Source organism: Methylobacterium sp. BTF04, from assembly GCF_010692745.1.
Taxonomy (GTDB): domain Bacteria; phylum Pseudomonadota; class Alphaproteobacteria; order Rhizobiales; family Beijerinckiaceae; genus Methylobacterium.
Genome location: NZ_JAAHTB010000006.1, coordinates 57672 through 170786, shown reverse-complemented (window position 1 = coordinate 170786; position 113115 = coordinate 57672). Strand labels below are relative to the sequence as shown.

Genomic DNA, 113115 nt, shown 5'->3' with positions numbered 1-113115 from the left:
CACCGGATAGGTCCCCGGATCGACCGTGCGAAACACGATCGACGAGGTGGCCCCGGAGGCAAGCGCCTTCTCGCGCTTCAACTCGGCACTCTCGAACTCCACCGGGCTCTTTCCGGTATTGGTGATTTCGAGCTTGAACCGGGTGTTGGCCGGCACCTCGATCACCTCCGGCACGAACACGCCGTCGCGCATCTCCAGCTTGATCACCGGCAGGTCTTCCGCCCGCGCCGAGGGGACGCAGGCGACGAGGAGGGCCGCACCGAGCCCGGCGCCGATCAGGGCGCGGGGCAGGCGGCGGGATCCGAAGCTGATGATGCGGTCGGGCATGGCGCTCAATACGCCCCCTTCTTGCCGATGCCGGCGAAGGTGAAATCCTGGATCACGTCGAACGGCTTGAACCACTCGGCGACACCGGTCTCCTTGTCGACATGGCGACCGAAATGCCCATGCGCGCCGGGGGGCGCCACAGTCATCTTCAGGCGATAGCGGCCGGGGCCGGACAGCTTGACGTTGTCGCCGTAATGCGGGCCGTCATTGGCCACCATCTGCATCAGCGTTCCGGCGACCTTGGGGCCGGTGGGCGCATCGCCTTCGAGCTTCACCACCTCGAAGGTCACGTCGAGGGCCGGCACCCAATCGCCCTCGGCGAACCCGTTCCTGTTGTCCTTGGCCGCATGGATGTCGGCTTCGAGGTGGATGTCGGATTGCGCGGCGGCGCGCATCATATCCGGCGGGTCCATCTCGATCGGCTGCAGGTAGACGGCCCCGACTTCGAGTCCGTTCTGGGTCACATGCGGCCCGATCGGCGTCTCCTTCGCCACGGCGTGGAGGGGCGCAGCGACCAGGAGCAGGCCGGCAACGAGCAGGGCGGGGGAGAAATTCTTGCGCATCGTGGCAAGCGGGTAAACCAGCCGCAAAGACAAGCAAAGAGGCTTATTCGTCACATTTTCAAATCAGAACAATTCTAAACTAAGAATTGATCCGGTCTGGTGAGAACAGCGCCGCTTCCGATGACCGAATAAGCTTCGGTCTCGATCGTATTCCTCAGCGGCGATACGACGGGAGTCAGTTGCGAGGAGACCAAATCGCGTGACCTCGCGGCTCCACAACGCTCAATGTGGACTCGGTCCCGCGAGGCTGGCTGTGGAAAAAGTCCGGCGAACGAGCCTGGGATAAGCCCAGGCCTGACTCAGGCCCCTGCCACCGAGCAGGATCAGGAAGGCGAGCCAGAGCCCGGCATTGCCGAGCCCGAGCAGGTGGGCGGCCGCCAAGGCGAGACCGTAGCCGGCGGTGGCCGCGATCATCAGGTTGCGCATCGCCCGCGTCCAGGTGGCGCCGATATAGATGCCGTCATAGGCGAAGGGCACCGACGCCACCAACGGGGCCAGTGCTGCCGGGATGAGATAGGCGCCGGCCATCGCGCGCACCTCCGGATTCGTGGTCACGGCAGCGATGAAGCCATGCCCGATCAGCAGGAAGCCTGCGGCGATGACCACACCGAAGCCGAGGCACCACAGCAGACTCAGGCGGGCGGCGCGCCGGAAACCGGCTTCGTCGCGGGCGCCCACCGCCTGCCCGCACAGGGTCTCCGCAGCGGTGGCGAAGCCATCGAGGAAGAACCCGCCGATCATGAAGAGATTCCACAGGACCGCATTGGCCGCGAGCACCACGTCGCCGGAGCGGGCTCCGAGCGCCGAGAACGCAGCGATGCAGCCGACCAGCAGCAGGGTGCGCACCATCACGTCGGCATTGACGCTGAGCATGCGGGCCAAAGCCCGGGGATCGCGCACGACCCGCAACGGCACCGCGAACGGCCGCGACCCGAGACGCCCGAGCAGGAAAAGCCCGAGACCGGCGCCGGCAGCCTCCGCCAGCAGCGTAGCGAGGCCGGCGCCCGCGACGCTCATGTCGGCGCCGAGCACCAGGATCAGCGTGAGGGCGATGTTCGTCAGGTTGATCGCGACCTGCAGCAGCAACCCGATATCGGTACGGCCACGCCCGAGCACCGAGCCGAGGATGGCGTAGTTTGCCAGCGTGAACGGGGCCGCGAAGATCCGGATGTGGAAATAGGCCGAGAGGCCGGCGATCACCGCCGGACTCGCCCCACTCACCGCGAAGGCGGCCCGGCCCAGCGGCACTTGAAGCGCGACGATCACGAGCCCGACCAGCACGCCGGCGGCCAGCGAGCGCGCCAGCGTCCGGTCGACCTCTCCGGCGTTGCGCGCGCCCACCGCCTGCGCGGTCAGGCCGGCGGTGGCCATGCGCAGTGAGCCGAACGACCAGAAGATCGCATCGAAGATCACGGCGCCGAGTGCCATCGCTCCGAGCAGCGCGGCGTCGCCGAGCCGGCCGATCACCGCCGCACCGACAAAGCCGAGGAGCGGCGTCGTCACGTTGGCGAGCGTCATCGGCAGTGCGAGCGCGAGGACGCGCCGGCTCGTTGCCGAAGCCGGCGTGGTGCCCTGTCCGTGGATCATCCGTGGTTCGGCTCAGTGACAACCGCATCCGCTGCCACAGCTACCGCCGCCGGTGGCGGGTTTGGCGGGCTTGGCCGTGGTGTCGCGCGTCAGGCCGCGCTCCGCCAGTTCCGAGAGATAGGTCGCCCAGCGGTTCCGGTACTGGCGGCCGAGATCGTACAGGTAGCCCCAGCCGAACAGGCCGGTATCGTGCATGTCGTCGAAGGTGAGCTTCACTGCGTAGTTGCCCACCGGCTCGACGGCGAGGATCGCCACGTCGCGTTTGCCGCCGATCACCTTGCGCTCGGCCGGCGAATGCCCCTGGACCTCCGCCGACGGGCTCGACACCCGCAGATACTCGGCGGGAAGCTCGAAGCGACCACCATCCTCGAAGGCCACCACCAGCGTCCGCTTGTTGCCGGTGAGGCGGATCTCGGTGGGCCAGCGTTCGGGCGCCGCAGCCACGTTTTCGTTCACGGCCGACGCGCTCCCGGCCAAGTGTTGGCTCATGGCAAACTCCTCACAGGCATGATCCCACCGCATCGTCAACGAACTTGCCCGCGGGGGTGCAAGACCTCATATGCCTATCCATGCTAGGTTCGTCACGCGACCACGCCGCAGTTTCTTCCTCACAGACGAGTTCAGAGTCCCGCATGTGGGGTCCCCGCGACATCAACGCTGTCTCTGCACCGGCGCCGCTGATCGACCCGTTCCAGCGGGCGATCACCTATTTGCGGATTTCGGTGACCGATCGCTGCGATCTGCGCTGCGTCTATTGCATGTCGGACGACATGAACTTCCTGCCCAAGCGTGACCTGCTCACGCTGGAGGAACTCGACCGGCTCAGCGCGGTGTTCATCGGCCGCGGCGTGCGAAAGCTCCGCATCACCGGCGGCGAGCCGCTGGTGCGCCGCGACATCATGCACCTGTTCCGCCGTCTCTCGCGCCACCTCGGCACCGGCGCGCTCGAAGAGCTGACGATGACCACGAACGGGACGCAGCTCGGACGCTTCGCCCCGGAATTGGCCGATCTCGGCGTGAAGCGGGTCAACGTCTCCCTCGATACCCTCGACCCGGACAAGTTCCGGGCGGTGACCCGACGCGGTGATCTCAAGGTGGTGCTCGACGGCATCGCGGCGGCTCGGAAAGCCGGCATCAAGGTCAAGATCAACGCGGTGGCGCTGAAAGGTGTCAACGAGGACGAGATCGCCGACATGATCGCCTGGGCCCATGGCGATGGCATGGACATGACCCTGATCGAGGTGATGCCGCTCGGCGAGATCGAGGGTGACCGGACCGACCAGTTCCTGCCGCTTTCGGTGGCGCGCGCCCGGCTCGAGCAGCGCTTCACGATGACGCCGCTCCCCGACCGCACCGGCGGTCCAGCACGCTATGTCCACATTGCCGAGACCGGCGGACGCCTCGGCTTCATCACGCCGCTCACCCATAATTTCTGCGAGAGCTGCAACCGGGTGCGCCTGACCTGTACGGGCAAGCTCTACATGTGTCTCGGGCAGGAAGACGCCGCCGATTTGCGCTCCGTACTGCGCGCTTCGCCGGACGATGCCCTCGTCACGCAAGCGGTGATCGACGCCATCGCCCGCAAGCCGAAGGGGCATGATTTCGTCATCGAGCGGGCGCGCCCTGCCGCCGTGCCGCGTCACATGAGCGTGACCGGGGGCTGATGCTCCGGATGGTTTGACCCCCGGGGCCATCGAACCTAGACCGCCCTGATCCTCGATACGATTGGGAGACGGATGATGGCGAAGGTCGCGTTTCTGGGCCTCGGTGTGATGGGTGGCCCGATGGCCGGACATCTCGCCAAAAAAGGCCACGACGTCACCGTCTACAACCGGACCGCCGCCAAGGCCGAGGCCTGGGTGACGGCGCATGGCGGTCGATCGGCCAAGACCCCGCGCGAGGCGGCCCAGGGCCAGGAGATCGTGTTCGCCTGCGTCGGCAACGACGACGATCTGCGCGGCGTGACGCTCGGCGAGGACGGCGCCTTCGCGGGCATGGACACGGGCGCGATCTTCGTCGACCACACCACCGCGTCGGCCGAAGTGGCGCGCGAACTGGCCGAGGCCGCGAAGGCCGCCGGCTTCGCCTTCATCGACGCACCGGTCTCGGGCGGACAGGCCGGCGCCGAGAATGCCGCCCTCACCGTGATGTGCGGCGGTGACGCCGCCGACTACGCCAAGGTCGAGGCCGCCATCCTGTGCTTTGCCAAGGCAAGCCGCCTGATGGGGCCGTCCGGCTCCGGCCAGCTCACCAAGATGGTCAACCAGATCGCCATCGCGGGAATCGTACAGGGCCTGTCGGAAGCGATCCACTTCGCCAAGCGCGCCGAGCTCGACGTCGATGCGGTGCTCGACGTGATTGCGAAGGGCGCCGCCGGCTCGTGGCAGATGGAGAACCGCGGCCGGACGATGAATGCCGAAAAGTTCGATTTCGGCTTTGCCGTCGACTGGATGCGCAAGGATCTCGGCATCCTGCTGGCGGAAGCGCGCCGCAACGGCGCCCGCCTACCGGTGACCGCACTCGTCGACCAGTTCTACGCAGACGTCCAGGCCATGGGCGGGAGCCGCTGGGATACCTCCTCGCTCATCGCCCGCCTGGAGACGTGAGTCGCGCCTCGGCGAGGGCGAGAGACGCCTCGGGCGCAGTCCACAGCCAGTCCGCGCCCATCTGGTGGCGAAACCAGGTGAACTGACGTTTGGCGTAGCGGCGTGTATCGGCCTGCCCGCGAAGGATCGCCTCGTCACGGGAGATCGCCCCGTCGAGATGGGCGATCAGGCCCGGCACCCCATGCGCCCGCATGATCGGCAGCATCGGATCGAGGCGTCGCTCGCGCAGGGCGGCAACCTCGTCGAGGGCGCCGTCCCGGATCATACTGATAAAACGCGCATCGATGCGCTGCCGGAGCGTGTCGCGCTCCGGCGCGAGGAAGAGCTTCAACAGCGGCAGCCCCATCAGCGGGCCGGGCAAGCGCTGGCCGTGGAAAGCCGAGATCGGCTTGCCGGTGGCGGCGAAGATTTCGAGGGCGCGCATCACCCTGGCGCGGTCGCTCGGACGCAGGATTTCGGCGCCGGCCGGATCGACGATCGCGAGATCGGCATGGAGCGCCTCGGTCGGACGGCCTTCGGCTTGCAGCCTGATTTCAGCCCGCACGGCATCCGGGACCGCCGGCAGATTCGAAAGCCCCTCCTCCAGAGCACGGAAATACAGGCCCGTGCCACCGACGAAGATCGGCAGGCGCTCCTGCGCCTGAAGTGCCGCAAGAAGCGGAACCGCTTCGCGGACGAAATGGCCGGCGGAAAAATTCACTGCGCCGTCGACATGGCCGTAGAGACGATGGGGCGCCTGCGCCTCCTCGGCGTCGCACGGCCGGGCGGAGAGACGGCGCAGGTCGGCATAGACCTGCATCGAATCCGTATTGATCACGACGCCGTCGAAGGCGCGCGCCAGCGCGAGGGCGAGGCCCGACTTGCCCGAGGCTGTCGGCCCTGCGATGAGGATGGCCGCCGGCCGGCTTCGCGTCTGCGTCGTAGTGGTGAGCGGCGGCAAGGCGTGGAAGCTCCCGGATGTCCCTCGTCGCGATCCTGATAGCAAACGAGAGCCGCCCCGCCATCACCGATGCGGTGCTGGCCGAGACGCGCGCGGTGCTGCGCACCGACCATCAGCCGCGTATCCTGCATGGCGAGGTCGCTGCCGAAATCCTGGTCTCGGGCGCGCCTCAGGACGCGCCGGCGCTGGCACGGCGACTGAGAGCGGCCCTGGCCTCGGAACCCCTCGACATTGCCGTGCTGCCCGCCGGCCCGCACCGGCGCAAGCGCCTGTTCCTCGCCGACATGGATTCCACCATGATCGAGCAGGAATGCATCGATGAACTCGCCCATACGATCGGCCTGAAGGCGGAGGTTTCGGCGATCACCGAGCGGGCCATGCGCGGCGAGATCGCGTTCGAGCCGGCTCTGCGCGAGCGCGTGGCTTTGCTGCGCGACCTGCCCGTCGCGGTCGTCGACGACCTGATCGCCAACCGCATCACCCTCACTCCCGGCGGCCGGACGCTGGTGCGGACCATGAAGGCGCACGGCACCCATACCTGCCTGGTCTCGGGCGGATTCACGCTCTTCACCGGGCCGGTCGCCGCGCTGATCGGTTTCGACGAGGCTCACGCGACGACCCTCGGCGTGCGGGCCGGACGTCTCACCGGCGCCGTCGAGGAGCCGATCGTCGGCCAGGAGACCAAGCGCGCCGCCCTCGTGGCGCTCCGCAGCCGGTTCGGCCTCGACCCGGCCGACACGCTGGCGGTCGGCGACGGAGCCAACGACCTCGCCATGCTGGAGGAGGCCGGACTCGGGGTCGCCTTCCGCGCCAAGCCCAAGGTCGCGGCGGCGGCGGATGTCCGGATCGACCACGGCGATCTCACCGCCCTGCTCTATCTCCAGGGGTTTTCCGCGAGCGAGTTCGTGAACTGAAAAAGGCCGCCGGCCCGATCCGGGCGGCGGCCTTCGATGTGGTGGACGTAGCGCGATCGCGCGTTATTCGAGGCCGATCGCCACGAAGCGCACGTCGCCGGACGCACTCGCCACCAGCAGCAGCACGGACTTCCGACCGTCCTTCTTCAGTTGATCGATCCTCTTGGTCACGTCGGCCGGTGCGTTGACGGCTTCCTGCCCGACTTCGACGATGATCTCGCCCGGCTTGATCTGCTTGTCGGCCGCCGTCGAGTTGGGGTCCACGCGGGTCACCACGACGCCCTTGAGGGTGTCCTTGATGCTGTAGCGCTTCCGCAACTCGTCGGTAAGGCTCGACAGGTTGAGGCCGAGCGCCTGACGGATCGCGCTCTCGGCTTCCGGCTGCTTGGCGTTGGCGAGCTGAGGCTTTTCGTTGTCTTCCAGGCGTCCGAGGGTGACGGACTTCGTCGACTCGGCGCCCTTGCGCACCACGATCACCTCCACGGTCTTGCCCACCGGGGTCGACGCGACGATGCGCGGCAGGTCGCTCGACGACTTCACGGTGTTGCCGTTGAACTTGGTGATGACGTCGCCGACCTCGAGACCCGAGACCTTGGCGGGACCCTTCTCGTCGACACCGGCGATGAGCGCGCCCTTGGCGCCACCCTTGAGGCCGAGCGCGTCGGCGGTGGCGTCGTCGACGTTCTGGATGCGCACGCCGAGCCAGCCGCGGCGGACCTCGCCGAACTCGCGCAATTGCTCGATGACCGGGCTCGCGGTGTCGGATGGGACGGCAAAGCCGATGCCGACCGAGCCGCCGGTGGGCGACAGGATCGCCGTGTTGATGCCGATGACCTCACCGTTCATGTTGAACAGCGGACCGCCGGAATTGCCCTTGTTGATGGCCGCATCCGTCTGGATGTAGTTGTCGTAAGGGCCGGATTCGATGTTGCGGCCCCGCGCCGAAACGATGCCGGCCGAGACCGAACCGCCGAGACCGAACGGGTTGCCGATGGCGATGACCCAGTCGCCGGGTCGCATCTTGTCGGAGTTGCCGAACGGCACAGCCTTCAGCGGCTTATCGGCATCGGGTTTCACCCGCAGCACCGCGAGATCGATCTTGGCATCCTTGCCGATGATCTCGGCCTTCAGCTTCGTGCCGTTGTGCAGGATGACCTGGATGTCGTTGGCATCGCCGATGACGTGATTGTTGGTGACCACGATCCCGGAGGCGTCGATGATGAAGCCCGAGCCGAGCGAGTTCGACTTGCGCGGCTGCTGGCGCGGGGAATCCCCTTCGCTGCGGTCGCCACCGCCGCGCTGGCCACGCTTGTTGAAGAATTCCTCGAACAGGTCCTCGAACGGCGTGCCGGGCGGCAATTGCGGGCCGGTGCGGGCGCTCGGGCGAGCCTCGACGGTGGTGGACGCCGAAATGTTCACCACGGCGTCGGTGACCTGATCGGCGAGATCGGCGAGCGATTCCGGTCCTTTGGCATAGGCTGCCTGCGGCAGGCCGACGAAAGCCACCGAGGTCGCGAAGGTCGCGGCCGCGAGGAGCGAACGCATGGACTGGTGGAGCGCTCGGGAAGGTCGCGCCCGGACGGCGCTCGCAACGGGAACCATGGTCGACCTCTTGGCTGGAACGATGACCTTAGATCGTCCGCAGGGACGCACGATCAAGGGCACGGCCGGCACGCGGGAAGCGGGCCGGCCGTTACGGTGTCGGTCGTCGTCGCGCGATCAGGGCGTCAAGGACGCTGACCCGTCGATCCGGTCGTGCCGGTATCGGACGTGCCGCGAGCCGGCGCAGTCGCGCCGCGCGCTGCAGTCGCCGGTGACCGCCCCTGCGGATCGCTGAAGTAGCGGAAGAAGTCCGAAGACGGGCTGATCACGAGGCGCGTCTCGGAACCCTTCAACCCGGTCTCGTAGGCCTGCATCGACCGGTAGAAGCTGAAGAAGTCCGCGTCCTTGCCATAGGCTTCCGCCAGGATGCGGTTCTTGTCGGCGTCGCCCTGGCCGCGCAGGGTCTCCGAGGTCTGGTTGGCTTCCGACAGAAGCACCGTGACGTCGCGATCTGCCTTGGCCTTGATGGTGGCGGCGATCTGGTCGCCGTTGGCACGGATGTCCGCCGCCTCGCGATTCCGCTCCGTCGTCATGCGCTTGTAGACTGCCGAGCTGTTCTGAGCCGGCAGATCGACGCGCGTCATGCGCAGGTCGACGATCTCGACGCCGAGATCCTTGGCCTGGCGATTCACCTCCGCCTGGATCTGGTTCATCAGATCCGAACGCTGGGTCCGCACGATGGCGTCGCGGGTCGAGCGGGCGAGCACGTTGCGCAGGGACGAGTTGGTGAAGCTCGCCAGCAGCGTGTTGGCGCGCGGCACGTTGTTGACCGACTGATAGAACTTCAGCGGATCAGTGATCCGGTAGCGCGCGAAGGCATCGACTTCGAGGTTCTGCCGATCGGCCGTCAGCAGCGTCTGAACCGGCAGATCGAGGTCGAGCACCCGCTTGTCGAACATGACCAGGTTCTCGATGAACGGAATCTTGAAGTATAGGCCGGGCTTGTCGGTGCCGGTCTGGTTCAGGACGGCGCGGATGCCACCGAACCGCAGGACGAGGGCCTGCTGCATCTGACCGACGGTGAAGACGGCGGCATAGAGCGCGACGACGATGGCCGCGGCGACGATGAGGGCGCCGGTACGGATGGTGGGATTGTTCATCGGGCCGCTCCACCGGTGGCGCTGCGGGGACCGAATTCGGCCAGAGGAAGCACCGGCACGACACCAGAAGTATTGCCGGCGCCATTCACGCCGGTGCCGTTCTGATCGATGATCACCTTGTTGACCGAGCCCAGGACCCGCTCCATCGTTTCGAGGAAGATGCGCTCGCGGCTGATGGCCGGCGCGATCTTGTAGGATTCGTAGACCTGCTTGAAGCGTGCGGACTGGCCGGTCGCCTCGGCGGTCGCCTGCGTCTTGTAGGCTTCCGCCGCCTGGACGATCTGCGCGACCTTACCCTTGGCCTGCGGAACCTCGCGGCTCGCGTAGGTCCGGGCTTCGTTCTGCGCACGCTCGGCATCCTGCTGCGCGGCGTTCACGTCGATGAAGGCGGGGCGCACCTCCGGCGGTGGGTTGACGCTGACGAGCTGGACGACCTCGATGCGGACACCGGCGCCGTATTCGTCGAGCGCCTTCTGGGTGATCTCCTTGACCTCCTGGGCGACGCTCGACTGCTCGTTGGTTAGGATCGCCTGGATGTTGCGGCGGCCGATGACCTCGCGCATCGCGCTCTCGGCGATGGCCTTGATCGTGCCCTCGGGGTTCTCGAGGTTGAAGACGTAATCCGACGCCTTCAGCGGATTGACGCGCCACTGCACCTCGAAATCGAGGTCGACGATGTTCTCGTCGCCGGTGAGCATCAAGCTCTCCTCGGGCATGTCGCGGCCACGGCCCTGTGCGCCGATGCCGGCGCGATAGCCGACCTGGATGCTGTTCACCTGCCCGACATTCGGCTTGGTCACCGCGCCGATGGGATAGGGGAAGATGTAGTTCAGGCCCTGGCCGGTGGTGTTGGTATAGCGCCCGAAGATCGTCTCGATACCGACCTGCTGCGGCTCGACCTTGTAGAACCCGGTGGCCAGCCAGCCGAGGATCACGAGGCCGCCTGCAATGAGGATACCCTTGCCGCCACCCATCGTGCCGCCCGGCATGACGCCGCGCAGACGGTCCTGACCGCGCCGGAGCAGGTCTTCGAGGTCGGGGGGCGTCTTGCCGCCACCGCCACCGCCACCCCAGGGGCCACCGCCGCCGCCATTGCCGCCGCTGCCCCGGCCCCAGGGCCCTCCCCCGTTGCCGCCACTGCCGCCGCTCTGATTGCTCCAAGGCATGCTTGCCGATATCTCCTGTTCGAGCAGCGTCTTCGTCGCGTCCGAAGACCGCTCCTTCAATCCGGTTTTGCCGCTCTCGCGGCGTACACCGTATCCCGACCGGGCGGACGTCGGCGTCCTCTCCGGTCTCAAGCGGTCCATCGCACCTGCGTGGCCCCACGCAGTCCTGTCAAGGCTGGCACTTGGGCATCGCGACCTCGAAACACAACCGCGCGAGCGTATGCTGAACAATGCGTCGCGGGCGGCGTCAGGCGATGCGTTCGAGATCGACGAAGCTGAAGGCGCACGCATCGTGCTCGCCGGCTGGGTGGGCTTCCCGATGGGTTTCGCGAAACGCCTGCCGGTCGAAGGCCGGGAAGATCGTGTCTCCGTCGGGAGCCAGGTCGACTTCGGTGAAATGGATCCGGTCGGCGTGCGGCAGGGCCAGGGCGTAGATCTCACCGCCGCCCGCCACCATCAATTCCTCGGCCTCTCCGGCGGCGGCTAAGGCTCCCGCCCAGTCGTGAACAGGGGTGACCTCGGGTGCGGAAAACGTGGTGTCGCGGGTGAGGACGATGGTCCGTCGCCCCGGCAATGGGCGACCGATGGAATCGTAGGTCTTGCGCCCCATCAACAGCGGCTTGCCGAGGGTCAGCGCCTTGAAGCGACGCAGGTCGCTGCGCAGCCGCCAGATCAGGCCGTTGTCGCGGCCGATGACGCCATTGCGCGCCACTGCGGCCAGGAGCGTGATGCGGATCGGATGCCCTGTCACGGCGCTGTTCATCAGACGGCCACCTTTGCGCGGATGGCGGGATGGGGATCGTACCCTTCGAGCGCGATATCGTCGAAGCGGAAATCGAACAGCGACGCCACCTCCGGGTTCAGGACGAGGCGCGGCAGGGGGCGGATCTCTCGGGTGAGCTGCAGGCGGGCCTGCTCCAGGTGATTCACGTAGAGATGGGCGTCGCCCAGCGTGTGCACGAAGTCGCCCGGCGTCAGCCCGGTCACCTGTGCGATCATCGCGGTGAGGAGTGCGTAGCTCGCGATATTGAACGGGACGCCGAGAAAGACGTCGGCGGAGCGCTGGTACAGCTGGCACGAGAGTCGACCCTCGGCCACGTAGAACTGGAACAGGCAGTGACAGGGGGCGAGCGCCATCCGGTCGAGGTCGGCCGGGTTCCAGGCCGAGACCATGAGTCGGCGGGAATCGGGATTTCGGCGGATTTCGTCGACCACCCAAGCGATCTGGTCGACGCTGCCGCCATCGGGCTTGGCCCAGGACCGCCATTGCCGGCCATAGACCGGACCGAGATCGCCATCGGAATCGGCCCACTCGTCCCAGATGCTCACGCCATTGGCCTGGAGCGCCCGCACGTTGGTGTCGCCGGTGAGGAACCACAGCAACTCGTGGATGATCGAGCGCAGGTGCAGCTGCTTCGTGGTGACCACGGGAAATCCGGCGCCGAGGTCGAACCGCATCTGGTGGCCGAAGACCGAGAGCGTGCCTGTGCCGGTGCGGTCGTCCTTGCGGATACCCTCACGAAGAATGCGTTCGAGAAGCTGATGGTAGGTCTGCATCGCGGCTCCGCTCCGACGCCCTGCGATAGCCCGAACCCCGGTCGGAGGCGAGGTGGCGACGCGGAGACGTCAACATGTTCGTGGCCTCAGATATCGGTGGGCCAGAGCACGTAGGCCACCATCGCAAGATTGCTCCAGCCGTGAAGCAGGATGCACGGCCAAAGCCGGCCGCTGCGCCACCGCAGCCAGCCGAGCACCAGCGCCAGCGGCACCAGCGAGACCGGCCGCGCGAAGCCGGCGGGCGTGACATGCGCCCCCGAAAACAGGATCGCGCTGGTGACGATGATGCCGGCCGGACCGAGGGGCGCAAGCCCTTTCGCAAAGATGGCTCCACGCATCAGCAACTCCTCGGCGATGGGCGCGAGGATCGCCACGTAGGCGAGCCAGACCACGGTGGCCGTCGTGCTCAGGAAGGGCGACAGCCCGACATGGCGGCCGAAGGGCGCGTGGAAGAACTCCGCCGTTCCGGTGACCCAGACGATGTGGAGGACCGGCCAGACCAGCAGGATCGCCCCGAAAGTCACGGGGGCGAGCCGCCAGGATTCCCCCGGCCGCCAACCGAGCGCGAGCGTGCCGCGCCATCCGGGTCCGATGCGCCAGCGCCCGATGCCCATGACGAGGCCGGCGAGACAGATCTGGCGGAGGACGTCGAGGGCGAGTTCGCGCATGGCGATCTGCTGCGGATAGAGCCGCGGCCGCTCGGCAGCGCCGGCCAACGGATTCGTGCCATCGATCCAGTCGGACCCGACGCGGACGATCAGGAGTGCCACGAGGCTCGCCGCGACCAGATACAGCATCGCCGAGAGCGCGAGCTCAGCGATGGCGAGGACCACCTTGGCGGCCCTGCGGATACGGCTCCGCGAACCCACGACATCCACGGGGTCCGGCCGCGGCGCGGGCGCCCGATCTACAGGCATGGGGAGACCAAGATCAGGCTTCAAAAGCGTCGGGACTCCCACTATGTCTGAAGTGCTGATTGAAGAGGGTAAACGCCACGGCCGCGCTGGACCACGGGCTTTTGGACGCAATGTCCGCGGGCTCGACAGGGCGTGGGTTTTGGCGGAAGCTCGAATGGGCTGCGCGTGATGGGTGGGTCGGCCGTTTCTCTCCGGTCGAGTGCGCCCCGGCGAGGCGAATGACGAAAGTCCTGACGGGCGATACCGTTCAGGCAAGGTTCTGGGAGCACCGGATACGGGCGTTTCCAGTCGATTTTCATCCGAACCGGTGCGCCGCGATGGCGCGCGACGGCGGGCAGACACCGGGCATAAGCGACCGCCGATGGCAGACGATCTGATCCGCTACGATCTTCTGGTGCAGGATGCCCTGCGCGGCGTCGTGCGCAAGGTGCTGACCGATGCGGCCCGTGATGGGCTTTCCGGCGAGCATCACTTCTACGTGTCGTTCCGGACCGAGGCGCCCGGCGTGCGGATGTCGCAACGGCTGCGCGAAAAGTATCCGCAGGACATGACCATCGTCCTGCAGCATCAGTTCTGGGATCTCGGCGTCAACGAGCACACCTTCGAGGTCGGGCTGTCGTTCTCCGGTGTGCCGGAGCGTCTGCTGGTGCCGTTCGATGCGCTCACCGGCTTCTTCGATCCGTCCGTTCAGTTCGGCCTCAAGTTCGATCTCAGCGAGGGCTCGGAAGAGGTCGCCGAGGAGCAGGATGCGGACGTACCCTCCATCGTCGGCAAGACCGCACCTCGCGGTGCCGGGTCTGAGCCGAGCGAGATGAAGCCCAAGGGGACGGGCGTGGCCGCGATCGGCAGCGCTGTTCCCAAGTTCGTCATGGGCGCCCCGGCCGCGCAGAACGCGGCCAAGGCGGAGGACGGTAAGGATTCGGATCAGCTGAAGCCGAAGAAGGCCGAGGGTGGCGAGGCGTCAGAGACCAGCGCCGAAGTCGTCAGTCTCGACGCATTCCGCAAGAAAAGTTGATCAAGCCCCTGTCGGCGCCCGGCTCTGCGCATTCATGCGCAGGCCGTGCTCCGGCCGCAGGGTCACCCGGTGCAGCGGCGTCACCGGCGGATGGTCCGCCGCCAACGTGAACCGAGTCGCGCGCACGATGTGGGCGAGAACCGTCACGGCCTCCTGCAACGAAAAGCTCTGACCGATGCAGACGCGCGGTCCCGCGCCGAATGGCAGGTAGGAAAAGCGTGGGATCGCGGCGCGATTCTCGCCGAGGAACCGGTCCGGCACGAAAGCCGCCGGATCGTCCCACAGTGTGCTGTGGCGGTGAAGCACGTAGGGCGCCACCATCACCAAGGAGCCGCGCGGGATCTTGATGCGGCCGATGCGATCGTCGGCGATCGCGGTGCGGCTCATGAACGGCACCGGCGGGAACAACCGCATGGTCTCCTCCATCACCGCCTTGGTGAAGGGCAGAGCGTCAGCGTCGAAATCGTCACCCGCCACCGCATCGACCTCGGCCTCCAGCCGGGAGCGGGCTGCAGGGTCCTGCGACAAGCAATAGAGCGCCCAGGTCAGCGCGTTCGCCGTGGTCTCGTGGCCGGCGGCGATGAACGTGACGATGTTGGCCTTCACCTCGAGGTCGGTGAGCCCCTTGCCGGTCTCCGGGTCCTGGGCCTGCAGCAGCAGCGTGAGCAGATCCGCCGGGGCGGTGCCCTTGTCGATGAGGACGCGGCGGCGCGCGATCAGTTCGTCGACGATTTCGGCGAAGAAGCGGATCGCCGGGCGGGCCCGGAAGCGGCCGATGCGCGGCACGAAGCCCGGCACGCCGAACACGTCGAGCGGATCGATCGGCCCGACCGATTCGAGGAAGCGGGTGATCGCCCGTCCCAAGGCGTCGGGATCGCTGGCGAGACCGTTGGTGAAGATCGTGCGTTCGAGAACGTCGAGGGTGACGCGGGTCATCTCGAGGCCGATATCGACCTCCTTGCCGTCGCGACGGGCGAGGCGCCGGGCGATGCGGGCGCCGGCGAGGTTCATGGGGGCGGCGAAACTCAGGACGTGCCGGGCCGAAAAAATCGGCGCCAGCGTGCGACGCTGCAGCTTCCATTCCTCGCCCTCGGCGGTGAGAAGGCCGTTACCGAGGCCCGGCGCCAGCACCCGGCGCTGCAGGTCGTCCTTGCGGTAGTTGGCGGCGTTCTCGACGTAGAGATAGCGGATCAGGGTCGGATCGCTCACCACCGTCACCCGGCCCATGGCGCCCTCGGCCGCCACCACCGGCTTCTCGAAATGCACGGACAGCCACGTCGTCACCGGATTGGCGCGGGCGGCCTTCAGGAACGAGAGAAGGCCGAGCTGGTCGCGCATGGGGCGGGGCACAGGCGGGCGAAAGCGCTCGCCGATCGACGGTGCGTCCAGGGTGGTGGCACTCGGCATGGGCAGGCTGTTCCTCGGATGAGGGCTGCGAGAGCGGGAGGGGGCGATTTGCGTGACACTCGCGTGCAGCTCTCGCAAAGCACCATCGCGGTTTTGGGTCACCCGGTCTAAGTAGGGTGCGCCGCAGCCAGACGAAGAGGCCACGATGTCGCCGCACGACGAGACGCCCCCCACCCGCACCGAGTCCGACACCTTCGGGCCGATCGAGGTTCCGGCGCATCGCTATTGGGGCGCGCAGACGCAGCGCTCGATCCAGAATTTCAAGATCGGCACCGAACGGATGCCGGCCCCCCTCGTCCACGCCCTCGGGATCGTGAAGCAGGCCGCCGCCCTGGTGAACCAGGATCTGGGCGGGCTCGACGCGAAGGTCGCCCAAGCGATCGCGGCGTCGGCCGCCGAGGTCGTCTCGGGCGAGCACGACCAGGAATTCCCGCTCGTGGTCTGGCAGACCGGCTCGGGCACCCAGTCCAACATGAACGCCAACGAGGTCATCGCAAGCCTCGCCAACGAACTCCTGGGCGGCAAGCGCGGCGGCAAGTCGCCGGTCCATCCCAACGATCACGTCAACAAGGGCCAATCCTCCAACGACGTGTTCCCGACGGCGATGCACATCGCGGTCTCGCGTGAGATCAACGATCGGCTGATGCCGGCCCTGACCCATCTGCACGACGCGCTGCAGGCCAAGTCCGATGCGTTCTCCGGCATCGTCAAGATCGGCCGCACCCACCTTCAGGATGCGACCCCGGTCTCGCTGGGACAGGAATTTTCGGGCTACGTCGCGCAAGTGGCCCTGGGTGGGGCACGCGTCGCCGCCACCCTCCCCGGCGTTCTGGCGCTGGCGCAGGGCGGCACGGCGGTGGGCACCGGCCTCAACGCCCATCCCGAATTCGCGGAGAAATTCGCCGCCAAGGTCGCCGAACTGACCGGCCTGCCCTTCACCTCGGCGCAGAACAAGTTCGAGGCGCTGGCGACCCACGACGCGCTGGTGTTCACGCAAGGCGCGCTTTCGGCGCTCGCGGCCGGCTTGTTCAAGATCGCTCAGGACATCCGCCTGCTGGCGTCGGGCCCGCGCTCCGGCCTCGGCGAGCTGTCGCTGCCCGAGAACGAGCCCGGCTCGTCGATCATGCCCGGCAAGGTCAACCCGACCCAGTGCGAGGCGCTGACGATGGTCTGCGCCCAGGTGATCGGCAACGGCACCACCGTGAGCTTTGCCGGCTCGCAGGGGCATTTCGAGCTGAACGTGTTCAAGCCGGTCATCGCCAACGCGGTGCTGCAATCGATCCGGCTGCTCGCGGATGCGGCGGTGAGCTTCACCGACAATTGCGTCGTCGGCATCAAGGCCAACGAGGATCGGATCGCCGACCTGATGAGCCGCTCGCTGATGCTGGTGACGGCGCTCGCCCCCTCCATCGGCTACGACAAGGCCGCCGAGATCGCCAAGACCGCGCACAAGCGTGGCACCACCCTCAAGGAAGAGGCGTTGCGCCTCGGCTACGTGACCGAAGAGGAATTCGAGCGCGTGGTGCGCCCGGAGACGATGCTGGCGCCCAGCGCCGACTGACGAGGGGTGATGCCATGGCGGAGATCATCAACCTGCGCCAAGTCCGCAAGGCCAAGGAGCGCGACGCGAAGGCGGTGAAAGCCGACGACAACCGCATCGCGTTCGGACGCCCGAAGAAGGCCAAGACCCTGGCCGAGGCCAAGAAGGCCATCGAGTTTTCGCGCCACGAGGGCCACAAGCTCGTGGGGCCGGATTCCGACCAGTGACACCGGCCGCGATTGACCCTCTCCCGCAGCCAGGGGAGGGCTCGAGCACGATGAACGCCGGCATCACCAAGCGGTCGGTGATGATCGCCGGCCACCGCACGAGCGTGTCGCTGGAGGACCCGTTCTGGGCAGCGCTCCGTCAGATCGCCGAGGACCGGGGCCAGTCTGTGCAGGCGTTGATCGGCGCGATCGATGCCGGGCGGGACGGGCAGAATCTGTCATCCGCGATCCGGGTCTTCGTCCTGGCGGCGTTCCGGTCCGCCAACCCCTGATCCCCGCCGTCCGGTCTCTACTCGGCCGCCGCCAATACCAGCCTATCGGGAAGCCCTTCCAGCACCGCCGGCATCGGCCCTCCCGTCGCCCAATCCAATAACTCCACCGTATGGACGATGGGGATCGCGGTGCCCTTCCCGATCTGCGTCGCGCAGCCGATATTGCCGGTGGCGATGACGTCGGGACGCATGCGCTCGATATTGGCGACCTTGCGCTCGCGCAGGCGCCCGGCGATCTCGGGCTGGAGGATGTTGTAGGTGCCGGCCGAGCCGCAGCAGATGTGGCCCTCGGGCACGTCCTTCACGGTGAAGCCCGCGGTCTTCAGCAAGGATTTCGGTTCGGTACGGATGCCCTGACCGTGTTGCATCGAGCAGGCGGAGTGGTAGGCCACCACGAGGTCGCTCGCGATGATGGACGGCATCAGTCCGAGGCCGGCAACGTATTCGGTCACGTCCTTGGCGAGAGCGGAGACCCGCGCCGCCTTGTCGGCATAGGCCGGGTCGTCGCGGAACATGAAGCCGTAATCCTTGATCGTCGTACCGCAGCCCGACGCCGTGACCACGATGGCGTCGAGACCGGGGCCGTCCATCTCGGCGATCCAGGCGTCGATGGTGCGCTTGGCCTGGGCGTGAGAGGACTTGGCCTTGCCCATGTGATGGGTGAGCGCTCCACAGCATCCCTCCCCCTTGGCCTGCACCACCTCGACCCCGTGACGGGTGAGAAGGCGGATCGCCGCCTCGTTGAAATCCGGACGCAGGACGCTTTGGGCGCAGCCGCGCAGGAGGGCGATACGGCCGGTGCGGGCCGGCGCCGTGGTGCCGTGTAGGGCGGCGCTGGCCTCCAGCGCGCGGGTCTCCGGCGGAAAGGTGCCGGGCCGGTCGGTGGGATTGCGATTGGGCAGCTGCGCGGGGGCCAGATCGAGCATCGCCGCCAGCCGATTGCCGACCCGCGGCATGCGCGCCACCAGCGGCCGCAACGGTGCACCGAGCTTGGCGCCGAGCAGCGCCAGCCGGAACCGGTTCGGATAGGGCAGCACGAAGGCAAGCACCGCCCGCAGGAGCCGGTCATCCCAGGGGCGCCGGTAGGTCTCCTCGATATGGCTGCGCGCGTGATCGACGAGGTGCATGTAATGCACGCCCGAGGGGCAGGTAGTCATGCAGGACAAACAGGACAGGCAGCGGTCGACGTGCTTGACCACCTCCGGCACCGCCGCCTTGCCGCCCTCGAGCATGTCCTTGATCAGGTAGATGCGCCCGCGCGGTGAATCGAGCTCGTCGCCGAGCAACAGGTAGGTCGGGCAGGTGGCGGTGCAGAAGCCGCAATGGACGCAGGTCCGCAGGATCTTTTCCGACGCCGCCATGGCCGGGTCGGCGAGCTGCGTCAGGCTGAAATTGGTCTGCACGGCGTGATCCTGGTTTCACCCTCGCGGTGCCGTTGCACGGAATATCCGTGTCGGCCCGATCTGTTGCCTTGGAGCTTTAACGGCAAACAGTTCGCCTGCCGAGCCTTTGGAACAGCTCTAACCACCGGCCGGCCAGGTTTTGATAGCCGGGAACGTATCCGACGGCATGAGGACGTCGAGCGTGGGAGTGTCGCGGCTCGCGTCGCCGCACACGACTTCCATCGCAAATCCGGCGGCGCCGATCACGGTGTCCGCCTCAAAGGCCGGCATACATCCGGCCCGGATTGAATACGCCGTTGGGATCATGCGCGGTCTTGAGACCGGCCGTGATCCGCATCAGCGGCGCGGAGAGCGGCTGAAACACCGCCACCGCCGCGCGCACCGCATCGGGTGCCCGTACCAGCGTCGCGTGGCCGCCGGGGCCGAGCAGGGCTTTCCGGATCACCTCGGCGCCGGCATCCCCGTCGGCGGACGTGGCGAGCCAGATCAGGCCGCCGCCCCAATCATAGAACCAGCGCGCCTCCCGCTCGGCGCCGATCGCTGCGGTGAGCGCGGGGCCCTGGCTCGGGGCGGTGGAGATGCGCCAGATCGCCGCCGCGGCGGGGTCGGCGAGGGGAACGACATCGCGGATGTCGGTCCAGAGGCCGGTGCCGGCCTCCCCTTCGACGATCTCCGCCTGCCCGAAGCGCTTCAGCAGCGTCCGCAACTCGCCCAGGCGATAGTCGATCGAGGTGGAGAATCCCTCGACCCGCATCAGGGTGCGCGCTGCAGAAGCGCCGATCCCCGCGGGCAAATGTGCGGCGCCGGTGAGTTCGAACGGCGAGCCGAGGGCTGCGGCCAGCGCCTCCACCGCACGGGTCTCGTCGAGGCCGGAAAAGACGAGCGTCGCCACGCGTTCCTGCACAGGCAGGACCTTGAACGTGACTTCGGTGAGGAGGCCCAGCGTCCCCCACGATCCGGCCATCAGCTTGACGAGGTCGAGGCCGGTGACGTTCTTCATCACCCGGCCGCCGGACTTGATCGCCTGCCCGCGCCCATTGACGAAGCGTACGCCGATGAGGCTGTCGCGCGCCGCCCCCGCATTGATCCGGCGCGGACCGGAATTGTTGGTGGCGGCCACCGCGCCGAAGGTCGGCTCGCCGTGCGTGCCCATGAGGCGGCGATGGTCCATCGGCTCGAACGGCAGCATCTGGCCACGCCCCGCCAGCAATGCCTGGACCTCGGCGAGCGGCGTGCCGGCGCGGGCGGAGACCACCATCTCGGCCGGTTCGTACAGGGTGATGCCGGAGAGCCTGGCCGCCGAGAGCGTCGCCTCGTCCTGGGCGGGACGGCCGATCCCGGCCTTGGTGCCGCCGCCGACGAGCCGCAGCCGCTCGGATGTGGCCGCAGCCTCGCGGACGAGGCCGGCCGCCTCGTCCTCGTCGTGAGGCTCGTAAAAACGCATCGTGTCCTGCCCGGTGGCGGGTGCTCGTTCGGCACCCTTCATGTTTGAACGTGCCGCCGACTTTATGGGTGATCGGACGGGATTGCACCCGTGTTCGCGACTACTCGGCTGCGACCGGGGCCCGCCGCCCAAATCGGCCGAGCACGAGGCCGCGCAGGCCCGCGATGTCGAACACGCAGACGAGCCCCGCATACACGACCATGCCGAGCGGCAGGCAGAGGGCGAGCGCCCGGCCCGGGTCGAGATGGCGCAGGGGCACGAGGCAGAGCGTCATCGCCAGGGTCGCGATACCGGCCGCCAGCAGATCCCACCATGGCAGGCGCAGGCGCTGGGCACCGGTGAGCGCCCGCAGCGCCAGCATCGCGGTGGCCGCGCTGAGCCCGGCGGTCTGAGCCAGGGCGATTCCTTCCGGGCCGAAATACGGCGGCAGCAGCCACAGGCCGACGCCGTTGACCGCGAGCCCGAGGACAGCGGCGGCGATGACCGGCATGGTCCGGCGCCGGATCTGGAAGACCGGGTTGAGGGCGAAGTTCATCATCGCGAGGCAGAAGAAGCCGGGGATCATCAGCCCGGCATAAGCTGCGAACGGCCCGCGATAGGCCTCCGGCACCACGAGGGCCTGGAGCGCCGGCAGGATGACCCAAAACCCGGCTGCGCAAGGCAGCAGCACGGCAACGACGATGCCGACATTCTGCGCCACCTGCGCCTCGGCGGCGACGCGGCCATGCTCCTCCTCCACCCGCACGGCGAGCTGGAACAGCAGCAGATCGAGGGCGGTGCCGAGTGTGCCGATGCTGCGCGTGGTGACGTCGGCGGCCAGCGCGAAGTAGCCCGCTTCGGCCAGACCCGAGCCGGCCGCGATGGTGCCGCGATTGAGGAACGGCATCAATTGGTAGACGGCGTTGGCGGCGATCAGCGGCAGGCCGTAGAGCATGAACAGCCGCCACGTTTCGCGCAGGCGTACGCGGACCACCGGGATGGGGATGTCGGCGAGCGGGCGATAGAGCAGCGCGACCGCGAGCAACTGGCTGACACCCGCCGCGGCCAGCACCCAGACCGGCTGCGGAAAGTACCACGCGGCTCCCCCCATCAGGACGAGGGCCAGGAGGTTCTTGGCCGCAACCAGGCCGAGATAGAGACCGCCGTCGAACCGGGCCCGCGCGAGCGCGGCGTGATAATCGAACACGCCGATCCCCAGAGCGGCCACCGCCGCGCCGGCGGCGATCGCCAGCCGGCCCTCGGCACTGCCCTCGATGGTCAGGCCGAGGCAGGCGCACAGGCCGGCGGCGGCGAAGAGCGCGAGGGCGAGAATCACGTAGGCGCGGTCGAGACCCTGGCGGATCCAGGGCTCCTCCGCGCGGACCCGTACCGAATAGAAGCGCGTGGCCGACAGGCGCAGCCACTCGAACAGGAGGGTGTTGGCGACGATGGCCCCGGCCGTCGCCAACGCGAATAGGCCGAAATCGGCGGGCCCGAGCAACTTGGCGACGAGCAGGCCGAGAACGAAGTTGAGCCCGGCATTGAGGATGAAGGCGGCGATCACGGCCATGGCGCGGACGGGGCATCCTCGGTCGCCGGCACAGTGGCGACGCTCCGGGCCTGATTAGTGCGAAGCTCCCAAGATTCCGTCAACCAGTCAGAACCAGCCGCGCAGCCGGAAGAACAGGATTGGCACCAGGGCGCTGATCGCAATCAGCGACAGGCCGTAGGGATAGCCATAGAGCCAGTCGAGTTCCGGCATGTGCTTGAAGTTCATGCCGTACATCGATGCGATCAGGGTCGGCGGCACGCCGACCACCGACACCACGGTCAACACCCGGAAGGTGTTGTTCTGCTCGATGCTGATGAGCCCCAGCGTGGCATCGAGGAGGAACTGGACGTTCTCCGACAGGCGAATCTCGAACTCGTCGAGGGAGGCGATGTCGCGTCGCACCGCCTCGAAGCGCGGCACCTGCTCGGCGCCGAGCAGGTGCTCGCACTCGCCGGCGACGAACGGCACGATGCGCTCCAGCCCGAGCAGGCTCGACCGGATCTTGCCGAGCGCCTTGCCGCGCCGGCCGATGCCGCGCAGGATTCGGCGCAGCGCCAGATCGCGGCGGCGGGGTGTGGGCGACTTGGTCCGGGCCTCGTCGCCACCACTTTTCGCCCGCACGTCGAAATCGAAGATCCGGGTCGACAGCGCGTCGAGATCGGCACCCATCTCCTCGAGCGCGTCGGCGAGGCTGTCGACGAGCTCCTCCACCAGCAGCAGGAAGATCTCGGTGCTCGTCGTACCGCGGTCGTCCCCGGAATCGATGCGCTTCCGCACCTCGGCGAAGGCGCGCATCTCGTGGAAGCGTACGGTGACGAGACGGTCCTTGGTCAGGACGAAGCCGAGCGGCATCAGCAGCGAGTCGACCTTGTCGAAGGTGATCATCGGCGTCGACAGCGAGAAGCCGTTCTTCAGCCGCCGCAGCCGGCTCGAATTCTCCACCTCGCTCAGGGCTTTTCGCGAGGGCACGCGGATGCCGGTGCCGTCCTCGATCCTTTGCGCCTCTTCGGCGCTCGGATCGTTCAGGTCGATCCAGACGGCGTGCGGCGGCAGAGGTTCGGCGGCGTCGCGGCTCCCGGCGTCGACCGCGCCCTGTGGCCCATGGAGATTGATCATCGGGAAAGCGGTTCCGTTCTGAGCCGAAAACTGAGGATGATCCTGTCGCCGAACCGTCGCCGGAACGTGCGAAACCCTTGACTCCCGAAGGTCACGCGCCTAACTCGGCGCCAGCGTTAGCACTCACCCTATGAGAGTGCTAACGGCCAGGGTTGAGCGCGCTTCCGCGCCGCATCAACGCCATCAACGAATTTGAAGCAAGAGGGCAGCTCATGAAGTTCCGTCCGCTGCACGACCGTGTCGTCGTCCGCCGCATCGAAGGCGAAGAGAAGACCAAGGGTGGCATCATCATCCCGGATTCCGCCAAGGAGAAGCCGCAAGAGGGCGAGATCATCGCCGTCGGTCCCGGCGCCCGTGACGAAGCCGGTCGGATCAATCCGCTCGACGTAAAGGCCGGTGATCGCGTGCTGTTCGGCAAGTGGTCCGGCACCGAGGTCAAGATCGATGGTCAGGACCTCCTGATCATGAAGGAATCCGACATTATGGGCGTCGTCGCTTAAAGCGAACCGCCCTCTTCCTTCTTCCCATTCGAGCCCTTCGAGCGCCCCGATCGCGGCGACTCGGGGCTTTCAAACCTCATGAGGATCCAACATGGCAGCGAAAGAAGTACGCTTCGGCTCTGAGGCCCGCGAGAAGATGTTGCGCGGCGTCGACATTCTCGCGGACGCCGTCAAGGTGACCTTGGGCCCCAAGGGCCGCAACGTCGTCATCGAGAAGAGCTTCGGCGCTCCCCGGATCACCAAGGACGGCGTCACCGTCGCCAAGGAGATCGAGCTCGCCGACAAGTTCGAGAACATGGGCGCCCAGATGGTGCGCGAAGTGGCCTCGAAGACCAACGACATCGCCGGTGACGGCACCACCACCGCCACCGTTCTGGCCCAGGCCATCGTCCGCGAAGGCGCCAAGTACGTCGCCGCCGGCATGAACCCGATGGACCTGAAGCGCGGCATCGACCTCGCCACGCAGGCTGCGGTCAAGGACATCATCGCCCGCGCCAAGAAGGTCGCCTCGTCCGAGGAAGTCGCCCAGGTCGGCACGATTTCGTCGAACGGCGACAAGGAAATCGGCGAGATGATCGCCCATGCCATGCAGAAGGTCGGCAACGAGGGTGTCATCACCGTCGAAGAGGCCAAGACCGCCGAGACCGAGCTCGACGTGGTCGAGGGCATGCAGTTCGACCGCGGCTACCTCTCCCCGTACTTCATCACCAACGCGGAGAAGATGGTCGCCGAGCTCGAGGACCCCTACATCCTCATCCACGAGAAGAAGCTGTCGTCGCTGCAGGCGATGCTGCCGGTGCTCGAGGCCGTGGTGCAGACCGGCAAGCCGCTCGTCATCATCGCCGAGGACATCGAGGGTGAGGCTCTGGCCACGCTCGTCGTGAACAAGCTGCGCGGCGGCCTCAAGGTCGCTGCCGTCAAGGCTCCCGGCTTCGGCGATCGCCGCAAGGCGATGCTCGAGGACATCGCGATCCTGACCCAGGGTCAGATGATCGCCGAGGACCTCGGCATCAAGCTCGAGAACGTCACCCTCCCGATGCTCGGCCGCGCCAAGCGCATCCGCATCGAGAAGGAGACCACCACGATCATCGACGGTGCCGGCGAGAAGACCGAGATCGAAGCCCGCGTCGGCCAGATCAAGGCTCAGATCGAAGAGACCACCTCTGACTACGACCGTGAGAAGCTCCAGGAGCGTCTGGCCAAGCTTGCCGGCGGCGTCGCGGTCATCCGCGTCGGCGGCGCGACCGAGGTCGAGGTCAAGGAGAAGAAGGACCGCGTCGACGACGCGCTCAACGCCACCCGCGCTGCGGTGGAAGAGGGCATCGTCCCCGGCGGCGGCACCGCCCTTCTCCGCGCCCGTGAGGCCGTTCGCGTCCTCAAGAGCGACAACCCGGACGTCCAGGCCGGCATCAAGATCGTGCTGAAGGCTCTGGAAGCCCCGATCCGCCAGATCGCCGCCAATTCCGGCGTCGAGGGCTCGATCGTGGTCGGCCGGATCACCGACAACACCGACTCGATCACCTTCGGCTTCAATGCGCAGACCGAAGAGTATGTTGACATGATCCAGGCCGGCATCGTCGACCCGGCCAAGGTCGTCCGCACTGCGCTTCAGGACGCGGCTTCGGTTGCTGGTCTCCTCGTCACCACCGAGGCCATGATCGCCGACGCTCCCAAGAAGGACAGCGGCGCCCCGATGGGCGGTGGCGGCATGGGCGGCGGCATGGGCGGCATGGACTTCTAAGAAGTCCGGCTCATCCAAAGACACGCAGAGGGGTCGCCGCGAGGCGGCCCCTTTTTCGTTGCGATCGCCCGGATCACTGCACCAGAACCGCCTGATCGCAGCGGGTGCCGTCGACGCTCAGATCGGCGGTGCCGACACGGATGCCGATGGTGCGCAGCGTGTTGTCGAGCACCGCATCGATGCTCGGTGCGGCGACGCCGAGGGCCGTACCGAGCGTCGCCGTGACGAGACCCGGTGCGAGGAGGCCGAGGCCGTTCACGCTCAGGGTCAGCGATTGGACCAGACTCGCCACCGACGATTGCGCCAGTCCCGAGGACGAGACCGTCCGGACGGTATGCCTGGTGATGTCGTCGTCGCTGAAGGTTACGGATTGCATGTAGGGGCTCGCCAGCGTGGCGCGCGAGCGGCCAGTCACGATGAGGGCCGGCGCCACCCGTAGAAGTGTCGCTGGCTGCGACAGGTCGGGGGGCTGGGTCGCCGGATCGATCAGTGCCTTCGGAATGTCGGCGATGGCGAGGTCTGCGACGCCGGGTTGGGCGTCGAGGACGACCTGACGCCGCCCCTGGGACGACCACGGGCAACTCATCGAACGCAGGCTCGCCCGCGACATCGCGATCTGGAGATAGACCGGCAGGGTGACCGAGCCGAGCCCCAGGGGCAGCGCGATCGTCGACTCGATCAACAGACGCGTCTGCGCCGTCATCACCGTGGAATTGGCGCTCCCCGGCTGGACGTAGCCCGAACTCTGCTTCTGTTCGCCGATCCCCAGCGTGATCTGCGTGCGCAGTAATCCGGGGATCGCGGGACCCAGATCCACTGAAACTTGACGCTGACCGTTACCCAGCGAAATGGCGTCGGAGAGCGCATCCATGGCGCTGATCATCGGCCCCTTCGTGCCCGCGCCCGGCGTCAGGGCTGCGGCATCGCCGAGGTCGATGACCTGTCCGACGTGAACCGGCGTTCCGCCACCGCGCAGAGCGGAGGTGATCTGCGCCAACGCGGACGCGGCCCCGCTGCCGTCGACGACGCCATTGGAGGCGACCTGAAGCGCGGCGGCGATCTGCCCGACCGTGGCGTTGGCGGCCACGATATCGGTGTAGTTGCCGGCTTGCAGATTCAGCGTCGGCGCCAACGCGTCGAGCACGCGGAAGGCGTCGATCCGGGTCGATGCGAGCGCGTTGTAATCCATCACCGACAGGGAGATCGGCTTGCCGAGCATCGCCCCGAGGATCGCATTGGCGATTCCGGCATCCAGACTGGCGAGGCCGGAGCCGATGGTGAACGATGCGAACTGGGCCGAGGCGGCGATGCCCTTCACCCCAATCGCGGCCTCACGGCCGAGGCCGATCGCGGGTGCGAAGAACGTCGGGGTCGCGGTCTGCATGGCGACACGCACGGCGCTCGCCGGCGAAGCCCCCACGACGAAGCGTTGATCGACCGGAACCTTGGAATCCCCGGCATAAGTTCCGGCCTGCACCGTGATCGTCGCATTGGCGCCGTAGCCGTTATCCGAGAGCGAGCGACGCGCGAGGACATCGGCCAAGGCGGGATTCGCAGCCGCGAGCGTTGCCGCGATATCGACGGCCCCCTGCGCCTTGCGCCGTGCGACCACCATCGCGCCGATATCGATCCCGAGTGCCGCCGCCCCCAGGAGTACTGTGAAGCCGAGGGCCGTGAAGACGGCGACGGATCCGCGCCGATCCGAGAGCCAGCCGCCCGTCACAGCCCACCTCGGCGGACGCTGACGCTGCTGCGGATGAGATCCGGCGGAATCGGCACCAGACCCGAGAGTCCGGAGAACCCCAGGTTCCGTGCGTCGAAGCTGAGGGTGACGGTGTAGAGCGTGGAATCGGCCGGATCGGACCCGATCTGCACGTCCACGGTTCCAGGTTTGAACATCGCCCCGTCGGCAAGAGCGCTGGCGACGCGCTGACGCGCCAAGACACCACGCTCCTGATCGCTGACGCCTGCAATGGACGCACGTGCGGCATCCGATGCGAGCTGTCTCAGATTGTGCGATGCGCCAAGATAGATGCCGAAGACCATAATCGCGGCAAAAATAATGAGTAGGATAGGAACTAGGAGCGCGAACTCGACGGCAGAACTACCTTGTGCGCAATTTAATAATCCCGTCCGTTGTTCAGTAGGTCTCCATGCCATGCGCATACGATTACCTTGGATTTAAAAAATTTACCTGCCCGCACAATCCACGATGGCAAAGATTCTCTAACGGAATCTTTCGGTTAATATTCGAAATCAATTCCATTGGGTCGATGACTTGTTTCGCGCCGAATCTGTCGGCGCGGCCGCAAAGTCATGCAACCTTGAATATGCACGGCTTTCAGGCGCCGGGACCGGTCCCGAGATGGCGTAACGACACCCGCGATCAGGCGATCCGCCCGGGAAGATCTCCGGGTCGTAGCGAGATCCAGATCCTCGGAATGAGACGGCTGCTTATCGGCTCTCGCGCTTCGGCCATCGGCGCCTGGCCGACATGCTGCCGATGAAGTCGCTCGCCGATGTCCAGAGGCACGGCTTTCGGAGAGAAGCCCGTCGTGAACATCCGCGGGCCCTGGGGGACCGGCGCGATCCCGCACCTGATCTCCTGGTTCTCGGGATAATGCGGTAGAGCCGCTTCGTCGGGTCGCATGGTCGCCACGCGAGCCGGCACACAACGCCCGGAAAACTGCTCTAAGGTTTTGTTCGTGAACCGCTTTTTACCGACAAGCGGCACCCACTTTTTGATGCGATGCTCTAGCGGCCGAAGATCCCCTTCAGGAACTGCGCGGTGCGGTTGCGCTTCTTCTTGCGCTCCAACTCGGCGGCGTCCTTCACCCAGGCGACCTGGACCACCCGGCGTTCACCCTCGAACGGCTCGTGCCCATGCCAGGAATTGTCGGAGCGCAGGAAGGCGAACATGGTGCCCATGGTCGGCGGCACCTCCACCGCGAAGGGCGCATAGTTCTTGCCGTCGTAGAGCACCCGAAGGCGCCCGGCGGCCGGCGCGTCCCAGGCGTCGTTCATGTAGATCAACAGCGTCATCACCTTCGACGGGCCGTCGGTGTGAATCGAGCCGTATTTCGGCTGGCTCCGCTTCATGATCGTGGTGAGGCGCGGGCACGAGACGAGATCGATACCGAACTTCTCGCCGAGAATGCGGGAGAATTCGTCGCTCTCGAGTTCGTCGATCAGCGCCTTGAAGCGGCCCTTGAGGCCGACTTCGTCGACGGTGAGGTAGCCGGGCTTGGCGATGGCGGGGAAATCCTGGCGGATCTCATCGATGGCTTCGCGCTTGAGCACGTCGTTGCCGAGAAAATAGCTGTAGGGCTCGCGTGCCAGCGGCGCGGCGCGTACGGCATCGAGGTTGAGGATCGACAGTCCCGACATGGCTGGCCCTACGTCCCGGCAAGCGAACCGAGGACCGGCCTCGATCGCGCGTGGTTTTGGCGCACCCCCAATCGGGTGCAATGCCGGTGGATAGACCTCCCGATTGCGGCAACGGGACGGCAAGACCTTTCCGGCACACGCGGAAACTGCCATGCTTGGCCGTATCAGCAACAATGAACGGCCCAGAGCCATCGTGACGAGACGCCTCGCCCTTACCCTCTGCGTCGTCCTTGCGACGTCGGCGAGTGCACAGAATCCGGCATCGTCGACGCAGCGGATGACTTGCTCCGAGGCCATGGCGCTGGTGAAGGCGAAAGGCGCGATCCTCTTGATGGCCGGCGGTCCGACCCTGGAGCGGTTCGTGCGCGATCGCTCTCAGTGCGACATGACCGAGATCGCCGAGCTGCGCTTCGTACCCACCCGCGACAACATGGAATGCCCGATCGGCTATCGATGCCGCGATCCGGAGTTCAGCGACTGGGACTGGTAGGTGCCTGCCCGCTCATGATCTGCTGAGCCGCGCGCCACGATCTCGCCACGACCCGCCTGCAATGCCGCGTGGGGTCCCGAACCCGGCGGAGTACCGCAGAGCGAAAGATCGGGCAAAGGAGACGCGCGTGGCCGTATTGAAGACGGGTCTCGGCCTACAGGCCGCCGTCACGGCGATCTTCGCCCTGGTGCTTCTGGTCTTCCCCGGAGAACCCGCACCGCCGCTCTATGTCGGCTTGAGCGGCCTCGCCATGGTGGGCATCCTGCTCGCATCGAGCCGGCTCTCGGCCTATCTCAAGATCTTCGTTTCGGTCTACGGCATCGGATATCTGCTGTTCGCCGGCGCAAAACAGCTTGCCGCGTTCGGTCTGCTCCCGCCGACGCTTGCGGCCTTGCTGCCCCCGGCCTTCGCCGCCACCGGCGCCGTGGTGTTCGCCGCCATCGTGCTCGGCGTTTCCCACCTCAAGCCGATCCAGGCGATCACGCTCATCGCCGATCCGTACTTCGCCACTCGGGACGCACCGACGCGCGAGATCGGCCTGTTCCGCTGGTTCGGCCGCACCGAGGGTAAGGTCGGCCAGCGCCTCGTGGCCCTGTCGATCTTCGTCAGCTTCGCCGATGTGGCGCTGACCTTGCGCTTCAACTTCTGGTATCGCGATCTCTTCAACGCGATCCAAGAATACAATCTGGATGTCTTCTGGTACCAGATCGCCTGGGTGTTCGTACCGCTCGCGATCCTGAACGTCTGCATCGGGATGTTCGATGTGTTCGTCGATCAGTCCCTCCACATCCGCTGGCGGACCTGGCTCACGCGCAGCTTCTACCAGCGCTGGCTCGGCAACGGGACGCACTACCGCATTCCGTTCACCGACGAGAGCGCGGACAACCCGGATCAGCGGATCCAGGCGGACGTGAACGCCTTCATCTCACAGACTGCGAGCCTCTCGACCCGTCTGCTGTCGCAGGCGGCGCAGCTCGTGTCATTCATCGTCATCCTGTGGACGCTGTCGCGCGACTTCGTACTGCCGTTCACCGATACGGTGGTGCCGGGCTTCCTCGTCTGGGCGGTCATCGCCTATGCGGTGGTCGGAACGTGGCTCGCCCACGTCATCGGACGTCCGCTCATCGGGCTCGATTTCCGGCAGGAGCGGGTCGAGGCGGATTTCCGCTTCTCCCTCGCCCGCAGCCGAATCTACGGTGAGCAGATCGCGCTTCTGCGGGGCGAGCGCGCCGAGACCGTCCGGCTGCATTCGCTCTTCCAGGACATCATCGGCAACTACGTCGACATCATCTACCGGCGCATCAAGCTGATCGCGTTCAGCTTCGGCTACGCGCAAGCGAGCACCATCGTACCGCTCGTCATCGCCGCCCCGTCCTACTTTACCAAGAAGATCACCTTCGGAGCGCTTCAACAGACGATCAACGCCTTCAGCAACGTGCAATCGTCGCTGTCGTTCTTCATCAACGCCTACACGACGATCGCGGCCTACAAAGCCAATACCAATCGTCTGTCCTCGTTCCAGCGGGCGATGACCAAGGCGGAGGCCCTCTCCGGTGCCGGTTACGGTCTCGCCCAGGGTAATGCGACGACGGCCGACGTCACGGCGCAGGGTTTGACCATCGGGTTGCCCGATGGCCGCGAGATCGTCGCCGCCGACACGCTGACCTTGTCCAAGGGCGGCGCCACCCTCCTCACCGGTCCTTCGGGATCCGGCAAATCGACCCTGTTCCGGGCGATCGCCGGCATCTGGCCGTTCGGTAAGGGCCGCATCGACGTGCCCGCGGGCCAGTCGGCGCTGGTGCTGCCGCAGCGGCCCTATATCCCGCTCGGCACCCTGCGCGGTGCCGTGGTGTATCCGGCGACCACCGACCAGTTTTCCGACGCGCAGATCCGCGACGCACTGGTGGCGGCCCAATTGCCGCAACTCGCCGATCGCCTCGACGAGATCGATGCCTGGGATCAGCGCCTGTCGGGGGGCGAACAGCAACGTCTGGCCCTCGCCCGAGCGGTCCTGGCCAAGCCCGAATGGCTGTTCCTCGACGAATCCACCGCGGCCCTCGACGAGCCGAGCGAAGCGGCGATCTACCGGATGCTGCGCGAGCGCCTGCCCGGCACTACCATCGTGTCGATCGGCCATCGTTCGACCCTGCATGCCCTGCACGACCGGCGCGTCGACATGCGGGTAGCCAATGACGGCCGCTTCGTGCCGACGCCGGTGCCGGCAGCCGCCGAGTAGCCCCAAAGCCTACCGCAAGAACGTCACCGCGACCGGCGCCAGGATCGCGGTGACGAAGGCGTTGAGCCCGAGCGCGATGCCGGCGAAGGCACCGGCGACCTCGTTCACCTGAAAGGCGCGCGCCGTGCCGACCCCATGTGCGGCGAGTCCGGCGGCAAAGCCCCGCGCGCGCATGTCCCTGATGCGAAGGACGTTCATCAGCGGCGTCACCAGGATGCCTCCGGTCATGCCGGTGAGCATGACGATGACGGCCGCCAAGGTCGGGTCTCCCCCCAAGGTCTGGGCGATGCCCATGGCCACGCCCGTCGTCACCGATTTCGGTGCGATCGAAACGATGACGTCACGCGGGATCCCCAGCGCGCTCGCCAGGATCAACGCCGAGGCCAGCGCCACCACCGAACCGACGAGGAGCGCCGCCAGCATCGGCACCAGCGAGCGCACGACGGTGGCGCGATACTCGTAGAGCGGAATCGCGAGGACGACGGTGGCCGGGCCGAGCAGGAAGTGGACGAACTGCGCGCCTTCGAAATAGGTGGCGTAGGGCGTCTCGGTCAGCTTCAGGATGCAGGCCGTGATCGCGATGGCGATGAGCACCGGATTGGCGAGGGGATGCCGGTTTGTGGCCGTGGCGATCCGGTCGGCCACCACGTAGGCCATCAGCGTGACGGTCAGCCAGAGCAGAGGCGTGCGCGACAGGTAGACCCAGACGGCGAATTCGCCGGTCACCGGCCCTCCCCCGGCTTTAGCCAGCGCGATACGGCGACGAAGGTGAACGCGGTCGCCGCCAGCGTCATCAGCGTCGAGAGCAGAACCACGATGGCGAGGGCGGTCCCTTGCACCGCAAGGACGTCGAGGCGCCCGACGATGCCGGCGCCCGCCGGCACGAACATCAGCGAAAGGTTGGCGAGCAGGGTCTTCCCGGTTTCCTCCAGGCGCCCATCGACCAGCGGCGGCGGCAGGATTTTTCGCGATACCGCCAGCGATCGGTCGCGGACGATGAAGAACACCAGCAAGAGCGCCATGCCCAGTACCGGCCCTGGCACCGGCAGGTTGAGGGCGCGCGTCAGCGCCTCCCCGAGAAGCTGGGCGGCCAGGATCAGGGTCAGGCTGACGATCATTGGGCGGATGGCGCCGTGAGGCCGCGACCGTCGCCGACGCCCTCGCGAGCCTGCCCGATGGCGGCATCGTCGAAGCCGAGCAGGCGCCCGAGGCGCCAGACCAACGCCTCCTCGAATTCGTGGATGACGCCATCGGCATTGGCGACCGACCAGGCCATCGCCAAGAGGCGCCGGCGCGCCTCGGCATCGGGCTCATGCCCCATCATCTCGACCAGCACCGCCATGTCGCGAGTCTGTGCGTCGAAGGCGGCCGCGCGCGCGATCAGCGCCTCGGCCTCGACCCGCGTCTGCGCGAAACGGCCCTCGACGAGCCGCGCCAGGCGCTCGGTCTCCACGGGCGCAAGAACGCCGTCGGCGCGCGCGACATGAACCAGCAGTGCGATCGCCGCGAGGCGTTCGTCGGCCTCCTCCGCGACGTCCGGTTGCCCGGCGATGCCGAAGGCGTCGGCGGCGTAGGCGCGAAGGCGGGTGATCAGCGACATGACGATCCTTCTGGAACGTCACAACCCTTTGAGTCCGGGCCGGGGCCCGTCAAGCAACAGGACTGCTCCTACGCAGGGCGAGACTGAGATACGCTGTCACCGTGTCCGCGCTGCATCGTCTTCCGCCCTGATCCGGCGCCAACTCGCATCTTGCCAGACTCGGATCGGAGCGATATGACGCTCACCGAACGGTCCGCCCCGGAAGCTTCTTCCGTTTGGATCTCGCCGCAATAGCTCAGCTGGTAGAGCACCTCATTCGTAATGAGGGGGTCGGGGGTTCGAATCCCTCTTGCGGCACCAGTCATTTTCTCCCGACAATGCACGCCGGCAGGTTCGTTCGACGCGAGTTCGCGGCCACGAAGCTTGAGGCCGCGTCGGGGGTATAATCCCGACCCGATCCGCTCAGCCGCGCGCTTTCGAGCGATAGACCAATCTCAGCCCTTAACCTGTAAAGGCCGCGGTTCTCGCTGTAGCGGTCCTGGGACCGGCAACGATTCTTTTCTCAGCACCCGCTCGAATGAGGTCGCTGATACAAAAATGGGGTGTCGCGATACGACACCCCATCAACATCAGTTCGATAGGATCAGCGCTTACCGGCGTGGTCGCCGTCACGCATGGTGCCGGTCGGCTCCTGGACGTGGGCCTCGAGGAACCAAAGCTGCTTGTCGACGCCGCGTGACACCTCGGTGAGGAGGTCTGCGGTTCCGGCGTCGCCGGCTTCATCGGTCTCGTCAATGTTCTCGCGTACGGAGTTCGCATAGGCGCCGTACCGATCGATCAGCGCGGCGAGGTGATCGGCGACCGCGTAGGCGTCGAGGGGATAAGGCGCTAGCTTCGAATCGGCAGCCACCGAGACGGCGGTGCCGCGCGCGGTGCCGCCGAGCTGCGTGATGCGCTCCGCGACCTTGTCGTTGTAATCGTCAAGTTCGGTGCGGAACCCGTCGAGCATTTCGTGGATGCCGATGAATTGCGGACCCTTCAGGTTCCAGTGCGCCTGCTTGACGTCGAGCGCGAGGTCGATTCCGTCCGAAAGTCGCGCCGACAGCACGTCGATGGACACGCGCTTTGCATTGGACTTGGTGCCGTTCTGCGTCTCGTGGAGGCGCTGACGACCGTTATTCGCCTTGTCTGCCATGGTGAGTCCTCTGTCTCTCAGGAAGGCCGCCGCGGGATTCTGAGAATTTTCTCGCGTCCGTTGGGCGACCGTCTCGTCCTGGGTCGGGCGTAGACGCCTGCCGCAGGGCCGTTCACACCCAACAACGACAGGCGCCGCGCGGTGTTCCTCGAATGCAACGTTCTGTGTGGGTAGGTTCTCACCGGATCGGAGAACGCCACGCCTCGGCTGGGTCTTGTCTTCGTACGCGGCCAATCCGAGCCGATCATTGCGAAAGGCCTGCGTCGTGCCGCCTCGGCGTGCGGCCCCAGGGTTCCCCGATTTTTCGGGTCACCGCCTGACGTTCGAAACGCGGCCTTCCATCGGCGTGCGGTGCGGATTGACCCTCATTGTATAAAATCATACAAAACGTCGCGCTGTGATATAACCAACCGTTCATCTTGCTATGAACTAAGTCAGACCCTTCGGCGCTGTTTGTTTTGAGTTCAAAGCGATTTTTTTATCAGGACAGTTCACTTAGCTGAAGTCAGGATTTTCGGTCGTCTCACTCAAGCCGGCCTTCGCGTTTCATCGTTCACGCTGCTCGGGCGGCGCACAGACAGGCACGGCATGTTGTCGACGGGTGTTTCTCGTTCAGTGGATTCCGATAGGGCAGTTCGGTGCCGCTGCATCGATGTCCGCCCGGCCGTGTAATCGAGCACGCCACGATGAATCCGATTGCACCCGATGACGTCCGCCTGATTCGGTTCGACGCCCCGCTGCCGCCGCTGCGTATCCTCGTGGTGCACAACCGCTATCAGATCCGCGGCGGCGAGGACGCGGTGGTCGAGCAGGAGGTCGAGAGCCTGCGTCGCGCCGGTCAGACAGTGGAAACCCTCTTCTTCGACAACGCATCGATCGAGACCACCCTCGACCGGTTGCGCACCGCCTGGGAAGCGCCGCAGGCACCACGCGGCATTGCGGCCGTGGTGGCAGCGACCCGTGCCTTTCGGCCGGACGTCGTCCATATCCACAACGTGTTTCCGCTGATTTCGCCCGGAGTGCATGCCGCGATCCGGGCGACCGGTACCGCGACGGTGCAGACGCTGCACAATTTCCGCATCACCTGCGCCAACGGCATCATGATGCGGGATTCCGCCCCGTGCGAACGGTGCATCGACGGATCGCCCTACAATGCCGTGCGCTACCGGTGCTATCGCGGCTCGCGGCTCGGCTCGCTGGCGGTGGCCCGGATGATCGACGTCCATCGTCGCAGGGGCACGTGGGCGCGGGACGTCGACCGCTTCATCGCCTTGAGTGCGTTTGCACGCGACCGTTTTCTTGCCGCAGGGGTCCCGGCCAGCCGGATCAGGGTCAAGCCCAACGGGCTCGCCGATCCGGGTGTGCCGAAAAACGGTCCCCGTTCGGGGATTCTCTTCGTCGGCCGCTTCAGCACCGAGAAGGGGATCGCGCCGCTGATCGCCGCGGCCGCGCTGACGCGGGCACCCATCCGCGTCATCGGCGAAGGGCCCCTCGAAGCGATGCTGCGCGATGTCCCCAATCTCACGCTCATCGGCTACCGCGATCGTGATGCGGTCCGCAAAGCCATGGAGGCGGCGGCCGCCCTCGTGGTGCCCTCGCTCTGCTACGAGGGGTTGCCGATGGTGATCGCCGAGGCGTTCGCCGTCGCGACCCCGGTGGTGGCCTCGCGTATCGGTGCCCTCGCCGACCTGGTGGTAGACGGCGTCACCGGTCTCCACGCCGAGGCCGGTGATCCCGCCGATCTCGCGCGCGCGCTGGATCGGATCATCGACGAACCGCACACCACGGCCCGGATGGGGGCCGCGGCGCGGGAGACCTACGAGCGGACCTGGACGGAGGCATCCGTCACCGCCCAGGCGCTCACGATCTACCGGGATGCGATTGCGGCCCGCGCCGCAGAGCAACCGATTTCGACGCGATGACGGGAGAAGACCGAGCCATGGCCGATATCTCCTCCGTGTCAGAGGGCGAAGACATCGTTTTGCAGAAACCCGAACGGCACGGACCGGCCCGTGGGCACGATCCCGGCATTGCCTATTACAGGCTCGGCGGCGTGCCGGTCTCGATCACCGATATGAAGGGCCTCTCCGCCGCGCTCGCCCGGCGGCTGGCCCGCGGCCGGGCGGTGCCGGGCGCGTTCGTGGTCTTCCGTGATGCCCACGGCATCGTGCGGGCACAGGACGATGCCGTGTTGCGCGACGCGCACGAGGCCGCCCTCCTGGTGTGTGCCGACGGCCGGCCGCTCGCCTGGATCGGCCGCCTGCGCGGGCACGACGCCATCGCTCAGGTGCCCGGAATCGAATCGGTGGAAGCCATGTGCCGGGCGGGCCTCGCGCACGGCTGGCGCCACTACTTCCTCGGCGGAGGCCCCGGCGTCGCGGAAACGCTCGCCCGCGAGATGCAGGTGCGGGTGCCGGGCCTGGCGGTGGCCGGATACGAGACCCTGCCGTTTCGTCCGCTGACCGACGCCGAAACCAAGGCGATGCGGGCGAAGATCGGTGCCTGCGGCGCACAGGTCCTGTGGATCGGTCTCGGGACGCCCAAGCAGGAACTCTTCATGCATGCCCACGCGCCGCACCTGCCCGGAACGGTGGCGATGGGTGTCGGCGCGGCCTTCGACGTGAACATCGGCGCGATCCCACGGGCGCCGAAGGTCCTGCAGCGTGCCGGGCTCGAATGGCTGTACCGGCTGATCCGCGAACCGCGTCGCCTGTCGCGACGCTACGCCACCGTGGTCCCCCGCTTCATCGCCATCGTACTGCGAGAGGCGATCCGGCGGACGTAGCGGCGGCGGGGCCTTTGGCTGCTCGCGGCAGCAACGGCGACCCCTACGGCATTTCGTAAAATTCGCGCCCAGGCAGGTCCTATCGTCGCTCGGTGCGCAGGACCTGCCGATAGGCGTCGGCGGCCGTGGCGAGGGAAAACCGATCGAGCGCTACCTGCGCCCGTTTGCCCATGGCGGCTCTGACTTCGGAATCATCGAGGAGCTGGAACACGGCCTCGACCCAGGTCTCGACCACGAGGGGATGAACCATGCCGCAGGCATAGGGCTCCAGAAGTTCACGTGCCGCCCCGGAATGGGGAGACGCCAGAACCGCCGTGCCGCTCTGCAGCGCTTCCTGCACCACGATGCCCCACACGTCGCCGCGGCTCGGAAACAGGAACAGGCGCGCCGAGGCGTAGACGGACCGCAAATCCTGCTGCTGCACGAAGCCGTCGAAATGCGCGGTGATGCCGGCCGCTACGAAGCGTCCCTCCATCTCGGCACGGAGCGGTCCATCGCCGGCCACGCGGACCGAAAGCGCGCGTCCGCGCTCGCGGCAGCCGAGTACCACGTCCGTGAAGAATCGGGCGCCCTTCACATCGTCGTTCAGCATGCCGCAGAACAGCAGATCGTAGGGCCTCGGTTCGTCACGGATCGGCGCCTCGGGCTCCCAGGCCGGGAACAGCGGCGCCACCACCGTCCGCGACCGGTCCAGCCCGTAGGCGGCGAACAGCGCGCGGCTGCCTTCGCTCGCGCCGATGCCGAAATCGGCGGCCGGCAGCAAAGCCCGGCGTACCAGGCGATGCGGCAACGAGTGCAATCCGGGATCGGTTTCCGGCACACCGTCGGTTCGCACGCCGTAGGGAACACCCGAGATTTTGGCGAACGCCGCCGCCAGCAGCATCGTCGGCGCGAAATCGTTGACGATCAGCACCGAAGGCCGGATCGCGCGCAGGCGGGGAAGCACCGCAGGGTTCAGATAGACGTTGCTGAGCGCGCTGCGATACCAGCGCAGTCCCGGCAGCACCTCGAACCGGTAGGCGTGCTGTCCGGGCAGTTCCCATTGCCGCGCCGCTTCACGCGCCGTGCAGGCGAGGACGTGGAGCGGCCGGTTGAGTTCCGCCGCTACCCGCTCGTAGAGGCGATGCGTGTAAGGCGCGAGCGCTCCGACGAGAATGACGACGGGGCCGGGCCTGCGCGCGTCAATGGCCGGCATGGTTCGCGCGGCCACCGAGCAGGGCATCGAGTTGGTAGAGATCCCACTGGGGCTCGAGGACGTGTCGCGGCAGCAGCAGCAGATCGGCGGCCGAGCGCGCCTGCCCGCGCCGGGTAGTGTGGAAGGTGCGGTAGCCCGCCGCCGCCGCAAGTGCAGGATCGCTGGCGGGATCGAAGTCCCGGCCGGCGACGCCCCAGGGACAGGCGAAGTGCCGGATCGGCCTCCCGGTCAGCGCTTCGAGGGCATGGCGGGAGCGCGTCATTTCCTCGGTGATCGCGTCAGGCGTAAGATGCTTCAGGTTGCGGTGTGTCGCCGAGTGAGAGCCGATCTGTAAGCCCGCTTCGCACCACGTCTCGACATCGGCACGCGTCATGTAGCCATCGCGGCGCCCGGCCGAGACCGGCGGGGCATCGAGCCAGTCGCTGACCAGGAAGACGATCGCCGGGATACCGAGCGCGGTCAGGACCGGGAGAGCGACGTCGCAGCTGTCGGTATAGCCGTCGTCGAAGCTCACGAGGAAGAAGCGACCGGTCGCCGCTCCCCCCGTCGCGACGAGGTCGGCGGCGCGATCGGCATCGACGAACGTGCCGTGGCGGCCGAGGAAGCGCAGTTGCGCTTCGAACCGGGCCTGCCACGCGGCGGGAATGTGATGGTAGCACAGGACGTAGAGGCCGGACGGCGCCGTCGCGACCGAATGGGTGATGGCACGCAATCGCAACGCTGTCTCGCGCAGCAGCGGCGTATCTCGGATCATCGACTTGATCGTTGGCAGCATGGCTATCGCGGGTTGCATGCGGCGCTTCTATCACGGAAATTTCCAGACTAATATCCGGTTGATAGATCACCCCGAAATATTGACGGAACTTCGTTAACTTAGAGGTGTCTTAAGCCTCGTATTGACGATCGCCGCTGGATAACTGCGACTTCGTTCCTTCGCGCGTTCCCGGTCTGAGTTATGAGGCGCTGCGCCTGAAGCGGCGCGGACGTCCATTGAGGCTATGGATCGATGAGCGCGGCGTTGACGATCAGCCATTGCACGGTCGCGTCCGAATGGGACGCGGCCATTTGGGCCAATGCCCGCGGCAACATCTTCGCGGCGTGGATGTGGGGGGCGTACAAGTCTCGCATCGGCTGGACGGTGACGCGGCTGATCATCCGCGACGCCAACGGCGATCCGGTGGCGCTGATCCAGTATCAGGTGCGCGTGCGCGGCTTCCTGCGGTCCGTACTGGTTCAGGGCGGCCCGCTCTTGACGCCGAAAGGTGAAAAGCACGCGGAGGCCGCGATGGGCGCCTTCGTCGAGCATTTGGCGCTGGGCCGATTCGATCTCCTGGTGATCAGCTTCGAGCATGCCCAGAGCGATCCGGTTCTGATCGCGCTGCTCGGGCATCATTTCGTACCGGTGCAATCCCACAAGTACTACACCCTGGAACTCGACCTGGCGCGTGGCACCGAACCGATCCTCCAGGGGATGGATCAGCGCTGGCGCAAAGCCTTGCGCAAGGCAGAGCGCAACGCCGAACTGACCACGCGCTTCCTGACGGACCCGAGCGAGCGTCTGGCCGCGTTCGACGCTTTCTGGACAATGTACGGCGCCTTGCAGGCCCGCAAGGGGTTCCGCGACACCCTCGACGGGACTGCGTTTCGTGATTTGGTGGCGAACGATCCGCATCACCGCATTCTGGAGGTCCGTGAGAACGGCACCTGTATCCTTGTCCGGATCGCCCACGTTTCGGCCGAGCGTTTCACCGACTTCTATACGGCATCGAACGACAGGGCCCGCGCCTGCGGCGCCCCGACCTTGGCGGTCTGGCGTTTCATCGAACAGGCCCATGCCGAGGGTGTGCGGTTCTTCGATCTCGGCGGGATCGATCCCGGCAAGAATCGCGGCACTTTCGAGTTCAAGCACGGACTCAGCAAGACGTTGGTATCGAGCGGTCCGCGCTGGATCTATTGCCGCACACCACGATTGCGCGACGCGGTGGGAGCCTTCCTGGCGTTTCGCTGACGCGGAGGATATCCGATGCGAACGATTGGGTAAGTCGACGTCCGCAGCCCGCCATGACCGGTTCCGATGGAGACGACGTGAGGCGATCCGTGGTCACCATCGAGGATTGCGGCGGCCCGTTGCGACGATTGTGGCGCCGCCCGGCGCTGGCCTCGGTGCTCGATCAATCCGTCGTGAGCGGCTTCGGCTTCCTGACCGGGATTCTCGCGGCGCGGGCCGTCGGAATCGAGGAGTTCGGTCTCTTCGTGCTCATTCTCATCGTCACAGCGTTCGCGCAGGGGCTTCACAACGCCCTTGTCACGGCGCCGATGATGACGCTCGCCGGTTCCGGGACGCGGGCGGCGCCCACCTACGATGCCTCGGTGCTGGCCGGTGCGGCGGTCCTCTCGTTGGTCGCCGCGAGCGGCGTCGCGCTGGCGCTGGTGGCGATCTTCGCGTTGCGCCACGAGGACGCCCAGACCAGCGTCGTGCTGGGGGGCGCGGCCCTCGCCTTCGCCCAGAACCTGCAATTTACAATACGCCGGATGCTGTTTGCCCGAGGCCGGGGGCTGACGGCCCTGGCGATGGACACTGCGCGCGCCACGAGTTTCCCCTTGGTGCTCGCCGCCGCATGGCTGTTTGGCCTACCTCTGTCCGCAGCGTCTGTGGCCTGGCTGCTGGCGGGTACCGCGTTGGCCGCGACCGCGCCGCTGGCTTGGCCGGTATGGCGGGCGCGGCGCCGGAGTCTGCGTCTACGCCCGGTCGCCCGTCGTCACTGGACCATCGCCCGCTGGCTGTTTCCCGTCGTCTTCGTCACCTTCGGACAGGAGCAGGTGGCCTGGATCCTGGCAGGCATCGTCCTCGGCGACGAGGCCATCGGTGGACTGCGCGCCGCGCAATATCTGGTGGGCCTGGTTCTCCTGCTCCTCACCGCCACCGAGAACGTCATTCCGACGGCGGCCGCCCGCGCCCGCGAAACCGGAGGCGAAGTGGCGTTGCGCGCCTACCTTCGCAGGGCGACCCTGGCGACGGCGCCGATCCTCGGCCTTCTCCTGCTCGCGATCGCACTTCCGGCGGATATCTGGCTGCGGCTGGTCTTCGGCGAGCCGTTCGCCGCCTATGCACCCGGCGTCCAGATCCTTGCTGTCGGGGTAGTGTTCATCTTCCTGCGGGATATGGCGACCCAGTATTTCCGCGCGATGCAGGACACCAACATCGTCTTCCGAGCCTTCGTAGTGAGCCTCCTGGTCTCGCTGGCGATCATGTACCCGCTGGTCGCGAGGTATGGGGTGACCGGTACCGCCCTGGTCATCGCCATCGGGCACGGGACGTCTGCGGCCTTTCTGCTGTTTGCTGCAATGCGCCGCGTCACCATCGGCGAGAAACCGATTCCGCGACCGTAAAACCTTGAAATCGGTCCGATCCCGATCCGGATTCGCAATTCGATGCAAGGCCATCCAGGCGCCAGCGTGTGCGACCGCGAGACAGCGACGTTTACGATAACGATCGTGTTTTGGTGATGAAGCACCCACATCCGGTCATGATTCATCGCAATGAAACACCTTGCGTGATCAGCGTATCGCCATCGATGCAATGTACGGTCGGGGCAGATCTCGTGTTCGCTGAAGTGATCTGCGTGTTGTGAAAGATCGTTGTGATGACCCTCTCATGACGGGGTGGCCATGCTGAATCTGCTGCTCTTCATTGCGATCCTCACCTGGTTCGCGATGCTGTATCCTCTGGCCCGTCGGCATCTGGCCACTTTGGTTCAGCCGGTCGACGCCCGGACCGTATTGCCGATCATCCTGGTGGCGACCTTCGCCTTCATGCCCCTCGTCTTCACGGTCTCGCGCGACGACGGCAATGCGGTGCTCGAAGAGGGGCTCACCGCCTCGAACGTCATCACCCTTCTGCTCACGGGGCTGACGGCGCTGTATCTCTTGGCCCAGGTGGCCATGGAACGGCGCGTTCTGCTGCTGCCTTTCGCCATGCCCTATCTGCCCTTCACCCTGATGATCGGAATGAATGCCCTCAGTACCCTGTGGTCGATCGTTCCCGCCTACACGATCTACCGCTCGATCGAGCTGTTCGTGTTCTTCTTCGCCTCGATCCTGATCTTCGACCGGACCGATATCGAGCGACGCCTCGCCGATCTGCTCGCGATCTTCATCCTCGCATGGCTGGCCGCGACGGCACCGATCATCGCCGATAGCTTGGCCCATGGGATCGTGTTCTCGGCGGCCAAGAACAACATGATGCCGTTCGTCTGCGCGATGCTCGGCTTCCTGGTGATCTTCCGCCCGCCGCCGCGGCGGCGCTGGGCCTATTTCGCCCTGGCCTTCGTGGGCTTCACCATCGCCGGATCGGCGGCGAGCACGGGAGCATTGGTGGCGGCCGGCCCGGCGATGCTCATCGCGTCACGTAACGCCAGCCTGCAACGTATCGGCGTCGCGGCCGCGATCGTCGCGGTGGTGATCTTCGTCGGGCTGATGCTCGACCTCGCCGCCTTTCCCGCCCTCCTCGACCTGCTGGCCACCATCCTGCAGAAGCCAGCCATCGAACTCGCGAACGGCACCGGGCGGGCCACTTTCTGGCCGACCTTCATCGAGGCGACGCGCGATCATCTCGCCGGCTCGGGCTTCTCGGCGGGCGACCGCTTCATCCAGCTCCTGATCCCGATTACGGCCCTCGCCGAGACCAGCGGCCAGGAGGGGATCTTCTATACGAGCTCGCACAACATGTTCCTGAGTGCCTGGGCCGGGACCGGGATGATCGGGGTCGGCTTTGCCATCACGGTGATCCTCACGACGATCACCTGGGGACTGAAGCTCGATTCGAGCGGCCGCCGCTTCGTGGTCACCTGCATGCTGATGCTGGTGCTCAACGGCATGACCACACCGGGCCTGTTCCAGGACTGGAACGCCAACGTGCTCGCCTTTGCCGGCCTCCTCGCCTTCATCCGCGCGCAGGTCCCCCTCGACGGGAAGGTGGTGCGGGCGGCCGTTCAAGCGCCGCTCACCCGGGCGACGCCGACAGGCTGGCGCACTTCGTGAAACGGATCAGCGAATAGACCCCTCCGTGTCGCGGAACGGGTCAGAACGGATCGAATTGAACGCCGCCGCGTGGGTGTTCGGAGGTGCAGTGTCCCGGAACGGGATGGTGCGTCATCCGGGTCCGCAGGGCGCCGAACGCGTAACGGGAAGCCTCCATGGCCAGCATCGAACGAGCGCCTGCGGTCGTCTACCAATCCCTGGCTCGCGAGCCGGAGAGCACGAGCGATCTGCCGTGGGTCCTCGACATGGGTGAGGTCGGCCGGGTTCTGCGGCGGCGGTGGCTGCTCGTGGTGCTGCCGGTGCTGCTCCTCGGGCTCGCCGCTGTCGCCTATCTCGGCACGCCCTCGCAATATGCCGCGACCACGCAGATGCTCATCGATCCGCGCGGGCTCGCCCTGTTGAAGGACGAGGCTAATCCGCAAGGCCAGGCAAACGAGGCGACACTCATGCTGGTCGACAGCCAGTTGCGCGTGCTGTCCTCGGACGAAGTCCTGCGCACGGTGGTGGCGACCTATCACCTCGACACCGACCCGGATTTCGTCGGCGTCGGAGTGCTCGACCGGGTGCGCGATGCGGTGCAGCGGCTTCTCGGCCGTTCGCCGGAAGCCGCCGCCGATCCGAGCCTGACGGCCCTGCGCGTGTTGCGCGACCGCCTGACCGTGCGTCGCCTCGAGCGCAGTTTCGCCGTCGACGTCACCATGAGCACGGACGATCGCGAGAAATCCGCGCGTCTGGCGCAAGGGATCGCCGAAACCTACCTGCGGGCGGAGGCAACCAATCGGTCCCAGGTGATCGGCCGGGCCCGCACCGCCCTCACGAGCCGGCTCGGCGAGTTGCGGGATGGGGTGGAGCAGGCCGAGGCGGCCGCTCAAGCGTTTCGCAACAAGAACAACCTCGTCGGCACCCGCACCCAGTTGGTGAGCGAGCAGCAGCTCGGCCAGCTCAGCGAGCAGCTCGGCGCCGCCCGCGCCCGCGCGGCCGAGCAGCAATCCAAGCTCAAGCAGCTCGAAGCCGCCGCCGGCGGCGACGGGGCGAAGCTCGACTCGATCCAGGAGGTGCTGCAGTCCCAGACCATCGGTCAGTTGCGCGGCCAGCTCGCCCAAGCCGAGCGCCAGCGCGCCGACGCCGCCGTCAGCCTCGGCGAGCGCCACCCGGCGATGTACGCCTCGGACGTCCAGGTGCGTAGCGCCCGCGCCCAGCTCGACGGCGAGGTGAAGCGCATCGCCGCGGCCATTCGCAACGAGTACCGGGCCAGCCTCGCCAACGTCACCGAGCTGAGCCAGGCGCTCGAGAAGCGCAAGGCGGATGCGGTGAAGGTCGGCGACAGCTTCGTGAAGCTGCGCGAACTCGAGCGGCAGGTCGAGGCGCGCCGCGCCGTCTACGAATCGTTCCTCGTCCGGACCCGCGAACTCCAGGAGCAGCAACAGCTCGACACCTCCACCGCGCGCATCATCTCCCCGGCCCTGCCGGCGGCGCGCCGACAGGGGCCGGCGGCTCCGCTGGTGCTGGCCGCTGCGCTGATCGCGGGTCTCGGACTCGGCGTGGGCAGTGGTCTCACCGCCGAGCAGTTGAGCGGACGCGTGCGCTCCCGCGCCCGTCTGGAACGCCGGACGCGCCGGTCGATCGTCGGCCTGCTGCCCGTCATCGGGACCGCTCGGGGCGGCGGCAAGGAACGCCTCACCGGCGATGCCTACGAGGTGGCGATCACCCGTCTGCGCAACCGCCTGCGCCGGGACCTGCCCAGCCAGCGGCCGCACGTGATCGTGGTGACATCGGCCGATGATCCGGCCGGCCGCTCGATGCTGGCCCTCGACTACGCGACCTCGGCGGCCCTCGACAACGAGCGCGTCCTCCTCGTCGACGCATCCGCCGACGGGACGGTGACGCGCGAGGTCGGCCTTCCGCCGCGTCAGGACACGCCGGCCATCCTCGCCGGCCGGGCCCCGCTCTCCGAAGTGCTAGTCCGCCACCGCTCCGGAATGGCGCTGATGCCCCAGGACGGCAAGACCGTGCGCTCGGACCTGCGCGGCTACGTCGATCGTATCCTCGGCGCGCAGGAGACGTTCGATCTCATCGTGATCCATGTTGGCCTGATCGGCGCCGACGCCATTGCCGAGCGTCTCGCGGCGGATCCCCGCGTCACCGCGATCCTGGTGACGGCGCGCTACGGGCAGAGCCAGTACGGGCGGATCGACAAGGCCCTGGCAGCCATCGGCGACCGCTCCTGGGTCGGCCTCGTTCTCACCGACGCGACAGACCAGGGCTGAGCGCCGGCCGATCCGGCGTTTGTCGTGCCCTCACCTTGGCGAGCGCGGCGCGCGACAGGCTATCGGGCGCGATAGTCTGCGCGCGCCTGAAGGGTCGTGAGAACCCTTGCAGAACACTTACGGAACGTTTAACGTGTTCGTGGTTTGTTTCTGCGGTTCCTCGCCGCGTTGAAGATGAGTGTTCGGCATGTTGACGCGTAAACAGCTGGATCTGCTCCAGTTCATCCAGCAGAGGATGCGCGAGAGCGGCGTGCCACCCTCGTTTGACGAGATGAAGGACGCGCTCGACCTCAGGTCGAAATCCGGGATTCACCGGCTGATCACGGCCCTGGAGGAGCGTGGATTCCTGCGTCGCCTGCCCAACCGGGCAAGAGCGATCGAGGTGATCCGGATGCCCGAGACCCTCGGAGGCCATGTCCCGCAGGTGGCGCCCGCTGAGGTACGGCGGTTTACACCGAGCGTCGTCGAGGGTGGCAAGGGTAAGGCGCCGCCGGTGCGGACCACATCCGCACGGATGACCCAGGCGACGGACGAATCAAGTCGGGCCGTGAGCATCCCGGTGATGGGGCGGATCGCTGCCGGTACGCCGATCTCGGCGATCCAGGAGCAGAGCCATTCTGTGATGATGTCGCCGGACTTCCTGGCCGGCGGCGAGCATTACGCCCTCGAAGTGCGCGGCGATTCGATGATCGATGCCGGCATCCTCGACGGTGACCTCGTGGTGATTCGCAAGCAGGACACGGCCAATACCGGCGATATCATCGTGGCGCTGATCGACGACGAGGAAGCGACCTTGAAGCGGCTGCGCCGTCGTGGATCGTCCATCGCCCTCGAAGCCGCCAATCCGGCCTACGAGACCCGCGTGCTCGGGCCCGATCGCGTCCAGATCCAGGGACGCCTCGTCAGTCTCGTTCGGCGTTACTGAGGACGCTCGAGGGGCTCATCCGAGGGCGGATCGGGCTCCGCGGAAACGCCCTCAGTGGGTTTCGCCGGATCGCCGACGGTCTCCGCGATCGGCTTTGCGGAGACGACGGGCTGCGTACGCCACGGCACCGTTTCGCCGGGACGGCGTGCCGTCGCCAGAACCGGCCCGTCGGGCGCGAAGCGAATCGCAGTCGCGCCGTGCGCGGCCAGGAAAGTTCGGTCGATCACCAGTGACGCGGCGCAGCCTGGCGGCACGTCGCGGCGGGTGACGAGAATGTTCGCTCGGGCGCAATCTTCGGCCAGAGCGCGTTTGTCGGTCACGAGCGCGACCTTGCGCCCGTCGCCGAGCGTCATCGCGCAGCCGAGGCGATCGCAACGCGCGCCCTCCGCCACCGTGACGTCGCCGGCCTTGCGCCCATCGCCATCGGCCTTCAGCCATTGCTCCAGGACGAAGTTCGGCGGTCGGCCGAGGGTTGCCAGGCGCCCGCTGCGGTCGCGGATCGCTGCGCCTGCGCCCTCGCGGTCCACATAGATGTCGTAGCGCATCGGGGCCGCCGCCAGCGCGAACCCGGCCAATCCGGGCAGCAGGCCGATCCAGCGCAGCCGCGACACCGGCAGCGTCAGGATGATCAGCGCCATCGCCAAGAGGGAGAGGGCACCGGGGCCGAAGGCGGGGATCACCACGGTGGCGCGCCCGAATCCGGCGATCCAGGTGGAAATCGTCAGCATGCCGCGCACCGCCAGCCCCATGAGCCACCACACTGGCTGATCGAGGGCGAACGGATAGGCGAGGATGCCCAGAACCGCCGCCGGCATCACGGCGAGGGAGACCAGCGGTAGGGTGAGGGCATTGCCGACGATCCCGAAGGGCTGGACCGTCTGGAAATGGTAGGTGGCGAACGGTGCCGTGGCGATCTGCGCCACCAGGGTCGTCGCCAGGGTGCCGACCACCGCCGCGACCATGACGGAAACCGCCCTGCCGATCCGCCCGGGATTCTCGTCGCGGGTGAAGCGCCCGCCGAGATAGGACGCGCAGGCGATGAGGCCGGCCACGGCACCGAACGACATCTGGAAGCTCGGGCCGAGCAGGCCCTCCGGCTCACGCGCCAACGCGATCAGGGCGGCGAGCGCCAGATTGCGCATGCTCAGAGCTGGCCGGTCCACGAGAATCGCGCCGAGCATGATCAGGGTCATGATCAGCGATCGCTCGGCCGCGATGTCCCACCCGGAGAACACGCAATAGGCGGTGACGCCCACCATGGCGCAGAGCGCGGCGATCTTCTTGATCGGCCAATGCAGGGCCGCGAAGGGAAACAGCGCGAAGCCCGCCCGCACGAGCCAGAACACCACGCCGGCCGCCAGCACCATGTGGAGCCCGGAAATGGACACGACGTGATAAATTCCGGCGGCGCGCAGGACATCGTTGGTCTCGGCGTTGATCAGCCCGCGCTTGCCGGTGACGAGGGCGGCGGCCACGGCACCGGCCTGGCCGCCATTGGCATCGGTGATGCGCCGGGTCAGGGCGTTGCGAGCGTCGTCGATCGCCGCGGCGAGGCGAACCGAGACGGGGAGCGGGTTTGGGGCGGGACGCACCTCGATGCGGCCGACGAGGGAACCGACAGCGCCGATTCCCCGAAAGAACGCGTCCCGGGCGAAATCATAGCCCCCCGGCCGTGCTGCCTCGGGAGGCGGGAGCAATCGCGCCGTCGCGGCGATGAAATCTCCGGGCTTCAGCGCCTGGGCCTTCTTGTAGGACACCCGCACCCGCGTCGGCCGCAGGTCGGGACCCAGAGTCCCAAAGCTTTCGACGCGCACGATGAGCCGTGCGCCCTCCTCGCGCTCGTCGAGAGCCTCGATCAGCCCTGTGAGCGGCGCGATGGTGGTGCGGGCGAGGATCGGACTCGCCACCTGCGCGACGCGGATCGCCGCTGCCGCGAAGCCGAGCAGGCCGGCGATCCCGACAAGCACGCAGGCGAGTGCCACCGGCCGGGCTCCGAGAAACGGTGAGGCGCCCGCCAATACGGCCGCCAGCGCGATCGGAGCGGCAAGGATCGGAGCGCCGGTCGTGCCAGTGAAGAACACCAGGATTCCGAGGCCGAACGCCACTGCGAGCCAGGGAAACAGCCGGCGCTTCGTGGCCTCCTGTTCGAGGCCGGCGACGAGGCCGTTCCAGAGCCACACGAGCCACAGGGACGGCGCCGGCAGACGGCCGGAGACCAGGCGCGACATCCGCCCACCCGCAACCCGTGAGCCGCTTTGCGCCATCCGGTCTCTGCTTCGATCCAGGTCCTGGCCGCGGCAAAAGCCGCGCGCGCGCCTACGCCGGGCGCGTCAAGACGATTTCTTAACGCCTGCCTCCGCGCATGCTACACGCGCGCTCTCGGACCGGTCGATCCTCCACTCGCCTGCTCCACTGCCAAGTTCGCACTCGTCCACTTCACCAGCGCAAGTTCAAGCCAGGATCGATGTCGTCAGCCGTCGTCACGCGTTTCGCGCCCTCCCCCACGGGCTACCTTCACATCGGCGGGGCCCGCACGGCCCTGTTCAACTGGCTCTATGCCCGCCATTTCGGTGGCCGCATGCTGCTGCGTATCGAGGACACCGACCGCGAACGCTCGACGCAAGGCGCCATCGACGCGATCCTCGACGGGATGCGCTGGCTCGGCCTCGATTGGGATGGCGATGTCATCTACCAATACGCGCGCGCCGATCGGCACCGTGAGGCGGCGGAGAGCCTGCTCGCGTCGGGACACGCCTATCGCTGCTACGCCACGCCGGAGGAGCTGACGGCGATGCGCGAGGCCGCGCGCGCCGAGGGCCGGCCTCTGCGTTACGACGGGCGCTGGCGCGACCGCGATCCCTCCGAGGCACCGGCCGGGGTCAAGCCGGTGATCCGCCTGCGTGCGCCTGTCGAAGGTGAGACCGCGGTCGAGGATGGCGTGCAGGGGCGCGTTGTCTGGCAGAACCGCGATCTCGACGACCTCGTCCTGCTGCGGTCGGACGGCAACCCGACCTACATGCTCGCCGTGGTGGTGGACGACCACGACATGGGCGTGACCCAGGTCATCCGCGGCGACGACCATCTCACCAACGCCGCGCGCCAGCGCCAGATCTCCGATGCCCTCGGCTGGACCGCCCCCGCCATGGCCCACATCCCGCTCATCCATGGAGCCGACGGCGCCAAGCTGTCGAAGCGCCACGGGGCGCTCGGGGTCGATGCCTATCGCGACCTCGGCTACCTGCCGAGCGCCTTGCGCAACTATCTCGTGCGTCTCGGCTGGAGCCATGGCGACCAGGAGGTGTTCTCCACCGAGGAAATGGTGGCGGCCTTCGATCTCAAGGCGATCGGCCGCTCGCCAGCGCGCTTCGATTTCGCCAAGCTGGAGAACCTGAACGGGCTCTACATCCGCGCCGCCGCCGATGCGGACCTGGTCGATGCCATCGAGAGCGTTCTGCCGGCACTCGGTCCGTCGCGACAGATCACGGCGCCGCTCTTTCCCGAATTGCGGGCCAAGTTGACGGCGGCGATGCCGGGCTTGAAGGAGCGCGCCAAGACGCTCGTCGAACTGCTCGACAGCGCCTACTACCTCACCGCGGCCCGGCCTCTCGCCCTCGACGACAAGGCGACCGGCCTGCTCGGAGACGAGGCGCGGGCGCGGCTCGCCGCCATCCTTCCGGCCCTCGAAGCCCTGCCGGACTGGAGCGCCGCGTCGACGGAGGGTGCGGTGCGGTCGTTCGCCGAAACCGCAGCGTGCAAGCTCGGGCAGATCGCGCAGCCGTTGCGCGCCGCACTGACGGGACGCGCGACCTCCCCGCCGGTGTTCGACGTGATGGCGGTGCTCGGACGCGAGGAATGCCTCGGCCGCTTGCGTGATCAGGCCATCCCGGCCTGAGCGCGGCAGGCGAAACCGATGACATTCCGGCCTGGATTTCGCTAGGCGTGCGTCGAGAGGCAGGGCGTCAGTTGATGGCGGTCGGCCGATCCGCTAACCCGATACCCGTGTGAGCAACTGCAGCATTCGCCGCAATTGCGACCCGGAACCGGGTGGCTGAACCAGCGCCACGCGGGCCGCCGCCGTCCGCTGCCAAGATACGTCCGTTTCAAGCAAGACCGGTCCGCCTCCAAGCAGGATCTGCACGCCTCCAAGCAGGGTCTGCCCGCTTCAAGAAAGGGTCCACGTCTCCATGAGCGCATCCAGCACCATTACCGTGGGCGACGATTCGGTCGAACTGCCGATCAAGACCGGCACGATTGGCCCAGACGTCATCGACATCGGCAAGCTCTACGCCAAGACCGGCAAGTTCACCTTCGACCCTGGCTTCACCTCTACCGCCTCGTGCGAATCGAAGATCACCTACATCGACGGCGATGCCGGAATCCTGCTCTATCGCGGATACCCGATCGAGCAGATCGCCGAGCAGGGCGACTTTCTCGAGACCTGTTACCTGATGCTGTTCGGCGAGTTGCCGACCCCGGCCCAAAAGGCCGATTTCGACTACCGGGTCACGCGCCACACCATGGTGCACGACCAGATGAACCGCTTCTTCCAGGGCTTCCGCCGCGACGCCCACCCGATGGCGATCATGGTCGCCTGCGTCGGTGCGCTGTCGGCGTTCTATCACGACTCCACCGACATCTCGGACGACCAGCAGCGGATGATCGCGTCTCTGCGCATGATCGCCAAGATGCCGACGCTGGCGGCGATGGCCTATAAATACTCCATCGGTCAGCCGTTCGTGTATCCGAAGAACGACCTCGACTACACGTCGAACTTCCTGCGGATGTGCTTCGCGGTGCCGTGCGAGGACTTCAAGGTAAACCCGATCTTCGCGCGGGCGCTCGACCGGATCTTCATCCTGCACGCCGATCACGAGCAGAACGCCTCGACCTCGACGGTCCGTCTGGCCGGCTCGTCGGGCGCCAACCCGTTCGCCTGTATCGCTGCCGGAATCGCCTGCCTGTGGGGCCCCGCGCATGGCGGTGCCAACGAGGCGGCCCTCAAGATGCTCGAGGAGATCGGCCACCCCGAGAACGTGGCGAAGTATGTCGCCAAGGCCAAGGACAAGAACGACCCGTTCCGCCTGATGGGCTTCGGCCACCGCGTCTACAAGAACTACGATCCGCGCGCGCGCATCATGCAGAAGACCACCCACGAGGTGCTCGGCCAGCTCGGAATCAAGGACGATCCGCTGCTCGAAGTCGCGGTTCAGCTCGAGCAGATCGCGCTGAAGGACGACTACTTCATCGAGAAGAAGCTCTATCCGAACATCGATTTCTATTCGGGCATCACCCTGAAGGCGATGGGCTTCCCGACCTCGATGTTCACGGTGCTGTTCGCGCTCGCGCGCACCACCGGCTGGATCGCGCAATGGGCCGAGATGATCGAGGATCCGTCGCAGAAGATCGGCCGCCCGCGCCAGCTCTATATCGGCCCGGACAAGCGCGAATACATCCCCATCGACCAGCGCGGTTGAGCGAGAAGGCCCTGTCCGATGATCCGGACAGGGCCTTTTTTCTCGGCGGACGACCGGGATCGCATCAGGCGGCGCGTTTCGCGTCCAGCACGATGCGCGCCGCGCTCAGGCTCGGCTCTTCGTTGCCAGGCAGGCGCATCAGGCCGTCGATCCGCGATAGAGCATCCACCTGCGTATCGCGCGCGGCCCCGCCGTCGAGCAGCGGCTCGATCGCTGCGGCGAGCCGCGCCGCCGTGCACTCGGCCTGGATGAATTCCGGCATGGCGTTCTGGCCGAGGATGAGGTTCGGCAGCACGATGGTCGGTACCTGGATCAGGCGACGAGCCACCGCCTCCTCGATCCGCGACACCTTATAGGCCACCACCATCGGCACGCCCGCGAGCGCCAGTTCCAAAGTGACGGTGCCGGAGGCCGCGAGCGCCGCGCGCGCGCGTCGGAAGGCGGTGTGTTTGGCCGCTTCCCCGTGGACGAGGCGAACCGGCGCATCCCACGCGAGCGCCAGGCGCTCGATGAGCGCGCGGTGGCGGGTCACGGCCGGCAGAACCGCCTCGATCGGTCCGAGTCTCTCGGTCAACCGCGCGAGGGTGGCACCAAAGACCGGCATCAGCCGCTCGACTTCCGAGCGACGCGACCCCGGCAGGATCACCAAGGTCGGCGGTGACGCCTCCCGTGCCAGAGCCTCGCGCGCATCGGGCCGCAATTCCGACAGACGCTCGATCAGCGGGTGGCCGACATAAGTGCAGGCCGGGCCGCCGAGACGGCGATGGGCGTCGGGCTCGAAGGGCAGCAACGCCAGGACGTGGTCGATGAACGGCCGCATCTTGGCCGCCCGCCACGGGCGCCACGCCCAGACGCTGGGCGAGACGTAGTCGACGATGGGCAGCTGCGGCATCTGCTTGCGGACGCGCGAGGCGACCGCGTGGGTGAAGCCTGGGCTGTCGATGATGACGAGTACGTCGGGCCGCGCCGCGACCACGTCGCGCACGGTCTGGCGGATGCGGCGCAGCAGGGTGCGCAGACGCGCGGCCACCGGCAGGTAGCCCATCACCGCCACGTCATCGATGGAAAACAGCGAGGCGAAGCCCTGCGCCGCCATCGCCTCGCCGCCGACACCGCCGAACCGGATCGGCCGGTCCGAGAGGGTGACGAGTCCGCGCATCAGTTTGGCACCGAGCTGGTCTCCGGAATCCTCGCCGGCCACCAGCCAGATCTTCCTGTCCGCACCGCCATCGCTCATGCGTCGATCCTCAAGCCCACGAGGAACAGGCCGGCCCGGTCGGCGGCGGCGACGGTGGCGGGCCGGTCGATGATCAGGGTGAAACCGGCTTGCAGCGCGAGCCCGACACAACCGGCCGCTGCCGCCGCCGCGATGGTGCGCGGCCCCACCGCCGGCAGATCGACGCGCAGATCCTGACCCGCCTTCGCCAGCTTGACTAAGACGGTACCGGCGTGTGGTGCTCCGTACCCGAAGGGCTTGCGTCCCAGGGCACGGGCACGGGCGAGCATCTGGTCGGTGCCCTCCGGCCCTTCGACGGCGAGGGCGCGCTGCGCTACGACGACGGCGGCCTGTCCGACATCGTAGGGCGAGAGCGCCCCGAGAAGGGCGCGGCCGGTGGCGATGGAGGCGAGCGCCGCGGCATCGGGCACATGGCGACCCATGATCCCCTCGGGGCTGAGGAGGTCCGGCGCGACCTCGTGGACTCCGACGACGGCGTGGCCATGCTCTTCCAGCAACGTCAGGGCCCCCCGCAGGAGGCGGTCGTCCCCCCCACCCGCGATGGCCTTGAGGGCATCGCGATTGCGCAAGGCGGCCGCGGCGTTGAGGATGGCAGCGGGGTTGGGGCGCGAGACGCCACCGGCCGGCACGACGCTCACCGGCCCCCATGCCTTCAGGATGCCGAGGACGCCGGCAATGTCGAGGAGATCGACGGTGGCCTCGGCGCGCGACCGCATGGCGCGCTCGGCGAATCCCCGGATCGCCATAACCCGGAACGGGCGGCCGGCACGGTCGAGGGATGCCGCCACGAGTTCCGGCAGGCGCCCTGCCCCGGCGACGAGGACGAGCGGCGCCGGCACGGCGGTCAAGGCGCGCCCGAATTCTCGCGCGGCGTGCAGATCGAGCGTTTCCCGCCCGCACGGATGAACGCGACGATCTCGGCCACGCCGCGATGCGCGTCGAATTCCGCGGCGACGTCCTCGACGCGCTCCATCAACGTGCCTTCGGGAGCGAACAGGAGGCGGTAGGCCCGGCGCAGGGCGTGGATGTCCTCACGCGCGAAGCCGCGGCGCTGCAGGCCGATGATGTTGAGGCCGGAGAGGTAGGCCCGGTTGCCCAGCGCCATGCCGTAGGGAATGCAGTCGTTCTCCAGTCCCGAGAGACCGCCGACGAAGGCATGGGCCCCGACGCGGGCGAACTGGATCACGGCAGCACCACCGCCCAGGATCGCGTAATCGCCGACACTGCAATGGCCGGCGAGCATGACGTTGTTGGAAAACACCACGCCGTCGCCGACCCGGCAATCATGCCCGACATGGGAATTGGCGAGGAAGGTGCAGTTGTCGCCGACCACCGTCTCCAGACCGCCGCCGGCGGTGCCCGGGTTCATGGTGACGCCCTCGCGGATCAGACAATCGGCGCCGATGGACAGCGTCGAGACCTCGCCGCGGAACTTGAGATCCTGCGGTGGGTGACCGATGGAGGCGAACGGGTAGATCCGCGTGCGCGCGCCGATTCGGGTGCGGCCGGCCACCACCGCGTGGCTGACGAGTTCGCAGCCCTCACCCAGGGTCACGTCCGGCCCCACATGGCAGAACGGGCCGATGGTCACGCCATCCGCGATCGTCGCGCCATCCTCGACGATGGCACTCCGATGGATCGTTCCCGCAGGATTTCGGCCCGACATGGTCATTCCGTCACCAGCATGGCGCCGATCTCGGCCTCTGCGACGAGGGTCTCGCCGACACGGGCCTCGCCGCGAAACCACCACATGGTGCGGCGCTGATTCATCTTGGTCATATGATAGCGCACCGTGTCACCCGGTACGACGGGCTTGCGGAATTTGCACTTGTCGATGGTCATGAAGAACACCTGCTTGGCGCGCAGATCGTCGGTCATGATGTGTCGGCAGCAGATGGCACCAGCCGTCTGAGCCATGCCCTCGATCAGCAGGACACCCGGAAAGACCGGGAGCCCGGGAAAGTGCCCGGTGAATTGCGGCTCGTTGATCGTCACGTTCTTGATGCCGATACAGGATTTGTCACCGTCGATATCCACGATCCGGTCGATCATCAGGAAGGGATAGCGGTGCGGCAGGAGTTCCAGAACCTTCTGGATATCGGCCGAGCCGAGCTCGCGCGGCATCTCGTTCATCGATCGAATCACTCCACTGCGCGTCGTCGCCTCCGACGCCCCCGCCCGTTTTCCAAACCCGTCATCATGGTGGAAGGGCTCTCTTTCCGCAGAAAACCCAAGGGATGCAAGCCCCCTCCAGACTGCGAGGCGGCGGCGCGCTCATCCGTGCCCTCGTTGCTACGGAACTCCACACCGAGCGGAACGGATCGATCGTGTACGGACTGAAAGGATGGGGGACTTAGGCTTGACGCATCACGGCGATAAGCCAGATCTCTATCGCTCATCATCGCGCTGGGCCAAGAAACCGTGTCCTCCTCAGAGACCATCACGAAATGACCTCGAACGAATCCGGGCTTTCCGACCGGAATGGTGCGGCAGCACGAGACCAGACCGCCGAGTTCGAGAGCAACGCCCCTGCAATGCGGCCGACGGATGTCATCGTCACGCGTTACCTTGCGTCGCGGGAGTCGAAGGCGCCCAGGGCCGACGCGCAAGCCGCAGCATTGAGTGAGATCATCGCCCTGATCGACATCGATCCGCGTCACGCCGTCAAACGGGCCTTGGATTGGGCCATCGATCTCTGTGACGCCGGTTCTGCGGGCTTGAGCCTGCTGGAGCCGGGGTCCGACGGCGTGTTGTGGTTCCGCTGGGACGAATTGTCGGGCCCACTCGAGATCCATATCGGCGGCGGCGCGCCGCGCCATTTCAGTCCGTGCGGCCTCTGTCTCGATGCCGGCGCGACGATCCTGGTGCAACGGCCTTTCGCGGCCTTCGAGTACATGAACGCTGCGACGCAGCCCGTTCAGGAAGGACTGATCGCGCCGATCTATACCCTGGGAGGAGTCGCACTCGGCACCGTCTGGCTCGTCCATCATGAGGTCGGCAAGCACTTCGATGCGCAAGATGCCAGGGTGCTGGAAGAACTGACGGCGGTGATCGCCCGCGCCCTCGCGGCGGGTCAGGAGAACGCGGAACGGCCGTTGCCGGTCGCGTCGACCAGCGCCATCGAACCGCCCACGCGGCCAGACGGAAGCCGATCGCGGATGGCGGCGGTGAATCCCTTCGTTCGGAAGCTTGCGGGCTTCGTGACCCTGTCCGACCTCGACGAAGCCATTCTGCAGCGGGTGAGCGCCGAGCCCGTTCCCGTCGCCCCGCGGACCGACCTGATCCGGGAGGGCGATCCGACTGGTGGCGTCTTCCTCGTGATGGAGGGCATGGCGTGCCGCTACCGCCAATTGAGCAACGGCCGGCGCCAGATCACCGCCTTCATGCTACCGGGTGATTTCTGCGACCTCGATGTGGCCCTCCTGAGCCGGATGGACCACGCCATCATGACGCTGACGCCGGCGCGGGTGACGCAGATTCCGCGACACACCGTCCTCGATCTGACGCGAAACTACACTTCCATTGCCGAGGCGCTTCGCAAGACCACCCTCGTGGACGAAGCGACCCTGCGCGAATGGCTGGTGAACATCGGGTCGCGCCCAGCTTTGGAGCGCATCGCTCATCTGTTCTGCGAGTTGCAAGTGCGGTTGCAGGTGGTCGGCCTCGCCACCGAAGACCGCTACGAACTGCCGATCACGCAGATCGACCTCGCCGATACCACCGGTCTGTCGAGCGTCCACGTGAACCGCACGCTCCAGGAACTGCGCCGTCGCGGCCTCATCACCCTCGCGGGTCGAGCCCTGACGATCCTCGACCCGGCCGAGTTGCGCAGGCTCGCCGATTTTCGCGCGGACTATCTCCACCTCAAAGAAACTTCAGCCGCGTAGGAGCGTGTCGGCTTGCGGTATCGATTCCGGATTGCCGCGTCCGCCGATGATCTGAGAGCGTCGCGTCAGGCCGGATCGCTGTCCTTGCCGGATCGTTCGGCCAGCCGGGCGAGCGTCGTCAGCTCCCGGAACCAGGCGCGGACGGGTTTGGCCGGAGTTCCACCCCAGCGGCTGCCGGCGGGGACGTCGCTGTTGACGTTCGAGGACCCTGCGATCTGCGAACCCATGCCGATCCGCACGTGGCCGACCACGCCGACCTGGCCGCCGAGGACTACGTAATCCTCTAGCGTCGTCGAGCCGGAGATCCCGACACCCGAGACGATGACGCAATGGCGCCCGATGACGACGTTGTGAGCGATCTGCACCAGATTATCGATCTTGGTGCCTTCTCCGATCACCGTATCGCGACTGGCTCCGCGATCGATGGTGGTGTTGGCGCCGATCTCGACATCGTCCTGAATGATCACCCGGCCGATCTGCGGGACCTTGAGATGGCCGCCCGGCCCCATGGCGAAGCCGAAGCCGTCCTGCCCGATGCGAGCGCCGGGATGAACGATGACGCGATTGCCCAGAAACGCGTGGGTCAGGGTCGATCCGGCACCGATGGAGCAATCCCGCCCGACGCGGACATTGGGGCCGATCACCGCATTGGGACCGATCACGGTTCCCGAACCGATCTCGGCGCCCGGACCGACGACGGCGCCCGGATCGATGCGGACGGCCTCTTCGAGCCGCGCTTCCGGGTGCACGTGGGCCCCGGACGACACGCCGGCGGCGGCAAACAGCGAGACCGGACGCATCGCTTCGGGATGCAGACGCGCAAGGAGACCGGCGTAGGCGCGATAGGGATCGCGCAGGACGAGACCGACCGTACCGGCCGGGATGCGGGCGGCGAAGCGCGGCGATACCAGGCAGACGCTCGCGCGGGTCTGCGCCAGCGCGTCGGCGTAGCGGGCATTGTCCATATAGGCGACGTCACCGGGCCCGGCGCTCTCGATCGGCGCGGCGCCGGTGACGATCGTCAGCGGATCGACGCCCTCTGGCAATGAAACGCCGACAGCCTCGGCGATGACGCCGAGGCTGAGGGTGACGGTCGAAGAGAAGAAAATCGGATCAGTCATGGACCGATAACGCGCCGCCCCGATTAAAGGGGCGGCGCCTCTTTCGTTAGAACCGCGAGCCGCCCGAGAAGCGGAAGGCCTGGAGCTGATCCTTGCCGATATGGCCGAACTTGCCGTTGCCGAGATCGACCTTGACGCCCTCATCCTTGGTCAGGGCGTAGGCATAGTCGAACCGGATCGGACCGAGCGGAGAATTCCACAGGATCGATGCACCGATCGATGACCTGATGGTCGCCTTGTCGCGGACGTTCACGCACTCGGGTTCGACGGCGATCGTCGCGGAGTTGAAGTTACAACCACCGCCCGGGGCGATGCCGTTGATGAAGGCATCGCCGTTCACGTTGAACTGCGTGCGGCCCTGATAGCCGAACAGCGTACCGGCATCGGCGAACACCGCGCCCTTCAGGCCGAGATCACGCGGAACGCCGTAGAGCGGGAACTGAACTTCGACCGTACCGCCGACATAGGTGGTGCCGCCGATGGCGTTCGAGCGGCTGTCGGCGATGCCGACGTCACGCGGGCCGATACCATTCGGGGCGAAGCCGCGAACGAGCGACGGTCCGAGGAAGAACTGGTCGGTGATCCGCAGTGGCTCGTTGTTGAGCGCCGAGATGTGACCGCCCTGGAGGCGGACGAAGCCGACCACGTCCTCGTAAAGCTCCTTGTAGTAACGGGCATCGCCGGTCACGCGGAAGAACTTCGAGTCGCCGCCGAGACCGGCGATGTCGGGCTTGAGTTCGGCGTAGAGGCCGTTCCGCGGCAGGGCGAGGTTGTCGAGGGTCGAATAGGCGAGCGTCAGGCCGGCGAGCGACGTGAGCGTGTTGCCCTGGGAACCCTTGAGCGCGATCGAGGCTTCGCCGTCGAGGGCACAGTTCGGGTAGGCTGCCAGCCCGCTGACGTTCTGTCCGCTGGCCGTGAAGGTGCCGGTCGGATAGACGGCCGTGTAGCCCGGGATCGGGTTCGAGCAGTCGTTGTACGGCCGCTTGATGGTGTTCGGGACCTTGAGCTCGGTGTTGTAGAGCGAGTAGCGCAGGGTGATGCCGAACTCTTCCGTGATCGGCAGGCCGACGCGGAGCTGGCCGCCGTAGACCGTGGTCTCGTAGCGCGAGTAGCGGGTCTGGTCGCTGTACTTGTAGAAGGCGTCGAAGCCGGCAGCCAAGCGGTAGCCGAGGAAGTACGGCTCGGTGAACGAGAAGTCGACGCCGCGGGCGTACTGGCCGGCGGTGCCGGCGACACGGACGTACTGACCGCGGCCGAGGAAGTTGGACTCGGAGACCGAGACTTCGCCGATGATGCCGTCCTGGGTCGAGTAACCACCCGCGACCGAGAACGAACCCGTGGGCTGATCCTCGACATCGATGTTGATCACCACGCGATCGGCGGCAGAGCCCGGCTCGTTCGAGAAGCGGACCTTCTTGAAGAAGCCGAGGCCGTTCAGGCGACGCTCGGCCCGATCGGTGAGAACGCGGTTATAGGCATCGCCCTCGGTGATATCGAGCTCGCGACGGATGACATAGTCGCGGGTGCGGGTGTTGCCGCGGATGTTGATGCGCTCGACGTAGACGCGGGGGCCGTCCTCGACCACGAAGCCGAGGGCCACTGTGTGGGTGGCGCGGTCGCGCTGGCCGGTGGGACGCACCTGGGCGAAGGGATAGCCCTGGCGAGCGACCTGATTGGTCACGCCGTTGAGGGTCTTCTCCACGTCCTCGGCATTGTAGACGTCGCCGATCGCAGTGCGGACCTCGCCGTCGAGGTTCTGGGTCTCGAGGCCGGGCAGACGCGAGTCGATCGCCACGGCGCCGACGGTGTACTGCTCGCCTTCCTCGACGGTGACGGTGATCACCCAGCCGGCATCACCCTCGCCCTCGACGTAGCGGGAATCGGCGTTGACGACGCGGAAATCGGCGTAGCCGTTCTTGAGATAGTAGCGACGCACCACGTCGAGGTCGTTGGTGATGCGGTCCGGATCGTAGACGTCCGAGGTCTTGATGAAGGAGAGGAAGTTCATCTCCGACGAGGACATCAGCTCCTTGAGCTTGCTCTCGGAATAGGCCCGGTTGCCGACGAAGTTGATCGCCTTGATGCCGGTCTTGTCGCCCTCGTCGATGACGTAGATCACGTCGATCCGACCGTTGGGCAGATCCACCGTGCGGAAGGTGACCTTGGCGCTGCCGCGACCTGCCCGACGATAGACGTCGCGGATGCGCTGCATGTCGGCCTTGACGATGCCTTCGCTGAAGGGGCCGCGCGACTTGGCCTCGACCTCGCCTTCCAGCGTGCCTTTCTCGACCTTCTTGTTCCCCTCGAACACCACCCGATTGATGATGTTGTTCTCACGCACGCTGACGACGGTGCCGCCGCCGCTGCGCGAGACCTTCACGTCGGAGAACATGCCGCTCGCCAGCAGGTTGCGGCGGGCTTCCTCCGGAGAACCGGAGGCTGTGCCGGTCACGTAGGACCGGATCGTATCGGAATCAACGCGCTTGTTACCCTGGACAACGATCTGCTGAGCCTGCGCAGCGCCGCCCAGAACAAGGCCCGCCGCCGCAGCGGCGACTAGGACGATGGTCTGTTCGGCCGACTTACGCCGGCGCTTCCCCGTCATCGACATCATGTAATCGCCCGTCTCTTTTATCATCAGTACGGGTTCGCACCCGCAGACAAGCGACCGTTTACCGGTCGTCCCGTCGTCTGGTCCCAGCCCAGCTTCTATCGAGTTTCCCCCTCGAAGCAAACGCTGCGGAGGGCCGCTCAAAGGGGATTTTGCGGAGACGTGGCCTTCCGGTCACTTAATGGTTCCGGACAATCGCCGAACGTGGTCAAGAAAACATGAAGCGCGGAACCGTGGGTCCCGCGCTCACTCGATATTTCATGTTCAAAAACAACGACTTGGCGATTGCCCCGGCCTTTCGTCGGTCTCTCTGGCCGGTGATGACGGCGGCCTCGCGGCCACCCCCCACAATCCACAGGCGAGGCCGACGACCCCAGTGATCAGGTGCCGCGCGCACCCCACGATGCCCCGAGGTTGAGGATGTCGTTCCAGGCCGCGAACAGCATCAGGAACAGAACCAGGGCGAGCCCGATACGGAAGCCAATCTCCTGCGCCCGCTCGCTCAGGGGGCGGCCGCGCACGGCCTCGAACGCATAGAACAGCAGGTGGCCGCCATCGAGGAGCGGGACCGGGAACAGGTTGAGCAGGCCGATCGAGACCGAGAGCAGCGCGACCAGGCCGATGAGACCGCCGATGCCGCCTACCTTGGCGACTTCTCCGGACACCCGGGCGATGCCGATCGGCCCGGAAAGCTGATCGGCGGATTCGCGTCCGGTGACGAGCTTGCCGATGTAGTCGATGGTGCGGTCGACGACGAAGTAGGTCTCATAGACTCCCAGGCCGAGGGACTGGATCGGTCCGTAATGGACGAGCTTGGCCTCGCTGGCCTTCGGCCCCTGGATGCCGAGACGGCCGAACCGATGGCGGCCGAAGGGTGTGCGTTCCTCGACGCCGTCGGGGACGGCCACCAGATCCTTAGTCTCGCCGGCGCGCTCGACGGTAACGGCGAGGCTGGAGCCGGCCGCACCCGAGACGGTGCGTTGCATGTCGCTGAAGCTGTTGATCGACGAGCCGCCGATGGAGCGGATCACGTCGCCGGGCAGGAAGCCGGCGCGATCGGCGGCGGAGCCGGGCACCACGGCCTCGATCCGGGCCGGCATCTCGTAGCGGCCACCGAAATAGATCGCGCCACCGAACAGGGCGATGGCCAGGATGAAGTTCGCGATCGGGCCTGCGGCCACGATCGCGGCGCGCTTGGGCAGGCTCTGCGCCGGGAAGCTGATCGCCCGCTCGTGCGGGCTCATCCGGGCGACGGCCTCCGGATCGGGAACGCTGGCGCCGTTGGCATCGCCGTGGAACTTGACGTAGCCGCCGAGCGGGATCGCCGACAGTTTCCAGCGGGTGCCGTGACGGTCGTTGAAGCCGAACAGCTCGGGCCCGAACCCGAGCGAGAACGCATGGACCCCGACGCCGCACCAGCGCCCGACCAGGAAATGTCCCATCTCATGGACGAACACCACGATGCTCAGCACGATGAGGAACGGGATGACGGCACCGAAAAACCCGGCCGCCGTTCCACCCATGGCGTTCAGAAAGTCCATCGTCGATCCTTCAGCGCCACGCGCGGGGGCCTCTCAACTGCCCTTTAGCAGATCGGAGCGGATGCGCGCCAACGCAAACCCAAGGTACGGGATGAGACGTCGCAGCCCTGTCGATCTACCGGGCTTGTCCCCGCTGTCCACGCCAAGCGGTGAACGCCCTCTCGCGGTTTCCGCTCGAAGACCCCGGTTCTAGTGCCCTCCCCCGCCGGCGCCTGCCGCCCGCGGGCGACGAATGAAGGGCACGGCACAGGCCATCGCCAAAAACAGGCCGGTGAGGACGAGGAACACGTCGGCGAAGCCCATCACCAGCCCCTGCATGCGCACGGTGTTCATCATCGCCTTCAGCGCCATGGTATCGGCATTGCCGCCCATCACCTCGAACTGACGTCGCGTCATCTCCAGGCGTTCGAGCACCGCGGTGTTGGTCCAGGTGAAGCGCTCGTGCAGGCGAGCCAGATGCAGGTCCCAGCGGTCGTTGAGCACCGTATTGATCAGGGCGAGCCCGACTGCGCCCCCGAGGTTGCGGGTGAGGTTGTAGAGGCCCGACGCATTCTTCATCCGGGTCGGCGGCAGCGTGCCGAGGGCGATGTTGTTGATCGGAATCATGCACAGCATCAGCGAGCAGCCGCGCAGCACCTGCGGCAGCAGCAATTCCCAGAAATCCCAATCCTTGGTCAGCCCGGTGACGATCCAGGTGCCGGCGGCAAATCCGGTAAAACCGATCGCCATCAGGATGCGCGGATCGACCTTGCCGGAGAACCGGCCGGCGATCGGGGCGGTGGCGAACATACAAAGGCCAGAGACGAACATCGTCTCGCCGATCTGAAGGGCCGAGTAGCCGCGCACCCTGCCGAGATAGACCGGGTAGAGGTAGGTCAGCCCGTAGAGGCCGATGCCGAGAACGAAGCTGAAGATGCAGCCGGCGGCGAAGTTGCGATCCGCGAAGGCGCGCAGGTCGACGATCGGTTCGGGGGCCGTGAAGGCGCGCCAGAAGAAGGCCGGTCCGGCGACGATACAGACCGCCGCACAGGCGAAGACCGCCTCGTCCTGGAGCCAGTCGTGGTTCGGCCCCTCCTCCAGCACGTATTCGAGGCAGCCGAGCAGGAGTGCCATGAACACGAGGCCGAACCAGTCGAAGCGCTTGAACAGGGCGAAGTTCGGTTCGTCGAAATCGACCAGCAGGTAGGTCGAGACGGTGACGAAGATGCCCGGCACCACGTTGACGAGGAACAGCCAGTGCCAATCGAACAGGTCGGTGAGGTAGCCGCCCACGGTGGGTCCGATGGTCGGGGCGAGGGTCGCCACCAGGCCGATCATCGGCGAAACGATGGAGCGCTTCGAGGGTGGGAAGATCGTAAACGCCGAGGCGAACACGGTGGGGATCATGCCGCCGCCGATGAAACCCTGGAGGGCGCGCCAGACGATCATCTGGTTGATGGAGGTCGAGGTGGCGCACATCAGGCTCATCAGCGTGAAGCCGCCGGCCGAGATCACGAACATCCACCGCGTCGAGATCACCCGCGAGAGGAAGCCCGACAGCGGAATCGAGATCACCTCGGCGATGAGATAGCTCGTCTGGACCCAGGGGATCTCGTCGCCAGAGGCCGAGAGGCCGGCCTGGATCTCGGCGAGCGAGGCCGAGACGATCTGGATGTCCAGGATCGCCATGAACATCCCGAACACCATGCAGACGAACGCCACCATGCGGCGGCGGTCGAGTGGAGGTTCGGCGGCTCTGGGGAGTGCGGAGATCGCTGCCGTGGCTGCCATGGCCGGGGCCTTATTCCGGAGCCGAGGCCGTACGCTGGCGATCCGTTTCCGGTGCCGCCGCAGTCTTGGGGTCGCGGGTATCGACCCGCACCGTCACGGACAGCCCCGGACGGAGAACGCCTTCGCGGGCGATGTCCGCCGGCACCCGAACCCGCACGGGCAGACGCTGGACGATCTTGGTGAAATTGCCGGTGGCATTGTCGGGTGGGAGCAGGCTGAAGACCGAGCCCGAGGCCGGCGACAGGAACTCGACCTCACCGATGATATCGCGGCCCGGATAGGCGTCGACGGCGATGTGCACGCGCTGGCCCGGATGCATCCGTTCCACCTGCGTTTCCTTGAAGTTCGCGTCGATCCGCACGCTCTCCAGCGGCACCAGGGCGGCGATGCGCGAACCCGGCGAGACGTAGGCGCCCGCCTCCACCGCCTTGTTGCCGACGACGCCGTCGAACGGCGCACGGATGATCGTGAAGTCGAGGTCGCGGGCGGCGCGGGCTTCCGCCGTGCGCAGCTCGGCGGCCACCCCTTCGGCCTCCTGACGTTGGGCACGCAGGACGTCGACATTGGCTCTCATCACGATCACGGAGGCCTCCGCGCCCTTCACCGTCGCGTCGGTGCGGTCGCGGTCGGCCCGCGCCTGTTCGATACGGGACTTGGCGACGAAATCGACCTTCTCGAGTTGCTGCTGGCGCGCGTAATCGGCTGTGGCGCGCACCGAATCGGCCTTTGCGGCGTCGATCTGCGACGCGCTCTGGACGATCTGAGCCTGGGCCGCCTCGATCTGGCGGCCGATGCGGACGATGGCCGCTTCCTGCGTCACGAGCTTATCGTGGGCGGCTTGGCGGGCGAGGCGATAATCGCCGTCGTCGATCCGGGCGACGACATCCCCCTTGTGCAGGGTCTGTCCGTTCATCACCGGCACCGCCGCGAGGTAGCCCGGGATCTTGGCGGCGAGCACGGAAATGTCGGCCTGGACATAGGCGTCGTCGGTGGTGACGAAGAAGCGCCCCACCGTCCACCAGTCGTAGCCTTTGTAGCCCCCGGCCCCGATCGCCACCGCCAGAAGCGCCAGCAGGACGAGCCGCTTCTTGCTGCGCGGTTTCACGGCACTCTCCGGCTCGGGCACCACTACGACGGATGCGGAGGCCTGTCCGATTGCCGGTGACGGCGTCCCGCTACTGGCCGGAACCACCGATGCAGCGGCCTCGGCACCGAGCGTTGGCGACTCGGACACCCGACGCTGATGGGCCGTATCGTCCGGGCGCTCGCTCTCGTCGCGGAGTGTCATCGTGGTTTCCCGAACCAGACAATTTTGACCGAACCGTTCGGTCATTTGTCGACCCGGATTGACGCGCGGGTGGACGGCTCGTTAGATATTATGACTGAACGGTTCGGTCAATCAGAGACATTGCATGAGCGTGGACATCCCAGTCCTCGACAATCCCTCGCTGCGGACAAGTGCCGAGAGCGACAAACGGCGCCAGATTCTCGACGGCGCGCGCTCGGTCTTCATGGCGTCGGGCTTCGACGGCGCGAGCATGGGCGAGATCGCCCGCTCGGCCGGAGTCTCGAAGGGGACGCTCTACGTGTATTTCGAGAGCAAGGAGAGCCTGTTCGAGGCGCTGACGCTTGAGGCCAAGCGCGGACTTGCCGAGGTGCTGTTCCATCTCGACGCGGACGACGCCGATGTCAGGGGCGCCTTGACCCGCCTCGGCAACAGCTACCTCACCGAGATGGCACGCCCGGAACACGTCACGGTGATCCGGATGGTGATCGGCGCCACGGAGAAGTTTCCGCGATTCGGTCAGGCGTTCTACGAGGCCGGGCCGGTCCAGGGCGTGGCGCGCCTGGGCGCCTATCTCGCCGCGCAGGTGACGGCCGGACGCTTGCGCAAGGCGGATACAGAACTCGCCGCCAAGCACTTTCTCCATTTGTGCCAAGCCGGGCTCCTCACCCGCCTGCTGTTCGCGGCCGGGGGTCCGGTGACCAATCGGGAAATCGAGTACCGCGTCATCGAAGCCGTGCGGGTGTTCATGGCCGGCTACGCCCCGGAAGCCTGATCGCGTAGAGCGTCGGCCATCGGAGCGGACGCCGAACCGCGAGACCTATTCGGCCGCGCGGCGTTCGCCGAGTGCTTCGGCGCTCCAGGCGCGGGCATGCGCATCGATGGCCAGAGCCTCGTCCACATCCGCCGGAGCGGTGCGGTAGGTCCCCGCGAAGTGCTCGCAGGTGCGCTCGACCAGTTCGGCGATGCCGTAGAACGGAATTGCGCCGCGGATGAAGGCCGCCACAGCGATCTCGTTGGCGGCGTTCATCACCGTCGGCGCGGCGCCGCCGGAGGCGAGCGCGGCGCGGGCGATGCGCAGGCACGGGAAGCGCACCTCGTCGGCGGGCTCGAAGGTCAGGCTTCCCACCGCCGCGAGATCGAGCGTGCGGCCGCGCTCAACGGTCAGACGCTCACCGAGGCCCAGGCAATGGGCGATCGGTACGCGCATGTCGGGCATGGCGAGGCCCGCCGTCACCGCCCCATCACGCCAGTACACGAGGCCGTGCACGATGGATTGCGGGTGGACGATGACGTCGAGGCGCTCGGGCTCGATGGCGAACAGGTGATGCGCCTCGATCAGCTCGAGGCCCTTGTTCATCAGCGAGGCCGAATCGATGTTGATCTTCATGCCCATCGACCAGGTCGGATGAGCCGCCGCCTGTTCGGGGGAGGCCGCGGCGATGCGCTCGGCGGTCCAGGTGCGGAACGGGCCGCCGGAGGCGGTGATCGTCATCTTCGACACGTCCGCCACGACGCCGTCACCGAGGGCCTGGGCCAACGCGTTATGCTCGGAATCCACCGGCAGGAGGCGAGCCTTGTAGCGGGCGGCGTCGCGCATGAAGGCGTCGCCGGCGCAGACGAGGCTTTCCTTGTTGGCGAGTGCCACGGTGCGGCCGAGGCGGAGCGCGGCATGGGTCGGGCGCAGCCCCGCCGCGCCGCTCACTGCCGCGACCACGATATCGGCCTCACGCGCCACTGCCTCGAGCACCGCGGATTCGCCGGCCCCGTTGGGAATGCCGGATCCCGACAGGGCCTCGCGCAGGGCCGCCCCCTGCGACGCGTCGGCGAGCGCGGCGAAATCGGCGCCGATCTCGCGGGCGAGCTTGGCCAAAGCCACCGCATCGCGGCCACCGACCAGGGCACCGATGCGAAACCGGGTCTTGTGCTGCGCCAGCAGATCCGTGGTCGAGCGACCGATGGAGCCGGTGGCGCCGAGGATGGAGACGGTGAGCAACGGTGAGGTTTCCTTCAGGCCGCGAGCAGGCGGCGGACGATGAGGTACAGCCCCGCCAGGAGGGCCACCGCGAAGAATCCGTCCAGACGATCCATGACGCCGCCGTGGCCGGGAATGGCGCGACCCGAATCCTTGACGCCGCATCGGCGCTTCAGGGCCGATTCGACGAGGTCCCCGCCCTGGCTCATCACCGACGCGACCGCGCTCGTCAGGGCGATCACCCCGAGGGGCGTGGCGGCCAGCATACTCCAGCCGTGATCGCGCGCGACGATCACCAGGCCCAGGCCGGCCGCGGTTCCGGCCGCGAGTCCGCCCAGTGCGCCGGACCAGGTCTTCTTCGGGCTGACACGCGGCATCAGCTTCGGGCCGCCAAAGGTCCGGCCGGTGAAATAGGCGACGATGTCGGTGGACCACACCACCGCGAACATCCAGGCGGGGCCGAGGATGCCGATGCCCGGATCGTCACGCAACGCCGTGGGAACGAGGCCGACGACGATGGCACCGAAAAGGCCGGCCAAGGCCCTGCCCCGGGCGGGTATGGTCCTGGCCGCGACGCAGAGGGCAACCACTCCGAGCGCGGTGAGCCCGAGGGAGAGGGCGAGTGGCGCATCCTCCCGCAGGCAAACCGCCAGACCGACGACGGTGATCGCCGTGATTGCGAGGATCAGGCGGCGTGGCGCGGTGCGGCTCATGCCGATCCATTCGGCGGCGCCGACGATCGCCGCAGCGAGCCAGATGACGGCGAACGGCCATCCGCCCAGCACCAGAGCGGAAACGACGATGGCCGCGAGCAATACGGCCGAGACGACACGCGCCTGGAATTCGCGGCCGCCGAACGGGCCGCGCTGCGGCGCAGGCGCCGCTTCGATGGGCGCCATGGTCACCCGGCCTTGCCGCTCAGGCCACCGAAGCGGCGGTCGCGGCGGTGATACTCGTCGAGCGCGGCCCTGAAGCAGGCATGGTCGAAGTCGGGCCAGAATTCCGGCGCGATCACGTACTCGGCATAGGCCGTTTGCCAGGTGAGGAAGTTCGAGAGACGCTGCTCGCCCGAGGTACGGATGACAAGGTCCGGATCGGGGATGCCGGTGGTGTCGAGCGCACCCGCGATCGCGTCGATGCCGATATCGGCCGGGCGCATCCGCCCATCGGCCACCGCTTCGGCCAGGGTGCGGACGGCCCGCAGGATTTCCTGGCGGCCGCCGTAATTGAAGGCCACCACGAGGGTGAGCCCGCTATTGCCGAGCGTGCGCTCCTCGGCCTCGTCGAGCAGCCCGGCGATGTCGGGGCTCAGACCCTCGCGATCACCGATGATTCGGACGCGGACATTGCTGCGATGAAGCTCGGTCAGATCGCGGCGGACGAACAGCTTGAGCAGGCCCATGAGGTCGGCGACCTCGGCCGGCGGCCGGCGCCAGTTCTCAGACGAGAAGCTGTAGATCGTCAGATAGCGCACGCCGAGCTCGATGGCGGACCGCACGGCCCGCCGTACGGCCTCGACCCCGCGACGATGGCCCTCGACCCGTGGGAGACCACGCCGCGCCGCCCAGCGGCCATTGCCGTCCATGATGATGGCGACATGGGCGGGCGCCGCCAGCGGGCCGGTCTCGGATTGGAGAGGCGGCGTCGCCATGGCGACGCCCTCCGGGATGGAGTAAGTCATGGCGAACGTCACTGCATCGACGTCGTGCGTCATCGCCGTCTCGACTTGACGCGCGGCCTCTGAGCGACTCAACGCGCTTCCCCCCATCCCTCATACCCGGCGATCATGCGTTCTCGATCCTAGACCTGCATGATCTCCTTCTCCTTCGAAGCGAGAACCTCGTCGATCTCGGCGATGTGCTGGTCCGTCACCTTCTGGACATCGGCGGCCTGACGCTTCTCGTCGTCCTCGCTGATGGCGCCGTCCTTCTCCAGCTTCTTCAGGTGGTCGAGGCCGTCCCGGCGCACGTGGCGAACCGCGATGCGGGACTCCTCGGTGTACTTGTGGGCGACCTTGACCATCTCCTTGCGGCGCTGCTCGTTCATCTCGGGCACGCGCAGGCGGATGGTCTGGCCTTCGGTCTGCGGATTCATGCCGAGATCGGATTCGCGAATCGCCTTCTCGACGGCGGCGATCATGCCGCGGTCCCAGACCGAGATGCTGAGGAGGCGCGGCTCCGGTACGCTCACCGTCGCGACCTGGGACATCGGCATCTTGGCGCCGTAGGCATCGACCTGGATCGGATCGAGGATGCTCGGGGTCGCGCGGCCGGTGCGGAGCGAACCGAGGTCGCCCTTCAGCGCGGTGACGGCACCCTGCATGCGGCGCTTGATATCGCTGAGGTCAAATTCTGGAAGGGTTGCCATGCGTACGTGTCCAGACGCCAACTGAAGGAGCGATGTGGGACCACAAGGGTCCGTTCACCGGCCTCAATGAACCAAAACCCGGTGGCTCGCAAATGGCGTTCCCGCCCACCCAACCTCAAATCGACACGCGTCTGCCGCTCAGGCGGTCGCCTTGCGCGGTTGCGGTTGAACACCGGCGGGCGAGGGCATGCCCGAGTGTTGGACGAAGTGACTTCCGTCGAGGTCCGCGAAGGCGCGCAGCAAGCCGACGATCCCCGGAATCTGCATTTCGGAGGGGTCGAGCTTGGCCGTCGGGCCGTATCGCAGGTAGAGGGCATCAAGGGCCTCCGAATGGCCGGCATAGCCGACCATCCAACCCCGGAAGTCACGCTCGTGTACGGGGCGAGCGGAGAGCAGGATCATGCTGTTGTGGCGATTGTCCGCCGCGAGCTTCCAGAGTTGCTCGGAGATCCTCGACGCCTCCCCCTCCATCGCCTGCAGGAAGAAGTGCTCGTTGAAGACCAGGGCCCCGGTGAGGCCCGAGCCGCGATCGTAGCGGTTGCACGCGGCCAGGATGTCCCTGACCATGTCGCGCATCGAGCCGCCGGTCAGGTTCACGAGGTTGTGGCTGTAGAAGATGATCTGCGACAACGACATCGAACACACTCGAAAGCCGCGTCAGACCCGCGGCGAAGCAATCGTGACCACAGTTGACGCCAAAATCCTCAAGAAATTCTGACGCCCATTTCAAGCAGTACGACCGACCCTCGGGTCTTAATGTTGCGCTCGATACTTAACGATTACGCACCTTAGGGTACGACATGTGTCGAAGGCGCCGCTCCGGTCAGGATCGCCTTGATCGAACTCGGTGCGTGGACGGAGCCGACCACGATCGACAGGCGGGCCTCGCGGGCCAGCGCAAAGGCGGCCGTGTCCATCACCTTGAGATCGCGGGCGATGGCCTCGTCATGGGTGAGGCGGTCGTAGCGCGTGGCGGTGGGATCCGTCTTGGGGTCGGCGGAATAGACGCCATCCACCTGCGTCGCCTTCAGCACCGCGTTGCAGCGCAGTTCGGCCGCGCGCAGGACGGCGGCCGTATCGGTGGTGAAGAACGGATTGCCTGTGCCGCCGGCGAGCACGATGACCTGTCCCTTGTCGAGGTGGTGCAGGGCCGGCTGGCGGGCGAAGGTCTCGCAGATCGTCGGCATCGACACCGCCGACATGGTGCGGGCGGGGACGCCGGCGGCATTCAACGCGGTCTCGAGCGCCAGCGAGTTCATCACCGTCGCCATCATGCCAAGCGAATCGCCGGTGGCGCGGTCGATCCAGCCGGCCGCCGAGATGCGTGCGCCGCGAATCATATTGCCGCCGCCCACCACCAGGGCGACCTGGATGCCCGCCTCGAGGGTCCGGGCGATGTCGTCGGCGATGCCGGCCAGGGTTGGCGGATGCAGCCAATAGCCGTCGGGGGCGGCCAGGGCCTCTCCCGAGAGCTTCACGAGGACGCGGCGAAACGGTGTGGTCTCCGGCATCGAGCCAGTCCCCTCTGATCCGACCTGAAACAGGACGGAGAGCCAATCGGAAGCGGAGGGTGTCTAGCCCAAGCCGGGCCGGAACGTCGAGGGGCGGCGACATCGCTGCCGCCGCCCCTCCGGACTTCGTTGGTTGTGAGTCGCGACGCGTACGCGATCAGCCGCGAGCGGCAGCCACCTCGGAGGCGAAGTCCGGACCGTCGTCCTTCTCGATGCCCTCACCGAGCGCGTAGCGCACGAAGGCGGTGAGCTTAACGGCGGCACCGGCCTTGCCCTCGGCCTCTTTGAGAACCTGGCTGATGGTCTTCGAGCCGTCATGGACGAAAGGCTGCTCGAGGAGGGTGACCTCCTTGTAGTAGCTCTTCAGGCCGCTCTCGACGATCTTGGCAAGCACGTTCTCGGGCTTGCCGGCATTCTTCTCGCGAAGGATGTTGATCTCGCGATCGAGGGTCGCCTGATCGACGCCGGCCGCATCCAAGGCCACCGGATTGGTGGCCGCGACGTGCATGGCGATCTGGCGACCGAGGGTGGAGAGGACCTCGACGTCGCCCTCGGATTCCAGCGCCACCAGGACGCCGATCTTGCCGAGGCCGTCGGCGACCTGGGCATGGACGTAGGAGGCGATGACGCCCTTGGTCACGTCGAGCTTGGCCACACGACGCAGGGTCATGTTCTCGCCGATGGTGGCGATGAGGTGGGACAGGGTCTCCTTGATCGTGGTCGTGGAGCCCGGGAAATGTGCGGTCTCGAGACCCTCGAGGGTACCATCCGTGTCGAGCGAAAGCTTGGCGGCCTCGCGGGCGAACGCCTGGAAGCTGTCGTTGCGCGCCACGAAGTCGGTCTCGGAATTCACCTCGACGATCGCGGCGTGATGGCCCGACGACTCGACGGCGACGAGGCCCTCGGCAGCGACGCGACCGGCCTTCTTGGCAGCCTTGGCGAGGCCCTTCTTACGCAGCCAGTCGACCGCGGCCTCGATGTCGCCGGCGGTCTCGTTGAGCGCGCCCTTGCAGTCCATCATGCCCGCGCCGGTCTTTTCGCGAAGCTCTTTCACCAGTGCGGCGGTGATGTTGGCCATGGCCTGTCCTTTCCGTGACTCAAAAAGTGAAGGAGCCCGGCGCTTGAGCAAAGCGCCGGGCTTCAGATGGGTTTTCAGTTCCGTCGGTGGCGGCCCGCTGACGAGCCGCCGTCGCGCCTTACGCGGTGGCGGCAGCCTCGGCGAAGCCGCGGGCCTGCTCGATCCAGCCGTCACGGCCGATACGACCATTGAGCTTGAGGTCGGAATCGACCTTGGCCACATCCGCTTCGCTCATCGCGATCAGCTGCCAGTAATGGTAGATGCCGGCTTCGTTGAGCTTCTGCACGATCTGCGGACCGGCGCCGTGGAGCTTCGACAGATCATCCGGCGCACCGCGCGGAGCCGACAGCAGCTCGAAATGCTCGGTGGAGTCCACCAGAGCCGCGACATCGGCCTGCGTGACCGAACCGGACTCGATCGACGCTGCGGCCTCTTCGTGAACCGGAAGCTCTTCGGCGGTGGGCTCCTCGGACGCGCCGAGATCGACGCCGCTCGAGCCCTGGCCGCGCGAGATGCCGTCGATGGCAGCGCGGGCGATCAGGTCGCAATACAGGGCGATGGCGCGGCCGGCGTCATCGTTGGCCGGGACCACGTAGGTGATGCCGTCCGGGTTGCAGTTGGTGTCGACGATGGCGGCCACCGGGATGCCGAGGCGCTGGGCCTCCTTGATGGCGAGCTGCTCCTTGTTCGTGTCGATCACGAACAGCAGGTCGGGCACGCCGCCCATGTCCTTGATGCCGCCGAGGGCCTTCTCGAGCTTGTCCTTTTCGCGGCCAAGCATGAGACGCTCCTTCTTGGTGAGGCCCTGGGCCCCGCCGTCGAGGGTCTCGTCGACCTTGCGCAGGCGCGCGATCGAGCCCGAGATGGTCTTCCAGTTGGTCAGCATGCCGCCGAGCCAACGCGAGTTGACGTAGTACTGGGCCGACCGCTTGGCCGCCTCGGCGATGGTGTCGGCCGCCTGGCGCTTGGTGCCGACGAACAGCACGCGACCGCCCTTGGCGACGGTGTCGCTCACAGCCTGCAGCGCCTGATGGAGCGCCGGCACGGTCTGGGCCAGATCGATGATGTGAATGTTGTTGCGCGTTCCGAAGATGTAGGACTGCATCTTCGGGTTCCAGCGATGCGACTGGTGTCCGAAATGCGCTCCGGCTTCGAGAAGCTGACGCATGGTGAAGTCGACGGCCATGATTTTTACTCTCCGGTTGATGCCGCCGCGGAGGAAGCGATCGCGCTCTTACGAGCAACGACCACCGGAAACGCCTCATTCAGGCATGAGGCCAACTCCGCGTGTGGAATGGGCGGGGCCTTACCAGAGGGTTTCTGGGAAGGCAAGGTTTTCGGCGCGCAACGCGGCGATCCGGGCTACGATCCGGTGAACACCGCGGCGATGTCAGCCGCGCCCATGATCCTGTGAGATCCGGCATCGAGCTCCGTCGGCAGAGTCAGTCCGCCGATGCGGTCGCGGTGCAGGGCAGTGACGTGGTTGCCGACCGCGGCGAACATCCGCCGGACCTGATGGTAGCGGCCTTCGTGAAGGGTGACGGCGGCGTGGGTCTCGTCGTGGACCTCGATCTCGGCGGGAAGCAGCGGCTTCTCCTCTCCCTCCAGCATGAGCGTGCCGGAGGCGAAGATCGCGCCCTCGTTGCCCTTGAGCGGACGATCGAGGGTGACCTGGTAGCGCTTGGCGACGTTGGATTTCGGCGCGATGATTCGATGTAGCAGCGCGCCATCGTCGGTGAGCAGCAGGAGGCCGGAGGTCTCCTTGTCGAGCCGCCCCACCGTGGACAGAGCCGGGTCGCGCCGCCGCCAGCGCTCGGGCAGCAGCCCGTAGACCAACGGGCCGGCCTCCTTGTGCGAGCAGGTGACGCCGAGCGGCTTGTGCAGCATCAGCGTGACCCCGGGCGGCGGGTCGAGGGCCTCACCGTCGACGACCATGCGCTGCGCCAGATCGGGGGTCACCGGAATGCGCTGGTCGGCATCGCGCAACGGCGCACCATCGAGGATGACGAGGCCGGCGCGGGTCAGGAGCGCGATCTCGCGGCGCGAGCCGTAGCCCATATTGGCGAGCATGCGGTCGAGGCGAAGCGTGGCGACCTTGCTCACCGGCGCGCCTCGTAGACTTTGTAACCTCCCGCCGAGGCTTTGAGCGCCACGGCCTTGAACGCGGCGTTGAGCGGCGCCTCGTAGGGCAAATGGGTGTTCGCGGTGAGCCACAAGATGCCGCCGGGCCGCAGGGCCTCGGCCGCACGGGTGATGAAGGACTGGCCGAGCGCCTGATCCTCGGAGCCGCCATCGTGGAACGGCGGGTTCATCACCACGAAGTCGAGGCGGGCGAGGCCGAGGCCGCCGGCGCGGATGTCGGCCCAGCGCAGGATCGCGCGGGGGTCGCCGACGTTGCGGGCGGCCATCTCGACGGCGCGCCGGTCGATATCGATGAGCGTCAGCTCCGTCACCTTCTGCGAGGCGAGGACGGCACGCGCGAGTATACCGAGGCCGCTGCCGAAATCGGCGCCGCGGCCGGAGAGCGGCGGCAGGTTGGCCAGCAACAGGGCCGAGCCCGGATCGAGCCGGTCATACGAGAAGATTCCGGCCTGCGTGCATAAGGCGAGATTGTCGATGTGGCGCGGCCCCCCTTCGCCGATCGCCTCTTCGAGATTCGTGAGGGTCTCGGGACGATCGAGGACGCTGATGCGATGGTGTCGACGGGCGCTTTCCGTCGGTACGCAGCCGAAAGCGGCGAGCTCCTTGGCGATGCGCGCGCCGCCCCGGTCCTTGGGTGCCAGCGCGGTCAACCGACCGCCCGGACGCAGGGCGCGGAGGGCCAGAGCGAGCACGTAACGGCGCTCGATGGTGCCGGCAGGCGCCAGAATATCGAGCCGCTCGAGGCTCGCCGGAGCGACGTCTTCCAGCCGGGCTGAGCCGGGGATCAGCGGCGAGAGCTGGACCGCATCGTCCGGCACTTCCGCGAGTTCGAGCGGCGGCTGGCCGTAAACGGCCTCCGAGAGAGACGCATCCGAAAAAGACATGGCTGGCATCGTGACGAATCCGGCGCGACGGCGCGCGCGCCTCGACGGCTTTTGGCGTGACAGGGAGCGTTTGAGAGGGCCGGACGGCGACGAATCCCGAGTCGCGCGCCGGCCTGCGTCTTACATAGCCGATGCTCAGCCGCGCGGGAACTCCAGACCCATCTCGCGGTAGCGTGCCGGATCGTCTGCCCAGTTCTCACGCACCTTGACGTGAAGGAAGAGATGCACCTTCTGCTCGGCGGCCTCCGCGATCTCGTGTCGCGCCGCCTGACCGATCGCCTTGATGGTCTGGCCGCCTTTGCCGAGCACGATGGAGCGCTGGCTCTCGCGCTCCACGAAGATGGTCTGCTCGATGCGCACCGAACCATCGGTCCGCACCTGCCACTGGTCGGTCTCGACCGTGGAGCGGTAGGGAAGTTCCTCGTGCAGGCGGTCGTAGAGCTTTTCGCGGGTGATCTCGGCGGCGAGCATGCGAATCGGCGCGTCGGAGACCTGATCCTCCGGATAGAGCCAAGGGCTCTTCGGCATCATGGAGGCCAGCGTCGCCTTCAACACGTCGATGCCGTCGCCGTTCAGCGCCGAGATCATGAAGGTGTGGACGAAAGGAATGCGCTCGTTGAGCGAGGCGGCGAGCGCCAGCAAGCGGTCGCGCGGAATCAGGTCGATCTTGTTGAGGATCAGCACCTTGGGCCGCTTCACGTCCGGAAGCTTGGCGAGAATCGCCTCGACCTCCTCGGAGACGCCCTTGCGCGCATCGATCAGCAGGCAGATCGCATCGGCATCCGACGCGCCGCTCCAGGCGGAGTGGACCATCGCGCGATCGAGGCGACGCTTCGGAGCGAAAATACCGGGCGTATCGACCAGGATGATCTGCGCCGTCCCTTCCATGACGATGCCGCGCACCAGCGCCCGGGTCGTCTGCACCTTGCGCGAGACGATCGACACCTTGGTGCCGACGAGGCTGTTGAGCAGCGTCGATTTGCCCGCATTGGGAATGCCGATCAGCGCCACGAATCCGGCGGTCGTATTGTCCGGCATCCGTACCGCGGGGAGCGGCGTCAGGGGCTCGAATTCGGGGCCATCGTCAAAATCATCGTCAGACATCGGGGCGATTTCCTTCACCGACGTCCGCCGACGTCTCCATGATTACAGGGGGGGTCAAACCGAGCACTTCGCGCTCCAGCACGAGGCGGGCGGCCTCCTGCTCGGCGAGGCGCTTCGAGGGGCCGGTGCCGAAGCCGGGATCGACGCCCTCGACGCGGGCGGCGATTCGGAAGACCGGAGCGTGATCCGGGCCGGAGCGCTCGACAACGTCGTAGATCGGAATTGGCAGGCCACGGCCCATGGCCCATTCCTGCAACGCGGATTTGGCGTCGCGTCCGCGCGGTGCGGCGGTATCGATGCCGGGCGTGAAGGCGGACTCGACGATGGCCTTGGCCGCGATGTATCCGGCATCGAGGAAAACCGCCCCGAGGATCGATTCGCAGGCATCGGCCAGAATGGTCTGGTTGCGGCGGCCGCCGCTCTGGATCTCGCCGGGGCCGAGCAACAGATGCGGTCCGACATCCCATGCGGCGGCCACCGCCGCGCAGGTCTCACGCCGGACGAGGCCGGCGAGCCGCCGCGAGAGATCGCCCTCGTCCGCTTGGGGAAACGCCGCGTAGAGCAGTTCGGCAATGGCGAGGCCGAGGACCCGGTCGCCGAGGAACTCCAGGCGCTGGTAGCTGCCGAGGCGGCCGTTGCCGCCGGCCTTGCTCACATGCGTCAGCGCCAGGACGAGGAGCATCTGATCCGTGAAGGCATGGCCGACCCGCGCTTCGAGCACGGCGAGGCCGGGCTTCGGACGGGGCGCGCGCCGCGCCCGGCTGGAGGGACGCGCCTCTTCGTCCACGATTCGATACGTCCTAGTGAATGGTTGTGAACAGGCGGCCCCAGCGGACCTTCGCCGGCCAGTTCCAGATTTGCCACGCCGGCGTGCCTTCGTCGATGGAGAAGAAGATCATCTCCGCCCGGCCGACGAAATTCTCGAACGGCACGAAGCCGACGCTGGCGAGATCGCGCGAATCCGTGGAATTGTCCCGGTTGTCGCCCATCATGAAGAAGCGGCCCTGCGGCACGGTGTAGGGCTCGGTATTGTCCCAGTAGCCGTTGTCGCCATCCCGCTCGATCACCCGGTGGGTGACGCCGTTCGGCAACGTCTCGAGGTATTGCTCGGCCTTGGCCTGCTCGCCGTAGGGACCGGTGGTCTCGAACGGCTCGATGCGCTCGCGCTTGACCGGCACGTCGTTGATGTAAAGCAGGCCGGACTTCATCTGGATCTTGTCGCCCGGCAGGCCGATGACCCGCTTGATGTAGTCGGTGGCGTTGTCCTTGGGCAGCTTGAACACGGCGATGTCGCCGCGCTTCGGGGTCGCCGCCCACACCCGCCCATCGGCAGTGAAGGGGAGATACTCGCTCAAGGGCAGCGAATATTTCGAATAGCCGTAGGAATATTTCGAAACGAACAGATAATCGCCGATCAGCAGCGTCGGCACGAGCGAGCCCGACGGGATGTTGAACGGCTGGAACAGCAGCGTGCGCACCACCAGCGCGATCAGAAGCGCCTGACCACCGACCTTCAAGGTCTCCTTGATACTGGCCCAGGTCCCGGTCGGGGCCGCCTTCAAGTCATGCTTCGTCTGGTGGTCCACGCGGGCACGTTCCATCTGGCTGCCATCTTCCGGATTCGACGCGAGAGCCCGGAATCCGTGCCTCTTTCGCCGCCGACGATGAGCGGCGGCATAGACCATGCGGGGAGGAGCCGCAACGCGAGGGGGCGCCGGCTAACTCTCCCCCGTGCCGAGCGGCACCGCCTCGATGATCACAAACGCTTGCGCCATCGGCGGATCGTCGGTGAGCGTGATGTGGAGCTTGATGGCATGGCCAGGCGGGGTCATCGCGACCAGCTGCGCCGCTGCGCCACCGGTGAGCCTGAGGGTCGGACGGCCGCCGGGAAGGTTCACCACCTCCATGTCGCGCCAGAACACGCCGGCGCTGATGCCGGTTCCGAGCGCCTTGGCGCAGGCCTCCTTGGCGGCGAATCGCCGGGCGTAGGACGGCGCCTTGGCGGCGCGCGAATCGCATTTGGCCCGCTCGGCATCGGTGAAGACCCGATGGGTGAAGCGGTCACCGTAGCGACCGAGCGACTTCTCGATGCGGCGAATGTCGCAGAGGTCTGAGCCGATTCCCAGGATCATCGGCACGCCCCGACTCTGGCCGCATCCATCGCGGCGCGCATGTCGCGCACCGCCTGAGGCAACCCGACGAAGATCGCCTCGCCGATGAGCGCATGCCCGATATTGAGTTCGGCGATTTCCGGTAGGGCGGCCACCGGGCCGACGCTGTCGAGGGCGAGGCCATGCCCGGCATGCACCTCCAGTCCGAGGCCGGTCCCGTAGGCGGCGGCCTCGGCGATTCGGACGAGTTCCGACGCGATCCGGGCGGTGTCGCCTGCCGCGACGGCTTCGCAATAGGTGCCGGTGTGGAGCTCCACCACCGGAGCCTCCAGCCTGCGGGCGGCATCCATCACCGCCCGATCGGGCTCGACGAACAGCGACACCCGAATCCCGGCCCCGGACAGCGCGGCGATGCGGGGTCGGAGGTGAGCGTGGCCGCCGACGATGTCGAGGCCGCCCTCCGTGGTGCGCTCCTCGCGCTTCTCCGGCACGAGGCAGGCCGCATGCGGCTTCAGCCGTAGGGCCATGGCGACCATCTCGTCGGTGGCCGCCATCTCGAAGTTGAGTGGCACGGTGAGCACGCGGGCGAGCGTCTCCATGTCGGAATCGCGGATATGCCTGCGGTCTTCGCGAAGATGCGCGGTGATGCCGTCGGCACCGGCCTCGACCGCCATCAGAGCCGCCCGAACCGGATCGGGATATGTGCCGCCGCGCGCGTTGCGCACCGTGGCGACGTGATCGATGTTCACGCCAAGGCGAAGTGGACGAAGTGACATCTTGGGCGGACTCCGTACGCGATCCCTGGGGAAGTGGCCGGATACCGGGCGGGCCAAGACCGAGCCCAGCCATTTCGATCGGCCGCCTGCCTTCCTACATAGTCGTCCGATACCGGAACGGGGATACGGCGCGCGATGGGATTTCTCGATGGCCTGCTGGGTCACGGCAGCGACCTCTCGCCGGCGGACGTGAACGAGCAGCTCGCCGGCGTCCTCACCGAGGGTGAAAGCGTTCAGATCGCCTTCCGGATCATCCGCGACCTCATCGTCTTCACCGACCGCCGCCTGATCCTGGTGGACAAGCAAGGAATAACCGGGCGGAAGGTCGCCTACATGACGGTGCCTTACCGGGCGATCACCTGCTTTTCGGTGGAGACCGCCGGGAGCTTCGACCTCGAATCCGAACTCAAGATCTGGGTGTCCGGCAGAGCCGAGCCGATCCAGAAAACCGTGAAGCGGGGCGCCAATATCCTCGGTATCCAGCAGGCGATCGCCGCCTCGATCCGTTAGGCGACGGTTCCCAGTGCGGATCGAATGACTGCTGTTCCGGCCAAGCAGAAGCGGTGTGGACGGCCATCGGGAAGGTAAGGGCTGTCACAAGGCGCCGAGCGGCAATCCCACCTCCCGAGGAAGCCGGACAGTTGGGTGCCGCGCGGAATCAAACTGTGGCCTGCGCAAGGGATGGTCTCGACAAACGTCCATCGCCCAGGTTCCCCGCGACAGCGTCGACGACCTTGTGGGATGGCTGCGCGCACAGCCCGGCATCGTCAGCGCGCCCAACGGCCGTCTGAACAATCCTTCTACCGGGACAGATTACCGACGAAAACTTGCCACCGTGTCGGAAGTCGTTTATGCGCCGCACCTCGCGTTCGCTCCGGCTGGGGGCTGAACGGACGGTGCCGGCTTTGTCCGGCATAGGGAAAGATCCTGGAACGGATGTTTTCCATCGTCCCGTGTCTCCGCCTTCGATCAACCGCTCGGGCCTTCAAACGGCTCGAAGGGCTTGGCGCCGGGTGAACTGCGTACGAACCGGCCCGACGTTTCTCCCAGCACTTCCGTGCCGTCGGGCCCCTTTGGACATGAAGGGCCCGTTAATGCCTCTCTACGAACACGTCTTCCTGGCGCGCCAGGACGTGACGGCCCAGCAGGTCGAGACCATGGTCGAGACCTACAAGGGCGTCATCGAAGCCAATGGCGGCAAGGTCGAGAAGATCGAGATGTGGGGCGTGAAGTCCCTCGCCTACCGCATCAAGAAGAACCGCAAGGCGCATTTCACGCTCCTCAACGTCGACGCCCCTCCGGCCGCCCTGGCCGAAATGGAGCGCCAGATGCAGATCTCCGAGGACGTCCTGCGTTTCATGACCGTCCGCGTCGAAGAGCTCGAGTCCGAGCCGTCGGCGATGATGCAGAAGCGCGACCGCGACGACCGCAAGGATCGCGAGCGCGGCCGTCGTCGTGACGACGAAGGCTTCGGTGGTGGTGGTGGATTCGGCGGTGACCGCGATCGCGGCGACCGTGGTGATCGCGGCGACCGGGGCGACCGCCCCGAGCGCAGCTTCGGCGGGGAGGCTTAAGTCATGGCATTTGGTGCTGGACCCGGTGCTCCCGCCGCTGGCGGAGCTGGTGCAGGTGGTGGTGCGGGCGGTGGTCGCCGTCCCTTCTTCCGTCGTCGGAAGACCTGCCCGTTCTCGGGCGCGAACGCGCCCAAGATCGACTATAAGGACGTCAAGCTCCTGTCGCGCTACGTCTCAGAGCGCGGCAAGATCGTGCCGTCGCGCATCACGGCGGTGTCCGCCAAGAAGCAGCGCGAGCTCGCCCAGGCGATCAAGCGCGCCCGCTTCCTCGGCTTCCTGCCTTACGTGATCAAGTAAGCCTCGCGTGACCGAGTAAGTCACGCTGCCTCGGCCCGGCTCATGCCGGACCGAGGCGCTTTTCGTACCGGCCGCCAACGTGGCCGGGAGTCGTTGGGGCGACGTGTTTCGCCTCTAACCCTGCCCGTGATCGGGACAGTGGGACAGCGGGATCGATGGTTCAGTTTCTCGGTATCGGCATCGGCGCGGGCCTCGTCTCCGCCCTTCTCTTCGGCGTGTTGCTGAAAGGGACGGCGCTCGCGATCCTGCTCTATCTGCTCGCCCCGCTCCCGATCTTGATCGTGGGGCTCGGCTGGAGCCACAAGGCCGCGCTGGTCGCGGCCATATCGGGCAGTCTCGCGCTCAGCGTCGTGCAGCCTTTCCTCGGCATCGGCTTCCTCGCCTATCTCGCTCTGCCGGCTTGGTGGCTCGCCTATCTGGCGATGCTCGGCCGTCCGAATGCCGATGGCAGCCTCGAATGGTACCCCACCGGCCGCCTGCTCGCCTGGACCGCCGGCACTGCCGCCCTCGCCTTCGTCGCCATCGCGGTGATCGCATCGCCGAATTACGAGACGTTCCAGAGCCAGTTGCGCGGCATGACGCGCTCGATCGTTCAGATCCAGACGCAGGGCGGCGCCGTTACGCCGACCCCGCCTGCCGCTCCGACGACACCGGCCGACAAGGCCGAGGACGGCGCCCCCGGTACAGCGTCCGACCCGAAAAGTGAGGTCGCCAACGCGCTGGCCGCCATCGCGCCGGGTCTCGCCGCGCAGGGACTCGCCGTCCTGCTGACCTTCTACCTCTGGGCGGCGGCCCGGATCGTCCGGGTGTCCGGGCGGCTGCCGCGGCCATGGCCGGACCTGCCGTCCACGATGATGCCGCGCCGTGTGCTCGGCGTCCTCGGCGCCGGCTTCGTGCTGACCGTCGTGCCCGGCTATCCCGGCGTGCTCGGCGTCGCGCTGGTCGGTGCGCTCAGCGCGGCCTTCGCCATCCAGGGGCTCTGCGCCTTCCACGACCGCAGTCGTGGCCGCCCGGCCCGGCTGGGATTGCTGGTTGGCCTCTACGTCATCCTGTTCGCGACCCAGGGCGTCGCCCTGGTGGCCCTCACGCTGTTCGGCATCGCCGACACCGCCCTCGACCGGCGCCGTCCCAAGGACGCGGCCGGCCGACCCTGACTCCCCGCCTCGCGTGATGCGCTGCGGATATTCTTCGACACCAACAGACAAGGACCAAGACCATGCATGTGATTCTTCTCGAGCGCGTCGCCAAGCTCGGCCAGATGGGCGAGACCGTGAACGTCAAGCCGGGCTACGCCCGCAACTTCCTTCTCGCCCGCGGTAAGGCCCTGCGCGCCACCGAGGGCAACAAAAAGCACTTCGAGACGCAGCGTGCGCAGCTCGAAGCCCGCAACATCGAGCGCAAGTCCGAGGCCCAGGCCGTCGCCGAAACCCTCGAGGGCAAGAGCTTCGTGCTGATCCGCCAGTCGGGCGAGACCGGCGTGCTCTACGGTTCGGTCTCCACCCGCGATCTCGCCGATGTCGTCACGGCGGAAGGCTTCAGCGTCGGCCGCGACCAGTTCGCCCTCAACCAGCCGATCAAGACCCTCGGCCTGCACACCGTTCCGGTGGTGCTCCACCCCGAGGTCGAGGTGTCCGTCACCGTCAACGTCGCCCGCTCGCCGGAAGAGGCCGAGCGTCAGGCCCGCGGCGAGTCCACCACCGAGCGCGAGGCGTTCAACCTCGACGATCTCGGCCTCGAAGTCGGTGCGGCCCTGGCCGAGGCCGGCGACGACCGCGAGTAAGCCGGACCACACATCGCCGTCACGGCGGTGGACAACGGGGATGACGACCCACAAGGGTTGACACGTTCCTCGTTTGTTCCAGCATGGACGCCCGCGCCTCTTCCCGAGTCGCGGGCGTCTCCATGTCCGGCGTCGGCCGGGCACGGAGTGAAGGACCGGCTTAACCATGGCGGCGCCATGGTGGGCCCTTAGACCCTATGAGGCGGGCTCCCGAACGCCCGCATGTGAGAAGTCGGAGCTTCGAGTCGGACCATGGCCCTGCCCAATGCCCTGACGGCCAACCTGCAACCGGTCACCCAAGAATTCCGCGTCGCGCCGCACAACATCGATGCCGAGCAGGCACTGCTCGGCGCCGTCCTGGTCAACAACGACGCCTATTACCGAATCTCGGACTTCCTCCTCGCCGAGCACTTCATGGAGGACGTGCACCGCAAGATCTTCGAGGTCGCCTCGCAGTTGATCAAGCAGGGCAAGCTCGCCACCCCGATCACCCTGAAGACCTATCTGGGCGATGCCGATCTCGGCGGCCAAACGGTGATGCAGTACCTCGCCCGCCTCGCCGCGGAAGCGACCACGGTGATCAATGCCGGCGATTACGGCCGCACCATCTACGATCTCGCCATCCGCCGCCGGCTGATCACTATCGGCGAGGATCTCGTCAACGGCGCCTACGAGGCGCCGGTGGAATCCTCACCGCGCGACCAGATCGAGGGCACCGAGCGCCGGCTCTACGAACTGGCCGAATCGGGCAAGTACGACGGCGGCTTCCAGAAATTCTCCGACGCGCTCACCACCGCCGTCGACATGGCCGCCAAGGCCTATCAGCGCGAAGGCAAGCTCTCGGGCATCGCCACCGGCCTGTCCGACCTCGACGCGAAGATGGGCGGGCTGCAATCGTCGGATCTCATCATCCTCGCCGGCCGCCCGGCCATGGGCAAGACCTCGCTCGTCACCAACATCGCCTTCAATATCGCGAAGGCCTACAAGGGCGAGAAGCAGCCGGACGGCCGGATCGAGACCAAGAACGGCGGCATCGTCGGGTTCTTTTCCCTCGAAATGTCGGCCGAGCAGCTCGCCACCCGTATCATCGCCGAGCAATCCGGCGTGCCGTCCTACAAGATCCGCCGCGGCGACATCCGGCCGGAGGACTTCTACAAGATCACCGACGCGGCCCGGGACATGCAGACGATCCCGTTCTACATCGACCAGACCGGTGGTATTTCCATCGCGCAGCTCGCCGCTCGCGCCCGCCGGCTCAAGCGCCAGAAGGGCCTCGACGTCCTCATCGTCGACTACCTGCAATTGCTGTCGGGCTCGGGCAAGCGCAGCGACAACCGCGTGCAGGAGATGACCGAGATCACCACGGGCATGAAGGCCCTGGCGAAGGAGCTCTCGGTACCGATCATCGCCCTGTCGCAGCTTTCGCGTCAGGTCGAGAACCGCGAGGACAAGCGCCCGCAACTGTCCGACCTGCGTGAATCGGGCTCGATCGAGCAGGATGCCGACGTGGTGATGTTCGTGTTCCGCGAGGAATACTACGTCAACAACAAGAAGCCCCGCGAAGGCACCGAGGAGTTTTTCGCCTGGGAAGCCGAGATGAACCGCGTCCACGGCAAGGCCGAGGTGATCCTCGGCAAGCAGCGCCACGGCCCCACCGGCACTGTCGAACTGCAATTCGACGCCAACATCACCCGATTCTCGAATCTCGCGCAGTCGGACCGTACGCCCGAGCAGATGTATTGAAGGACCGTGGGGTCGGCCGGCCTCTTACTCGCCTACGCCCAAACCTGCCATGCGGGAGAGACCGGGCGGATGGACGCTCTGGTCGCCTACGATCGAACATCCCTGTATAACTGAGACTTCTGGCGGCTACGTATACCGGGGTTTGGAGACGCGACCGTGGCACATCCCAAGCGCGTTGCGAATCAGGACGGCGCCGATGCGCCTTATGAAGCCGATCTCGCGGCGTGGGCACTGGAGCAGGCGTCGTATCTCCGTGCTCGCGCCTGGTCGAAGCTCGACCTGTCAAATCTGATCGAAGAGGTCGAAGCGGTGGCCCGCACGGAGCGAAACGCCCTGACGAGCGCATTTCGCATTATCCTTCTCCACATGCTGAAATGGGATCACCAGCCTTCTCATCAGACGCGAAGCTGGAGCACGTCGATCCGTGTTCAGCGCCTCGCGGCGTTGGAACGTCTCGAAGACAGCCCAAGCCTGTCCGCGCAGGTCGATCAACTGATGACGCGCGCCTACCGAAAAGCACGCATCGAGGCGGCGGATGAGACCGGACTGGCCGAGCGGATCTTTCCTGAGGCCTGTCCCTATACGCTCGATGAAATCCTCAACCGAGCCTTTCCCTGGTCTTGAGGAAGCGGCTTCGTTCCTGAATCAAGGTGATGACCAGCTCCATGCAAATATTAGGCAGTCTGGCACTTGACGTCTGAGCCGAGCTACGGTGCGAGCCTCACCATCGACCTCGGCGCCATCGCGGCGAACTGGCAGCGTCTTGCGGCGCAGGCACCTGGGATCGGGTGTGCGGCGGTGGTCAAGGCGGATGCCTATGGCTGCGGACTCGCACGCGTCGCCCCGGTCCTGTGGGAGGCCGGCTGCCGGACCTTCTTCGTGGCGCATCTGAGCGAGGCGATCGAAGCCCGGACGCTGATGCCCGAGGCGGTGCTCTACGTGCTCAACGGGCTTTTGCCTGGCACCGGCCCTGCCCTGATCGCGAAAGGTTTGCGCCCGGTTCTCGGCGCGCGGGACGAGTTGGCGGAATGGGCCGCGCTCTGCGCCGAGTTGGGCACGCCGCGACCGGCAGCCCTGCATGTCGATACCGGGATGAATCGGCTCGGCCTGTCGGTCGCCGACGCACTGGCGCTGGCCGGCGATCCGATCCTGGCGCAGGCCGGGATCGGTCTTCTGATGACGCATCTCGTCAGTGCGGAGTTGCCCGGAGATGGTGTCAACGCCCGGCAGGGTGCGGCCTTCGCCGCTTTGCGTGCGGCGCTGCCCGATATCCCGGCCTCCTTCGCCAACTCTTCCGGGGTCTTTCTGGGCCCGCATGCCCACCACGACCTGTTGCGTCCCGGCTACGCGCTCTTCGGCGGCAATCCGGTTCCGGGATCGCCCAATCCGATGCGCCCCGTGGTGCGGCTGGAGGCGATCATCGCCCAGGTCCGAACCGTCGCGGCCGGCGAGACCTGCGGCTATAACGGCCGCTGGATGGCGGCACAGCCGCGCCGCCTCGCCACCCTCTCCATGGGTTACGCCGACGGCTATCCGCGTTCGGCCAGCGGTCGCGGAGCGGCCCTGGTCGATGGGGTGCGCTGCCCCATCGTCGGCCTGATCTCGATGGACCTCATCATCCTCGACGTCACCGACGCTCCCGGTGCGATGCGGGGCGCCAAGGCGGTCCTCATCGGCGATGCGCTCGACATCGACAGCGTCGGCTGGGCAGCCGGCACCATCGGGTACGAGATCCTCACCGGGCTAGGTTCTCGCTATGTTCGGCATTATGTGACAGGGAATGCGGTCTGAGGCCCGTCCGGACGCAAGATGGCAAAACTTCACCAGACCTTCGTCTGCCAGTCCTGCGGCGCGGTCTACAACCGTTGGCGCGGGCGCTGCGAAGCCTGCAACGGTTGGAACACCATCGTCGAGGAGACCGGCGCCGCCAGCCCGCAATCGGGTCCGGTCAAAACGCGCCCGAGCCGCGCGAAGGGCCGCGTGTTCCCCCTCGAAGGGCTCACCGGCGAGGTCAAGCAGGCCCCGCGCATTCCCTCCGGCATCGGTGAACTCGACCGGGTCACCGGCGGCGGCTTCGTGCGGGGTTCGGTGATCCTGATCGGCGGCGATCCCGGCATCGGAAAGTCAACGCTCCTGATGCAGGCCACCGCCGCCATGGCGCGCACCGGGGAGCGCGTCGTCTACATTTCTGGCGAGGAAGCGGTGGCCCAGGTCCGCCTGCGCGCCGAGCGCCTCGGCCTGTCCGACATGCCGGTGGAGCTCGCGGCCGAGACCAATGTCGAGGACATCGTCGAGACCCTGTCGCAGGGGACGCCGCCGGCCCTTGCCATCATCGACTCGATCCAGACCATGTGGACCGAGACGGTGGAATCCGCCCCCGGCACCGTCACGCAGGTCCGCGGCTCGGCTCAGACCCTGATCCGCTTTGCCAAGACCACCGGCACGGCGGTGATCCTCGTCGGCCACGTCACCAAGGACGGCCAGATCGCGGGGCCGCGCGTGGTCGAGCACATGGTCGATGCGGTGGCCTCGTTCGAGGGCGACCAGGGACACCATTTCCGCATCCTGCGCGCGGTCAAGAATCGCTTTGGGCCCACCGACGAGATCGGCGTCTTCGAGATGACCGACATGGGACTGGCCGAGGTCCCCAATCCCTCGGCCCTGTTCTTGGCGGGGCGCGATCATGCGGCGCCGGGAACCGCAGTGTTCGCCGGCATGGAGGGCACGCGGCCCCTGCTCGTGGAGATCCAGGCGCTGGTAGCTCCCTCCTCCCTCGGTATGCCGCGCCGCGCCGTCGTCGGCTGGGATCCCAACCGCCTGTCGATGGTGCTGGCGGTGCTCGAAGCCCATGGCGGTATCCGGCTCGGCACCCACGACGTCTATCTCAATGTGGCCGGCGGCCTGCGCATCACCGAGCCGGCGGCGGACCTCGCGGTAGCCGCCGCCCTCGTCTCGTCCCTTTCGGGGTCGGCCCTTCCGGCCGAGACGGTGTATTTTGGCGAGATCGGCCTGTCGGGAGCGATCCGTCCGGTGGCCCAGGCGCCGGCTCGCCTGAAAGAGGCGCTGAAGCTCGGCTTCGCCAAGGCGGTCACGCCGCAAGGGCGTGGCGACGGCGGCGACGGCAACTTCCCGACGGAAGCCCTGCGCCACATCGCCGATCTCGTCGCCGGTATCGCCAGCAACGGGCCGCGTCCGGTCGGTCAAGGTCGCGGACGGGACGCTCCGGACTACGACGAGGATTGAGAGTGTGATCGATGGCCGGGACGGGCCCTCGCTTGAGGGTGACGACCGAGTATCTGCGCGATATACAAAGCCGCGGCCGGGGGAAGTCGCAGGGTCCATTCCATCATTGCCGCTCCGCCCCATGAAGTGACAAGCGTCGCAGATGCCGTTCTCCGTCCTCGATCTCGTTGTCCTCGGCATCGTCGTGGTGTCGGCGCTTCTCGCCGCTGTCCGCGGAGCGACCCGTGAAGTGCTCGCCATCATCGCCTGGGTCGCGGCGGCGGCTGTTGCGTGGAAGCTCTATCCGCTGCTGCTGCCGACGGTGAGCCAGCACGTCTCCAACGCCACGGTGGCCCTCGTCGCCTCCATCGCCGCGATTTTCCTCGTCACGTTGATCGTCGTCTCGATCATCACCGTGAAGGTGTCCGACATGATCCTCGATTCGCGTATCGGCGCGATCGACCGGTCGCTCGGCTTCCTGTTCGGTGCCGGGCGCGGCTTCCTGATCTGCGTCATCGGCTGGGTGTTCCTGGCTTGGCTCGTCCAAGGCAAGATGCCGGATTGGGCGGCCCAGGCGCGGACCCGTCCGATGCTGGAGAAGTCCGGTGAGGCGCTGGTGGCGCAGTTGCCAGAGAACCCGGAGGGACTGCTCAAGCAGTTCAAGAAGCCCAAGGTCGAGACGCCCGCCGATCCGGTGGAGCCGCCGGAGGGTGATGTGCCGCCGCAGCGGCGCAGCGATGCCCCCGCGCCAGCCACGCCCGCGTCGCGACGCTGACCTGCGCAGGGTGCCGCTTGGTCGCGGCGCCCAAGCCGACTACATGCTGGCTGACTGCATGGAGGTCGACTGCGTGCAGTCCGTTTTCATGACGGCTTCTTGACGGTGCCGGCGCAGGTTCGCGCCGGGCAACCAGGGATCGACACGACCATGTCAGTACGCAGCGCGCGCGCCCGTCCCCCTGTTGCGGTCGTGGACGGACTCGATCGCGATGGCGATACGCTGCGCGAGGAATGCGGCGTCTTCGGCATCTTCGGCCATCCGGACGCCTCGGCCATCGTGGCGCTCGGCCTCCACGCGCTCCAGCATCGCGGCCAGGAGGCGGCCGGCATCGTCTCCTTCGACGGCAGCGTGTTCCACTCGGAGCGTCGCCCCGGCCTCGTCGGCGATTCCTTCTCGGATCGCTCGACCATCGAACATCTCGAAGGCACGGCCGCCATCGGCCATGTGCGCTATTCGACCACCGGCGGCACGATCCTGCGCAACGTGCAGCCGCTTTTCGCCGAACTCGCCAGTGGCGGCTTGGCGGTCGCCCACAACGGCAATCTGACCAACGCTCTGTCGATCCGCCGCGACCTCGTGCGGGACGGCGCGATCACGCAGTCGACCTCCGACACGGAGGTGATCCTGCATCTGGCGGCCCGTTCCCGCGCACCGCGCATCGTCGAGCGCTTCACCGAGGCCCTACGCCATATCGAGGGTGCCTATGCCATCGTCGCGCTGACCAACAAGAAGCTCATCGGTGCCCGCGACCCACTCGGCATTCGCCCGCTGGTGCTCGGGGAACTCGACGGTCGCTACATCCTCGCTTCCGAGACCTGTGCGCTCGACATCATCGGCGCGAAGTTCGTTCGCGACGTGGAGAATGGCGAGATCGTCGTGATCTCCGAAGACGGCATCGAGTCGATCCGCTTCGCGCCGCCGCAGCCGATGCGTCCGTGCATCTTCGAATACATCTACTTCGCCCGTCCCGATTCGGTGGTGAACGGCAAGAGCGTCTATTCGGTCCGCAAGAACATCGGCCACGAACTCGCCCGCGAATCGGCCACCGCCGCCGATGTGGTAATCCCAGTGCCGGATTCCGGCGTGCCGGCCGCGCTCGGCTTCGCGCAGGAAACCGGGCTGCCCTTCGAGATGGGCATCATCCGCAACCACTATGTCGGCCGCACCTTCATCCAGCCGACCCAGTCGGTGCGCGAACTCGGTGTGCGCATGAAGCATTCGGCCAACCGCGCCGTGGTCGAGGGCAAGCGCATCGTTCTCGTGGACGACAGCCTCGTGCGCGGCACCACTTCGGTGAAGATCGTCCGCATGATGCGCGAGGCCGGCGCCAAGGAGGTGCATTTCCGCATCGCCTCGCCGCCGATCACCTACCCGGACTTCTATGGCATCGACACGCCGGAGCGGGAAAAGCTGCTGGCCGCCACCCATGATCTCGAAGGCATGCGCCGCTACATCGGCGCCGACTCCCTCGCCTTCCTCTCCATCGGCGGTCTCTACAAGGCGATGGGCGAGGAGGGGCGGAACGAGGCCTGCCCGCAATACACCGACCATTGCTTCACCGGCGACTACCCGACCGGCCTGACCGACCTCGCTATCGCCGGCCCGCGCCGTCTGGCGATGCTGGCCGAAGCGGATTGATCTGCGAACCATGACAGCATCCGCCGAAAAGCCGCTCGACGGTCGTATCGCCGTGGTCACCGGGGCTTCGCGCGGCATCGGCCGCGCCGCTGCCCTCGCTCTGGCGGGGGCCGGTGCGCACGTGGTCGCCGTCGCCCGCACCCAAGGAGCGCTGGAAGAACTCGACGACGCGATCCGCGCCGCCGGATCGAGCGCTACCCTGGTCCCGCTCGATCTGACCGACTACGACGCCATCGATCGCCTCGGCGCCGGTCTCTACGAGCGGTGGAAGCGCCTCGACATCGTCATCGGCAATGCCGGTATCCTCGGCAACCTGATGCCGATCGGGCATGTGACCCCGAAGACCTGGTCGCAGGTGATGGACATCAACGTCACGGCGAACTGGCGCCTGATCCGCTCGTTCGATCCGCTGCTGCGGATGTCGGATGCCGGCCGGGCGATCTTCGTGACGTCGGGGGCGGCGCAGAAATGCAAGGCCTATTGGGGCCCCTATTCCGTCTCCAAGGCGGCATTGGACGCGCTGGTTCGGACCTATGCGGCCGAGACCGCGACCACGAACGTGCGGGCGATGCTCCTCAATCCCGGCCCGCTGCGCACGGCCATGCGCCGCGCCGCCATGCCGGGTGAGGACCAGGATTCGCTGAAGACCCCGGACGATCTCGCGCCGCACTTCGTGCGTCTCGCCAGCCCGGACTGGACCGAATCCGGCAAGATCTACGACTTCCCGAGCGATCGCGTGCTGACGCCGCAGATGGCCGTCTGACCCCCGCACGAGAGCGATGACATCATGATCGACGTTCGCTGCATCTGTGCCATCGGGCAGCGCGGGCAACTCGGGCTGAATGGGCAACTGCCCTGGGAAGGCAACACCGATCCGCTCTTCGTGGAAGACGTGACGCGTTTCTTCGCGCTTACCATGGGCCACGTGCTCATCGCCGGCCCGAAGACCGTGGCCTCGGTGCCTGACTTCGCGTTCAAGGACCGGACCATCGACGTGATCCGCAGCCACGAGGACCCGGAGGCGGTGCTCGCCCGCTATCCCGGCCGGCGCATCTTCGTCGGCGGCGGCATCGCGGTGTGGAACGTCTACGCGAAGTACATCCAGAACTGGGACGTCACCCGGTTGCCCTATGATGGCGAGGCCGATCGCTGGTTCGATCCGGCCTGGCTGGTGGGCGGAACTCTGCGTGGCTGAGGGCACAAACCGGCCGTCTTGCGGGTTGAATCCGGCGCTCAGCCAAAGGCCTCCCGATGACCACCGCATCCTATCGCTTCGGTATCGAGGAAGAGTATTTTCTCGCCGATTCCGAAACCCGGGGGACGCCCGACCGGTCCGTCGCCGCCTTTCATGACGAGGCCGGTGCGGCGCTGCCGGAGATTGGGCGCGAACTCCTCGAATCGCAGGTGGAGGCCTGCACGCCGCCCTCGACCGACGCCTCCGAGGCACGCGGAATCCTCGCCCATCAGCGCCGGACGTTGGCCCGGATCGCCGCGGCGCACGGCTTGCTGATCTTCGCCGCCGGCACCCATCCGGTGGCCGCGTGGGCGCGGCAGGTACCAACCGCGGGCGAGCGCTACACCGGCATTCTGAGTGCCGTGGGTCTGGCCGGGCGGCGCAGTCTGATTTGCGGCATGCATGTCCATGTCGAGGTGCCGGATCCGGATGCCCGCGTCGACCTGATGAACCGGCTGCTCCCTTTCCAGCCCATATTCCTGGCTCTTTCCGCCTCGTCGCCGTTCTGGCAGGGCGCCCCCACGGGGCTCGCCGCCTATCGGCTCAGTGCCTTCGGCGAGTTGCCGCGCACCGGCCTACCCGAGTTGTTCGCCGACCGGGACGCCTATGCGCGCTACGTCCGGATCATGACGCAGGCCGGCTCGATCGCCGATGCGAGTTTCCTGTGGTGGTCCCTCCGGCCCTCGATCAAGTTTCCGACACTGGAACTGCGAATCGCCGATTCCTGTACGCATCTCGACGACGCCATCACCATCGCGGCCCTCTACCGCTGCCTCGTCCGATGCGCCGTGCGCCGGCCGGATTTGAATGCCGGCCTCGACGGCGTCTCGCGCGCGATCGCACAGGAGAACCTGTGGCGGGCGCAGCACGACGGAACGCGGGCAGAGATGATCGACGAGGCGCGGGAGGAAGCCCTGCCCTTCACCGACATTCTCGGCCGAATGCTCGATCTCATCGCTGAGGACGCCGACGCATTGGGATGTGGTGCCGAGGTCGATGCGGCGCGCGGGATCGTTGCCCGGGGTACCAGCTCCGCTTCCCAGGTTGAGACCTTCACCGGAGCGCGTGACAAGGGGCTCACCGATCGACAGAGCGTCGAACCCGTGGTCGACTGGCTCGCCCGGACGACGGCTGGGGCTGAGTAAGCGCGGGAAAAAATCGTAGAAGCCGCGGTTTGCTCAGCCCTTGTCGAACGGGTTCTTCGAGGTCCGCAGCGACAGCCGGATCGGCACGCCCGGCAGCTCGAACGCTTCGCGCAGGGAATTGACGAGGTAGCGGGTGTAGGATTTCGGCAGGGCGTCGAGCTGGTTGCCGAACAGGGCGAAGTGCGGCGGACGCGCCTTCACCTGGGTGGCGTAGCGGATCTTGATGCGCCGGCCGGACACTGCCGGGGGCGGATTGCGCTGGGTGGCGGCGCTGAGCCAGTCGTTGATCCGCGAGGTGGATACGCGGGTGCTCCACACCTCCACCGCCCCGGTGATCGCCTGCATCAGCTTGTCGATGCCTTCGCCTGCGAGCCCCGAAAGCGGCACCACCGGCACGCCGCGCACCTGCGGCAGCAGGCGGGTGCAATCCTCACGGAGCTTCTTCAGCAGACCGTTTTGATCGGCGACGAGATCCCATTTGTTGAGACCGATGACGAGGGCGCGGCCCTCGCTCTCGATCAGATCGACGATGGTGAGATCCTGCTTCTCGAACGGGATCGTCGCATCGAGAAGCACCACGACCACCTCGGCGAAACGCACGGCGCGCAGGCCATCCGAAACCGCGAGCTTTTCGAGCTTGTCGTCGATTCGCGCGCGTCGGCGCATGCCGGCGGTGTCGTGGAGCTTGATCTTCTGCCCACGCCAGACCCAGTCGAGGGAGATCGAGTCCCGGGTGATGCCGGCCTCGGGACCGACCAGCAGACGGTCTTCACCGAGCATCTTGTTGATGAGGGTCGACTTGCCGGCATTCGGTCGGCCGACGATGGCGACCTTCAACGAACGGTTGGCCGGATCCTCGTCTTCGTCCTCATCCTCGTCCTCCTGTTTCGGCAGGGCAGCGATAAGGGCGTCGTGGAGGTCACCGGTGCCCTCGCCGTGCTCTGCCGAGAATGGGATCGGATCGCCCAAGCCTAGCGAGAACGCCTCATAGGCCCCGGACATGCCGGCGCCGCCTTCCGCCTTGTTGGCGATGAGGATGACCGGGCATCCGGCGCGGCGCACCAGTTCGGCGAAGGGCTGATCGGCCGGCAGAACACCCGCGCGCGCGTCGATGACGAACAGCACCACGTCGGCCTCGAGGATCGCGGCTTCGGTTTGCGCCCGCATGCGGCCGAGCAGCGAATCCGAGTCGGCCTGTTCGAGGCCGGCGGTGTCGACGATGCGGAAGATGAGGCCGCCGAAATTGACATCGCCCTCGCGCCGGTCGCGAGTCACGCCGGGGCGGTCATCCACGAGGGCGAGCTTCTTGCCCACCAGACGGTTGAAGAGGGTCGACTTGCCAACGTTCGGCCGTCCGACGATCGCGACGGTCGGCATGTCCATGGTGTGCTCGATTCAGTCGTTGAAGGCGTAGAAAAATCAGGATCGAATTCAGCGGGTGACCGGTAGAGGTGCGGCCGGCGCCGCGGGTGCCGCCGCCGTCACCGTGACCGGACCACCAGCCACGAGGGCCTCGTAGACCTCGATGCGCTGACGCAGGTTCTGCGGCGCCTGCGGATCGGCGTTTATCTGCTCGAACCAGCGCCCTGCCCCATCGAAGTCGCCGCGCTTGAGCGCAACGAGACCGAGCATCTCGCGAGCGGTATGGCGGAACGCGCCGTTGGGAGCGGCCAGCCCCTGCAACGTCGCCAGGGCCGCATCGGGCTCGGGTCCGTCGAGGCGCAGCAAGGCCGAGCGCAGGCGAGCGAGATCACGCAGGCCGTCGCTGATCTTGGTGTCGTTGGCGAGCGCGTCGTACTCGGCGGCACCCGCCTTCTCGTCGCGCTTGGCGGTCTCGGCAGCGGAGCGGAAGCGGGCGAGCAGCCGATATCCCGCCGGGCCATCCGCCTCGATGGCCTCGAACGCCTTGTCGGCTTCGGTGGTCTTGCCGTCGCGGGCGAGCTTGTTGGCGCTCTCGAACTGCTCGGAGGCGGCCTGCGCCCGCACCAGCTGGTCGTGCTGCCAATAGCGCCAACCACCGATACCGGCGACGACAAGGACCGCAACGGCGATGATCAAACCGCTGTAGCGCCGCCAGATTTCGGCGACCTGATCACGGCGATAGTCCTCGTTGACCTCGCGGATGAACTCGTTGTTCTCGGCCATGTCGTCTCACGCCGATCGGTCACCGAGCGGCCATTGGGTGGAGCGGAAGGCCTGCGCCTAACACAGACCCAGGCCGTTGGCGACCGGTTTGGCCCGCCGCTCAGGCCTGTCCCGGCCAGGCGGCCACGCCGATCAGGATCGGATGCAGGTACTTTGCGAAGACGAACCAAACTACGACGCCGACGATCACCGCGATGGCGTCGTTGCGCCAGCCGGCCGGCGCGGCGACCGCGCCGCTATGCTGCGCCACCACCTGACCGGCACTGAGCGCGCGCCGCTTGGCACTGATGCGTGCGGTCACCGCCCAGGCGAGGAAGCTGCCGAACAGCAGGATCGAGCCGAGATCACCGTTGGCAAGCAGGTGCGCGGTCGCCCAGATCTTCACCGCGAGCAGCATCGGGTGCTTGGCCTTGGCGCGGATGTGGCCCGGGAGATAGGCCGAGGCGAGCGCGATGAAGGCGAACAGGGTCAGCAGCACTGCAAGGTGGCGCGTCCAGACCGGCGGGTCCCAGACGGTGATATAGCCGGCCTCGCGATAGGCGTGGAAACCGTAACCGATGAGCACCAGGCCGAGCAGAGAGGCCACGGTGTATCCGAGCTTGTAGCGGCCCTCTCCCACTTCACCGATAACCTGCGCACGCTTGCCTCGCGCCATGGAGAAGGCGTGCGTGCCGAGGAACAGCACGAGGCCGAGGATCAGGATCAGCATGGGGGGCTTTCGCAGGACGCCGTACAGGATTGTGGATGATCCCCGACATCGCTGTGCCGGGATATCAGACTGTAACGGTTCAAAACCCAATCTCGGGCCGATGTCCAGGCTCACCCGATGACGCGCCCCCTCTCATCCCTCATCCTCGCCTTCCTGATCGGTACAGGGGCCGCCCGGGCCGCGTCGGAGCCGCCGCTCTCGGCGCTGACCCTGATCGGGCCGCCGACGCTGGTGTTCAAGGCCGGGCGCGACGCCTGCGACGGGGCCGATGTGCCCGACGCCTCAGCCCGCGCTTTTCGCGATGCCGCCGGCCATGTGGCTGTGTTCGGGATGCATTATCGCAACCGGGCGTTTCGCGGGCCGACCCTCGACGCGCTCAAGCTCGACTGCACGGTGGTGCTCGATTCGGCCGGCAGTGCCGATCCGGCGGCCTATGACGACCGCTCCTGGATCACCGCCACCTGGACGGAGGACGGCACGCATGTCGCGGCCCTGGTCCATCATGAGTTCCAGGCCGATGCGCATCCCGGCCGCTGCCGCTCGAAGGTCTACATCGAGTGCTGGTACAACACGGTGCTCGCCGTCGCCTCCACCGATGGCGGACGCAGCTTCCTGCGTGCGTCGCCCCCCGCCGTGGTCGCGGGCGCTCCGTTCCGCCAGGAAGTCGGCCAAGGCCGCCATCGCGGATTCTTCAACCCGTCGAACATATTTTCCGAGGGACGCTGGCGCTATTTTTTCGCGTCGACCACCGGGTGGGAGGTTGCAGGGAGCGACCAGGATGCGGGCGTCTGCCTGTTCCGCTCGGACGACCCCGCCGATCCGACGCGCTGGCGCGCCTGGACCGGTACCGGATTCACCGCTGCGTTTCCCGATCCCTATCGGAGCGCGCTCAAGCGACCCGACACCTGCAAGCCGGTCGCTCCGTTTCCCGCGCCCGTCGGCGCCGTGGTGCGGCATCGGACCAGCGGCGCGTGGATCGCGGTGTTCATGGCCAAGGCCGGCGGGCTTTTCGCGCAATCGGGGTTCTATTGGACCACGTCGCGCGACCTCCTCACCTGGGACCAGCCGCGCCTGTTGTTGGCCGGGGCCACACTCTACGACGATCCGTGCAAGGCCAGCGACGGGCTGATCGCCTACCCATCGCTGCTCGATCCGGCAGCGACGGGGCGCAACTTCGACGATGTCGGCGACACGGCACTGCTCACCTACGCGACCCTGCGGACTGAGGGATGCACCATCACCTCCGACCGCGACCTCGTCCGGCGCCCCGTGGCGATCAAGGTCTGGCCGTGAGCCCGACCCGGCCGAGAGGCGGTGAAAACCGCCCTTACTCCCACTCGATAGTACCAGGCGGCTTCGAGGTGATGTCGTAGGTCACCCGGTTGATGCCCTTGACCTCGTTGATGATGCGGGTAGCGACCCGGCCGAGGAAGGCCATGTCGAAGGGGTAGAAATCCGCCGTCATACCGTCGACGGAGGTGACGGCGCGGAGCGCACAGACGTGGTCGTAAGTGCGCCCGTCGCCCATCACACCCACGGTCTTCACCGGCAGGATCACCGCGAAGGCCTGCCAGATCGTGTCGTAGAGGCCGGCTTTGCGGATCTCGTCGAGGTAGATCGCGTCGGCCTTGCGCAGGGCTTCGAGCTTTTCCGGGGTGATGGTGCCTGGGCAGCGAATGGCGAGGCCCGGACCGGGAAACGGATGGCGGCCGACGAAGGCGTCCGGCAGACCGAGTTCCTTGCCGAGCACCCGGACCTCGTCCTTGAAGAGCTCGCGCAGAGGCTCGACGAGCTTCATGTTCATGCGCTCGGGCAACCCACCGACGTTGTGGTGGCTCTTGATCGTCACCGACGGTCCGCCGGTGAACGACACGCTCTCGATCACGTCTGGATAGAGTGTCCCTTGGGCGAGGAACGCGACGCCGCCGATCTTCTTCGATTCGGCCTCGAACACCTCGATGAACAGCCGGCCGATGGTCTTGCGCTTGATCTCCGGGTCGCTGACGCCGTCGAGGGCGCCGAGGAACATCTCCTGCGCCTGCACGTGCACGAGCGGAATGTTGTAGTGATCGCGAAACAGGCGAACGACCTCGTCGGCCTCGCCCATGCGCAGCAGACCGTGATCAACGAAGACGCAGGTGAGCTGGTCGCCGATGGCCTCGTGGATCAACACGGCGGCCACGGACGAATCGACGCCGCCCGACAAGCCGCAGATCACCCGCTCGGTGCCGACCTGCTCGCGGATCTTGGCGATGGCCTCCTCGCGATAGGCGCCCATGGTCCAGTCGCCGGTGCAGCCGGCGATGTCGCGCACGAAGTTTCGGATCAGCAGCGCGCCGTGCGGGGTGTGGGCCACCTCGGGGTGGAACTGAACCGCGTAGTAGTTCCGGGATTCGTCGGCGACGGCCGCGAAGGGCGCGTTCTTCGACATGGCGACGGTGGTGAAGCCGTCCGGCAGTTTGGTGACGCGGTCACCGTGGCTCATCCAGACCGGGTATTGTTCACCGACGTGCCAGACGCCCTTGAACAGCGGACATTCCGAAATGATCTCGATCTCGGCCCGGCCGAACTCGGCGTGGTGGCCGGCTTCGACCTCGCCGCCGAGCTGGGCTGCCATGGTCTGCTGACCGTAGCAGATGCCGAAGACCGGGACACCGGATTCGAAGATCACCTGCGGCGTGCGCGGCGAGGCTTCGGTGGTCACCGATTCCGGGCCGCCCGACAGGATCACGCCCTTGGGCCTGGATTCTGCGAAGGCCTCCGCGGCCTTGGTGAAGGGCACGATCTCGCAATACACGCCCTCCTCGCGCACCCGCCGGGCGATGAGCTGCGTCACCTGGGAGCCGAAATCGACGATGAGGATCTTGTCGTGGTCGGTATTCATGACCCGGAGTTAGACGACGCTCCGGCGGCGTGCAACGGACGTGTCCGCGCGCGAGCCGTGCGGCCCGCACGGAGCTGGGGATGCCGAGGCTCCTCGTGTCGATCCAAGGGGCCCGGATCGGTGGCGAAAAGACCGGCCCCCAGCGACGAACGGAAGCCTCGTTCACGCATGCCATCACCCTCGCGGGCGCTCCAGCGTCAGCCGGTGCGGGCCATTCGCCGTGTCTTCCTAGCCACGGCGCTCGAGGGTCGCGACATAGAAGCCGTCCGTACCGGTGAGCGCAGGGCTCATCTGGAGACCATGCTCGGTGAACCGCAGGGCCGGCGCTAGGTCGGGGGCCAGGGCCGCCACGTTGCCGGCGGCGTCCACTACGGAAAACGACCCTCCGGTCCGAGCGAGAAGCCCGGCCACGGCCGCATCGTTCTCCTCGGGCATCAGCGAGCAGGTGATGTAGGTGACACGCCCGCCCGGCCGCACCAGGAGGGCGGCGCGGTCGAGCACCGTCGCCTGCTCGGTGACCCGTGCACTCAACGAACCCGGCCGCATCCGCCACTTGGCGTCCGGATTGCGCCGCCATGTGCCGGACCCGGTACAAGGGGCATCGACCAACACGCGGTCTACGGTACCGTCGAGATCGCCGAGCATGTCGGTCCGCGCCCGACCGCCGCGCGGGGTACGGATTTCGGCCATTGCGCCGGCGCGACGCAGGCGCTCATGGATCGGCGCGAGACGACGCGGATCATCGTCACTGGCGATCAGCCGGCCGTCGTTGTTCATCATGGCGGCCAGACTCAGCGTCTTGCCGCCGCCGCCGGCGCAGAGGTCGACCACGGTCTCGCCGGCCTTGGCGCCGCTGAGTAGGCTCGCGAGCTGTGAGCCTTCGTCCTGGATCTCGTACCAGCCGTCGATGAACTCGGGTTCGACGTGGAGGGCGGGGCCGCGCCCATCCTCGCCGATGGGGATCCGCAGGCCATGGGGCGCATGCGGTGTCGGGGCAGACGCCAGATGCTCGAGGCCGGCCAACGCGGCATCGCGGCTGCGCTTGAGGGTGTTCACCCGGATATCGAGGGGCGCGCGCCGGCCGAGTGCGCGCAGCTCGTCGAGCAGGTCGCCGCCGAAGGTGACCGCCAGTGCCGGCAGAACCCAATCCGGCACGTCGCCGGCCACATGAGCCGGAGCATCGGTCAGCGAGCCCCGATCGATCTGGGTGCGTTCGTGGTCGGTCAACGGGTCCGGCGCGAAGCGCTCACCGGAGAACAGACCCGCGACGGTCGGCGCGGCCAGTCCGTACTGAAGCCGCAGCATCCCGATGACGAGGCTGCGCGGGCTGTCGTCGCCCATGATCCAGGCGGCCGAGGCACGGCGGCGCAGCGTGTCGTAGACGAGGCTGGCGATGGCGGCACGGTCGCCGGATCCCGCGAAGCGGTGGGCGAGGCCCCAATCCTTGAGGGCATCGGCGGCGGGGCGACGGCGCCCTGCGATGTCGGCGAGAACTTCGATGGCGGCAGAAAGGCGGGCGGGGGGAGTCAGGGCAAGGTCCTCGCGGTTGCGGCGAATGCCGCGATACGGCCACGCTTAAAGCGACGGCCGGTCACAATACGGCCGAGCTTCCGGCACGATCGACCAGCATACAGGCTCGTCGGCCATGGGTGTCGGCACACGGAGCTTTAGAGAACGCTATGTCGCCCGTCATCCATCTCTGCCTCGCCAGCCTCGTGATGCTCTCCGTGGCCGCCTGCGCCACCGCGCCGGCCGCCCCCGACCTGACACCGCCGCAGCGTCGGGTCGACGCCAAGACGCAGCTCGAATACGGCAATCCGCCCCCGCCGCCGCCCGGCCCGCGCTACTGAGCTTCGCTCAAGGCGCCGTCGGGGACGCCTCACGGGCGCGTCGGTTCTCGTAGGCCTTGAGATGGGTGTAGACGCGGTCGAGCATCGGATGCGCGGCCGCGTCGCTGCTTCGGACGATCAGATCGCCGACGATGTGATCGGCCTCGATCCGCGCGCCGTTCTCGATGTCGCGCAGCATCGAGGCGGTGAAGGCCGAACCCTCCGCCGTGAGCGTGGCCTTCGTCCGGTCCATGAATTTCGGCCGCGGGACATAACCCGCTCCCTGCGCGATAGTCCGGCACTCCTGCATCAGGGATTCGATGAAGTCGCGCCCGCCGGGGGCGGCGACGATATCGCCGATGGTGGCGCGCATCAGGCAGGTCGAGCCGGCAAGCGTCGCGAGGAAGGTCCACTTCTCCCACATCTCCAGCACCATCGTCTCGCTGAGACGCGGATCGAAGGTCGCCCCCTGCATCAGCGCATCGATGGCCTCGATGCGCGCCGAGCGGCTGCCGTCCCGCTCGCCATAGGTCAGGGTGTGGAGGTCGTTCATCTGGCGGATTTCGCCATCGGCTCCCACCGTCGCCGCGATGGCGCAGGTGCCGCCGAGCACGCGCGCACGCCCGAACGTCGCGTCGAGGGCCTCGAGGTGGCGCATGCCGTTGAGAACCGGGAGCACGGCCGTGTCCGGCCCTACGGCCGGTGCCACATCCGCCAGGGCGCCGTCGAGGTCGTAGGCCTTGCAGCTCAGGAACACGAGGTCGAACGGCCCGCCCTCGCCCGCTGCGAGACCGGCGGCCGTGACGGTCTTAGGAGCCTCGATCGCGAAGTCGCCGTGCGGACTTTTGACCCTCAGACCGGTGGCGCGAAGCTTTTCCGCTCGGGCGGGGCGCACCAGGAAGGTGACGTCACGGCCGGCCTGCGCCAATCGCGCCCCGAAATATCCACCTGTGGCGCCAGCGCCGACGACGAGCACGCGCATGGGACGACCCTCCTGAGAAGTTTCGCCAATCCTTAGCCGATGCGACGCCTTCGTTTCCAGGGTCGTCGCGGCCTTAGACGAGGATCGGTGCGAACAGGATACGGATGGCGAAGACGATCCACATCAGCAGAAGCACCAACGCACCGGCGGCGTAGGCGCGAAACCGAGACGGGACGTGGTTGGAGCCGACATAGATGCCGGCATGGAGAAGCCGCGTCGCGACGAAGATCCAGGCCAGCACCACGAAGAGCAAATCGGCTTTCCTGGTGTAGAGCGCCAGCGGAACCAACGCATAGAACAGCACCGGCAGTTCGAACTGGTTCGAGAAGGCGTTGGCTGCCTGTTGTGACCGCGCCGGCCAGGTCTTCTGCCCGAGGGCGATGTCGCCGACCTTGACGCTCCCAGCCCCGACCTCGGCGAATCGCAGGCGCCCCATCCAGAACAGCAGCGCGAAAGTGAGGAACACCTGCGCGAAGACAGGGGCGAGGATGGCCTGGACGGTCATGGCTGGTTCCGTGCGCGCGTCAGCCGAACCAGGCGACGGCGGCCAGATGCGCCACGAGAATCGCGCATCCGACGAAGTTGATGAGAAAGACCTGCCCGCGCAGAGGCACGTTGTCGGTCAGCGTCTGCACCAGCGTATGGAGAATCCGGCCGGCGACGAAGACCCACCCGGCCCAGACGTCAACCACCGTCACGCGGTCGAAGGCCACCAGCAGCGCGACACTGGCGAAGACGATGACCGGCAGTTCGAACTGGTTGGCGAGATTGCGGGTGATCCGGGCGATCGGAAGTGGCTCGTCGCGCCCGAGCTCGAAACAACCATACGCGACCTCGCCGCGCCGGACCGCCATCTGGCGGACCACCGAGAGCCAGACGTAGAGACCGAAGGTGAGCCCGATCTGCGCCAGCACCGGCCAGAGGATGAGGTGACGCGGATCGGGCATCGGTGCTGGAGTCAGGACCGGCCGGGATAGTTCGGGCTCTCGCGGGTGATGGTGACGTCGTGGACGTGGCTTTCGCGCAGGCCCGCATTGGTGATGCGGATGAACTGCGCCTTCTCCTGAAACTGGGGAATGGTCGGGGCGCCGACATAGCCCATTGCGGCGCGCAGGCCGCCTGCGAGCTGATGCAGTACCGCCGCCACCGGGCCCTTGTAGGGGACCTGGCCCTCGATGCCCTCGGGGACGAGCTTGTGGGTATCGCTGACCTCGGCCTGGAAGTAGCGGTCGGCGGAGCCGCGGGCCATGGCGCCCACCGAGCCCATGCCCCGGTAGCTCTTGTAGGAGCGGCCCTGGTGCAGGAACACCTCGCCGGGAGCCTCGTCGGTGCCTGCGAGCAGCGAGCCGAGCATCGCCACCGAGGCGCCGGCGGCGATGGCCTTGGCGAGATCGCCCGAATACTTGATCCCGCCATCGGCGATCACCGGAACGTCGGCGCGCTCCGCGGCCTCCACGGCTTCCATCAAGGCGGTGAGCTGGGGCACGCCCACACCGGCGACGATCCGGGTGGTGCAGATCGAGCCCGGGCCGATGCCGACCTTGATGGCGTCCGCACCGGCATCGATCAACGCCTGGGCGCCGTCGCGGGTGGCGACGTTGCCGGCCACGATCTGCACGGTGTTGGAGAGCTGCTTCACCCGGCGGACGGCGTCCAGCACCTTGATCGAGTGGCCGTGCGCGGTGTCCACCACGATCACGTCGCATCCGGCATCGATGAGACGCTCGGCGCGCTCGAAACCGTCATCGCCGGTAGTGGTGGCGGCAGCGACCCGCAGACGGCCCTGCTCGTCCTTGACCGCGCCCGGATAGGCGACCTGCTTCTCGATGTCCTTCACGGTGATCAGGCCGATGCACCGGTAATGATCGTCGACCACCAGCAGCTTCTCGATGCGGAACTGGTGCAGAAGCCGCTTGGCCTCCTCCTGGTTCACGCCCTCGCGCACGGTGATCAGCCGGTCGCGGGTCATCAGTTCGGCGACCGTCTCGGACGAATTGGTGGCGAAGCGCACGTCGCGGTTGGTGAGGATGCCGACGAGTTTGCCGCGCGAACCGTTGGGGCCGCGCTCCACCACCGGAATGCCGGAGATGCGGTTCTTCTTCATCAGCGAGAACGCATCGGCCAGCGTCTCGTCGGGGTGGATGGTGATGGGGTTGAGCACCATCCCCGACTCGTACTTCTTGACGAGGCGGACCTGCTCGACCTGTTCCGCCGGCTCGAGGTTGCGGTGAATCACGCCCATGCCGCCGTTCTGCGCCATGGCGATGGCCATCGGAGCTTCGGTGACGGTATCCATGGCCGAGGCTAGGATCGGCAGGTTGAGGTGGATCGAGCGGGTCAGGCGGGTCGCCACGCTGACCTGCGTGGGCATCACCGAGGACGCGGCGGGGCGCAGGAGGACGTCGTCGAAGGTCAGGCCCTCGATGATGGTTTCTGCGGTGATGCGGGCCATGTACCAACTCCCAAAAGGGTCTGAGACGCCGTGCCCAGTGAGCGTATCGGCGTCGTCGAGTTGGCACGGGCCAGTATCATGCGGGATGGACCCGCGCAAAGGCGGAATCGTCGCCCTGCAGGGGGATATCCTTCCCATGCATGGCTCAGGGACCGACTCAATTGATCCGGGGGGCCGCACCCTTGTCGGTGGATTCGGGCGGCAGGCCGATATAGTCCGACAGGATTCCGTCGATTCCGGGGGCCCGGCCGAAGGCCTCGCAATCGGGGTCGAGCGGCGCCTCGCCCAGGGTGGTGACGCGGATGCGGTCGTAGTTCGGGATCGCCAGGGGCGCCTTGAACGGATCGATGCCGGTGGCGAGGTAGCCACCCCAATCCTGGCCGAACTCGCCAGCGAGATCGTAGGCGTCGCTGATGGGCGAGAAGCGCGGCTGGCTGGTGAAGGAGTTTGCCGCCCCACCCCAGACCATGGCGGCCCGCTGCTGGTGATGGCGGTCGAGGGCCTCCGCCTCGATGGTGATGCTGCCGAGCCCGATCGGAATGCGCGGGATCGGCACCCGGCCGACCGCGGTTGCAAAGCCGATGCCGAGTTGGGAGGCGACCGTGACGCCCGCCGAGGCCGCGATGGTGCCGCCCGCCGCCGGCAGTCCGGTGAGGCCGACCCGTGTCACCGCGGCGCGCACGGTCAGATCGGCCTTCTTGCTCGAAACCACGTCGTAGCGCAGCGAAAGTTCGTAGCAGAGCGCGCGGTCGGCGGCGTTGGCGACGAGCCGGCGCTCCACCGCGTTCAGGTCCGGCCCCGCGATCTCCTCGGAGAACTGCGTCGGGATGATCCGGACGGTGCGGGCATTGGCGAGCACCGCCCTGTCCAGGTAGAGCTTGGCGCGGGTGGCGACCTCCTCGCTCGCCACGAGCCGGTCGTAGCGCGTGAGCGAACCGGTCTCGTTGAGGAGCACGGTGCCACAGCCGGCCAGGGTGAACAGCACGGCGAGGCCGGCGATGTTGCCCGGCAGCCGGAGACGATGTTCGAACTTCGGGGGCATCCGGTGACCTTGTCGACGGGGGTATCGGCGATCCGCGCCAGCCCGCGAGACGTGATGGGGATCGGCCTTTTGTTTCAGCAGAGCTTAGCCGTCGCCGCGACCGTGTGGATAGGCTCACTGCTCTACGGAAGGGTTCGAACGCTGCGGTTGTTGCGCCAGGGCAACTCCCGTGCTGATACGTTCGACCTTCGCACTTCATCCTGGCCGCCTCAAAAAAGCGCGACAGTTGCGGCCTTTGCCACGACGCCGTGACACCGACCGGACCTCCCGGTCCTTCACCTTGCCCGCTCCCCCGAAGTCCCCATGCGCTCCTCCCAGATCGTCCCCCTCGTCGTTGCAACCGCCTTGTTCATGGAGAACACCGATTCGACGGTGATCGCCACGGCGCTTCCGGCCATCGCCAAGAGCCTCGGCGAGGACCCGATCGCCCTCAAGCTCGCGCTGACGGCGTATCTGGTAAGCTTGGCGATCTTCATTCCGATCAGCGGCTGGATGGCCGATCGCTATGGCGCGCGCACTATCTTCCGAGCGGCCCTGGTGGTGTTCATGGCCGGGTCGCTCGCCTGCGCCGCCTCGAATTCCCTCGTCGGCTTCGTTGCCGCGCGGTTCTTCCAGGGGATCGGCGGGGCGATGATGGTGCCGGTGGGCCGCCTCGTGATCCTGCGCAGCGTGCCCAAAAGCGAACTCGTGAGCGCGCTCGCCTATCTGACGATTCCCGCACTGATCGGGCCGATCATGGGACCGCCGCTCGGTGGCCTGATCACGACCTATCTCGACTGGCGCTGGATCTTCTTCATCAACATCCCGATCGGCATCGCCGGCATCGGGCTCGCGACGCTGTATTTCGAGAACGTCCGCGAATCCGAGCGGATGCCCCTCGACGTGACCGGGTTCGTGCTGTCGGGGCTCGGGCTCGCCACGCTGATGCTCGGGCTCGCCTCCTCGGGCCGCCACCTGCTACCGGATGGGGTGTCGTGGGGTTGCCTCGCGGCCGGGATCGCGTTGCTGGCGCTCTATCTCCGGCATTCGCGCACAGTCGCGCATCCGGTGATCCGCCTGTCGCTCCTGAATCACCCGACCTTCCGGGCTGCGGTCACCGGGGGCAGCCTGTTCCGGATCGGAACCGGGGCAATCCCGTTCCTGCTGCCGTTGATGCTGCAGATCGGCTTCGGCCTCGACCCATTGCAATCGGGCCTGCTCACCTTCGCGGCCGCGGCCGGAGCGCTGCTGATCAAGCTCATCGGCCCGCGCATCCTGCGAACCTACGGCTTTCGCAGGGTGATGCTGATCAACGCCGTCGTCGCTTCCGGATTCCTGGCGGTGAACGGACTGTTCACGGCGCAGACCCCGCATGGGATCATCATCTGTGCCCTGCTCGTCGGCGGCTGCGTGCGCTCGCTTCAGTTCACCTGCGTCAACGCCATCGCGTATGCCGAGTTAGAGCCGCGCGAGATGAGCGCCGCGACCAGCCTCGCCAGCGTCGCCCAGCAATTGTCGTTGAGCCTCGGCGTCTCGATCGGCGCCCTGGCGCTCGAAGGCGCAGCGGCTTGGCACGGCCGCGAGGCGATCACGGCTGACGATTTCTGGCCAGCCTTCCTGACCGTCTCGCTGGTCTCGGCCGTCTCGTTCTTTCCGTTCCGCCGCCTGTCGGCCGATGCCGGCGCGGAAGTGTCCGGCCAGCGCCGCACCGAGACGCGTCCCGTCCTACCCTGATCGTCCGCCTCAGGCTGCGGCGCGAGCCGGAGCGCGGCTCACCGGTCGCTTCGCGCGGCCCCCGGATTTCGGAGCGGCCTTTGAGGTAGCGGCCTTGGGCTGCGCACGGGGGGCTTCAGTCCGCGTATTGCGGCGCCAGCCCTGCCAGCTCCAGGCGCCGGGACCGGTCATCGCATAAATCACGAAGCCGCCCGCCAGCCCGAGATCGGCCAGGAACAGGGTGCGCTCGGCCACCGCGGTGGGGCCGACGAATTGCCAGAAGCTGTGGAGAAGGACGGCCATCACGGTGGCGAACCCGGCAAGCGCGAGCCCGCTGATCCGCGGCAACACCCCGACGATGAGCGCGAGCGGCCCGAACACCTGGACGATGACGGCCGCCGTCGCCACCGCGTTGGGCGACGGCATGCCGGTGGCGGCAAGGGTCAGGGCGAAGCCCGAGACGTTGAGCGCGCGCGCGATGCCGGTCGGCAGCAGGGCCGCGGCGAGAAGCAGGCGCGCGAGGAGAAGCAGTCCGTCTTGGGTACGGCCGGTCACAGGGTCGGCTCCGTCTGTCGTCGGGATGCCGAGATTGCCGGCGATCCGCTGAAGACGGCGTTAAGGGCGCGCGCCTCACCCGGAGACGCCGCCGCGAAACAGGCGCCCGCGCTCGGTCCAGGCGACCACGAGCAGCGCGAGCGCGCCGAGAACCGCGTAGCCGATCCCGATCGGCAGCACCGTGCCGTCGAACGCCTGCCCGATGAGATACCCGCACAAAGCTCCGAGAATCGTGGTGTAAAAGCCCAGGAACGACGAGGCGGTGCCGGCGATCTCGCCCAGGGGTTGGAGCGCGAGCGCGTTGAAGTTCGGCATGGCGAAGCTGATCAGGAATTGGTTGAGCGCCAGGACGCAGAGGAACATCCACAGCGGCGGATGCCCCTGGTAGGCCAGTCCGACCACCACCTGAACGACCGCGACGCCGACGAACAGGATCAGGCCGACATGGGACAGCGGTCGCATGCCGAGGCGCCGGACCAGGCGCGCATTGACCAGCGTCGCCGCGCCCATGGCGCCTGCCACCAGCCCGAATGCGAGGGGAAACAGCGAGCCGAGGTGGTACAGTCCGGTATCGAACACCTGCTGGGCCGAGCCGACATAGCCCATGATGCACCCGCTGAGCAGGCCGAGCGCCGTGGCGTAGCCCACCGCCACCCGGTTGCGGAGGGTCAGTGCCACCGCCTGGCTCACGGCTCGGAGCGAGAACGCGCGGCGATATTGCGGATGCAGGGTCTCGGGCATCCGGGCGGAGAACCACACCACCAGAACCCCGGCGAGGATCAGCATCGAGACGAAGACGTAGTGCCAGGAGCCCAGCATCAGCATGGCGCCGCCGATGGCCGGGGCGATCATCGGCACGATGAGGAAGACCATCATGACCAACGACATCACGCTCGCCATTTCGCGTCCGGCGAAGCGATCACGCACGATCGCCGTGGACAGCACCCGGCCGCCGGCGGCGCCGATGCCCTGAATGACACGGGCGGCGAGCAGCCATCCGAAGGTCGGTGCCACCATCGCGAGGCACGAACCGGCCACATAGACCGACAGGCTCAGCAGCAAGATCCGCCGCCGGCCATAGCTGTCCGAGAGCGGCCCGTACCCGATCTGGGCGATGCCGAAGCCGATCATGTAGACGTAGATGAGCAGCTGCAGGCTGTTGGGATCGGCAACAGCGAACTGCGCCTGGATCGCCGGAAATGCCGGGAGCAGATTGTCGATTGAGATCGCCGTGACCGCCATCATCAGTGCGACGAGCCCGACGAACTCACCGAAGCCCGGCCCGTTCCAGGCGGGCGGAGTCGTGGTGCGCGGTGCAGGCCGTGCCGGGGCGAGCGTGGTCGTCACCGATGAATCCTTGGTGGTCGCGGAAGCTGACGGGGAACTGGGCACCAACGCACGGACCGGCAATCCGCCCGCTTCGCATGGCTGCTCTCCGGCGGGCCGTGCGTAGGAGCGCCACAATTCTCGCCGAACGTCGTCTGGCAGACCTGGGAGCGCCCTCCCCCATCGGACGATCCGGGCATGACACCATCGCGACTCGTCGCCCTTTTGTTGATCGTGTTCGCCCTGTGCGCACCGGCTCAGGCGCAGGACTCGTCCGACTTCGCCGAGAAGGCCGCCGCTTTGGTGGACGCCGCCGCGCGCGCCAAGGTCTTCTCCGGCGCCGTGATCGTGGCACGCAATGGCCAGCCGGTGTTCCGGCGCGCCTACGGCCCGGCGAATCGCGAATGGGACATCGCCAACACCCCTGAGACGCGGTTCCGCATCGGCTCGATCACCAAGCAATTCACCGCGGCAGCGATCCTGAAGCTCGCGGAATCCGGCAAGTTGTCCCTCGATGATGCGGTGGTCCGCCACGTGCCGGGCCTGCCCGCATCCTGGGGCGGAATGACGATCCGGATGCTGTTGAACCACACCTCGGGCCTGCCCAACGTCACCGCCCTCCCCGATTATCCATCGGTGCTCTCGCGACTGGAGCGGAGCCCGATGGAAACGGTGGCTCTGCTCTTTGGCGAGGAGATGCTGTTCCCGCCGGGCACCGGCTACGAATACAGCAGCACCGGCTACATCCTGCTCGCGGCCCTGATCGAGCGGGTCAGCGGCATCGGCTTCGAGGCCTATGTCGCGCAAGAGCTTCTCGCGCCCGCCGGCCTGCGCGCAACGGGCGACAGCGATCCGGGGGCGGTACTCCCACGCAGGGCGAGTGGCTATCACCGCGTGGCGGGCGAATGGCGCAATGCTCCCCCGCTCGCCGCGAGCGCGCCCTCCGGCGCCGGTGGACTTACCGCGACGGTGGACGATCTGGTGGCGTGGGATCGGGCGCTGCTGTCGGGGCAGGTGCTCGCGCCGGCCTCGCTCGCGGCGATGTCCACCGATAACGGCCACGGCTATGGTCTCGGCTGGTATCTCGGCACGGCCTACGGCCAGCGGCTGTGGTCGCATGGCGGCTTCATCAACGGGTTCGCCGCGATCAAGGACACCTATCCGGATCTCGGGCTGACCATCGTGGTTTTGGGCAACACCGAGACGACGCCGGCGCAGACGCTGTCCCGCACCATCGCTGCCCTGTACTTCGGCCTCCGCCCCGAGACGGAAATTGCGGTCTCTGACGGGGTTCTCGATCGCTATGTCGGGTTCTATCGCATCGGGCCGCGCTCGACGCTACGGCTGCGGCGCGAGGGCGACCGCCTGTTCGCCAAGGCCACCGGCCTACCGGGTTTCGCGCTGACGCCGGAAAGCGACCGGGTGTTTTCGGCACCCGACGGCACTCGCATCGCCATCGACATCGAGCCGGACGGCCGCGCCACCGGCCTGATGATTCACGCCGACGATGTCGACCGGTCGGGCCCGCGCATCGATCCAGCCACGGCGCGACGGATCACCGCCCGGCGTGTCGCCCGGCTGCCGGTCCCCTAATCGCAGCGTCGGGTCGCCAAGGCGCGAGATCGGGTCTATCCTGCCTCTGCGCCGAGACGCCATCCGGCGCGCAGCGCGAAGCGACGAGACCATGCCGCCCCGCGAGCGGGTTGGCCAAAAGTCCCCCTTGCTTTGCCTCAGGGTCTGGCCTTGTCTGCCGACCATTCAAAAAAAACAGGAGGATACGCGATGAACAAGCCGGAATTCCTGACCTCGGGATCCAAGTCCCCGTTCTCGGCCCGCTACGACAACTTCATCGGCGGCAAATGGGTCGCCCCCGTCGCCGGCCGCTATTTCGAGAACACCTCGCCGATCACCGGCCGCGTCATCTGTGAAGTCGCGCGTTCCGACGCCGCCGACGTCGACAAGGCCCTCGACGCGGCCCACGCCGCCAAGGAGGCCTGGGGCCGGACGTCACCGGGCGAGCGCGCCCTCATCCTCAACAAGATCGCCGATCGGATGGAGGACAACCTCGATCTGATCGCCCTGGCCGAGACCTGGGACAACGGCAAGCCGATCCGCGAGACGACCCATGCCGATATCCCGCTCGCCATCGACCATTTCCGCTATTTCGCCGGTTGCGTGCGGGCGCAGGAAGGATCGATCTCCGAGATCGACCACGACACCGTGGCCTACCATTTCCACGAGCCGCTCGGCGTCGTCGGCCAGATCATCCCGTGGAACTTCCCCATCCTGATGGCGGTGTGGAAGCTGGCTCCGGCGCTCGCCGCCGGCAACTGCGTCGTGCTCAAGCCGGCCGAGCAGACCCCGGCCTCGATCCTCGTAGTCGCCGAGCTGATCGCCGACCTGCTGCCGCCGGGCACCCTCAATATCGTCAACGGCTTCGGCCTGGAATGCGGCAAGCCGCTGGCCTCCTCGCCCCGCATCGCCAAGATCGCCTTCACCGGCGAGACGACGACCGGCCGGCTGATCATGCAGTACGCCTCGCAGAACCTGATCCCGGTGACGCTGGAGCTCGGTGGAAAGTCGCCGAACATCTTCTTTGCCGATGTCGCCAACGAGGATGACGATTTCTTCGACAAGGCGCTCGAGGGCTTCACGATGTTCGCCCTCAACCAGGGCGAGGTCTGTACCTGCCCGAGCCGCGCGCTCGTGCACGAGTCGATCTACGATCGGTTCATGGAGCGGGCGATCAAGCGCGTCGAGGCGATCACCCAGGGATCGCCCCTCGACCCGACCACGATGATCGGCGCGCAGGCTTCCTCCGAGCAGCTGGAGAAGATTCTCAGCTACGTCGACATCGGCAAGCAGGAAGGGGCCGAGTGCCTCACCGGCGGACAGCGCAACGTCAAGGACGGTGAGTTCGCGGACGGCTTCTACATGCAGCCGACCGTCTTCCGCGGCCACAACAAGATGCGCATCTTCCAGGAAGAGATCTTCGGGCCGGTACTCTCGGTCACGACCTTCAAGGACGATGCCGACGCGCTCGCCATCGCCAACGACACCCTGTACGGGCTCGGCGCCGGCGTCTGGACCCGCGACGGGACCCGCGCCTACCGCTTCGGCCGCTCGATCCAGGCCGGCCGGGTCTGGACCAATTGCTACCACGCCTACCCGGCGCACGCGGCCTTCGGTGGCTACAAGCAGTCCGGCATCGGCCGCGAGAATCACAAGATGATGCTCGACCACTATCAGCAGACCAAGAACATGCTGGTCAGCTACTCGGCCAAGAAGCTCGGCTTCTTCTAGGCTTTCGCCGAGGACACGACTGCCCCGGCCGACAGGCCGGGGCTTTTCCATTTTTAGGGTTGCCGCTCGGCCAGATGATGCCCAATCGGCACTAGTCCTATCTCGAAAGAGTAGAGCCCTGATCCGCCTATCCCGAACGAACCCCTGATTTCAGTCCCTTCGAGCGAGCGGGAGCCGAACCCATGACCGAGACCGCGTTCATCGAACACACCACCGCCGACCATTCCGGCATCGACGGCACACCGTTACGGGTCACCGCCACACCGGCCGCCATCGCGCTCATCGAAGAGCTTCGCGCCGACCACGGGGCGGTGATGTTCCATCAATCGGGAGGCTGCTGCGATGGCTCGTCGCCGATGTGCTATCCGGTCGGCGAATTCCTCACCGGCGACAGCGACGTGCATCTCGGGCAGGTGGGGGGCGCCGATTTCTGGATCAGCCGGCCGCAATTCCAGGTCTGGAAGCACACGCACCTGATCCTCGACGTGGTGCGCGGACGCGGCGGCATGTTCTCCCTCGAGAACGGACGCGACAAGCGCTTCCTGATCCGTTCGCGCCTGTTCACCGAAGCCGAGAACACAGCTCTCGAGGGTGCGTGCAAGATCTGACGAAAACGCCGCCGCAGAGCATGTCCGCGGCGGCGTTTCGGTAATCCAGACGAACGGCTCGATCAGACGCGGCTGATGCTGTTGCCGTTGATCTCGGACAGTTTCGTCGCGCCGACCTGACGCATGATCGTCTCGAACTCACGCTGCATCAGCGTCAGCACCATCTCGACGCCGGGCTGGCCGAAGGCGGCGAGACCCCAGACATAGGGACGGCCGATGCAGATTGCGGTCGCGCCCGAGGCCAGCGCCTTGATCACGTCGGTACCCCGGCGGAAACCACCGTCGACGAGCACCGGGATCTTGCCGTTGACCGCCTTCACCACCTCCGGCAGCGCGTCGATGGTCGCCTCGAGGCTCTCCTCGGCGCGGCCGCCATGGTTGGAGACGATGATCGCGTCAACGCCGTAATCGAGGCACTGCTTGGCGTCCTCGTGCGTGACGATGCCCTTGAGGACCAGCTTGCCCTTCACGATGCCGCGCAGACGCTTGACGTAGTCCCAGGTCATACCGGTGCCGTACAGGTTGGTGACCTTCGACACGTCGATGTCGTCGAACATCGGCTTGCGGCTGACTTCGTTCTTGAAGCCGCCCGCATGACAATCGGTGCAGGTGCGGGTGTCACCGCGGCGTTCGCGAAACAGCGTCTCAGTATTGCGGCCGCCCTGACGGTCGACGGTGAGCACGATGGCCGGGGCGCCGGCCTTCTCGGCCCGCAGCACCAGGGCCTCGGTCACGGCCCAATCGTCGGTGGGGTACAACATATACCAG

At 66.9% G+C, this 113115-nt stretch carries 106 protein-coding genes, 1 tRNA gene and 1 pseudogene (2 of these 108 running past the window's edge); 44 read left to right on the top strand and 64 right to left on the bottom strand.

What is annotated here, in order from left to right:
* From G3T14_RS06215 to G3T14_RS06200, 4 genes are all read right to left on the bottom strand, one after another.
* On the bottom strand, positions 1-327 hold the 5' portion of the coding sequence (locus G3T14_RS06215) for a cupredoxin domain-containing protein (protein WP_163641081.1). The gene continues 48 nt to the left of window position 1, outside the view; the window shows 327 of its 375 coding nt (coding positions 1-327); its start codon is at positions 325-327; its stop codon lies off the left edge, out of view.
* A 5-nt stretch (positions 328-332) separates the two neighbouring features.
* A complete protein-coding gene (locus G3T14_RS06210) occupies positions 333-890 on the bottom strand; it encodes an iron transporter (RefSeq protein ID WP_163641079.1) in 558 nt (185 codons plus the stop codon).
* 222 nt (positions 891-1112) lie between these two features.
* Positions 1113-2477, bottom strand: coding sequence for an MATE family efflux transporter (locus G3T14_RS06205; protein WP_163641077.1), 1365 nt, complete (start codon positions 2475-2477; stop codon positions 1113-1115).
* Between the two features lie 12 nt (positions 2478-2489).
* Complete coding sequence (locus G3T14_RS06200) at positions 2490-2966, bottom strand: DUF971 domain-containing protein (RefSeq protein ID WP_163641075.1); 477 nt, start codon at positions 2964-2966, stop codon at positions 2490-2492.
* Positions 2967-3109: 143 nt separating this feature from the next.
* On the opposite strand from G3T14_RS06200, the gene moaA reads away from it, so the two are divergent.
* Both moaA and G3T14_RS06190 read left to right on the top strand, forming a co-directional pair.
* Positions 3110-4141 carry a GTP 3',8-cyclase MoaA gene (gene moaA, locus G3T14_RS06195; protein WP_163641073.1) on the top strand — a complete coding sequence of 344 codons (1032 nt, stop codon included), beginning with the start codon at positions 3110-3112 and terminating at the stop codon, positions 4139-4141.
* A 75-nt stretch (positions 4142-4216) separates the two neighbouring features.
* On the top strand, positions 4217-5083 hold the full coding sequence (locus tag G3T14_RS06190; protein ID WP_163641122.1) for an NAD(P)-dependent oxidoreductase: 867 nt from the start codon (positions 4217-4219) through the stop codon (positions 5081-5083).
* Here G3T14_RS06190 and miaA read toward each other — a convergent pair.
* On the bottom strand, positions 5061-6023 hold the full coding sequence (gene miaA / locus G3T14_RS06185; RefSeq protein ID WP_163641072.1) for a tRNA (adenosine(37)-N6)-dimethylallyltransferase MiaA: 963 nt from the start codon (positions 6021-6023) through the stop codon (positions 5061-5063). The genes G3T14_RS06190 and miaA overlap by 23 nt on opposite strands.
* Positions 6024-6040: 17 nt before the next feature.
* Here miaA and serB point away from each other — a divergent pair, with 17 nt between their 5' ends.
* Positions 6041-6937 (top strand): phosphoserine phosphatase SerB, encoded by an 897-nt coding sequence (gene serB, locus G3T14_RS06180; RefSeq protein WP_163641071.1) that lies wholly within the window; start codon positions 6041-6043, stop codon positions 6935-6937.
* Between the two features lie 63 nt (positions 6938-7000).
* Here serB and G3T14_RS06175 read toward each other — a convergent pair whose 3' ends face one another.
* From G3T14_RS06175 to G3T14_RS06150, 6 genes are all read right to left on the bottom strand, one after another.
* The gene (locus tag G3T14_RS06175) at positions 7001-8539 is read right to left on the bottom strand and encodes a DegQ family serine endoprotease (protein WP_163641070.1); all 1539 of its coding nucleotides are present in this window, start codon (positions 8537-8539) and stop codon (positions 7001-7003) included.
* 125 nt (positions 8540-8664) lie between these two features.
* Positions 8665-9639, bottom strand: coding sequence for a protease modulator HflC (locus G3T14_RS06170; protein ID WP_163641069.1), 975 nt, complete (start codon positions 9637-9639; stop codon positions 8665-8667).
* Positions 9636-10805, bottom strand: coding sequence for an FtsH protease activity modulator HflK (hflK, locus tag G3T14_RS06165; protein WP_163641068.1), 1170 nt, complete (start codon positions 10803-10805; stop codon positions 9636-9638). The genes G3T14_RS06170 and hflK overlap by 4 nt, the downstream gene beginning before the upstream one ends.
* Positions 10806-11052: 247 nt before the next feature.
* On the bottom strand, positions 11053-11568 hold the full coding sequence (locus G3T14_RS06160; protein WP_163641067.1) for a dihydrofolate reductase: 516 nt from the start codon (positions 11566-11568) through the stop codon (positions 11053-11055).
* Positions 11568-12362 (bottom strand): thymidylate synthase, encoded by a 795-nt coding sequence (locus tag G3T14_RS06155; RefSeq protein ID WP_163641066.1) that lies wholly within the window; start codon positions 12360-12362, stop codon positions 11568-11570. The genes G3T14_RS06160 and G3T14_RS06155 overlap by 1 nt, the downstream gene beginning before the upstream one ends.
* Before the next feature lie 86 nt (positions 12363-12448).
* Positions 12449-13231, bottom strand: a complete 783-nt coding sequence (locus G3T14_RS06150) for a CPBP family intramembrane glutamic endopeptidase (RefSeq protein WP_348645215.1) — start codon at positions 13229-13231, stop codon at positions 12449-12451.
* Between the two features lie 409 nt (positions 13232-13640).
* Here G3T14_RS06150 and G3T14_RS06145 point away from each other — a divergent pair, with 409 nt between their 5' ends.
* Positions 13641-14294: a ClpXP protease specificity-enhancing factor SspB gene (locus tag G3T14_RS06145; protein ID WP_163641064.1), complete on the top strand. Its 654-nt coding sequence runs from the start codon at positions 13641-13643 to the stop codon at positions 14292-14294.
* Here the strand turns inward: G3T14_RS06145 and G3T14_RS06140 are convergent, their stop codons facing one another.
* A complete protein-coding gene (locus tag G3T14_RS06140) occupies positions 14295-15701 on the bottom strand; it encodes a cytochrome P450 (RefSeq protein ID WP_163641062.1) in 1407 nt (468 codons plus the stop codon). It abuts the gene before it with no gap.
* Between the two features lie 145 nt (positions 15702-15846).
* Here G3T14_RS06140 and fumC point away from each other — a divergent pair, with 145 nt between their 5' ends.
* Genes fumC through G3T14_RS06125 form a run of 3 tightly spaced genes read left to right on the top strand, consistent with a single transcriptional unit; the run spans position 15847 to position 17740 of the window.
* Positions 15847-17262: a class II fumarate hydratase gene (gene fumC / locus G3T14_RS06135; RefSeq protein WP_163641060.1), complete on the top strand. Its 1416-nt coding sequence runs from the start codon at positions 15847-15849 to the stop codon at positions 17260-17262.
* Positions 17263-17276: 14 nt separating this feature from the next.
* Complete coding sequence (locus G3T14_RS06130) at positions 17277-17468, top strand: DUF4169 family protein (protein WP_163641058.1); 192 nt, start codon at positions 17277-17279, stop codon at positions 17466-17468.
* Positions 17469-17518: 50 nt separating this feature from the next.
* A complete protein-coding gene (locus G3T14_RS06125) occupies positions 17519-17740 on the top strand; it encodes a ribbon-helix-helix domain-containing protein (protein WP_163641056.1) in 222 nt (73 codons plus the stop codon).
* Positions 17741-17757: 17 nt separating this feature from the next.
* Here the strand turns inward: G3T14_RS06125 and G3T14_RS06120 are convergent, their stop codons facing one another.
* The 4 genes from G3T14_RS06120 to G3T14_RS06100 form a co-directional block, all read right to left on the bottom strand.
* Positions 17758-19143 carry a heterodisulfide reductase-related iron-sulfur binding cluster gene (locus tag G3T14_RS06120; protein WP_163641054.1) on the bottom strand — a complete coding sequence of 462 codons (1386 nt, stop codon included), beginning with the start codon at positions 19141-19143 and terminating at the stop codon, positions 17758-17760.
* Positions 19144-19399: 256 nt separating this feature from the next.
* On the bottom strand, positions 19400-20587 hold the full coding sequence (locus G3T14_RS06110) for an FAD-binding protein (RefSeq protein ID WP_163641050.1): 1188 nt from the start codon (positions 20585-20587) through the stop codon (positions 19400-19402).
* A 100-nt stretch (positions 20588-20687) separates the two neighbouring features.
* On the bottom strand, positions 20688-22136 hold the full coding sequence (locus tag G3T14_RS06105; RefSeq protein WP_163641048.1) for a lipopolysaccharide biosynthesis protein: 1449 nt from the start codon (positions 22134-22136) through the stop codon (positions 20688-20690).
* A gap of 87 nt (positions 22137-22223) precedes the next feature.
* Entirely contained in the window at positions 22224-23234 is a 1011-nt protein-coding gene (locus G3T14_RS06100; protein ID WP_163641046.1) for a CorA family divalent cation transporter, read from the bottom strand.
* A 212-nt stretch (positions 23235-23446) separates the two neighbouring features.
* Here G3T14_RS06100 and groES point away from each other — a divergent pair, with 212 nt between their 5' ends.
* A complete protein-coding gene (gene groES, locus G3T14_RS06095) occupies positions 23447-23734 on the top strand; it encodes a co-chaperone GroES (protein ID WP_163641044.1) in 288 nt (95 codons plus the stop codon).
* A gap of 91 nt (positions 23735-23825) precedes the next feature.
* Complete coding sequence (groL, locus tag G3T14_RS06090) at positions 23826-25475, top strand: chaperonin GroEL (RefSeq protein ID WP_163641042.1); 1650 nt, start codon at positions 23826-23828, stop codon at positions 25473-25475.
* A gap of 73 nt (positions 25476-25548) precedes the next feature.
* Here groL and G3T14_RS06085 read toward each other — a convergent pair whose 3' ends face one another.
* The 4 genes and pseudogenes from G3T14_RS06085 to G3T14_RS06075 form a co-directional block, all read right to left on the bottom strand.
* Entirely contained in the window at positions 25549-27198 is a 1650-nt protein-coding gene (locus G3T14_RS06085) for a TadG family pilus assembly protein (protein ID WP_163641040.1), read from the bottom strand.
* Positions 27195-27416 (bottom strand): hypothetical protein, encoded by a 222-nt coding sequence (locus G3T14_RS24970; protein WP_246732968.1) that lies wholly within the window; start codon positions 27414-27416, stop codon positions 27195-27197. Before G3T14_RS24970 ends, G3T14_RS06085 begins: the two co-directional genes overlap by 4 nt.
* Positions 27417-27467: 51 nt before the next feature.
* A pseudogene (locus G3T14_RS24965) lies at positions 27468-27635 on the bottom strand (TadE family protein); the annotation flags it as partial.
* 594 nt (positions 27636-28229) lie between these two features.
* Positions 28230-28862 (bottom strand): 2OG-Fe(II) oxygenase, encoded by a 633-nt coding sequence (locus G3T14_RS06075; protein ID WP_163641038.1) that lies wholly within the window; start codon positions 28860-28862, stop codon positions 28230-28232.
* A gap of 151 nt (positions 28863-29013) precedes the next feature.
* On the opposite strand from G3T14_RS06075, the gene G3T14_RS06070 reads away from it, so the two are divergent.
* Entirely contained in the window at positions 29014-29352 is a 339-nt protein-coding gene (locus G3T14_RS06070; RefSeq protein ID WP_163641036.1) for a hypothetical protein, read from the top strand.
* Between the two features lie 127 nt (positions 29353-29479).
* Complete coding sequence (locus tag G3T14_RS06065) at positions 29480-31588, top strand: ABC transporter ATP-binding protein/permease (RefSeq protein WP_163641034.1); 2109 nt, start codon at positions 29480-29482, stop codon at positions 31586-31588.
* A 9-nt stretch (positions 31589-31597) separates the two neighbouring features.
* Here the strand turns inward: G3T14_RS06065 and G3T14_RS06060 are convergent, their stop codons facing one another.
* The 3 genes from G3T14_RS06060 to G3T14_RS06050 are packed head-to-tail and all read right to left on the bottom strand — an operon-like array spanning position 31598 to position 33188.
* Positions 31598-32314 carry an LrgB family protein gene (locus G3T14_RS06060; protein ID WP_163641032.1) on the bottom strand — a complete coding sequence of 239 codons (717 nt, stop codon included), beginning with the start codon at positions 32312-32314 and terminating at the stop codon, positions 31598-31600.
* The gene (locus G3T14_RS06055) at positions 32311-32706 is read right to left on the bottom strand and encodes a CidA/LrgA family protein (protein ID WP_163641030.1); all 396 of its coding nucleotides are present in this window, start codon (positions 32704-32706) and stop codon (positions 32311-32313) included. Before G3T14_RS06055 ends, G3T14_RS06060 begins: the two co-directional genes overlap by 4 nt.
* Positions 32703-33188, bottom strand: coding sequence for a TerB family tellurite resistance protein (locus G3T14_RS06050; RefSeq protein WP_163641029.1), 486 nt, complete (start codon positions 33186-33188; stop codon positions 32703-32705). The genes G3T14_RS06055 and G3T14_RS06050 overlap by 4 nt, the downstream gene beginning before the upstream one ends.
* A 224-nt stretch (positions 33189-33412) precedes the next feature.
* On the opposite strand from G3T14_RS06050, the gene G3T14_RS06045 reads away from it, so the two are divergent.
* Positions 33413-33488, top strand: a tRNA-Thr gene (locus tag G3T14_RS06045).
* 283 nt (positions 33489-33771) lie between these two features.
* On the opposite strand, the gene dps is transcribed toward G3T14_RS06045, so the two are convergent.
* Complete coding sequence (gene dps / locus G3T14_RS06040; RefSeq protein WP_163641028.1) at positions 33772-34323, bottom strand: DNA starvation/stationary phase protection protein Dps; 552 nt, start codon at positions 34321-34323, stop codon at positions 33772-33774.
* Positions 34324-35009: 686 nt separating this feature from the next.
* Here dps and G3T14_RS06035 point away from each other — a divergent pair.
* A complete protein-coding gene (locus G3T14_RS06035) occupies positions 35010-36245 on the top strand; it encodes a glycosyltransferase family 4 protein (RefSeq protein ID WP_246732957.1) in 1236 nt (411 codons plus the stop codon).
* Positions 36246-36262: 17 nt separating this feature from the next.
* A complete protein-coding gene (locus tag G3T14_RS06030; protein ID WP_163641027.1) occupies positions 36263-37108 on the top strand; it encodes a WecB/TagA/CpsF family glycosyltransferase in 846 nt (281 codons plus the stop codon).
* 79 nt (positions 37109-37187) lie between these two features.
* Here G3T14_RS06030 and G3T14_RS06025 read toward each other — a convergent pair whose 3' ends face one another.
* The gene (locus tag G3T14_RS06025; RefSeq protein WP_163641026.1) at positions 37188-38303 is read right to left on the bottom strand and encodes a glycosyltransferase family 4 protein; all 1116 of its coding nucleotides are present in this window, start codon (positions 38301-38303) and stop codon (positions 37188-37190) included.
* On the bottom strand, positions 38290-39057 hold the full coding sequence (locus G3T14_RS06020; protein ID WP_246732955.1) for a polysaccharide deacetylase family protein: 768 nt from the start codon (positions 39055-39057) through the stop codon (positions 38290-38292). Before G3T14_RS06020 ends, G3T14_RS06025 begins: the two co-directional genes overlap by 14 nt.
* 252 nt (positions 39058-39309) lie before the next feature.
* Between G3T14_RS06020 and G3T14_RS06015 the strand changes: the two genes are divergently transcribed.
* The 5 genes from G3T14_RS06015 (at position 39310) to lexA (ending at position 46535) form a co-directional block, all read left to right on the top strand.
* A complete protein-coding gene (locus G3T14_RS06015; protein WP_163641024.1) occupies positions 39310-40311 on the top strand; it encodes a GNAT family N-acetyltransferase in 1002 nt (333 codons plus the stop codon).
* A 77-nt stretch (positions 40312-40388) separates the two neighbouring features.
* Positions 40389-41693, top strand: coding sequence for a lipopolysaccharide biosynthesis protein (locus G3T14_RS25530; protein ID WP_163641023.1), 1305 nt, complete (start codon positions 40389-40391; stop codon positions 41691-41693).
* A 279-nt stretch (positions 41694-41972) separates the two neighbouring features.
* Positions 41973-43343 (top strand): O-antigen ligase family protein, encoded by a 1371-nt coding sequence (locus G3T14_RS06005; protein WP_163641022.1) that lies wholly within the window; start codon positions 41973-41975, stop codon positions 43341-43343.
* 155 nt (positions 43344-43498) lie between these two features.
* Positions 43499-45610, top strand: a complete 2112-nt coding sequence (locus tag G3T14_RS06000; RefSeq protein ID WP_163641020.1) for an exopolysaccharide transport family protein — start codon at positions 43499-43501, stop codon at positions 45608-45610.
* A 187-nt stretch (positions 45611-45797) separates the two neighbouring features.
* Positions 45798-46535 carry a transcriptional repressor LexA gene (lexA, locus tag G3T14_RS05995; RefSeq protein ID WP_163641018.1) on the top strand — a complete coding sequence of 246 codons (738 nt, stop codon included), beginning with the start codon at positions 45798-45800 and terminating at the stop codon, positions 46533-46535.
* Here the strand turns inward: lexA and G3T14_RS05990 are convergent.
* Positions 46529-48799, bottom strand: a complete 2271-nt coding sequence (locus G3T14_RS05990) for a ComEC/Rec2 family competence protein (protein ID WP_163641016.1) — start codon at positions 48797-48799, stop codon at positions 46529-46531. The genes lexA and G3T14_RS05990 overlap by 7 nt on opposite strands.
* Positions 48800-48999: 200 nt before the next feature.
* Here G3T14_RS05990 and gltX point away from each other — a divergent pair, with 200 nt between their 5' ends.
* Positions 49000-50427, top strand: coding sequence for a glutamate--tRNA ligase (gltX, locus tag G3T14_RS05985; RefSeq protein ID WP_163641014.1), 1428 nt, complete (start codon positions 49000-49002; stop codon positions 50425-50427).
* Between the two features lie 292 nt (positions 50428-50719).
* Positions 50720-52009, top strand: coding sequence for a citrate synthase (gene gltA / locus G3T14_RS05980; RefSeq protein WP_163641012.1), 1290 nt, complete (start codon positions 50720-50722; stop codon positions 52007-52009).
* Positions 52010-52073: 64 nt separating this feature from the next.
* Here gltA and lpxB read toward each other — a convergent pair whose 3' ends face one another.
* Genes lpxB through fabZ form a run of 4 tightly spaced genes read right to left on the bottom strand, consistent with a single transcriptional unit; the run spans position 52074 to position 55379 of the window.
* The gene (gene lpxB / locus G3T14_RS05975; protein ID WP_163641010.1) at positions 52074-53246 is read right to left on the bottom strand and encodes a lipid-A-disaccharide synthase; all 1173 of its coding nucleotides are present in this window, start codon (positions 53244-53246) and stop codon (positions 52074-52076) included.
* Positions 53243-54094, bottom strand: a complete 852-nt coding sequence (lpxI, locus tag G3T14_RS05970; RefSeq protein WP_163641008.1) for a UDP-2,3-diacylglucosamine diphosphatase LpxI — start codon at positions 54092-54094, stop codon at positions 53243-53245. Before lpxI ends, lpxB begins: the two co-directional genes overlap by 4 nt.
* Complete coding sequence (gene lpxA, locus G3T14_RS05965) at positions 54091-54912, bottom strand: acyl-ACP--UDP-N-acetylglucosamine O-acyltransferase (protein ID WP_163641006.1); 822 nt, start codon at positions 54910-54912, stop codon at positions 54091-54093. The genes lpxI and lpxA overlap by 4 nt, the downstream gene beginning before the upstream one ends.
* 2 nt (positions 54913-54914) lie before the next feature.
* Positions 54915-55379: a 3-hydroxyacyl-ACP dehydratase FabZ gene (gene fabZ / locus G3T14_RS05960; protein WP_163641004.1), complete on the bottom strand. Its 465-nt coding sequence runs from the start codon at positions 55377-55379 to the stop codon at positions 54915-54917.
* 314 nt (positions 55380-55693) lie between these two features.
* Between fabZ and G3T14_RS05955 the strand changes: the two genes are divergently transcribed.
* Entirely contained in the window at positions 55694-57133 is a 1440-nt protein-coding gene (locus G3T14_RS05955) for a helix-turn-helix domain-containing protein (protein ID WP_163641002.1), read from the top strand.
* 65 nt (positions 57134-57198) lie between these two features.
* Here G3T14_RS05955 and lpxD read toward each other — a convergent pair whose 3' ends face one another.
* The 5 genes from lpxD to G3T14_RS05930 form a co-directional block, all read right to left on the bottom strand.
* Positions 57199-58254, bottom strand: a complete 1056-nt coding sequence (gene lpxD / locus G3T14_RS05950) for a UDP-3-O-(3-hydroxymyristoyl)glucosamine N-acyltransferase (RefSeq protein ID WP_163641000.1) — start codon at positions 58252-58254, stop codon at positions 57199-57201.
* A 46-nt stretch (positions 58255-58300) separates the two neighbouring features.
* Positions 58301-60868: an outer membrane protein assembly factor BamA gene (gene bamA, locus G3T14_RS05945; RefSeq protein ID WP_163640998.1), complete on the bottom strand. Its 2568-nt coding sequence runs from the start codon at positions 60866-60868 to the stop codon at positions 58301-58303.
* A gap of 377 nt (positions 60869-61245) precedes the next feature.
* Positions 61246-62406, bottom strand: coding sequence for an RIP metalloprotease RseP (gene rseP, locus G3T14_RS05940; RefSeq protein WP_163640996.1), 1161 nt, complete (start codon positions 62404-62406; stop codon positions 61246-61248).
* Positions 62407-62595: 189 nt separating this feature from the next.
* Positions 62596-64176 carry a DHA2 family efflux MFS transporter permease subunit gene (locus G3T14_RS05935; RefSeq protein WP_163640994.1) on the bottom strand — a complete coding sequence of 527 codons (1581 nt, stop codon included), beginning with the start codon at positions 64174-64176 and terminating at the stop codon, positions 62596-62598.
* A 10-nt stretch (positions 64177-64186) separates the two neighbouring features.
* Entirely contained in the window at positions 64187-65464 is a 1278-nt protein-coding gene (locus G3T14_RS05930) for an HlyD family secretion protein (RefSeq protein ID WP_246732954.1), read from the bottom strand.
* Positions 65465-65588: 124 nt separating this feature from the next.
* Between G3T14_RS05930 and G3T14_RS05925 the strand changes: the two genes are divergently transcribed.
* Complete coding sequence (locus G3T14_RS05925; RefSeq protein ID WP_163640992.1) at positions 65589-66236, top strand: TetR/AcrR family transcriptional regulator; 648 nt, start codon at positions 65589-65591, stop codon at positions 66234-66236.
* A 45-nt stretch (positions 66237-66281) separates the two neighbouring features.
* Here G3T14_RS05925 and dxr read toward each other — a convergent pair whose 3' ends face one another.
* The 15 genes from dxr to G3T14_RS05850 form a co-directional block, all read right to left on the bottom strand.
* Complete coding sequence (gene dxr, locus G3T14_RS05920) at positions 66282-67457, bottom strand: 1-deoxy-D-xylulose-5-phosphate reductoisomerase (RefSeq protein ID WP_163640990.1); 1176 nt, start codon at positions 67455-67457, stop codon at positions 66282-66284.
* Between the two features lie 14 nt (positions 67458-67471).
* Positions 67472-68335: a phosphatidate cytidylyltransferase gene (locus tag G3T14_RS05915; protein ID WP_163640988.1), complete on the bottom strand. Its 864-nt coding sequence runs from the start codon at positions 68333-68335 to the stop codon at positions 67472-67474.
* A gap of 2 nt (positions 68336-68337) precedes the next feature.
* On the bottom strand, positions 68338-69087 hold the full coding sequence (locus tag G3T14_RS05910; protein WP_163641112.1) for an isoprenyl transferase: 750 nt from the start codon (positions 69085-69087) through the stop codon (positions 68338-68340).
* Positions 69088-69236: 149 nt separating this feature from the next.
* Positions 69237-69803, bottom strand: a complete 567-nt coding sequence (gene frr, locus G3T14_RS05905; protein ID WP_163640986.1) for a ribosome recycling factor — start codon at positions 69801-69803, stop codon at positions 69237-69239.
* Positions 69804-69941: 138 nt separating this feature from the next.
* Positions 69942-70439, bottom strand: a complete 498-nt coding sequence (locus tag G3T14_RS05900; protein ID WP_163640985.1) for a BLUF domain-containing protein — start codon at positions 70437-70439, stop codon at positions 69942-69944.
* 152 nt (positions 70440-70591) lie between these two features.
* A complete protein-coding gene (gene pyrH, locus G3T14_RS05895; RefSeq protein ID WP_163640984.1) occupies positions 70592-71314 on the bottom strand; it encodes a UMP kinase in 723 nt (240 codons plus the stop codon).
* Between the two features lie 157 nt (positions 71315-71471).
* Positions 71472-72392, bottom strand: coding sequence for a translation elongation factor Ts (gene tsf / locus G3T14_RS05890; RefSeq protein ID WP_163640983.1), 921 nt, complete (start codon positions 72390-72392; stop codon positions 71472-71474).
* A 118-nt stretch (positions 72393-72510) separates the two neighbouring features.
* Complete coding sequence (locus G3T14_RS05885; RefSeq protein ID WP_163640982.1) at positions 72511-73578, bottom strand: 30S ribosomal protein S2; 1068 nt, start codon at positions 73576-73578, stop codon at positions 72511-72513.
* A gap of 176 nt (positions 73579-73754) precedes the next feature.
* The gene (locus tag G3T14_RS05880) at positions 73755-74495 is read right to left on the bottom strand and encodes a pseudouridine synthase (protein WP_348645214.1); all 741 of its coding nucleotides are present in this window, start codon (positions 74493-74495) and stop codon (positions 73755-73757) included.
* A complete protein-coding gene (locus G3T14_RS05875) occupies positions 74492-75418 on the bottom strand; it encodes a methyltransferase (protein WP_163641108.1) in 927 nt (308 codons plus the stop codon). Before G3T14_RS05875 ends, G3T14_RS05880 begins: the two co-directional genes overlap by 4 nt.
* A 135-nt stretch (positions 75419-75553) precedes the next feature.
* Positions 75554-76456, bottom strand: a complete 903-nt coding sequence (era, locus tag G3T14_RS05870; protein WP_246732965.1) for a GTPase Era — start codon at positions 76454-76456, stop codon at positions 75554-75556.
* Positions 76457-76514: 58 nt separating this feature from the next.
* A complete protein-coding gene (gene rnc, locus G3T14_RS05865; protein ID WP_163640980.1) occupies positions 76515-77309 on the bottom strand; it encodes a ribonuclease III in 795 nt (264 codons plus the stop codon).
* A 13-nt stretch (positions 77310-77322) separates the two neighbouring features.
* Entirely contained in the window at positions 77323-78123 is an 801-nt protein-coding gene (lepB, locus tag G3T14_RS05860; RefSeq protein ID WP_163640979.1) for a signal peptidase I, read from the bottom strand.
* Positions 78124-78240: 117 nt separating this feature from the next.
* The gene (gene acpS / locus G3T14_RS05855) at positions 78241-78654 is read right to left on the bottom strand and encodes a holo-ACP synthase (protein WP_163641106.1); all 414 of its coding nucleotides are present in this window, start codon (positions 78652-78654) and stop codon (positions 78241-78243) included.
* Positions 78651-79409: a pyridoxine 5'-phosphate synthase gene (locus G3T14_RS05850; protein WP_163640978.1), complete on the bottom strand. Its 759-nt coding sequence runs from the start codon at positions 79407-79409 to the stop codon at positions 78651-78653. The genes acpS and G3T14_RS05850 overlap by 4 nt, the downstream gene beginning before the upstream one ends.
* A 135-nt stretch (positions 79410-79544) precedes the next feature.
* Between G3T14_RS05850 and G3T14_RS05845 the strand changes: the two genes are divergently transcribed.
* The 14 genes from G3T14_RS05845 (at position 79545) to G3T14_RS05780 (ending at position 92820) form a co-directional block, all read left to right on the top strand.
* Positions 79545-79919, top strand: coding sequence for a PH domain-containing protein (locus G3T14_RS05845; RefSeq protein ID WP_163640976.1), 375 nt, complete (start codon positions 79545-79547; stop codon positions 79917-79919).
* 584 nt (positions 79920-80503) lie between these two features.
* The gene (gene rpsF, locus G3T14_RS05840) at positions 80504-80983 is read left to right on the top strand and encodes a 30S ribosomal protein S6 (RefSeq protein ID WP_056190048.1); all 480 of its coding nucleotides are present in this window, start codon (positions 80504-80506) and stop codon (positions 80981-80983) included.
* Between the two features lie 3 nt (positions 80984-80986).
* Positions 80987-81280, top strand: a complete 294-nt coding sequence (gene rpsR / locus G3T14_RS05835; RefSeq protein ID WP_163640974.1) for a 30S ribosomal protein S18 — start codon at positions 80987-80989, stop codon at positions 81278-81280.
* A 155-nt stretch (positions 81281-81435) separates the two neighbouring features.
* The gene (locus tag G3T14_RS05830) at positions 81436-82434 is read left to right on the top strand and encodes a DUF2232 domain-containing protein (protein ID WP_163640972.1); all 999 of its coding nucleotides are present in this window, start codon (positions 81436-81438) and stop codon (positions 82432-82434) included.
* 62 nt (positions 82435-82496) lie between these two features.
* Entirely contained in the window at positions 82497-83060 is a 564-nt protein-coding gene (gene rplI / locus G3T14_RS05825) for a 50S ribosomal protein L9 (protein WP_163640970.1), read from the top strand.
* Between the two features lie 252 nt (positions 83061-83312).
* Positions 83313-84803: a replicative DNA helicase gene (locus tag G3T14_RS05820; protein WP_163640968.1), complete on the top strand. Its 1491-nt coding sequence runs from the start codon at positions 83313-83315 to the stop codon at positions 84801-84803.
* A 156-nt stretch (positions 84804-84959) separates the two neighbouring features.
* Entirely contained in the window at positions 84960-85427 is a 468-nt protein-coding gene (locus G3T14_RS05815) for a DUF29 domain-containing protein (RefSeq protein ID WP_163640966.1), read from the top strand.
* 66 nt (positions 85428-85493) lie between these two features.
* Positions 85494-86594, top strand: coding sequence for an alanine racemase (gene alr / locus G3T14_RS05810; protein WP_163640964.1), 1101 nt, complete (start codon positions 85494-85496; stop codon positions 86592-86594).
* Between the two features lie 18 nt (positions 86595-86612).
* Positions 86613-88046, top strand: a complete 1434-nt coding sequence (gene radA, locus G3T14_RS05805) for a DNA repair protein RadA (RefSeq protein ID WP_163640962.1) — start codon at positions 86613-86615, stop codon at positions 88044-88046.
* 142 nt (positions 88047-88188) lie between these two features.
* Positions 88189-88800, top strand: a complete 612-nt coding sequence (locus tag G3T14_RS05800; RefSeq protein WP_163640960.1) for a CvpA family protein — start codon at positions 88189-88191, stop codon at positions 88798-88800.
* Positions 88801-88950: 150 nt separating this feature from the next.
* On the top strand, positions 88951-90441 hold the full coding sequence (purF, locus tag G3T14_RS05795; RefSeq protein WP_163640958.1) for an amidophosphoribosyltransferase: 1491 nt from the start codon (positions 88951-88953) through the stop codon (positions 90439-90441).
* A 10-nt stretch (positions 90442-90451) separates the two neighbouring features.
* A complete protein-coding gene (locus tag G3T14_RS05790) occupies positions 90452-91204 on the top strand; it encodes an SDR family NAD(P)-dependent oxidoreductase (protein ID WP_163640956.1) in 753 nt (250 codons plus the stop codon).
* A 24-nt stretch (positions 91205-91228) separates the two neighbouring features.
* Positions 91229-91636, top strand: a complete 408-nt coding sequence (locus G3T14_RS05785) for a dihydrofolate reductase (RefSeq protein WP_163640948.1) — start codon at positions 91229-91231, stop codon at positions 91634-91636.
* A gap of 56 nt (positions 91637-91692) precedes the next feature.
* Positions 91693-92820, top strand: coding sequence for a carboxylate-amine ligase (locus tag G3T14_RS05780; RefSeq protein WP_163640946.1), 1128 nt, complete (start codon positions 91693-91695; stop codon positions 92818-92820).
* Between the two features lie 33 nt (positions 92821-92853).
* On the opposite strand, the gene der is transcribed toward G3T14_RS05780, so the two are convergent.
* The 3 genes from der to G3T14_RS05765 all read right to left on the bottom strand — a co-directional run bounded on the left by der (position 92854) and on the right by G3T14_RS05765 (position 95674).
* Positions 92854-94203: a ribosome biogenesis GTPase Der gene (gene der, locus G3T14_RS05775; RefSeq protein ID WP_163640944.1), complete on the bottom strand. Its 1350-nt coding sequence runs from the start codon at positions 94201-94203 to the stop codon at positions 92854-92856.
* Between the two features lie 48 nt (positions 94204-94251).
* A complete protein-coding gene (locus tag G3T14_RS05770; protein WP_163640942.1) occupies positions 94252-94965 on the bottom strand; it encodes a tetratricopeptide repeat protein in 714 nt (237 codons plus the stop codon).
* Between the two features lie 100 nt (positions 94966-95065).
* Positions 95066-95674 carry an NnrU family protein gene (locus tag G3T14_RS05765; RefSeq protein ID WP_163640940.1) on the bottom strand — a complete coding sequence of 203 codons (609 nt, stop codon included), beginning with the start codon at positions 95672-95674 and terminating at the stop codon, positions 95066-95068.
* Between the two features lie 117 nt (positions 95675-95791).
* Between G3T14_RS05765 and G3T14_RS05760 the strand changes: the two genes are divergently transcribed.
* Entirely contained in the window at positions 95792-96967 is a 1176-nt protein-coding gene (locus G3T14_RS05760) for a hypothetical protein (RefSeq protein ID WP_163640938.1), read from the top strand.
* A gap of 34 nt (positions 96968-97001) precedes the next feature.
* Here the strand turns inward: G3T14_RS05760 and guaA are convergent, their stop codons facing one another.
* Together guaA and G3T14_RS05750 are read right to left on the bottom strand one after the other, a co-directional pair.
* Complete coding sequence (guaA, locus tag G3T14_RS05755; RefSeq protein ID WP_163640936.1) at positions 97002-98558, bottom strand: glutamine-hydrolyzing GMP synthase; 1557 nt, start codon at positions 98556-98558, stop codon at positions 97002-97004.
* Positions 98559-98786: 228 nt separating this feature from the next.
* Positions 98787-100088 (bottom strand): RsmB/NOP family class I SAM-dependent RNA methyltransferase, encoded by a 1302-nt coding sequence (locus G3T14_RS05750; protein ID WP_163641104.1) that lies wholly within the window; start codon positions 100086-100088, stop codon positions 98787-98789.
* Positions 100089-100237: 149 nt separating this feature from the next.
* Between G3T14_RS05750 and G3T14_RS24640 the strand changes: the two genes are divergently transcribed.
* On the top strand, positions 100238-100408 hold the full coding sequence (locus tag G3T14_RS24640; RefSeq protein WP_204262660.1) for a hypothetical protein: 171 nt from the start codon (positions 100238-100240) through the stop codon (positions 100406-100408).
* Positions 100409-100415: 7 nt separating this feature from the next.
* On the opposite strand, the gene panE is transcribed toward G3T14_RS24640, so the two are convergent.
* The 5 genes from panE to G3T14_RS05725 all read right to left on the bottom strand — a co-directional run bounded on the left by panE (position 100416) and on the right by G3T14_RS05725 (position 104863).
* Positions 100416-101369: a 2-dehydropantoate 2-reductase gene (gene panE / locus G3T14_RS05745; RefSeq protein WP_163640934.1), complete on the bottom strand. Its 954-nt coding sequence runs from the start codon at positions 101367-101369 to the stop codon at positions 100416-100418.
* Between the two features lie 73 nt (positions 101370-101442).
* Positions 101443-101874 (bottom strand): MAPEG family protein, encoded by a 432-nt coding sequence (locus tag G3T14_RS05740; RefSeq protein ID WP_163640933.1) that lies wholly within the window; start codon positions 101872-101874, stop codon positions 101443-101445.
* A gap of 19 nt (positions 101875-101893) precedes the next feature.
* Complete coding sequence (locus tag G3T14_RS05735) at positions 101894-102316, bottom strand: MAPEG family protein (protein WP_163640932.1); 423 nt, start codon at positions 102314-102316, stop codon at positions 101894-101896.
* Between the two features lie 11 nt (positions 102317-102327).
* Positions 102328-103821: an IMP dehydrogenase gene (gene guaB, locus G3T14_RS05730; protein WP_163640931.1), complete on the bottom strand. Its 1494-nt coding sequence runs from the start codon at positions 103819-103821 to the stop codon at positions 102328-102330.
* Positions 103822-103978: 157 nt separating this feature from the next.
* A complete protein-coding gene (locus G3T14_RS05725) occupies positions 103979-104863 on the bottom strand; it encodes a DUF3313 domain-containing protein (protein ID WP_163640930.1) in 885 nt (294 codons plus the stop codon).
* Here G3T14_RS05725 and G3T14_RS05720 point away from each other — a divergent pair.
* Together G3T14_RS05720 and G3T14_RS05715 are read left to right on the top strand one after the other, a co-directional pair.
* Positions 104843-105115: a hypothetical protein gene (locus G3T14_RS05720; protein WP_163640929.1), complete on the top strand. Its 273-nt coding sequence runs from the start codon at positions 104843-104845 to the stop codon at positions 105113-105115. The genes G3T14_RS05725 and G3T14_RS05720 overlap by 21 nt on opposite strands.
* 51 nt (positions 105116-105166) lie before the next feature.
* Positions 105167-106576, top strand: coding sequence for an MFS transporter (locus G3T14_RS05715; protein ID WP_163640928.1), 1410 nt, complete (start codon positions 105167-105169; stop codon positions 106574-106576).
* 9 nt (positions 106577-106585) lie between these two features.
* On the opposite strand, the gene G3T14_RS05710 is transcribed toward G3T14_RS05715, so the two are convergent.
* Positions 106586-107110, bottom strand: a complete 525-nt coding sequence (locus G3T14_RS05710) for a DoxX family protein (RefSeq protein WP_163640927.1) — start codon at positions 107108-107110, stop codon at positions 106586-106588.
* A 75-nt stretch (positions 107111-107185) separates the two neighbouring features.
* Positions 107186-108355 carry a multidrug effflux MFS transporter gene (locus G3T14_RS05705; protein ID WP_163641103.1) on the bottom strand — a complete coding sequence of 390 codons (1170 nt, stop codon included), beginning with the start codon at positions 108353-108355 and terminating at the stop codon, positions 107186-107188.
* Positions 108356-108634: 279 nt separating this feature from the next.
* Here G3T14_RS05705 and G3T14_RS05700 point away from each other — a divergent pair, with 279 nt between their 5' ends.
* The 3 genes from G3T14_RS05700 (at position 108635) to G3T14_RS05690 (ending at position 112347) form a co-directional block, all read left to right on the top strand.
* Entirely contained in the window at positions 108635-110029 is a 1395-nt protein-coding gene (locus tag G3T14_RS05700) for a serine hydrolase (protein ID WP_163640926.1), read from the top strand.
* 189 nt (positions 110030-110218) lie between these two features.
* On the top strand, positions 110219-111739 hold the full coding sequence (gene adh, locus G3T14_RS05695) for an aldehyde dehydrogenase (RefSeq protein ID WP_163640924.1): 1521 nt from the start codon (positions 110219-110221) through the stop codon (positions 111737-111739).
* A gap of 182 nt (positions 111740-111921) precedes the next feature.
* On the top strand, positions 111922-112347 hold the full coding sequence (locus G3T14_RS05690; RefSeq protein ID WP_163640921.1) for a DUF779 domain-containing protein: 426 nt from the start codon (positions 111922-111924) through the stop codon (positions 112345-112347).
* Between the two features lie 62 nt (positions 112348-112409).
* Here the strand turns inward: G3T14_RS05690 and G3T14_RS05685 are convergent, their stop codons facing one another.
* Positions 112410-113115 carry the 3' portion of an alpha-hydroxy acid oxidase gene (locus G3T14_RS05685; protein WP_163640919.1) on the bottom strand. The gene runs 545 nt beyond the window's last position, so the window shows 706 of its 1251 coding nt (coding positions 546-1251); its start codon lies off the right edge, out of view; the stop codon is at positions 112410-112412.

Coding starts and splice junctions, on each gene's coding strand:
- G3T14_RS06210 (WP_163641079.1), bottom strand. CDS start 890: ATGCGCAAGAATTTCTCCCCCGCCCTGCTCGTTGCCGGCCTGCTCCTG.
- G3T14_RS06205 (WP_163641077.1), bottom strand. CDS start 2,477: ATGATCCACGGACAGGGCACCACGCCGGCTTCGGCAACGAGCCGGCGC.
- G3T14_RS06200 (WP_163641075.1), bottom strand. CDS start 2,966: ATGAGCCAACACTTGGCCGGGAGCGCGTCGGCCGTGAACGAAAACGTG.
- moaA (WP_163641073.1), top strand. CDS start 3,110: ATGTGGGGTCCCCGCGACATCAACGCTGTCTCTGCACCGGCGCCGCTG.
- G3T14_RS06190 (WP_163641122.1), top strand. CDS start 4,217: ATGGCGAAGGTCGCGTTTCTGGGCCTCGGTGTGATGGGTGGCCCGATG.
- serB (WP_163641071.1), top strand. CDS start 6,041: ATGTCCCTCGTCGCGATCCTGATAGCAAACGAGAGCCGCCCCGCCATC.
- G3T14_RS06175 (WP_163641070.1), bottom strand. CDS start 8,539: ATGGTTCCCGTTGCGAGCGCCGTCCGGGCGCGACCTTCCCGAGCGCTC.
- G3T14_RS06170 (WP_163641069.1), bottom strand. CDS start 9,639: ATGAACAATCCCACCATCCGTACCGGCGCCCTCATCGTCGCCGCGGCC.
- hflK (WP_163641068.1), bottom strand. CDS start 10,805: ATGCCTTGGAGCAATCAGAGCGGCGGCAGTGGCGGCAACGGGGGAGGG.
- G3T14_RS06160 (WP_163641067.1), bottom strand. CDS start 11,568: ATGAACAGCGCCGTGACAGGGCATCCGATCCGCATCACGCTCCTGGCC.
- G3T14_RS06155 (WP_163641066.1), bottom strand. CDS start 12,362: ATGCAGACCTACCATCAGCTTCTCGAACGCATTCTTCGTGAGGGTATC.
- G3T14_RS06145 (WP_163641064.1), top strand. CDS start 13,641: ATGGCAGACGATCTGATCCGCTACGATCTTCTGGTGCAGGATGCCCTG.
- G3T14_RS06140 (WP_163641062.1), bottom strand. CDS start 15,701: ATGCCGAGTGCCACCACCCTGGACGCACCGTCGATCGGCGAGCGCTTT.
- fumC (WP_163641060.1), top strand. CDS start 15,847: ATGTCGCCGCACGACGAGACGCCCCCCACCCGCACCGAGTCCGACACC.
- G3T14_RS06130 (WP_163641058.1), top strand. CDS start 17,277: ATGGCGGAGATCATCAACCTGCGCCAAGTCCGCAAGGCCAAGGAGCGC.
- G3T14_RS06125 (WP_163641056.1), top strand. CDS start 17,519: ATGAACGCCGGCATCACCAAGCGGTCGGTGATGATCGCCGGCCACCGC.
- G3T14_RS06110 (WP_163641050.1), bottom strand. CDS start 20,587: ATGCGTTTTTACGAGCCTCACGACGAGGACGAGGCGGCCGGCCTCGTC.
- G3T14_RS06105 (WP_163641048.1), bottom strand. CDS start 22,136: ATGGCCGTGATCGCCGCCTTCATCCTCAATGCCGGGCTCAACTTCGTT.
- G3T14_RS06100 (WP_163641046.1), bottom strand. CDS start 23,234: ATGATCAATCTCCATGGGCCACAGGGCGCGGTCGACGCCGGGAGCCGC.
- groES (WP_163641044.1), top strand. CDS start 23,447: ATGAAGTTCCGTCCGCTGCACGACCGTGTCGTCGTCCGCCGCATCGAA.
- groL (WP_163641042.1), top strand. CDS start 23,826: ATGGCAGCGAAAGAAGTACGCTTCGGCTCTGAGGCCCGCGAGAAGATG.
- G3T14_RS06075 (WP_163641038.1), bottom strand. CDS start 28,862: ATGTCGGGACTGTCGATCCTCAACCTCGATGCCGTACGCGCCGCGCCG.
- G3T14_RS06070 (WP_163641036.1), top strand. CDS start 29,014: ATGCTTGGCCGTATCAGCAACAATGAACGGCCCAGAGCCATCGTGACG.
- G3T14_RS06055 (WP_163641030.1), bottom strand. CDS start 32,706: ATGATCGTCAGCCTGACCCTGATCCTGGCCGCCCAGCTTCTCGGGGAG.
- G3T14_RS06050 (WP_163641029.1), bottom strand. CDS start 33,188: ATGTCGCTGATCACCCGCCTTCGCGCCTACGCCGCCGACGCCTTCGGC.
- dps (WP_163641028.1), bottom strand. CDS start 34,323: ATGGCAGACAAGGCGAATAACGGTCGTCAGCGCCTCCACGAGACGCAG.
- G3T14_RS06035 (WP_246732957.1), top strand. CDS start 35,010: ATGAATCCGATTGCACCCGATGACGTCCGCCTGATTCGGTTCGACGCC.
- G3T14_RS06030 (WP_163641027.1), top strand. CDS start 36,263: ATGGCCGATATCTCCTCCGTGTCAGAGGGCGAAGACATCGTTTTGCAG.
- G3T14_RS06025 (WP_163641026.1), bottom strand. CDS start 38,303: ATGCCGGCCATTGACGCGCGCAGGCCCGGCCCCGTCGTCATTCTCGTC.
- G3T14_RS06020 (WP_246732955.1), bottom strand. CDS start 39,057: ATGATCCGAGATACGCCGCTGCTGCGCGAGACAGCGTTGCGATTGCGT.
- G3T14_RS06015 (WP_163641024.1), top strand. CDS start 39,310: ATGAGCGCGGCGTTGACGATCAGCCATTGCACGGTCGCGTCCGAATGG.
- G3T14_RS06005 (WP_163641022.1), top strand. CDS start 41,973: ATGCTGAATCTGCTGCTCTTCATTGCGATCCTCACCTGGTTCGCGATG.
- G3T14_RS06000 (WP_163641020.1), top strand. CDS start 43,499: ATGGCCAGCATCGAACGAGCGCCTGCGGTCGTCTACCAATCCCTGGCT.
- lexA (WP_163641018.1), top strand. CDS start 45,798: ATGTTGACGCGTAAACAGCTGGATCTGCTCCAGTTCATCCAGCAGAGG.
- G3T14_RS05990 (WP_163641016.1), bottom strand. CDS start 48,799: ATGGCGCAAAGCGGCTCACGGGTTGCGGGTGGGCGGATGTCGCGCCTG.
- gltX (WP_163641014.1), top strand. CDS start 49,000: ATGTCGTCAGCCGTCGTCACGCGTTTCGCGCCCTCCCCCACGGGCTAC.
- gltA (WP_163641012.1), top strand. CDS start 50,720: ATGAGCGCATCCAGCACCATTACCGTGGGCGACGATTCGGTCGAACTG.
- lpxB (WP_163641010.1), bottom strand. CDS start 53,246: ATGAGCGATGGCGGTGCGGACAGGAAGATCTGGCTGGTGGCCGGCGAG.
- lpxA (WP_163641006.1), bottom strand. CDS start 54,912: ATGTCGGGCCGAAATCCTGCGGGAACGATCCATCGGAGTGCCATCGTC.
- fabZ (WP_163641004.1), bottom strand. CDS start 55,379: ATGAACGAGATGCCGCGCGAGCTCGGCTCGGCCGATATCCAGAAGGTT.
- G3T14_RS05955 (WP_163641002.1), top strand. CDS start 55,694: ATGACCTCGAACGAATCCGGGCTTTCCGACCGGAATGGTGCGGCAGCA.
- lpxD (WP_163641000.1), bottom strand. CDS start 58,254: ATGACTGATCCGATTTTCTTCTCTTCGACCGTCACCCTCAGCCTCGGC.
- bamA (WP_163640998.1), bottom strand. CDS start 60,868: ATGATGTCGATGACGGGGAAGCGCCGGCGTAAGTCGGCCGAACAGACC.
- rseP (WP_163640996.1), bottom strand. CDS start 62,406: ATGGACTTTCTGAACGCCATGGGTGGAACGGCGGCCGGGTTTTTCGGT.
- G3T14_RS05935 (WP_163640994.1), bottom strand. CDS start 64,176: ATGGCAGCCACGGCAGCGATCTCCGCACTCCCCAGAGCCGCCGAACCT.
- G3T14_RS05930 (WP_246732954.1), bottom strand. CDS start 65,464: ATGACACTCCGCGACGAGAGCGAGCGCCCGGACGATACGGCCCATCAG.
- G3T14_RS05925 (WP_163640992.1), top strand. CDS start 65,589: ATGAGCGTGGACATCCCAGTCCTCGACAATCCCTCGCTGCGGACAAGT.
- G3T14_RS05915 (WP_163640988.1), bottom strand. CDS start 68,335: ATGGCGCCCATCGAAGCGGCGCCTGCGCCGCAGCGCGGCCCGTTCGGC.
- G3T14_RS05910 (WP_163641112.1), bottom strand. CDS start 69,087: ATGGCGACGCCGCCTCTCCAATCCGAGACCGGCCCGCTGGCGGCGCCC.
- frr (WP_163640986.1), bottom strand. CDS start 69,803: ATGGCAACCCTTCCAGAATTTGACCTCAGCGATATCAAGCGCCGCATG.
- G3T14_RS05900 (WP_163640985.1), bottom strand. CDS start 70,439: ATGTCGTTGTCGCAGATCATCTTCTACAGCCACAACCTCGTGAACCTG.
- pyrH (WP_163640984.1), bottom strand. CDS start 71,314: ATGCCGGAGACCACACCGTTTCGCCGCGTCCTCGTGAAGCTCTCGGGA.
- tsf (WP_163640983.1), bottom strand. CDS start 72,392: ATGGCCAACATCACCGCCGCACTGGTGAAAGAGCTTCGCGAAAAGACC.
- G3T14_RS05885 (WP_163640982.1), bottom strand. CDS start 73,578: ATGGCCGTCGACTTCACCATGCGTCAGCTTCTCGAAGCCGGAGCGCAT.
- G3T14_RS05875 (WP_163641108.1), bottom strand. CDS start 75,418: ATGTCTTTTTCGGATGCGTCTCTCTCGGAGGCCGTTTACGGCCAGCCG.
- era (WP_246732965.1), bottom strand. CDS start 76,456: ATGCCGGACAATACGACCGCCGGATTCGTGGCGCTGATCGGCATTCCC.
- lepB (WP_163640979.1), bottom strand. CDS start 78,123: ATGGAACGTGCCCGCGTGGACCACCAGACGAAGCATGACTTGAAGGCG.
- acpS (WP_163641106.1), bottom strand. CDS start 78,654: ATGATCCTGGGAATCGGCTCAGACCTCTGCGACATTCGCCGCATCGAG.
- G3T14_RS05850 (WP_163640978.1), bottom strand. CDS start 79,409: ATGTCACTTCGTCCACTTCGCCTTGGCGTGAACATCGATCACGTCGCC.
- G3T14_RS05845 (WP_163640976.1), top strand. CDS start 79,545: ATGGGATTTCTCGATGGCCTGCTGGGTCACGGCAGCGACCTCTCGCCG.
- rpsF (WP_056190048.1), top strand. CDS start 80,504: ATGCCTCTCTACGAACACGTCTTCCTGGCGCGCCAGGACGTGACGGCC.
- rpsR (WP_163640974.1), top strand. CDS start 80,987: ATGGCATTTGGTGCTGGACCCGGTGCTCCCGCCGCTGGCGGAGCTGGT.
- G3T14_RS05830 (WP_163640972.1), top strand. CDS start 81,436: ATGGTTCAGTTTCTCGGTATCGGCATCGGCGCGGGCCTCGTCTCCGCC.
- rplI (WP_163640970.1), top strand. CDS start 82,497: ATGCATGTGATTCTTCTCGAGCGCGTCGCCAAGCTCGGCCAGATGGGC.
- G3T14_RS05820 (WP_163640968.1), top strand. CDS start 83,313: ATGGCCCTGCCCAATGCCCTGACGGCCAACCTGCAACCGGTCACCCAA.
- radA (WP_163640962.1), top strand. CDS start 86,613: ATGGCAAAACTTCACCAGACCTTCGTCTGCCAGTCCTGCGGCGCGGTC.
- G3T14_RS05800 (WP_163640960.1), top strand. CDS start 88,189: ATGCCGTTCTCCGTCCTCGATCTCGTTGTCCTCGGCATCGTCGTGGTG.
- purF (WP_163640958.1), top strand. CDS start 88,951: ATGTCAGTACGCAGCGCGCGCGCCCGTCCCCCTGTTGCGGTCGTGGAC.
- G3T14_RS05790 (WP_163640956.1), top strand. CDS start 90,452: ATGACAGCATCCGCCGAAAAGCCGCTCGACGGTCGTATCGCCGTGGTC.
- G3T14_RS05785 (WP_163640948.1), top strand. CDS start 91,229: ATGATCGACGTTCGCTGCATCTGTGCCATCGGGCAGCGCGGGCAACTC.
- G3T14_RS05780 (WP_163640946.1), top strand. CDS start 91,693: ATGACCACCGCATCCTATCGCTTCGGTATCGAGGAAGAGTATTTTCTC.
- der (WP_163640944.1), bottom strand. CDS start 94,203: ATGGACATGCCGACCGTCGCGATCGTCGGACGGCCGAACGTTGGCAAG.
- G3T14_RS05770 (WP_163640942.1), bottom strand. CDS start 94,965: ATGGCCGAGAACAACGAGTTCATCCGCGAGGTCAACGAGGACTATCGC.
- G3T14_RS05765 (WP_163640940.1), bottom strand. CDS start 95,674: ATGCTGATCCTGATCCTCGGCCTCGTGCTGTTCCTCGGCACGCACGCC.
- G3T14_RS05760 (WP_163640938.1), top strand. CDS start 95,792: ATGACGCGCCCCCTCTCATCCCTCATCCTCGCCTTCCTGATCGGTACA.
- guaA (WP_163640936.1), bottom strand. CDS start 98,558: ATGAATACCGACCACGACAAGATCCTCATCGTCGATTTCGGCTCCCAG.
- G3T14_RS24640 (WP_204262660.1), top strand. CDS start 100,238: ATGTCGCCCGTCATCCATCTCTGCCTCGCCAGCCTCGTGATGCTCTCC.
- panE (WP_163640934.1), bottom strand. CDS start 101,369: ATGCGCGTGCTCGTCGTCGGCGCTGGCGCCACAGGTGGATATTTCGGG.
- G3T14_RS05740 (WP_163640933.1), bottom strand. CDS start 101,874: ATGACCGTCCAGGCCATCCTCGCCCCTGTCTTCGCGCAGGTGTTCCTC.
- G3T14_RS05735 (WP_163640932.1), bottom strand. CDS start 102,316: ATGCCCGATCCGCGTCACCTCATCCTCTGGCCGGTGCTGGCGCAGATC.
- guaB (WP_163640931.1), bottom strand. CDS start 103,821: ATGGCCCGCATCACCGCAGAAACCATCATCGAGGGCCTGACCTTCGAC.
- G3T14_RS05720 (WP_163640929.1), top strand. CDS start 104,843: ATGTTCGAACTTCGGGGGCATCCGGTGACCTTGTCGACGGGGGTATCG.
- G3T14_RS05725 (WP_163640930.1), bottom strand. CDS start 104,863: ATGCCCCCGAAGTTCGAACATCGTCTCCGGCTGCCGGGCAACATCGCC.
- G3T14_RS05715 (WP_163640928.1), top strand. CDS start 105,167: ATGCGCTCCTCCCAGATCGTCCCCCTCGTCGTTGCAACCGCCTTGTTC.
- G3T14_RS05705 (WP_163641103.1), bottom strand. CDS start 108,355: ATGATGGCGGTCACGGCGATCTCAATCGACAATCTGCTCCCGGCATTT.
- G3T14_RS05700 (WP_163640926.1), top strand. CDS start 108,635: ATGACACCATCGCGACTCGTCGCCCTTTTGTTGATCGTGTTCGCCCTG.
- adh (WP_163640924.1), top strand. CDS start 110,219: ATGAACAAGCCGGAATTCCTGACCTCGGGATCCAAGTCCCCGTTCTCG.
- G3T14_RS05690 (WP_163640921.1), top strand. CDS start 111,922: ATGACCGAGACCGCGTTCATCGAACACACCACCGCCGACCATTCCGGC.